Below are 112,450 nucleotides of genomic sequence, written 5' to 3' on the forward strand. Positions count from 1 at the left end.
AGCTTATCGCAGATATTTAAAACCCGGTTTAAATTATTGGATAAACCCACATCACCGGGGCCGCTCACCACCGGCATCATATCGATGGTATTATCCAGTTCTTGTTGTAATTGGTTTAAATTCACCCCGGCCTTGGTTAAGACATGTTTCAGGGATGAATTTTGTTGTTGCAACATGGCATGAAGCACATGCGCGGATTCAATCATATTATGATCCTTACCCACAGCCAAAGATTGGGCTTCACTCAACGCCTGTTGAAAATTTGTTGTTAATTTATTCATATTCATGGTGTTGATAATATTTTGTAAACTGATTGATTAATGGGGGTTAATAGATGCTTTTTCAAATGACGTCAAAGTTGATTTGATTTCACACTGACTCACGATGCGGTATAATGAACGAACGTTTAATTAAATACCCATTTTGACTAAATTTGACTATATTATTGTCGGTGCCGGTTCGGCTGGCTGTGTCTTGGCTAACCGCTTAAGTGCCTCAGGACAACATCAGGTTTTACTGCTGGAAGCCGGTAGTCGGGACTGGAATCCAATGATTCATATGCCCGCCGGTTTGTCCAGACTGGCCACCTTAAAAAGCCTCAATTGGGGTTATCACACCCAACCGGAACCTGAGCTCAATAACCGCCGCCTCTATTGGCCGCGCGGGAAAGTCCTCGGCGGCTCCTCCTCCATTAATGCCATGTGCTATTGTCGCGGTCATCGCAAAGACTATGACCATTGGCGCGATTTAGGTAATGATGGCTGGGGTTATGAAGAAGTGTTGCCCTATTTCCTGAAAAGCGAGAACAACCAAAGCCTTGATAATGACTATCACAGCAATGAAGGACCGCTTTCCGTATCTGACCTCAGCTATGTCAATCCATTGAGCAAAGTTTTTATCGATGCCGCTGAACAAGCCGGGTTTGATCGCACTGATGATTTTAACGGTGCGAGGCAACGGGGCTTTGGCTTGTATCAGGTCACGCAAAAAGACAATCGACGCCATTCATCGGCACAAGCGTACCTGACACCGGCATTAAGTCGTGATAACTTAACAGTGATGACCCATGCCCTGGCTGAAAAAATACTGTTTGACGGCAGCCGCGCCACCGGCATTCAGATTCACTATAAAAACAATACCCAATCTTTATATGCCGATAAGGAAGTCATCATCTCCGGTGGCGCCATAAATTCACCGCAATTACTGATGCTCTCAGGTATCGGTGAGGCCGAACACTTGCGACAACACGGTATTGATGTGGTGCATGATTTACCCGGTGTGGGTCAGAATCTACAGGATCATCTGGATATTTGTCTGGTGCAAGGCAGTCGCCAAAGTATCACTTATGACACCATCAGTGAAATCATGACCGGACTCAAGTATTACCTATTAAACAAAGGCCCCGGTACCTCCAATATTGCGGAAGCCGGTGGTTTCTGGCAAAGCCCACTGGCCGAGGATGACCGCCCGGATTTACAATTTCATTTTGTCCCGGCTATTTTGGATGATCATGGCCGTAATCGCATTAAAGGCAGCGGCTACACCCTGCATATGTGTATGTTACGCCCGAATAGTCGCGGTCAAATCACCCTGGCGGACAACAAGCCCGACAGTGCACCTTTGATTCAAGCCAATTACCTCAGTGCTGCCGGGGACTTAGAAACCATGTTGGCCGGTTTTGATATTCAACGGAAAATTTTTGCGCAGCCCGCTTTTGATGCCTATCGAGACAAGGAAATATTCCCGGGGAATGACGTGCAAAGCCAAGCGGAAATTACTGAATTTATCCGTCAAAAAGCGGAAACCATTTACCATCCCATCGGCACCTGCAAAATGGGCAGCGATGATATGGCAGTGGTTGATAATCAGCTTAAAGTCCATGGCATTGAAGGACTTCGGGTGGTGGATGCTTCAGTGATGCCAACGCTTATTTCTGGCAACACCAATGCCCCGACCATGATGATGGCAGAAAAAATCAGCGATTCTATTCTCAATGGAGTGCTGCTGAGCAGCACGACCCGCCGAGCCGGTTGGTGAGCGAAGCGAATCAGAGGCGAAGAGCGCGAAGTTATAAGAAGTGTTCGCCGTGGCCGCTTTCACTTTTGTCGGGAACAAAAGTGAATGAAGTCCCAAGAACACACCTTACCTAAACCATGATTCGATTGCTCTGGCAAAGGCTGCTGTGGGCGATACCGGTTTTGTGGTTGGTGCTGACAATTACCTTTGTGTTATTGCGGGTGGCACCCGGTGGTCCTTTTGATTCTGAGCGCCAGTTAACCGCTGAAGCGGCCGCTCAAATTGCCGCCAAATACCAACTGGATCAACCTGTCATCACCCAGTACGGCCACTACCTGGGCCAAGTTCTGCGAGGTGATTTAGGCCCATCTTTTCAATACCCCGACCAAACCGTGAATGAACTGATTGCCTATGGCTTGCCCATTTCAGCGACATTGGGTATCTGGGCTTTGTTATCGGCACTATTAGTCGGCTTGCCTCTGGGTGCGTTGGCAGCCAAACGAGCGGATAAACCAACAGACTTGCTGATTGGCTTGTCTGCTGTTTTCGGTATCAGTGTGCCTAATTTTGTGATTGGACCTGTGCTGATTTTAGCTTTGGCCGTTTATTGGCCGTTATTACCGGTGGGTGGCTGGAACGGCGGCCAAGCGACCCATTTGGTGCTGCCTGTGATGACCCTGGCCTTGCCGTTTATAGCCTATATCACCCGCTTATTTCGGGGTGCTTTATTGGAAGAACTGCAAAAACCCTATATCACCACCGCCCGTGCCAAAGGCTGCAGTGAATTAAGAATTTTATGGGGTCATGCGTTTAAACCGTCGATGCTGCCGGTGGTCAGTTTCTTAGGACCTGCTTCGGTGGGCTTAATCACCGGCTCGGTGGTGGTGGAACAAATTTTTGGTTTGCCCGGGATGGGCCGTTACTTTGTGCAAGGCGCTTTAAACCGGGATTACACACTGGTTTTGGGTGTGGTGTTGGTGGTGGCCTTATTAATGCTGATTATGAATACGGTGGCTGATCTTTTGTATCGTCTATTAGACCCACGCGCCGGAGATGACAAGCCATGAAAATTAAGATCGCACTGACGTGGCTGATTATCATGGGCATATGGGTCATAATCGGGCCGTGGTTATCCAGCCAACAACCGGAGTTTATTCACTGGGATGCCATGGCCCAGGCACCCAACAGTCAGTTTTGGTTTGGTACCGATGTTATGGGCCGGGATCTTTATGTGCGCACCTTATTGGGAGGCCGATTATCCTTATTGGTGGCTTTGGTGGCCACTTGTATGAGTTTATTGATTGGCGTGAGTTACGGTTTAGTTTCAGGTTATTTGGGTGGTCGAATCGATCGTTTGATGATGCGTTTTTTAGATGTGCTATACGCCTTACCATTTTTGTTTTTGGTGATTTTACTGTTGGTGTTTTTTGGCCAGCACATGATTTTACTGTTTGTCGCCATCGGTGGTTATATCTGGCTTGATACCGCCCGCATTGTCCGCGGTCAAACCCTGGTGTTAAAAAAACAAGCTTATGTGGAAGCCGCGCAAGCCATGGGCCAATCAACCGGTCGTATATTAACCATGCATTTGCTGCCCAATTTACGTGGCGTGGTGATTATTTATGCCACCCTCACCATTCCACAGGTGATTTTGATTGAATCCTTTATTTCATTTCTGGGTTTGGGTGTGCAAGAACCCAACACCTCATGGGGCACACTGGTTAGTGAAGGTGTGGATAATCTACAAACTGCACCCTGGTCATTGTGGATTCCCGGGGCATTTTTATCACTGACCTTAATGGCCTTTAATTTGTTGGGTGATGGTTTACGGGATTACTGGGACCCACACCAATTACGTTCGCGGTGATTCAGAGACGTGCTTAATCTCGCCTTCGGCCGGTAGGGTTTCAGGCTGTTGTTTTGCCGCCGTCGATTGTGCCAACGTCTCCCGCAAAAAACGCACATCAGCACTGCCGGGTGACTGATGAATACGCAAATCAAAGGCATCCATCACCGCATAAATATGATCAAAAATATCACTTTGAATGGCTTCATATTCGGCCCAAACGGTGGTGTTGGTAAAGGCATAAATCTGCAAAGGAATGCCCTGATTTTCTGCAGCTTGTTGACGCACCATCAAAGTCATTTCTTGATGAATCCCCGGGTGGTTTTTGAGCATATTAACCAAATAAGCACGTAGTGTGCCTAAGTTGGTCAAACGCCGACCATTTATTTTAAGCTCCATATTAAAGTCATGTTCGCTGTTATAGGCTTTAATTTCTTGGTTTTTCTCTTCTAAATAGGGCGCCAATAAACTCGCCTGACTCAGGCGTTCCATTAATTCATCATCCATAAACTTAACACTGGTGACATCAATATAAATCGATCGCATAATCCGCCGGCCACCCGATTGGGTCATGCCTTGCCAGTTTTTAAACGAATCTGAAATGAGCGCATAAGTGGGAATGGTGGTGATGGTTTTGTCCCAGTTCTGCACTTTCACTGTGGTCAAACCAATCTCAATAACATCACCATCAGCACCGTAACTGGGCATCTCCAGCCAGTCACCGATGCGCAGCATGTCATTGACTGATAATTGAATACCGGCAACAAAACCCAACAAAGGGTCTTTAAAGACCAACATCAATACCGCCGCCATGGCACCTAAACCACTGATAATCAAGGTTGGTGATTTATTCACCACCACCGCAATCATAAAGATAATGGCCACCACCGTGAACACCAGTTTAATCGCCTGTAAAAATCCTTGAATCGGCAAATCACGGGTGCGTTCATGTTGTCTGGCCATATAGCCTAAGCCATTCACCAAAGAAAACAGCGTCAACAGTAAGAACAAGGTAATCCATAACAGGGTCAGGGTTTGCAACCAGGTAAAAAGTGCACCCTCAGGGTTTAGCCAAAGGTTAATTTGTATGAAAATAATGATACCCTGAACCGTTAAAGCCAGTCGACTAAACAGTTTTTTCTCAAACAAAATGGCTCGCCAGATATGTCTGGATTTACGGGTCATTTTATCCACCACCTTGACCATCACTTTATGAAAAAGCCAATGAATCAGCAGTGAAATAATAACAATCACACCCACCATAACCAATCCCATTTGTAGTTGTGACAATTCAATACCAAATTCGGTAAACCAATGTTTAATAAAGTCTTTCATAACAATTTAGGTGGTGTGTTCAAACAATTATAGATGGGGCTTTATATGGGTTTTTAAAGCCTCCGATTGTTGTCTGTGGTTGCCGGGTTATTGAGCATCGCTTAAAATAACATCATGAACCCAAATAACCTTGTGGATATTCGACATTTAACGGTGTGTTTTGCCGCACAAAAAAAGGCCGTGATAAAAGACATTTCTTTTCATATTAAAGCCGGCGAAACACTGGGTTTAGCCGGTGCCTCCGGCAGCGGAAAATCATTAACCGCGCTGGCAATCATGGGTTTATTACCCGCCGCTTGTCAACAACAGGGTCAAATTCATTTTAAAGGACAGGCATTGACTGAGTTAAAGCCGCAACAGTGGCGCGCGCTTCGCGGTCAGGCCATGGCCATGGTTTTTCAGGAACCCATGACGGCTTTAAATCCGGTGCAAACCATTGGTCGGCAAATCGCAGAAATGCTGCTTTTGCATACTGACTTAAACCGCTCAAAACGTCGCCAAAAAGTACAGCAATTACTTCATGATGTGCAATTGGACAGTGGTTTTAGAAACCGCTATCCCCACCAACTCTCCGGCGGGCAAAAACAACGCGCGGTGATCGCCATGGCAGTGGCGTGTCAGCCCGATTTACTAATCTGCGATGAACCCACCACCGCACTGGATGTCACCACCCAACAACAAATCATTGAGTTACTGAACACATTACAGCAAAAATACGGCATGGCAATGCTTTTTATCAGCCATGATTTAGCGGTGATGGCACAAATCGCAGACCGCATTGCCGTGATGCAACAAGGCGAAATTGTGGAAACTGAAACCACCCAAACATTGCTACAACAACCCAAAACCGATTACAGCCGACGCTTGTTGGCAGCGGCCGGTTTACAACCCTCAGCCGACCGTAAACGCAATAACAATCAGCCCAATTTGATGGATATTAACAACCTGACAATTCGTTTTAAACATACAAAACATCTATTTAAACAACAGTCTTTCACCGCCGTCGATCAAGTTAATCTCGTTATAAAAACCGGCGAGATTGTCGGTTTGGTGGGTGAATCTGGCAGCGGTAAAACCACTTTGGGCCGAAGTTTGGTGGGCTTACAAGCCCCTGCATCAGGTCAGATTTTGTTTCAAGGTCAGGCGCTGTCCACAAGCCGCCGGGCGAAAAAGCGTATTCAGATGATTTTTCAAGACCCTTATTCTTCATTAAATCCGCAATTGACCATCCAACAATCCTTGTCAGAGCCTCTGACCATCCATGGCTTATACCAGGAACCAAAGCAACGCCGGCAACGCCTAATCAACTTGTTAAGCCAGGTGGGTTTAGACAACACCGCCTTACCGCGCTATCCGCATCAGTTTTCCGGTGGCCAGCGTCAGCGCATCGCCATTGCCCGGGCTTTGGCTTGTGAGCCTGATTTATTAATTTGTGACGAGGCCGTGACGGCATTGGATGTTTTGGTACAGCAGCACGTGCTGGCCTTGTTAGAACGGCTGGTGGCAGAAACCGGGCTCAGTTTATTGTTTATCACTCATGATATTGCCCTGGTTAGCGGCTTCGCCCATCGCCTGGCAGTGATGCAACAAGGTCGTTTGATTGAACAAGGCGAAACCCGTGAGATTATTCAGCAACCCCGTCACCACTACACCCAACAGCTCATTAATAGCGTGCCACGACTGGCGACAACGGCTTAAAGTCATCTTGTTAAAAACAATCACCCCATCAACCGTGCCGGCGCAGGCCGGCATCTAGCGTCTTTCGGAATGAGCGTGCCCCGTAGCCGTATCAATCGATGTTGAAGTAACTCAGTAGGTTGGGCTTCGCGGAGCTCAGCTCAACCTACTTGTGACTACGTCTTCGGATATTTTTATTTGCTAACGCTTTGTATAATTTTGTGGCTGCTAAAAGATTGTTCAAAAAATGCATACTTTATTCGTTATTTTGTTATACTTCGCGGCATCCAAGGGGCGGCATAGCCTGAGACAGAAATTTCTGAACCCTTTGTACCTGATCCGGTTCATACCGGCGTAGGAATGGATTAAATTCATCACGCCACAACCGGATCTCCTTTTTATGCCGGTTGTTCATAAAAACTCATTTGAATACCGGCCAGATTTAAGTGAGATCCTATGTTAAAAAATATATCGACGTTAAGCCTTTTGGGCTTATCTTTCATGGCTTTTTCCGCCGACGATCAAACCACAACAGACAGCGAAGAAACCCGGCTCAGTGACATCAAAGTCACCTCCGATTTTCGCGTTGCCACCACAGAAAGCGAAGTGCCTGCTTCGTTAACCGTATTGGATGCCGCAGCCCTTGAGCAAGCCGGCCAACAACATTTTCAGGACGTGTTGAACTTAGTACCCAATATCAATTGGTCCGGTTCCACCTCACGTCCGCGCTATTTCCAAATCCGTGGCATCGGTGAGCGTTCACAGTATGAAGGTGCGCCCAACCCATCGGTGGGCTTTATCATCGATGATATGGATTTTACCGGCATCGGCGGTGCTGCCACCTTGTTCGATATCGAGCATATTGAAGTTTTGCGTGGTCCGCAAGGCACCCGCTATGGTGCCAATGCCCTGGCCGGTCTGATTTATGTGCAATCCAAAGCACCGCAAACCGAGGCTGCATATCACGGGCGACTTTCTGTGGGAGAAAATGGTATTCGCAGTTTGGGCTTTAGCGCCACCGGCGGCCTGGGGAACAGTGAAGACAATGCCTACCGTGTGGCTGTTCATCAGTACCAAAGCGACGGCTTTCGCCACAATGTCTTTTTGAATCGGGATGATACTGACGAGAAAGATGAATTAACGTTGCGCGCCAGGATGCATTTTCAAATCAACGATCACTGGCAAAGTGATATTAGTCTAATCATGATAGACCAGGACAACGGCTTTGATGTCTGGACACCGAGTCATGACTTCACCACCTACAGCAATGATTTGGGCATTGATGCCCAAAAAGCCGCCGGTGGTTCCTGGAAAAACAGCTGGTCATGGGATGCTTTTGATGTGGTCAGTATTACGGCATTCACTGATGCCGATATCACCTACTTTTTTGACGGTGACTGGGGGAATAACGATTATTGGGGTGAATACGCGCCCTATGAATACGCCTTGAACAATGACCGCAAACGGCGGCACACCACCCAGGAATTTAGATTGTTATCCAATCAAGACAGCCAACTTTTTAATGGCCGCAGCGATTGGCTCGTGGGTGTCTATTTATCACGCTTAGACGAAGACAACCATTCCTTAGAAGCTTCCGATGGTGTCGGTTACCGTGATTTTCGCAGCCGCTATCAGGCCGATAACATGGCTTTATTCGGCCAACTCGACACCCGGTTAAGCCCACAAACCACCTTAACCACGGGATTGCGTTTTGAACAGCGTAAAGCCGATTACATTGATGATAATCATCTTGATTTAAGACCTAAAGATGACATGATTGGGGGCCAGATTTCCCTCAAACACCAATTAAATCAACATCACAATCTCTACGCCACTGTCGCGCGGGGCTTCAAAGCCGGCGGTTTTAATCTTAGTACCACCTTGCCCGACAGCCGTCGCAGCTATGCGCCGGAATATTTAATCAATTATGAAATAGGCAGCAAAGCCTTTTTATTTGATTACCGTCTGCAACTGAATACCGCGCTGTTTTATTCCAAACGCAAAGACATGCAAGTCAGCACCTCGTTCCAAAGCGACCCCAATGACCCACTCACCTATGTTTATTACACCGGCAATGCCGCCGAAGGTGAAAATTACGGTCTTGAAATGGATGCGCTGTGGCAGGTCAATCGCAATTTAAGCCTCCATGCCTCTTTGGGGTATTTAAAAGCCAAATACACTGACTACGTTACCATCGACGGTGACTTCACAGGTCGCGAACAGGCCCATGCGCCCAATTACACCACGAATCTGGGATTTACCTACATGGGTGACGGTGGTTTTTTTGCTCGCATGGATTATCAGGCCGTTGATGATTTTTATTTTTCCAATTCTCATGACCAGCGCGCCGATAGTAAACAACTGCTGCATGCTAAAGTGGGTTATCAGGCACCGCAATGGGCACTGTATGCCTGGGGTCGAAATGTGCTGGATGAACGTTATGCGGTACGAGGCTTTTATTTTGGTGTTGAACCACCGAATTTTGAAGACACTTTATACACGCATTTAGGTGATCCACAACATTTTGGTTTAACCTTTGAATTTGATTTTTAGGAGATAAAAATGAACGTATCCGTAGACATTAGCTTATACCCGTTAACCGAAGATTTTTTAACCGTGGTTGATGATTTTATTCAACGCCTACGCCAAGAACCGGATCTAACGATTAAGGTCAATGATTTAAGCACCCAAGTGTTTGGTGATTACGCCACCGTGTTAAACAAGGTCAATGCCGCCATGCAAGCCACCCATAAACAAACCCCTAAAGCGGCGTTTATTATGAAAGTACTTAACGGCCATTTATTGGATGCGCACAGCGACAAGTATGCTTGAGTTTCTTAATCAATGGTGGCAAGGCTTACAAGCCCAATCATGGCTTGAACTGATTGCTGTCATCACTGCGGTGCTGTACCTTTGGCTGGCTATCCGGGAAAATATATGGTGCTGGTTCTATGCGTTCATCAGCACCGCCTTGTCTATTTATATTTTTCACCAGGCCGCCTTATTAAGCGAATCCTTGCTCAATGTGTTCTATCTGGTGATGGCCGTTTATGGCTGGTACCAATGGCGTGGCGGGCAGACTGACAACCACCGCTTAATACAAAAATGGTCGTTAAAAAAACACCTGATATGGATTGTCATAACGGCTTTATGTGTGCCGGTACTGGGTCTTTATACACAACAATACGGCGCTGCTTATCCTTTTCTGGATGCCTTCACTTCATGTTTTGCGGTACTCACCACCATTTTAGTGGCCTATAAAGTGTTTGAAAATTGGTATTACTGGTTGGTGATTGACAGTGTTTCTGTCTGGCTGTTCTGGCAAAAAGAACTGTATTTTTTCACCGGCTTATTCGTCATTTACCTTATTATGGTGATTATCGGCTTGATCCAATGGTCCAAAAGTTATGACCGACAATCAACACAGACTGCAACGCATTGAATTTATTGCCAGGGCCGGGCTGATCGAAGCCCGGCCAATTAAGCACGGTTTAAATAATCACAGCTTTCAGGTCATCACCGAGCAAGGTCATTTCTTTGTGCGCTTGAATGCCGTTATTTCAGGCGTTGATCGGCAACGGGAATCGCAGATACTGGCACTGATTGCACCCTTAAGCATCAGCCCAAAGGTTTTTGTCAACGACCTGAAAAATAATGTTCTTATCACTGAATGGTGTCGCGGTAAACTCTGGCAAGCAAGCGATTTCAAGAATAAAGGCTTGGTTAAAAGCCTGGCTGAACAATTAAAAAAATTCAATCACATTGACCTCTCGCAAGAAACAGTCTTTACAGACAGTCGTCTTGATAAGCGCTTATTAAACTATGCCAAAAACCAAAAAGAACGCATTAAAGACCACATCAACCGCCACATCGATAAACTCACCGAACTGGGCTTTTGGCAGGCCAATCAATACCTCACCCACTTTGATTTAAACCCACGCAATATGATTGGCCGGAAACCGCCAATGCTACTGGATTGGGAGTTTGCCGGTTTAGGCCATCCCTTGATTGACTGGTTGATTATCGAATATGAAAGCGGCCAATCTCTGGAAGATTTCTATCGTCATTATGATGACAACAACTGGCTCCCACCCTTGCGCGCCTTAATTCAAATAATGATGCAAATCTGGTCAAAATAAACGTCCAAAATACTGAAGCGATTTTTCTCTACAACAGAATTTTTGACTTGTTAGAAAATCCCACCTCAAGTAGAATAAGCCATCTCAAAACAGGACGATCGTCCTGCATAAAGAGCCCGGGTGGCGGAATTGGTAGACGCGCCAGCTTCAGGTGCTGGTGGGGGCAACCCCGTGGAGGTTCAAGTCCTCTCCCGGGCACCATTGATATATAAATCCTCAAATAAATATCAAATCCAAATTAAAAAAACTTTAAGCCTACCATATTGATATAATTTTTATTAATCTTTAATAGATGTTAAATATTTCAATGAACATAAGCTTAAAATTAATAAATTCTGAAGAAGAAAAAATTCGAAAACAAAGTTTGGCTGTTGTAGAGCCTAATAATGAGCTATCAATTAAGTTTTCTGCAATTCAATATTCGATGGATATCATTGGTATAATTATTCAAAACTACGAAAACTATACATCTGATGAATTGACTATAATGAGGCTTGGAATTAGAAATTTCAATTCCACAGCTGCATCTATAAAACTTGGCCTTTCAGGTTATTATCATTCTGCAATTTCTCAGATTAGAGAGATTTTTGAAACAGTAATGCTGTTAGATTATTTTCATTCTAACCGAGATAAAATAAATGAATGGCAAGTCGCAAGCAAGAACGAAAGACTTAAAAAATTTAAGCCTGCACTAATTAGACAGGAACTTGATAATCGTGACAATTTTAAGGATAAGAAACGTGCAAAAGCATATTCACTACTGTCAGAAGCCGCATCTCATCCAACATCTTCTGGTTTTAAATTATTTTCACCAGGTGGATTTAGTAAAACAGGACCTTTTTTTAATAAAGATTACCTTAAAGCATGGATTGACGAGTTAGTTAAAGTGTCCCCTCATGGCAGTATAATTTTTACTGGTTTTTTTGACAACATTGATATTCAATTAGTCAATGCTATTGATAGATATTTTAATAGTTTATTGCCATGGCAAAACCAATTTATAAATAATAATTCCTAATATTAGTATTTTTCATATTTAGGAGTTTTCTCCATTCGCTTCGCTCGGTCGAAATGACAATATTTATTTTATTTATTCCAAATTCACCACGGGTAGAACTAATTATTCATTATGCACAACCTGATCTAATTGCCGTTCAATCCAATTATTTAAGCTCATGTTTTCCGTGGCGGCCCGAGCTGAAAGTTGAGCATGGAGTTCGGATGAAATCCTTAAATTAAAGCGTCCTGAAAATGATTTTTTGGGTTCAATACCTTCTTCTTGACACATATCCAAGTACACTTTGAGTGATTTCTCGCCTTCTTTCCTCAAGCCGGCGATATCCTTAGCATAAAAATCTGCACCACCGTTTAATAATACAAACTCACCACGAAACATGTCTATGTCCGGATCATAATTAATGACAGCCAAGTAATCGTCAAATTTCATTGTATTAAGCATTGTCTGATTTTACTCCGTTTTTAGTGCAGTAAATTGAACCTCTGTGCATTATGAGTGAATCATAAAACACTCAGCTACAAGGCTTGTTTTCTTCGTAATAGTTATTCATATTGCAAGGAAACATAACGCCGTAGATGACTGTTTTAGGGTTCACCCTTCGGGAATCAGCCATAAGCCTCATTACGGCGTTATCGTTCTTGTTAAGGACTTTGGCCATTAACTGCAAATGATTCCTGGTTATGAGACTTATGGCCGATTCTCATAACGCATAGAGGTTCAATTTACTGCACAGATAACCATTCTCTTAGAAGCCACCGCACCTTTATCAGTGTTCGGACTTGGGTGTGGACGATGAAAAACACGTATCTCATTAAATAATTTAACACCAATACGTGAACCCTCACGCTCTGATATATCTGCACCCAAAGCCTTGAACAGGGACTCAATTCGGCTCCATTTAATATTGCCACTGACTGGGCGATTAAATATTAAAGCCAATGTCTTCCTGTCTTTTGCTTTCATCAGCTTATAGTACTATTATTCAGTACTATATTCAAATATTTTTTACCACCATTGACATATCAGTCGTTAAGATTAAGATAAGGATTTAACAATAAATAGATTTTATGCAAAAACAATTTATGCGGCGAGCCATTGAGTTGGCGCGTGAGGGAATGGATGCCGGTGCCGGTGGGCCGTTTGGTTCAGTGGTGGTACGCAATGGTGAAATTATTGCCGAAGGTTATAACCGTGTCACCTCAGACAATGACCCAACCGCGCATGCGGAAGTCACGGCGATTCGCGAAGCCTGTCAAAAGTTAGGTACATTTCAGTTAAATGATTGTGAGATTTATACCTCTTGCGAGCCTTGTCCCATGTGTTTAGGTGCGATTTATTGGGCGCGACCGAAAGTGGTTTATTATGCCTGTACCCGTGAAGATGCCGCGGCCATCGATTTTGATGATCAGTTAATATATGATGAGATTGATGCCGGTATCGATAACCGTCAAATTCCCTTTAAACAAATGCAACAATCCGAAGCCTTAAGCGTTTTTAAGGCCTGGCAAGACAAAACCGATAAAATTGAATATTAACCATGTCAAAACGTACACCCAACCCTGAAGTTATTGAGTTCTTACAAAACCGCCGCTCGGTGCTGATTAAACATTTAACAGAACCGGGCCCCAATGACGCCGAATTGAACACCATTTTAACCATCGCCACCCGGGTACCGGATCACCGCAAACTGGAACCCTGGCGGTTACTGGTTATCCGGGGCGAAGGTCGTGACCATTTGGGTCAGAAACTGGCTGATATTCGGGCAAAAAAACATGATCTGATTCCGCAACAGCTTGAGATTGAAGCCAATAACTTTAAGCGGGCACCTTTGGTGATTGCGGTGGTGTCTTCGCCACAAGAAGGCAACACACCGATTGAAGAACAAACCTGTTCCGGTGCAGTGGTGGCGCAACATATTAACTTAGCGGCGGCGGCTTTAGGTTATGCCAGTCAATGGGTCACCGGTTGGTCTTGTCTGGATAAAGACGCCCAAAAAGCCCTGGGACTGGCCGACCATGAATGGATTATCGGTTATGTTTATATCGGTTCAACGGAAGATCTACCTGCTGACCGCGCCCGTCCTGACTTGGCTGATAAAGTCACTTACTTTGTATGAATAAGAGACTGCTATGATTGTCCTCGGCATTGAATCTTCCTGCGACGAAACTGGTATCGCGATTTATAACAGCGTTACCGGAGAATTGCTGGCGGATCAGCTTTACAGCCAAATCGAACTGCATGCCAAATACGGCGGGGTGGTGCCGGAACTGGCATCCCGTGACCATGTCCGTAAAATCGTGCCGCTGATTGAACAGGCCTGTGAAGAAGCGAACATGACTTTGCAAGACATCGATGCAGTGGCGTACACCGCCGGACCCGGTCTTATCGGGGCATTATTAGTGGGCGCTTGTGTCGGGCGCTCAATCGCCTGGGCTTTAGATATTCCCAGTCTCGAAATTCATCACATGGAAGGCCATTTACTGGCGCCATTATTGGCAGAGGATAAACCTGAATTTCCGTTTTTGTGTTTACTGGTGTCCGGTGGTCATACCTTATTGGTGGATGTACAAGGCTTGGGTGATTATAAAATCCTGGGTGATACCCTGGATGACGCCGCCGGTGAAGCCTTTGATAAAACCGCCAAACTACTCGGCCTACCCTATCCCGGCGGCCGATATATAGCGCAATTGGCTGAAAAAGGCGATGTTAAACGCTTTAAGTTTCCACGACCAATGATGAATCGACCGGGACTTGATTTTAGTTTTTCCGGTTTAAAAACCTTTACCCGGGTGACCTGGGAACAACACCAGGATGACGATGACATTGAACAACTACGCGCTGATATTGCCGCCTGTTTCCAGGATGCGGTGGTTGATACCCTGGCCAAAAAATGCCTGCGCGGCATAAAACAAACCGGCCACAAATCACTGGTTATTTCAGGTGGCGTTAGCGCCAACCTTCAACTGCGAGAAACATTGAATGCAATGGGCCAAAAACACCACTTCAAAGCCTTCTTTCCGGAACTTAAATACTGCACCGACAACGGTGCCATGATTGCCATTGCCGGCGCCATGCGTTTAGAAGAGAATATACCCGAAAAAGAAACCGCTATTCAAGCCTATCCCCGCTGGAGCCTGGAGCAGCTGAGCCCGCCGTAAACTGCTAATCCTATCAAGTTAAAACAACTTATACGCCGACTTTAGTTGAACAATAAAAACCCGTCATACTCGGGCAAAGACCCGAGTATCTTATAAATTATGGTTGTAAGCAAACGTTCTGAGATTCTCGGGTCGGTGCCCGAGAATGACGTGATTTTTAAAATGTTACGGTTTACACGCAGTGCAAGCGCTGATACCGAGTCGAATCTAACTCAGCACACCTACTTCCATGTAGGTGAGCGACGCTGGAGCTACTGACGCATGTTTCGCACTGGCGACCGTTTCCGCGTCCTGCTTACACGGCACACCTACGTCCTGTAGGCGAGCGCAGCGAGTCAATCAGCGGAACTCATTGAAGCCTGAGCACGGGTTGCGGTTTGCACGCAGTGCAAGAAACGGCCCCGGAGCCACTTCTTACTGTGCAGTCCATCCACCATCGAGGGCGATTGCTTGGGCGGTGATATTGCGGGCGGCGGGGCTGATGAGGAAGGCCGCGGTGCCGGCGAGTTCTTCGACGCTGACGAATTGCTTTTTTGGCATGTGTTTGAGCATGATTTTCTCCACCACTTCATCTTCACTGATGCCATGGGCTTGGGCTTGTTGGCTGATTTGGTCGCGCACCATGGCGGTATCCACATAGCCCGGGCATAAGGTATTAATGGTGATATCAAACTCGGCCACTTCCAAAGCCAAAGTTTTGGCCAAACCTAAAAGACCGTGTTTTGCGGAGATATAAGCTGATTTATAGGCCGAAGCCACCAGGGAATGGACTGAGCCGATGTTGATAATTCTGCCGAAGTTATGGGCTTTCATACTCGGTAAAACCGCTTGCGTGGTCATGGCCGGACCCATGAGCATAACATTGATAAGTTGTTGCCACTTTTCGCGGGGAAAATCTTCAAGTGGTGAGACATATTGAATGCCGGCGTTGTTGACCAAAACATCGATGCCCTTGTCTTCCGCTTGGGCTTTTAACGCCGCTAAATGGTCTTCATTACAGACATCCAGTTGCATAATGTCCACATCAAGTCCTTGTTGCTTAAGCTGCCGTTGGGTTTGAGTGAGCGAATCTAAGTGATAATCCGATAACGTCACGCGATGGTCTTGAGCCAAATGTTTTCCGATGGCCAAACCAATGCCGCCACTGGCACCGGTAATCAGGACGTGTTTGGTTTGTTTAGTCATGACTTGGGTACTCCAGCGCATCATTGTCGGCTTGAATCGTTTGACTTGGCTGCAGATTAATCGCCGGAATATTATCAGATTCTAAATCTGCCACGCCAGCTTCTGTTGTGGCTCTATTTTTTGTCGCAACATATTGACTGGGTGGCAATGGTTTTTGTTCTTTCAAATGGACCCACATCATATCCAGCGCCTGCTCAATGTAAGGATGCATCGGCACAAACTGCGCATTAAAGCCCGGATAAGCTAAAAAGGCATCAAAATGCTGGACGTTTTCAATCTCATAAAACCGCAAATTTTGATTGGCGTTTTCGCTGCTTTGATTCTTCGTAAAATAAGCCCGCGAGGCGTGGTTAATGGCCACGGTGCCATCGGCGATGCCGTGTAAAATCACGGTTGGGGTTTGACCTAAATCAGCATCCAACTGAATGGCTTTAATAGCCGCTTGTATTTCCTGTGAACGGGCTTTGTTATAGAAACATTGTTGTGCATCAAAGCCGAAATTTGGGTGCATCATCAGGCGTTTATCCGGCTCACCGTTATCACCCAAACCAGCCACTTCTATGCCATTACCCGGGGCAATGCCATTGCCTTTAGCAAACATCGTGCGAGTTTCTGTTTCCGTTAATGCTCGCGCCTGGCCCATTTGACCCATCCCGGAAAACACCACACCACACAATTGATCAGTCGGTTTGGTTTGCAGGTAACTATTGATATAGGTATGACCAATACTGGCCCACATATGACTCAAGGTGTTGATTTGAGCCATCGACAAGGCTTCTTTAGAAATACCTGCCTGTAATAATTTATCCAGAGCGGCTGCCGGTAAATCTGTGGCATCAGTCGCTAATAATCCAGATGTTTGAAGAACCAGACAACGTTGCATTAACCAAGATTGAATCAATGCGGTATTGGCTTTAAATGGCGCTTCATTTAATGACGGGTGTAAGGCCGCGCAAGGCTCATAAACACCCAGCAAAGTGCCCAATTCAATCAGGCTTTGGGTTTTAATCGTCTGATTATCAGGGCCTTTTTTTATTTGATACTGGTAATCCAAATTCAACTGTGGCTCAGCGGCAACCACCGCATCAATTAACTGATCCTTATCCAACTCAGCGGCACGAAGCACCGCACCACCACCATTGGAAATACTGGCGGCAATGACAGACACCTTGTTACTATTAAAGCTGCTGTCAACTTCCTCAGCTAATACGGCTAATCCATAGCGGGTGGCATCCAGCACAAACTCACCCCAATACTGTTCAGGGTGAACAGCGGAGAAGGCTTGCTTCTGAATGACTTGTAAACCATTATTTACCGGTAATCGGGTGGCTTCTGCCAGCGGATTATCGGCATCGACCAAAGTGCCATCAATGGCATATACCTGACCATCACTTTGATTGGCCGATAAACTCATTTGAGTGCCGGTGCCTTTATCGGTATACACCACGGCACAATTGTTCAACAAACCCCAGGTTCCGGTGGTCGCCACTGAACCCAAAACATGGCGCGAGCCACTGGATGGTGCCACCAATAGGCAAGGGTTTGCAACATTAAAAGAATCGGGAATTTGAACCACAATGGTATGGTAGGCATTATCAGCGACGGCACGCTGCTGCCAATATTCGGTTCCGGCAATGGCGTGGATGTTTTCATCAAAACCATAAAGGCGACCAAAACCACCGGCCTCACTGACATCATTCAGGGCTTTAAACTGGTGATAATAGGCAGAACGCCGTAATTCAGTGGCCGTAGGTAAAGCACTTAATTCAGGGCCTTGTGCAGAACGCAATTCGGCTAAGCTTAATCCGGCGGTCAATAAATCATCACTCTGCCCATCGTAATAAACTTTTTTCAAATACAGCGGAGTAGTTGTCTCAAGCGCTTGTTCCGTCGGCATTTCAGGCGTTGACTGGCACGCAGATAAAAATACAATGATAGAAAAAATTAAAACACGGATTTTCATGACCCTTCCCTCATTTATAGTAAAAAAAGCGGACGTCGCTACTATAGTAACGACGTCCAAGAGAGGAAAACAATTAGAAACGATAATTTAGTGCAACATACCAGGTGCGCGGCGCGCCGTAATAGGCTGTTTGGATATTACCGACACTGGCAAATTCCTGGGCATCGACTTTATAAACTTCGTCTGTCAAGTTTTTACCACCGGCACGAATCGACCAAGCTGGATCGGCAAAGTCATAAGCCACATAAGCATTGGTCAACCAATATTGGTCTTGTGACAAGACTTCGCGGTTATCCACTGATAAATACATGTCATCGGTAAAGCTGGCATTGGCACCCATACGTAAGGTGGCACCACCATCTAAATAGACATTGTGGTTAATGCCCAATCTGAAAGTCCATTCCGGAGAAAAAGGCGGTGTGTCTTCAGAACGGTCCTGATCAGGATACCTGAAATCAAAAAATTCTTTGTACTGGGCATCCAGGTAACCGATAGAACTGTAAATACTGGTGCTGGCACTGAGTAACCAAGTCATTTCTAACTCGGCGCCTTTGATGTCCAATTCAGCGGCATTAATCACCGGGAAGCTGGAGATATCTTCAGCGACACGGGCTTGGAAATCTTCGTAATCACTGCTGAAGACTGCCCAGTTGGCACGCATGCGATTATCAAAGAACATCGATTTACCACCAATTTCATAGGTCCATACAGTTTCAGGATCAAATGAACTCACATCCGTAGCGGCATTGGCACGGCCGTTAAAACCACCGGATTTAAAGCCTTTAGAAACACTGGCATAAACCATATGATCTTTACTGATACTATAATCCAATGACACCATTGGCGTAATGTCATCCCAGCTGTCAGAAGCTTGGAAAGCAAAAGTACCATCTAAGAACGGGCCTGCCACAGATGTTGTGGTGGTGGTACGGTCATAAGATTTTTTATCTTTACTGTAACGAAGACCGGCACTTAAGCCCCAACGATCGGTTAAAGTCCAGTTAGCTTGTGTAAACAGCGCATAAGACGTGGTCTCTAAATCATCATCAATGGTACGCAAAAAATCTAAAGGTACACCAGCAAAGCGCAGAAAATCGTCCGCGTAAGCTTCTTGATGCGAGGGTACATCTTCTTTCATGTAATACAAACCCATGACCGCATTAAAACCGGAATTGTTATCATAGAGAAATTGAAATTCCTGACTTGTTTGATTTTGATCCACACCCACAAAAACGTCGCCTAATTGCAGTACGGTTGCATCAATATCAATAAATGAGTCAGACTGCAGATCACGATAAGCAGTGATTGACTTAAACGTCCATGCCTCATTCATCATATAGTCAACCGAAAAACTCACGCCATAATGACGTAATTCTTGGTTTTCGTCATTATTAAATGATGAACGTCCATGAAAGTTATATTCACCCGGATCCGGTAAATAGGTCAAAATCGGATTGGTCGGATCGGCAAAATCAATGGCAATCAAAGGTGCCTCTGCTTTACCCAAGGTCAACGCATTTTCCTGATCGGTGTAATCAAATGACAAGGTCCAATTTAACTGTGAAGTTGGATTAGAATCAATAATCAAACGTGCTGCGGTATTGTCGCGATCGTTATAATGTTGATTCGTCACCGGATCGGTCACATAACCATTGTCCAAACTATGAACCATCGACAAGCTCATGTTGGTATTTTCACTGATGCCGCCGGTTAAATAGGCTTTTCCGGAGGTTTTACTGTAATCTCCGAATAAAAACTCAAACTCTCCGCTAAACTCGTCCGAAGGTTTACGGGTGACCACATTAACCGCACCACCAATGGTGTTTTTACCGTATAAAGTACCCTGCGGTCCACGCAAGACTTCAATACGATCGACGTCATATAAACTCATCAAAGCACCTTGAATACGTGACATGTAAACACCGTCCACGTAAATCCCAACACCCGGGTCAAAGGTTTGCAGCGCATCCGGCTGACCAATACCACGGATATAAATATTGGCACTGGAAGCCGAACCACGGCCTAAAACCAAATTCATATTCGGAACCGCACCGGCCAAACCATCTAAATTCTCAGCTTGCGCATCTTGCAAGTCTTCGCGACTAAAATTAGTGACCGCAACCGGCACATCTTGAGCCGACTCTTCGGTTCTTCGTGCTGTTACTTTGACATCATCTAAGGCCAAAGTATCTGTGTTTTCTTGATCATTTGTTTCGTTTTCAGCCTGGGCCAATGCCACATTGCTGATACCTAAACCCAAAACCGATGCCATTAAAATTTGGCTCACGGCTTTGCTTAATTTTGACTGTTTCATAATGGTGTCCCCATAAAAAAGAATGTCCATTCGCTATGTTACAACAAATATTTAACTTATTTCAACAAGTGTTTAATCATTCAGTCACTAATCAGCGCCTTAGCCGTGCTAAAATGCATTTTCATCCGATTTAAGCCAAAATTTTTTCACTATGGAAAAACCACAATCAACCAAAGAGCGTATTCTTGATGCCGCTGAGAAACTGTTCGCCACCCGCGGATTTTACGGTGTCTCAATCCGCCAAATCACCACTGAAGCCGGCGTTGATCCGGCCTTAGCCAGCTATCATTTTGGCAAGAAAAAAGATATTTTTAACGCTGTGATGCTACGCCGTGCTGAAGTATTAAATCGTGAGCGGATTGCCATGTTGGACGACTGTATCAGACGCGCTAAACCCAACCCGGCACCCTTACATGAAATCATTGATGCCTTTACCCATGCGCTATTGAACCGTGCCACCCAGGGTGGCCAGGGCTGGAAACATTATTTCGCCATCATTGCACAGATTAATAACCACCCGGAATTAGGCGGTATAATCATGACCCAGTATTTCGATCCGTTAGCAAAAAAATTTATTGCCGCCATTCAAGAAACCATGCCGGACAGCAAGCCTGAAGATTTATACTGGTGTTACCATTTTTTATCCGGCGCTCTCACGTTAACTTTTTCCGGCACGGAGCGTATCAATAACTTGTCCGAAGGCTTATGCCCACCGTCTGATTTATATGCCGTGCATGACCGTTTGGTACCTTTTATCACAGCCGGCTTTAAAGTTTTTGCGCAACCCCATAAAATAAACCCATGACGAATAGTAAACAAACAAGAAATCCGGGAACGGCTTTGAATCTTGACTGGGTCAACAACATCCAGGCCAACACCAGTGCCACCGAACGCCGAGCTGCCACCTTAGGCACCCGCCGCTCAGTAAAAAAAGACCACCAAGCCGCCTGGTTAATCAAAGCCATTGGCTTAATCGACTTAACCACTTTGGCCGGTGATGACACTGAACAACGGGTTCGTCGTCTCTGCGCCAAGGCCAAAAACCCGCTGCGCCAGGATTTAAAGGACGCTTTGGGCATCGGTGATATGAAACTGACCACGGCCGCCATTTGCGTTTATCACGATATGTTGGCAACCGCCCATAAAGCCCTCGAAGGTACCGACATTCATTTGGCTGCGGTATCCACAGGTTTTCCCGCCGGTTTGACGCCACATGAATTAAAAGTCGCTGAAATAAAAGCCTCGGTGGCTGCCGGTGCCGATGAAATTGATGTGGTGATTACTCGCAAACATGTGTTTCAACAAAACTGGCAAGCCCTCTATGATGAAATCAAAGAATACCGCGAGGCCTGTGGAGACGCCCATTTAAAAACCATTCTGGCCACCGGTGAATTAGCAACCCTAAGAAATGTCGCCAAAGCTTCGATGGTGTGCATGATGGCCGGTGCCGATTTTATAAAAACGTCCACCGGTAAAGAAAGTGTCAACGCCACCTTGCCGGTGTCACTCACCATGATTCGCCAAATTCGTGACTATCTGGATTTAACCGGCCACAAAGTCGGATACAAACCGGCCGGCGGCATCAGTAAAGCCAAAGACGCCCTGGTCTATTTATCGATGATGAAAGAAGAACTCGGCAATGACTGGCTGGAACCTGAACTGTTCCGTTTCGGTGCCTCCAGTTTATTGGCTGACATTGAGCGCCAGTTAGAACATCACGTCACCGGCCACTATTCAGCCGCCCATCGCCACGCCATGGGATAGGAACTAAAATAATGACTAATATGAACATTCAAGAGATACTAAAAACCATGGATTACGGCACCGCTCCCGAAAGTCAAACCACCGCTCAGGAATGGTTACAACAATCATCCTTTGGTCATTTTATTAACAACAAATGGCTCAAAGGCTCTAATCATTTTGACAGTATCAGCCCGTCAACCGGTGAAAAACTGGCTAAAATCAGCCAGGCCGATGAAACCGTGGTCAATAAAGCCGTGAAGGCCGCCACACAAGCTGCCCCCAAATGGCAAGCCCTCAGCGGTCATGAGCGGGCTAAATACATCTATGCCCTGGCCCGTCTGATTCAGAAAAATGCACGGGTACTGTCGGTTTTGGAATCTTTGGATAATGGTAAGCCAATTCGCGAAAGCCGGGATTTGGATATCCCCTTAGCGGCGCGTCACTTGTACCACCATGCCGGTTGGGCACAATTACTGGACAGCGAATTGCCCGATCATGAACCTTTAGGCGTGGTCGGCCAGGTCATTCCCTGGAACTTCCCGATGCTGATGCTGGCCTGGAAAATTGCCCCGGCGATTGCCACCGGCAACACCGTGGTGCTCAAACCGGCCGAAGAAACCTCATTAACAGCACTGTGTTTTGCCGAACTCTGCCAACAAGCGAATCTACCGGCGGGCGTGGTTAATATCGTTACCGGTGATGGTCGCGTTGGTGAAGCCATTGTTAACCATCCGGATATTCAAAAAATCGCCTTTACCGGTTCCACTGCGGTGGGCCGTAAAATCCGCCATGCCACCGCCGGTAGCGGTAAAAAACTGAGCCTGGAACTGGGTGGTAAATCGGCCTTTATCGTCTGCGAAGATGCCGACCTGGATGCCGCTGTTGAAGGCGTGGTCGATGCCATTTGGTTTAACCAGGGCGAAGTCTGCTGTGCCGGCTCGCGGCTACTGATTCAAGAATCGGTGGCGGCCCGTTTTGAACAAAAATTGCAGCAACGCATGGCAAAACTCCGTATCGGTGATCCACTGGATAAATCCACCGATGTCGGCGCCATCATTAATCAATCCCAACATCAAAAAATCACCGAGATGGTAAACATGGGTGTTGCACAAGGCGCCCGAATTTTACAAGCGCCTTGTGAATTACCCAAAGCCGGCTACTTTTACCCGCCGACTTTATTGGCTGATGTGGCACCCGGCGACTTGGTGGTACAGGAAGAGATATTTGGCCCGGTACTGGTCGGCATGACCTTCCGCACCCCGGACGAAGCGGTGGCTTTAGCCAATAACAGCCGCTATGGCCTGGCCGCCACCATTTGGAGTGAGAACATTAATCTGGCCTTGCATCTGGCACCACAAATGCAAGCCGGTGTGGTCTGGATTAACTGCGCCAATCAATTCGATGCCGCCGCCGGTTTTGGCGGCGTGAAAGAATCCGGCTTTGGCCGTGAAGGTGGTTTTGAAGGTTTATTTGAATACCTCAAGCCCACAGACAATTTCCCCGGCAAAGCATCGGCAAAAAGCACAACCAAAGCCTCCGGCCAAAGCGAAGCCTCCAATGGAATAGACAGAGGTGGCATGGACCGCACCGCGAAAATGTACATCGGCGGTAAACAAGTGCGTCCGGATGGTGGTTATTCCTACCCAGTACTGGATGCCAAAGGCAATGCCATTACCCAAGTCGGTTTAGGCAATCGCAAAGACGTACGTAATGCCGTGGAAGCCGCCGCCAACGCCAAACAATGGCGCACTATGAGCGGTTACCAACGACAACAGGTGATGTACTTTATCGCCGAAAACCTATCGCTGCGTTATGACGAATTTGTGGCACGTTTAAAAGCCACCGGTCTTAGCAGTGTCGCGGCTAAAAAAGAAGTGGATTTAAGTATCGAACGGATTAACTATTACGCCGCCTGGTGCGATAAATTTGATGGCCGGGTGCATAACGTACCGATGCGCGCAGTGGCCATGGCCATGCACGAACCAATTGGCGTTATCGGCATAGTTTGCCCGGCAGAAAACCCGCTGCTCAGTTTTGTGTCATTACTGGCACCGGCCTTAGCCATGGGTAATTGCGTGGTGATGCTGGCCGATGAAAGCCAGCCGCTACCGGCGCTGGATTTATACCAGGTCTTTAACACCTCGGATGTGCCGGCCGGCACCATTAATATTTTAACCGGCCAGTCAGCCGATATGCTGAAACCTTTAGCGGGTCATCTGAATGTCGATGCCCTCTGGTATTTCGGAGACCCAGCAGGCGTTACATTGGTGGAACAGGAATCTTCTTTGAACCTGAAACGCACCTGGACCCATGCAGAGCCCAAAGACTGGACTTCTGATAAAGCCCAAAACAAAACATTTTTACGCCACAGTGTTGAAGTCAAAAATATCTGGACACCTTACGGCGAATAACGGACTCAATCATGACAAAAAAAACAGATCTTTTAACTGAAGAACACCGTGCTGCGGCGCGCATCATTGATGATGCCTGCGGCGACTTACGCCCCAAAGTGGCACTTATCTTAGGCTCCGGCTTAGGCAAAGTCAGCGAAGCAGTTGAAGTCATGGCTCGCTTAGATTATAGCGACTTACCCGGTTTCCCGGAATTGGGTGTTGGCGGTCATAATGGTACATTATCGATTGTCACCCTTGATGGTCACCCGTTGATTGTTCTCAATGGTCGCTGCCATTATTACGAACAAGGTGACGCCGCCGCCATGGCCCCCATTATCGGCGCCTTAAAAGCCGCTGCCGTCGAAACCTTAATCATCACCAATGCCGCCGGTTCCTTATTAAACCAAGTCCCCGGTTCCATCATGCTGATTAAAGATTACCTTAACTTCACCGGACGTTCACCATTATTTGGCAGCCCCAGTGATAAGCGCTTTGTTAATATGGCCAATGCCTACGATGCCCAATTCCGCTATTACTTTAAACAAATCGCCAAACAGCACGACATTCCACTGGCGCAAGGTGTTTACGCCTGGATGGCCGGACCACAATTTGAAACACCGGCTGAAATTAAAGCCATCCGCCAACTCGGTGCCGATGCCGTCGGCATGTCCACCGTCCCGGAAACCATCCTAGCGCGCTATCACGGCATGAAAGTCGCCGGCCTATCCGTCATCACCAACTACGGCGCCGGCATGGACGACGGTGGCATCAGCCACGACCAAACCCTCAGCTACGCCCCCAAAGCCGCCAACCACATGAAACAACTGATCGCCGGCTTTTTGGATCATTACTATACGTAAAGCAATTTTTTAATCGCGACGTCTTCGGGCACCGACCCGGAGACCCATTTTTAATATCTGTAGGTAACTAAATTTTAGTTACCTTCACATAAAGACAAGGCATGCCTTGTCTCTGCAGCAATGTATATTGGCACTACAATTCTGCCAAGGATTTCATCGACACGAACAACCGTTTTGGCTTTTCAGACATCACCTTAAAAAAATCAAATTGCTGATAAAACCTCAAGGCATCGTCATTTAAAACATCCAATACTAAGCCCAGGGAAGGCAACCCCTCTTCGTTTATACGGTAAGCATGCCGCAACGCATAAACCAGTGCTTTAGAACCAATTGATTGGCCCTGAAAAGATTTTGATACCGCCAATCTCGCTAATAAAATAACTGGCATCGAATAATTGGGTAAAGACGTTTCAATCGGCACCTTTTGTTTCTCAACCGCACTATTCGCCAAAGTATAGTAGGCTGCAATTTGGGCTTTACCATTGGTCCCCACATCAGAAGTTAAGACAAAAGTGGCATTCAAGCCTTTTTTTTGATGGTTACCGGCAAATCTTGATAGATATTCGTTCATCGACTGAATGCCACAATCGAACGACTTCAGGTCGTGTTTGCTCTTATCTAAAGGTACAAAATGAGTCTCTAAATCCATTAAAAACCTTCGTTATCCAACGCTTTGGCGACATCGCGCAACTTTTTACCCGGCTTAACCGTTACCCGGGTCATCGCCATAAACCGTTCAAATTCTTTATTCGACAAGCTAATATTGGCATGTTGTTTAATTTTAATGGGTGCATCAGACAAAATAAGCTCAGTCAGATAGTCACTGACCGACTGACCCGAAATGGCCGTCACACGCTCCACCAGCTTTTTTACATCAGGAAGTACCCGGGCTTCTAAACGTTCTGATTTTAAAGACATATTAATAATTGGGTTAAAATTTTTATTATACGTCATTTTGACGTACACATTAAATGACAAATTATTATATTCTTTAAAAAAATACCTGCATTGACTTCAGATTTAACTGCTACATCTTGTGATAACAGCCATCATTGTCATTCCGAGGGAGCACCAGCGAGTCGAGGAATCTCCTAAATTAACCGTGATTTCAAAATCCAGTTTCAATAATCACCAATCTTTTTAGTTAAATAAATATTATTTTGAACACTGGCCTATTGAAAAAGAACCAGATTGAATGAGATCCCTCGGCTACGCTCGCCGCCATGGATGGCGGTGTGTCACGTTAAAATGGATAGATAGTGACCGGGACGACAACGGGTGTCGGCCCCGCTCGCACAATCTCCCCCAATCCGCTAAAATACCTATTTAAACGAAGACCAGAAAACCAGAATGCTACCCCAAGAAATCATCAAGAAGAAACGCGATGGCCATGCGTTAAGTACCGCAGAGCTTAATGAATTTGTCCGTGGCATTACCGATGAATCGGTGACTGAAGCGCAGATTGCGGCTTTTGCCATGGCGGTGTATTTCCAGGACATGACCTTCGATGAGTGTCGGGATTTCACCTTTGCCATGCAGCATTCCGGCGATACCTTGGATTGGTCGGATTGTGATTTACGCGGACCGGTTTTAGATAAACACTCCACCGGCGGTGTCGGCGATAAAGTATCGCTGATGCTGGCACCGATATTAGCCGCTTGTGGCGCCCATGTGCCAATGATTTCCGGCCGTGGTTTAGGCCATACCGGCGGAACCTTAGACAAACTCGAAGCCATCCCCGGCTACAACACCCACATTGATGTGGCCGAATTTAAACGTATTACCCGACAAGTTGGCTGTTCAATTATCGGCCAAACCGCTGAATTGGCGCCGGCGGATAAGCGAATCTACGCTACCCGCGATATCACTGCCACCGTTGATTGCATTCCCTTGATCACCGCGTCTATTCTTTCAAAGAAACTTGCCGCCGGCCTCGACGCCCTGATTATGGATGTGAAATGCGGTAACGGCGCCTTTGCCAATAACCCAGACATGGCCCGCGCCCTGGCAAAAAACATCGTTAACGTCTCACCCATCCCAACCCGCGCCCTGATTACCGATATGAACCAGGTGCTCGGCCACTCAGCCGGAAACGCCGTGGAAATCCGCGAAACCATCGATTACTTAACCGGGGACTACGTTGATGCCCGCTTGCATGAATTGGTGAAACGTCTGGCCGCCGAATTACTCATCATGGGCAACATCGAGACCAAGCTCGACAGCGCCCTCAACAAAGTGCAAAGCGTCCTCGACAACGGTGAAGCTGCCGAAAAATTCAGCTTTATGACTTCAGTCCATGGCGGTCCTGCGGATTTAATCGATAAACCCAACAGCTATTTAAAGCCTGCGAATATCATCGAACCCCTATTCGCACCCAACCCCGGTTATCTCACCGCCAGCAACTGCCGCGACATCGGATTAACCGTCGTCGAACTCGGCGGTGGCCGCCGCCGATCCACCGACCCCATCAACTACAGCGTCGGCCTCACCCAAATCGCCCCCTTGGGCACAAAACTAGACAAGCAAACCCCCTTGTGTTTAATCCACGCTGAAAACAAAGCCGGTTTTGAACAAGCCAAAACACAGTTATTAAAAGCGATTACTGTAAGTGATGAAAATATTGAGATTGGACAATCGATTATTAGTGATGTGGTTTGATTTAAAAAAAGCATTTTAATTTTTACGCATCAATCCAAGAATTCTAAAATATTTTTTAATTTATGTCTATTTCAGATAGATTTCATCCTTCACGTAAGTTGCATTCAACCAAAATGAATATTTAGTATATTCTGTTAACCCAGTTAGTTTATCTGCAACAGGTAGTTTATATGTGTCCGCTGCATTATTTGCATGCGGTCTTACGTGACTTATTCTATTGTCTTTTGAACTAGGAAAAAAAGTTTTACGAATTCCTTTGGGTGTTATTTTCTTTACAATCTCTCCTCGTTCTAGCCTTTTAACCACAGCATCCCATACTTTTTTTGCTTCATGTATATCAGAGTAAGACATATTCCAAAATTTAACTTTATTCAATATCAATTTCTTACCTCTAAATTGATAAAACACAAAGAAAAATTTACTTTCTAATATATTCTTAAATTCAGATTCTTCCCAATCTGATTTTATTAATTCCTCATATTTAAATGCAGGAAATGATATGTTTTGGTCTGGCAAATTATTTTCTTTAAGCCGAATTGTTTTTACTTGGATGTTTGCTTTTTCAAATTCTTCAATCTTTTTACCTAGTTCAATCCCAAGAATTGCATTGGTCAAATTAGCGAAATAATGCTTTGGTTTCTTACTTAAATCTAAACCTAACTCGTTTTCAATTTGCTCAAATGACTTTCCATAAAATCTTTTAAATTTTGAAATGACGACATCTTCTATTGATTCAAAAGTATCTAAAATTTCCGGTTGTTTTATTATTTTCCCATATACTGCTGTCTCTTCTTTGGCTATGTTTGCAATAATATGATTTACATAGCCTTGCTTTAATGAATACGCTCGCTGTTTTGCTTTTATTTTACTGAAAGGCTGTTCTCTTAATGATTTTGCAGCTGTTGCTCCTTTAGTACAAGCGCCTAAATAAAAAGTATCGCCTTCAGAAATCTCATGCGCCTCACCACTTTCAATTTTATACTTAATTTTTTCCCAATCATTTTTAATAATCTTCAGATCATCTGCTGGATATTGCCACTGATCTACTAACTTAATTATGTAATCTAGAAAATCTTGCTCTTTGTTATGTAAATAAAAAACCAGCAACAAATGTGCGTTCTTATTCCAAAAAGAGCTATTGTCGAAATCCTCTTTATGAACTTCTAGATAATTAATGATATTTAAGACTAATCTTTCCTTTGATTTAATTGACCCATTTTTTAAGGTTTTCAAAGGGCTAGTTTTTAATTCAATACCAGCTTCTGGAAAATCTGGTTCTGAATTAGAATTCGGTTCGTACCCGAAATAAAACTTTTCTAAAACCTGCCCATAATTCCCTTTTCCCTTATACCCGTGTTTTTCTATATCTTCATCACAAGCTTGCCTTAGTGTTTGATTTTTTAGATTTTTAGCAAAATTAACTATTGATTCTGCTGAATAGATATCAAATTTTATTCTTTTATTCACTAGGTGTTATATCCTCAAACTCTAACAGGTCAGTATTTTGATTTAATTTGTATTGAATTAATTTCACATCATTCCATTCTTTAGAAATTGAAGGTCTCACGCCTTTTATATATTTTCGCTCAATATTTATTCGGTATGTATCTAAAGCATCTTCTGAATATTTAAATCCCAACATAAATGCCTTAATCATACTATAGTCACCATAAGCATATTCATTTTTAACCCAATCAACATATTTCATTAATTGTATTAAGTCTTGAGAATTTATTAAGTCTTTCTTAATTTCAACTACCAGATAATCAGAAATAGTTGGATTTTGGTTCTGAATATATTTATAACCAAACACATCCATTTTATCCATAAAGTCGATTGGCTTAAAAGGAGATGCTATTACCTGATGGGTCAAATAATCCCAATTACCAAAAATATCTACAGTTTCTCGTAAGTTATTTGACAACTGATAAATTAATGCTGCTTCAATTGCCATTTCATGCTTAATGCTTCCGTCCAAATTATTTATTGTATTTAAAAAGGGCGCGATATTTAGTTCATAATCATTGTTGTTTTTTGTTTTTTTACATATAAATTCATGATTGGCCAAATAATTGCTTTCATAAGTATTATTATTATCAGGGTTGTTTATTGCCTCAATATTTCTTCTTAAAATAATATCCTTGAATGCCTGATTTTCCGTATCAGAAAATTTAATAAAACTTAATTTCCAAAAAGCTCTTAATATTCTAAATTTATCAGGTGCAGAGGATAAAGTTTCATCCATATCAATCCCATCTTTAAAAAAAAATGGTAATGGTTCGAAAGTGCAAATGAATCTATTATTTACACTATTTTCGCCGTTGTCATATAATAAATCACTTTTTATATCTTGATAGTTTTGATTTTCTGGAACGTTTGCTTTGGGATAATTTAAGAACTTACAACTTCCATTTATATTTACCAACTTTCCAATTCCATATATTTTTCTCTTGTAAAAAAAGTAGACATTATCACCATCTTTCATAGAACAAAAATCCGCAAATGTTCCTTCTTGTGAAATTCTCCAAGTATTATTCTTAGGAGTTGAAATTAATGTTGAATATACTCCTAAATTAATGCTCTCAATTAATGACTCAACATTGCTAAGACTAAATAAATATCCTGCCATTATAGATTTACCTTTTTGTATAATTCTTTACCTATATTTTCAATTACACCAACAACAAGAGCATTACCCATAAAAAAAGCTCTCTTCGTATCGCTAATACCATCCAATTTAGTGTGATTTTCTGGAAACATATTAAGTTTTTCAAGTTCGACGGGTGTTAATCTTCTTAAACCGTATTTCGTCTCAATTACGTGTTTAAAGCGTGATGGAGATTTTCCGCCCTCACCTGTAATTATTGTCCTTGAAGGTTTATTTAAGGCGTCAGGAAACACCATCCCTCCTTCAGCATAATGATATTCATGACCTGATTTAGATTTTCTTATTTCTTTTTTAGCACCTTTGAGATAATTCCATTTTTCTTCATCTCCATTATCGATATAAAACTCATCCTCGACTTTCTTGTTCAATACGATATCTCTAAGCACTATTCTTTTACCATCATATTTAGGATATGTTTTCATGGTTTTGACTTCACCACCTATCATAATGCCGGTGTTTTCAAACAAAGATTTTTTTCCACCTTTATTAAATTCATCGGAAATAACAGTGACATCATTGTCTAGTTTGAATTGATTAAATCCAGTATTTAGATTTTCTTGTATTGGAAACGCATTAGCAATTACGCCAGTTTTACTAATCCATTCTTCTTTAGATTGGTTTTTGATTCTTTGATATGCTTTGGTAGATTTATGATATCCCAAAAAGAAAACGCGTCGTCGTCTTTGAGGCATACCATAATCTGCAGCATTAATGACACGCCACTCAACCGCATAGCCTAATTGATTGAGACTTTCTAGCATAAGAGCAAAATCACGGCCTCTTTGCGAAGCTGGAGACTTTAACAAACGGTCAACATTCTCGAAGAATAGGTATTTTGGTTTTCGTTCTTTTTTATTTATTATATTGTAAATTGACCACCACAAGATACCTTTCTTACCAACCACACCTTTTGAGTTCTTTAGTGTCGTTGCGACTGAATAGTCTTGGCAGGGAAAGCCGCCTACCAATAAATCATGATCAGGAATATCTTCAAAGTTTTTTTCGATGACTGTTTCAATATTTTCATTTGAATGGTTTTCCTTTCCAAATCTGGCTTCATAAACCCAACTCGCATGCTGTGCTTTTGTGCTAGGTTCCCATTGGTTGCTCCAGACAACTTCATAATTCCCTGCTTTCTCAAGCCCAAGTCGAAACCCGCCTACACCAGCGAATAATTCCACAACTTTAATTTTATTTTTTTCCATGTTTGTTTGTCTCGATATAGTTAAGTTTTTCTTCAGCAATTTTTAGGATTTCAGAGGGTGATTCGGCATATTTTAAATCATCTGCTATCTTCTCAGAATACCAATCAATGATCAAGTCCTTTTCATCTATATCGTAAAACTTTGCTAAAGATTTAAGTTGCACATGAGTTGGCCGACGTTCATTCTTTTCAAATTTACTAATCAGAGATTGATCAATATCTGTTCCCGCCGAAACCTTCCTCAAAATTAACTTTTTTGATTTTCTAGCTTCTAACAATTTTTCACCTAACGTTCTCATTGGACATTATTTGTTTAGACAATATTTGTCCAATATAGTATAATTACCTATAACTTTACAAGTATTATTTATTAATCTTTTGAAAAGAGGAATGTAAATGTCATACTCTCAATTCCAAAAAGCCTACGGCCATCTGGTCAACTCACCCATTGAGCAAACTGGTGTGATTATGAACGATAAAGATGAAGTTATCGCGACGGTTTTATCTCATTCGATTTGTCGCTTACTGGGTGGTTCTGATTTAGATCGTATTACTCTACTCACAGGCAAATACGGTCGAATTATCCGAGCTTCTTATTCGGATGATTCTGATGAGGATGAAGAGTTTTAAAAAGTTTCATCTTTCAATCTGGATTTCCAACTTTGGGTGATTCCTCCATTCGCTTCGCTCAGTCGGAATGAAAGAGTTACTTTGTTTGTTTTTCTGTTTAATAAAACCTAAAGAGTCCATGCCGGCTTATTTATTAAAAGAATCGGCAAAATTAGCTGTAGGTTGATTTTAACAATCAAATCAAGCAGCCACACTTATCGAAACACTCAGCCCCAATCGGGTGGCAAAATCGACCAGCCTATCTAACCTGAAATTATTAATTTTACCTTTTCTTAAAGCGGAAATTCGCGGTTGGGTTGTGGCTAAAAGTTGAGCCATTTCGGCTTGGGTTTGTGCTTTCTTATCCAGTACCGCATTAATCTCAATCATTAACTGTGAACGTAATTTTAAGTTTTCTTGTTTGACGGGATCATCTTCTAAAGCGTCCCAGACGTTATCAAATGGTTTGGTCATTTTCTAATCTCCTGATCAACTATTTTTAATCTTTCTTTAATAATGGTCATATCTCTTTTCGCTATCTTTTGGGTTTTCTTTTTAAATGCATGCAATACAAATAACGTGTCTAAATACTTGGCAACGTAGATGACGCGATAGATACCTGTTGCATCTTTAATTCGAATCTCTTTTACACCTGCACCCATGCTAACCATGCTTTTCCAGTCGTTTGGATTTAAGCCTCGGAGTGCTGCTGAGCAGCACGACCCGCCGAGCCGGTTGGTGAGCGAAGCGAATCAGAGGCGAAGAGCGCGAAGTTATATGAAGTGTTCGCCGCGGCCGCTTTCACTTTTGTCGGGAACAAAAGTGAATGAAGTCCCAAGAACACACCTTTTTGTACCATATCCAACTGATACCCTGCCTCGCGTTTGGCGTTTTCGGGGAATTGCTTTATATCGTTCAAAGATTGACCGACAAAAGAAATACGTCTCATTAAATAGAAAACTTTTTAAACAACCCATTATACATGTAGAGATATATTCCATCAACTAAAAATGCTTATTAACGGTCTATAAATCAAACATTATCCGCCCCAAACCGCTCGGCCATTTCTTTTCTTTTATCTGCCAGGTATTGAATGTTGTCATATGCGTTGAGGCGGTCTGTGAATTCTTTGAAATCGAATCCGATGTCGATGAGTTCTTTTAACTGGTCTTTCAGGGCCTGATCCTTGGCCGTTAGTAAGCGCCGGACGGTTTTGTTTGTGTAGCGGACGCTGTCGTCGCTGTTAATCATGCCGTTTTCACTTAATGGCTTGAGGCCTAATTGTTGACGGCGTTGGTTGACTTTAGTTTGGTAACTTTCAGACATCGGGTTATCACCGCGGTAACGGGCTTTGGCGTCTACCGAATCATCGTACATAAAATCGTATTCTTCGGGGAATAAGGTGACGTGGAACTTGGACTCGAAGCGATTAAGCGTGTCTCGGAGTTCTTCGACGGCTTCGAAGAATTCAATTTGTTCGCTGTTGAGGCCGGCTAACAGCTCGGCGCGTTTTTTTCTTATTTCTTTTTCTAGTCGTTGCATGGTTTTTCTCCTGTTGATGTGAGGTGGTTACAAAACTGAAATATGAGTTCTGCTTTTTTTCATGGGTCTCCGGATCAAGTCCGAAGACGAGGCGGATAAATATAATCTACGTACTGCACAAAAAAATTCCGTCATTTTCGCACTGCCCTCATGGGCCCTACTTTTGGTGATACGAGAATCTCGGCACGTTGAGGAAAGACCTAAGAAGTAATGAGATACTCGGGTCGGAGCCCGAGTATGACAGCCAGTGGGTTTAGCTTTAATCACACCCGCCAGTCATAAATAACCAACCCAATCTTTTGGGCGTGTTTAAACATATTCTCGGTGCCTTTGCCGCCGGGGAATAGGGCGACGGCGTCGGCGTAGTCGGCCATGGCCTGGTTGCGGCGGGGGCCGGCACCGCGGCCGTATTGTTTCCAGTCGGCTTTAAAGACTTTAATGGGGATGCCTTGTTCGGCGGCCCATTGTTCGCCTTCGGCGTCGGCGCCTTTGGCACCACCGGAAACGACTTCTGTGATGTTTTCAAGGTTATTTAAGCGTTCGATGTCCTTCAGGGTAAAGCGGTAATCACGACCGCCGGCGATGATTAGTTTCATTTAATTATAGGGTTTTAAAAGGGTATGAAATTGAGAACGTTGATGTTTTTCTCACGTTTTTATTGTATTGAATGGAGATTGCTTTGAACAGCATAAATTGGCTGAGAGGAAACTCATTGCGACTTAATTTGTCGCTAAAGCATTAATAATAGTATTTGCATTGTGCGATGATGATTTGATTTTCTTTAACCCGATAAACCAATCGGTTTTTTATGTCTATTCGTCTTGACCAGTATGATTTATTACTGTTTGGCCAATCATACTTAAGCGGTTCGGGATCACCAAGACCTTCATGGGGCGTTCGGCTGATGTTTTTAAAGAGGGTATTTATTCTTTTGAATTTTTTCTTATCCTGCCGTTGCCACTCTAAATAATCTTCCCATGCCTTTTGGGAAAAGGTCATTTTCATGAATCCAGATTATTTAAATCAACATCAACAACCTTGCCAGATTCAATTTCCGCAATCGACTCATTCAAGTTTTGGGCATTTTTAGGACTGGCCATAAGATAAATTGTTTCTTGCATGGCATGAAAATCATCCAAACCAATCAAAACCGCAGAAGCACCTTTTTGACGGGTAATCAAAACAGGCGAGCAGTCCTCGTTAACACGATCCAAATATTCTGCCATCGATTTTCGAAAGGATGAGTAATTAATAGAGTCCATACTGGGTTCCACAAATAAATATCATTGTACTTACTTCTGTACTCTTGTCAAGTTCGCTTTATTTAAGCAAGTTTGAGATTTGTTTAAATTTTGGGTGTTCGGCGGTTTGCATCAGCTCGAATAAAATCATTTCGGTGGAGGTTTTGATGGCACCGGCGTCTTTCATGCGTTCTAAGCCCAGTTGCTTATTGGTTGGTGTACGTGAGGATATCGCATCCTGATTAATGGCCACTTGATAGCCTTCGCTTATCATGCCCAAAACGGTTTGGTACACACAAACATGGGACTCGATACCGGTGACAATGACCTGGTTACGGTCGCTGTCTTTCAGTGCCTTCAACACGTCATCATTCCCACAACCACTGAAAGTGATTTTCTCGATGGCCTGATGGCCGGTCAGGTTATCTTTAATGGCAGCCACGGTGGTGCCTAAGCCTTTCGGGTATTGTTCCATCCAGATAATCGGCATGTCCAAAATTTCAGCCGCTTTTATCATGATGTTAATCTCCTTAATTAAATCATCGGCACCATGAATTAAACTGGCTAAGCGGCCCTGGACATCGATAATCATCAGTGCGCTGTTTTCAGGTTTAAACATTTTATTCTCCTGCTAAGGATGACAAGGGTCGTAACCAGGCATCGCTCGCTAAGTTTTCGGGTAAATTATTTCGGGCTCTGTCAGCATCATCACGACTGGGGTAATGACCATAAATCACCACCCACCAAGGTGCGCCGTTAACCCGAGTTTCGATAATTCGGTAATCCCGATCGTTTAATTTTTGTTGCTGAACAAAAGCATCCAGGTTTTGTTGATTGGCGACGCCGACAATTTGGATGGTCCAATGGTTCGGATAGCGTTGAAACCAGTTATCACCGGCATAATCCGGCTTTGCTTGCTGTTCTTCAGTCTGTTGTGTTTTTGTTACCGTCTGTTGCGGTTCAGGTGTATTGGTGGCTTGTGGCGATTGTTCGGTGATAACATCGTCCGGTGTTTCAGTCATCAGGTTAACGACGGGTTGTTCCGGCGCAGTGTCGGTGATTGATTCAACGCCTGGCGGCGGATCAAGTGGATTTAGAGGACTGTCTTCGGTAAGCGATTCGGCTTCATCGCCATCTGATTCGGCTTTTATTTGTTCAATGGTCGCGGTTGGTTTTTCGCTGCCCTTTGGCGTACAAACCCAACGGTCTTGTGCGGCATAGCAGACCACTTCGGTGCGTTCACTGTCAGACACGTCACTGTCCGGAACTGGTAAATTCTGCGCCATGACATCGGTTGTTATCAACAAAGCGATGACCGTCAATGCGTATCTTTTAAGAATCATGGCTATCTCCTTCACTGCATGCACGGATGGTTTCAATGATAACTTTTTCTGCAATATCATTGGCCACAAAAGCACGGCCCATGCCACGCATCAGAATTAAGCGGTGTTGTCCTGATTGTACTTTTTTATCTAATCGCATGGCATTCAGTAACTGTTCCGGTGAATAATTGTTAGGCAGTAAATGAGGTAAATCAAAGGCTTCAATTAATTCAACAAATTGCGCTTTTAATTCGGGTTCAGCATGGCCTAAACGCACCGATAAATCGGCGGCCATCACCAGTCCTAAAGCCACGGCCTCTCCATGTAAATAGCGGTAATCACTGACATTTTCAATGGCATGGCCAAAAGTGTGGCCCAAATTCAGTAAAGCGCGCACGCCCTGCTCTTTTTCATCATCGCGAACAATCTCGGCTTTAAAACGGCAACAGGCACTGATTAAATGCTGTAAGGCGTCTTTATTCTGTTGTTTAATTGCCATGCGATTATCGTGTAGCCAGGTAAAAAATTCAGGCTGATTGATGCCGGCGTATTTAATGGCTTCGCCAATGCCGGCATTGAATTCTCGCGCCGGTAAGGTTTGAAGGGTGGCGATATTAATCAGTACCGCCCGGGGTTGATGAAACGCGCCGATGAGGTTTTTACCGGCGGCATGGTTAACGCCGGTTTTCCCACCTACGGAGGCATCAATTTGTGCCAGTAAGCTGGTGGGTACTTGCACAAAATCCACGCCACGCATCCAGCTGGCAGCGGCAAAACCGGTGATGTCACAGACAATGCCACCACCGACAGCGACCAATACATCGCTGCGATTAAAGCCATGCGCCGCCAATGCGTTCAGTATTTTTTGCCAGCTGTGGGTGTTTTTGTGATTTTCACCGGCTGCAATGACACACTCATGGACTTCAAAACCATCTAATTCAGTGCGTAAGGGTTCAAGGTATAAGGGTGCCACATGTTCATCGCTGACCAACATCACTTTTTGAGCGGTGAGTCGTGATCGAATTTCCGCCAGATTAAAGGCTTCTTGATCGATGATAATCGGGTATTGTTTTCCGGGAATATCCAGACTGAGTTTTTGCATGACGTTATTGTTCTTTGGTGAGGTAGTCGGCTATTTTCTGCGCCATGCCATAAGCACTGTTACGGCCACTGGCAAAGGATAAATCGGCCACCGATTCATACCAGGGATTACGTTCTTTCGCCAGTTTCATTAATCGTTCACGACGTCCTGTGCCTTGTAAAAGTGGTCGTTGCTTATCGCGCTTCAGGCGCTTTAACTGGTGTTTAACAGCGGTTTTTAAATACACCACGGTGTGATCGGTTTCCTGTAACAACCGACGACTCGCTTCAGTCACCACCACCCCGCCGCCAGTGGCAATAATACAATTTTCGCGCTGCAATAACTCCGCCAGCATGGCCGTTTCACGAACCCTAAACCCCGCTTCTTTTTCGATTTCGAAAATCAAATTAACTGATACGCCGGTGCGCTTTTCCAGTTCTTGATCCACATCACAAAAGGTTTTGCCTAAGCGCATCGCGAGTTGTTTACCCACTGTTGTTTTGCCGGCACCCATGGGGCCGATGAGTATGATGTTGGCGTTTTTTGTCAGTGGCATAATCCGTGGCGTTTGGTTTGCGACATTGTAGCATGGTGATTGTTGTCATTTTCTGAATTTGACATGAAATCCATGTCAGTCTATGCGCTCAATACCAACATCATCGGCAAAAACCAAGCGATCCAATAAAATTTCGGCGTGGTCCCGACTTTGATCAGCCTGATTGATTGATTTTAAGGCCAAAAATGCCGGCATATGACCTTTGACAATACCTGCAACCTTCTGACCGCTGGCTTGCACACCACCGGCCACCGCTTGTTGCCATAACCAACTGCCGGCATGGGCTTGTGATTGATCGCTACACACCACCCGTTTGCGCAGGGATAAACGTTGCGAATACGCCAGCATTTGTAATTCTTCGGCGGGGTTTATTTTGACATTGCTGTCCGAGCCGATGGCCCAGCGACCGCGGTTGTTTTTATAGTTTTCTAGAGGAAAAATACCGTCACCCAGATTAGCTTCTGTCAGAGGACATAATCCGGCAATGGCACCTGATTGGGCCAGGTCTTTGCTTTCTTGTTCAGTGAGATGGGTGGCATGAATCAGACACCAGTGTTCATTAACCTCGAAATTATCAAGTAACCAGGCAACAGGTGTCTGGCCGTAAAGTGCCCTACATTGATCCACTTCGGCGGTTTGTTCGGCAATGTGAATATGCACCGGAGCCTCTTTCGGTAAGGCATCCAATAATCGGCGCATTTGTTCAGGACTGACCGCGCGTAGGGAGTGAAAACAGATACCCAGTCGCTGTTGGGGCTTTATTTGCTTCTCTAAATGCGCATACAATTGCAGGTACTCATCAACAGTTAACGCAAAACGTTGCTGTTCTTCAAGCAAAGGCTGTTCACCAAATCCGGAATAACTGTATAGCACCGGCAATAAAGTGATGGGCAAACCGACGTCATCGGCGGCTTGTAAAATGGCTTCGGCTTGAGCATGGGTGTTGTTTGGGTCGTTCAAATCACGGTGTACATAATGAAATTCACAGACATTGGCATAACCGCGATCTTTCATGGTTTGAAATGTGCTTTTTGCGATGTCATAAAAAGCATTCACATCCATGGCATTGGCGAGTTTATACATCAATTCACGCCACGACCAAAAATCATCATCCTCACGCAATCGGTATTCGCTGCAACCGGCCATGGCGCGTTGGAATACGTGGCTGTGAATATTGGGAACTGCCGGAATCACCACCGACGCTTTTTTATCACCCGGTTCAGCACTAACGTCACAATCAACGGATTGAATCAGATCATTTTCTACCACCACCCGGACATTTTTGGCCCAGCCCTTGGGTATTAAAGCCTGATGAAAAAAATAGTTTGTCATTGGTTATAATGTGATTTTCAATACATTCATTGTCAAATAGAACCGCCATGAACTCAACGAAAAAATGCGACCTTTTAATTAAACACGCCACCATCGCCACCTGTAGTGACTTACAAGCAGTGGATGAATTACTGGAAGATGCCGCAGTGGCCATCAGCGATGGCGTGATCCAATGGATTGGCAGTTCTGCCCAAAGTGCGCAATTCCAGTGTGAAAATGTGCATGAATTACAAGGCGAGTTATTGACACCGGCGTTAATTGATTGCCACACACATCTGGTATTTGGTGGTTCGCGTGCCGATGAATTCGCTGCCCGTTTGGCCGGCGTTTCCTATGAAGACATTGCCAAAGCCGGTGGCGGTATTTTGTCGACCGTGAAAGCCACCCGCGAAGCCAGCTTTAACGATTTGTTAGATGATGCGGTTAGACGCTTAGTTCATTTAAAGTCTCAGGGCGTGATGACGGTGGAAATTAAATCCGGTTACGGCCTAGATGTGGACAATGAAATTAAAATGCTGAAAGTCGCCCGTGCTGCAGGGGAAGCCACCGGTGTCGAGGTGAAAACCACCTTACTGGCTGCCCATGCCTTACCGCCGGAATTCAAAGATAACCGCGCCGGTTACATTGATTTAATCTGCAAGGAACTGATTCCCAAAGTCGCCAAAGACAAACTCGCCGATGCCGTGGATGCCTTTTGTGAAGGCATTGGTTTTACACCCGATGAAACCCGCCGGGTATTCGATGCCGCCGCCCGCTCAGGGCTACCGGTGAAACTACATGCCGATCAGCTCAGTGATCTCGGCGGTGCCGGACTGGTGGCCGAATACAGTGGTTTATCCGCTGATCATGTGGAATACACCTCAAACAAAAGCATTCAGGCCATGGCCGACCATGACACTGTGGCGACTTTATTACCTTACGCTTTTTATGCCTTACAAGAAACCCAGAAACCGCCCATTAAAGCTTTCCGCAAACACGGCGTTGCCATGGCCATCGCCACCGACTGCAACCCCGGCACCGCACCATCAACCAATATCCTGCAATGCCTGCACATGGCCTGCACCCAATTCGGCCTGACCATCCCCGAAGCCTGGCTCGGCGTCACCCTCAACGCCGCCAAAGCCTTAGGAATTTCCGACCAAAAAGGCAGCCTCGAAGTCGGTAAACAAGCGCATCTGGTGCACTGGCAAGCCCATAAACCGTCGGATATTGTTTATTGGCAGGGCGAGAATCCGGTTATTGGGGTCTTTGACTAACTGCACAGCGCAAGAATTTATTGTCTTGTTTATGGGGCGTTCTTTAAGGCTTTTCTGCGTTTAGTGTGCCTTGAACATAATCAATCTTCGGCGAACGAAATCCCATGGCCAACCAGGCAAATAAAAGTTTAGCGTAAAAAGTAAGGGTATGAGTTTTGGGGTTGGGCACATCATCAGCTAAAACGATGTCTTCTTTTTTATCTTTGGTCATGGTTCTTAATTCAAGTTTTGGTAAACCATCAGCCGGCCAAAGTACGCCATATAAACTAAGCCAATGGCCTTTTATAAACTCTAGAAATAATGGTGTATTACAGCAGGTTGCAATCACGCGACGTGTTTCCGTGTCTTTTGTTAAACGATGTTCTCGCAGATATTTATGACCTTTTATTAAACGCATTCGGTCTTTTCGGTAAAGCACAAATCGGGTCGCTGCATATTCATCCAGAACTTCTGGCGCACCGGGCAAAGATTGTAAAAATTCCCCAGCTTGCTGACATTCAGTGCAGAGGCATGCGGCACTTAAAATAGGTTGTGCTTGAACCTGTATTGTTACCTGACCACACTGGCAACTTAGCGCTGTGTTATTAGTCATAAATTCACCTTGTTTTACATCGTCTCAATTATATCAATCATAATCTGTCGCTCTATTTAAACAGATTATGCATAGTATTTTATGCATTTTGTGAAGTAAGGCGCAAAATAACACATATTCTAAAAGTGGAAATTTGCTAAAGTAAATTGAATTATATCGATGATGAAAATGATGAATCGAAAATTCATGACTTTTATTCGGCTATTATGTTTACTGGCTGTTATCAATACAAGCTGGGCCCAGCAATGGGATGTCATCCACAAAAGTGATTTCGATCCCTTTAAAAACAACGCCTTTATCTCAGGCCACAGCTTAATGGATAATCCCTATGCGGATTATCTGGAAACGATTAGCACGTCACTGGGCGTGCAGTATCAGTGGAATCAGCAAATCGGTATCGGCTCGCCGATTCGGGTGAGAACCAGCGGCAATCAATCACCGCCCAATAACTGGCTTGGTTATCATACCGGCAAAAACCGCGATACCTTTGATATGGACGTCATTGCAGAACTGACCTCACCGGCCACCATCGGCAGCAATGAGTTGTATGACGCACTGCTGATTACCGAACGCCACGATATTCTCGATGTTGTTCGCTGGGAATACACCAACAGCTTATTGCATCATTATCATAATCGTTTATTGGTCGGAAATCCTGAAGCTGAAACCTATTTGTATCATTCCTGGCTGGATATTGATCCGAACGATCCACAGGATTGGATTGGCTTCGAAACCTTAATGCTCAATGCCTGGGAATGTGTCGCCGTCAAAGTCAATTTAACACTGCAATCGGAAAACAAAACCCAAGGCATTAATGTTATTCCGGCCGGTTGGGCCTTGGCTAATCTGTTGCAACATATTCTCGATGATGAAGTACCGGGGTTTACCGGTAGCGATGTCCAAAAAGTGGATGATTTGTTTAGTGACACCGTGCATCTCAATGAATCAGGTATTTATTATCTGGCCGCTTTGAGCTATGCCATTGTCAATATGCGCAGTCCCGAAGGCGCGACCATTCCGGCATCAATTCAAAATAGCACCGGCGTGGTATTGCAACAACTCGCCTGGCAGTACGCACAACAATACCGAAGTACCTTCAGGCCAAAAACCATGGCCGGTTGTCAGCAAATTATGGCCGACCAGGTCTGTCCCCGCTACTTTACTTTCACCAATCGACCGGAGCAAACCGCTGCTTGTGTGGATTGGATGAATGGCACCGGTTTTTCTCCGGCACCGTTTATCTGGCCGGATCCGAATTTAGTTATTTGGCCCGATCCATAAGCCATTGCTGTCATTAGTGATCTTGTCATAAAAATTCAAATTTTTTTTGACATCTTTAGAAAACTAAATTATTCTAAAACCTGTTGTCTTTGGGGGGAGGCGCCGATGCAATGTCTTATTAAACCCCGATTTTATTGTCCACTGAGACTTTTGGAGTACGTATGATTCGCGGGTTACAATTTATTATTCTCTTTTTGACGGTTTTAACGGCTTTTGACAGCCAGGCTCAAAATCGTTTTTATCATGTCTATGTCGATACAGATAACAACACAGCCACCGGTTGTGATGTTAATTTACCCGCTTTTTCTACCGCCATTAACGGCGCTGAAGGTCGCATAAGTATCACCACTGACAGTAGCCAACCACCGGCCATTACCAGCACCCTCTACCACAATTGTTCCGGATTGGTCTTTGATGCCGGTACCGCGATTAATCCGGCCGCTTTGGGTTTAAACGCCGGGCTCAATGGTGAAGACGTGTTTGAAGTGGGATTAAACCGTGCCACCATGAATGCCGGCGCTTCCCGGGCGGTGGTTATTTATTACGCCACCGAGTCAAACACGGCCTCTGATATTGTCCTCAGTAATGTTGATGGTAACCCCATTATTTTAGGTATGACTTTGCCGGTGCCTGCAATTGGTTTGATGGCGATAGTGATTTTACTAGTGCTGTTTTTAATCATTGCCAATCGCCACTTAAATCAAAAAATAACCCTGATGGTGGTGCTGATGGTGATTGCCACATCTGCCTGGGCAGTGGTGATTGTCGTGGATGGACAAACCGCCGACTGGAGTACTGTCAACCCCGCCAACACCGATCCAGTCAATGATACTTCATCACCGGGCAGTTATGCCGATTTGACCAACGTCTTCTTCACCTCCCACAATGATGATGTCTATTTTCGCATGGATGTGGTGGATGTGGAAAACCAGGCTCCGGTGGCTAATAACAGCAGTGGCAGTACTTTAGAAGATAATGCGGTGACATTAACAGTCTCTGGTTCTGATGCCGAAAGTGACCCATTAACCTTCGCTGTCAACAGTCCACCGTCTAACGGCACCTTGAGTGCCTTTACCGTAATCAACAGCACCACCTCGACTGTGGTTTACACGCCAAATGCAGATTTTAACGGCAATGATTCTTTCACTTTTACCGCCAATGACGGCCAGGTTAATTCAGCACCGGCGAGTGCCAATGTGACCATCACAGCAGTTAATGACGCACCCACCTTTACTTCCGGTGGCAATGTCACCCACCTGGAAACCGGCGGTCCCTATAGCCAGATTTGGGCAACGAATATTTCAGAGGGTGCGCCAAATGAAACAGGCCAAACTTTATCCTTCACTATATTGAGTAATGATAACAGCGCACTGTTTAGCTCCCAACCTACCATTGATTCGTCGGGCACACTGAGTTTTGAAGCTGTGACAGATGTAAGTGGTTCAGCCAATTTAACCCTGAATTTATCCGACGACGGCGGTACCGCCAATGGGGGTGCGGACACTTCTGCCACCATGAATCTGACCATCACCATTACGGATGTCAATGATCCACCTTCGTTTTCTGCAGGTCCTGATCAATCCAATAACGAAGACGCCGGTGCCACCACGGTGAATGGCTGGGCAACGGGTATTTCAGCCGGTCCGCCCGATGAAGCCGGCCAGACCCTGACCTTTAATATTACGGCCAATGATAATCCGTCTTTATTCTCTGCCGGCCCTTCGGTGGCCGCCAATGGCGATTTAAGTTACACACCGTCATCGGATGCCAACGGTGTGGCCAATATCACCTTAGAACTCATGGACGATGGCGGTACCGCCAATGGCGGCAATGACACCTCATCACCTCAGTCATTTATGATTACCGTTACAGCGGTGAATGATCCACCTGTTTTCACACTGGGTGCCAACCAGAACATTCTCGAGGATAGTGGCGCCCAAACAGTCAATGGCTGGGCCACCGGTATTGCCCCCGGACCCGCGGATGAAGCGTCTCAAACAGTCAGCTTTACCGTGACAAATAACAATAATGCACTGTTTGTTGTACAGCCTGCTCTGGATGCTGCCGGTAATTTAAGTTACACACCGGCACCGGATGCCAGCGGTTTAGCCGTGGTGACCGTAACCGCCTCAGACGATGGCGGCACAGCCAATGGCGGCCAGGATACATCCACACCGCAAAATTTCACCATCAACATCGCAGATGTCAATGATGCCCCTTCATTTACAAGCAGTGGCAATCCGCCCGCCACCAATGAAGACGGCGGTCCTGAATCATTGCCTTGGGCATCAGCCATTTCAGCTGGCCCTGCCAATGAATCGGGTCAGAACCTGACCTTTATGCTGACCCAAACCAGCATCGACCCCACCTTGTCATTTGTCGTGACCCCGTCAGTCAACAGCACCACCGGTCAGGTGGAATACACCGCTGCTGCCAATGCTTTTGGCAGTGTCAGCTATGATGTGGTGTTAATGGATGATGGCGGCACCGCGAACGGCGGTGTAAATACCACCAGTCCGCCGGTTTCTCTAACCCTTACAGTGAATCCGATCAATGATGCGCCCGTGGTGACACCACCGGGTCCTTTTGCAGCCACCGCGCATATCCGAATAAGCATCCCAGATGGTGCCAATGACTTACTGGCAGGCGCCACTGATGTGGAACCTGGTACCACACTGACCGTGCAAGGTTCCGGCACCATAACCACTGCCAACAATGGTATTGTTACAGTCAACACCGGCACCGGTGAATTTACCTACGACCCAGCCCCCGGATTTACTGGCTCAGATTCCTTTAACTATCAGGTCTGTGACGATGGCTTGCCACTACCTTCAGCCTGTAGCGCTACGGCGACTGTAAATTTGAATGTCAGTGGCAATGTGGTCTGGTTTATTGATAACGCCGCCACAGCGGGTGGTGATGGAACCTTACTGTCACCCTTTGACAACCTGGCCGATTTTAATGGATCAGCCATTCCGGCAGACGGTGATTATATTTATTTAGCCTCCGGTACTTACAATGAAGCCGGTATAACGCTGGCCAACAATCAAGTCTTATTCGGCCAAGGAACAACCAGTACTTTTGACAGCGTTGCGGGGATCACACCACCGGCCAACAGTGTCGCCAGACCCTCGCTGGGAGGCGTCAAGCCCCAGATTATCAGCTCTGCTGATGGTATCAGTTTAGCGCTCAACAACACCATTCGTGGGGTCGATATTGGCAACACCACAGGCTATGGAATCAGTGGCGGCACAGCCGGTAACCTGAACATTTCTGAAACCGGTATCAGCGGCAATGGCGGCGCAATCAACATAAGTACCAGTGCGGCTTTTGCCAACAATGTTCAATTAGATGAATTAAGCTCCAATAGCAACAGTTCATCGGCGCTTTCCCTCAACGGTGTCAGCGGCACCCTGGCAATTTCTGCCGCAACAGCCGGTATTACCAATGGATCCGCACTTCCTGCGATTGAAATAATTGGCGGTACATTAACCATGAGTTACCCGGGCAATATAAACAACACAGCCGGACGTTCAGTCAATATAACCTCAAACTCCGGTGGCACGGTCAGTTTTACAGGTGCCCTTGTTGACAGCGGTACAGGCATCAATCTGGCGAATAATGGCGGCCAAACAGTTAATTTTTCCAATATCGATTTAGACACCGCCGCCAACGCCGCATTCACAGCATCTAACGGTGGTACGCTCAATGTAACCGGCACCAACACCATTGACACCACCACCGGTGTGGCTGTTGATTTGCAAAACGTTTCAATCGGTGTCTCGGGTATGACATTTAATCAGGTGAATGTCAATGGCGCCACGTCCGGCATTGTATTAGACACCATCACAGGTGCCGGTCAGTTCAGAATAACCGGCACCGGCACCACGGCAGGCAGTGGTGGCACCATTCAAAATAACAGCACCAGTGGTTTTACGGCCATGAATACCAGTAACATTGATTTAAGAAACATGAATTTCACCAACAGTGCCAATGAATCGCCCGGTTGTTTGGCGGATGTGAGTGGCGTCACAGGTGTGTGTCATGCAGCCATTGAATTGGTGAATTCGAGTAACATCAACCTTGTTAATACAGTGATTGATGGCAATGGCGATGCCTCCGATGAGCTGGGCATATTCGGTCAAAATGTAACCCATTTTGATATGGACGGCGTTACCGTTCAAAATGTCTCAGATGATCTCAATGAGCATGGTATCTATGTGGTCAATTTATCAGGCTCAGGTGCTCAACAAAGCCGGTGGCAAAACCTCACCGTTAACAACACCCTTGGTGACACCGCCGTGTTGGTGGTTCAAAACACTGGAACAGGCAGTTTAGTGATTGATGGCAACTCAACGCTATCGAATGCCCGTGAAGGTGGTTTTGAAGCCAGAACAACAACGGCTGCCGCCAACTTAACGGTCACACTCGGTGATGCTTCAGCGGTTGGTGTTGGTGATACCTTACTAATCGAAAACACCAACACCGGGGCGCTGTTTGTAGCCAACAACGGAACCATAACAGCCAATGTTAGAAACAGCCTATTACAACCGGGCGCCGGTGTGGCCTCCATTTCAAGACCGGACTCCGGCACCAATGGCCTGATGTTTGTGGGTATTTCAGCTCAGTCCGTTGGTACCACGGCCCTGGCCACATTAAATGCAACCGGCAATGACAATACCCAGGACGATGGTGGCTCAAACGGTACCGGTAAATCAAACAATGCTCTAAGCGGATCAAGAAACATCAGCGGTCTTATCAATGACAATATAATCGTATCAAATGATGAATATGTCCGTGGCTTCTTCTCTAACTTTACCGGTGTCGGTAACTTAGCCGCCAACACCATCACCATTGACAATAACACTATAAACATGACTGGTTCCGGTGGCAATGAAACCATTGTGGGTGTTGAGTACCGGGCTTCTAACAGTAACGGAGAACTGTCAGTCACCACCACCAATAACACCATTTTTTCTGCCGGTGATAACGGCTTTTCGGGTGGCATATTTGCTCTGACCGGCAATACGGGAACGGGACACAATAATGTTCTTTGTACAGATATTATTGGCAACGATGCCTCGGCACCTAATGCCATTGGGGTCGATGGCGAAGATTATGGCTTTGTGTCATTTACTGGCACTGTCTTTCAACTTGAAAACCCCATTGCTGGCGCCTTATCTGAAGCCCAGGTTGATAACCATATCATTACAAATGATGCAGGCACCAGCCTGGCCACTGATGTCAATGTCTTTAATGTCGGTGGTGCTTTCACAGGAGTGACCAGTAATTGTCCACAATAAACTGTCAATTCAATATGAATAAAATAACCACTGTCAATCAGGTTGGCAGTGGTTAAGGTGAAAGTTTTGAGCTCAGTTCTAAATTTAAAAAATATTTATTTAACAATCTATCTTATAAAGGGGGTGTTATATGTCTGAACCATTTTTAGCAGAAATCAGAATCGTTGGTTTTAATTTTGCGCCCAGAGGCTGGGCTTTTTGTGATGGCCAAATATTACCCATCAACCAAAACCAATCTTTATATTCCTTACTGGGTACCACCTACGGGGGCGATGGCAGAACATCATTTGCCTTACCTGATGTGCGGGGACGCGTGCCGATCCATGCCGGTCAAAGTGACGGTGGAACCAATCACACACTGGGGCAGAAAACCGGCGAAGAAACACATACTTTGTCAACGTCTGAAATCCCGCAGCACCAACACCCTGTTAACGGCACCAGCAATACAGCCAGTGAAGCCACACCCACCAATACACTGTTACCGGCAGCCAATAATGGCAAGCCTTATAATACAACAGGAACGGCAGCCATGGGAGAGAACACGGTAGCCAATGTGGGGGGTGGTCAGGCGCATAATAATATGCAACCTTTTTTGGTAATGAATTATTGCATTGCCCTACAAGGTTTATTCCCATCACGAAATTAGGAGAAAAATTATGTCAGAACCATTTGTCGGCGAAGTACGCATGTTTGCAGGAAACTTTGCACCAAGAGGCTGGGCTTTTTGTGATGGGCAATTATTAGCCGTATCACAAAATGATGCTTTATTCAGCCTATTAGGAACCATTTACGGCGGTGATGGGCAAACCACTTTTGGATTACCCGATATGCGTGGCCGATTAGCCATGCATGCTGGCGACGGACCGGGTTTGAGTCCTCGACGCTTAGGGTCGAAATCGGGCAGCGAAAAAGAAACCCTCACGGTAAATCAAATGCCCAACCATCGGCATGAACTGTTAGCGGCCAATACCCCAGGCTCTTCAGCCACACCCACAGGTCATTTAGCCAGAGACACTGCAGGTTCAAACCTCTATGTTCAAGCGCTTTCGGCTAACAACACAACACTGAATAACAACGCAACAAACAACGTAGGCGAATCAAGAAGCCACAACAATCTCATGCCGTTTTTGTGCGTTCATTACATCATTGCCTTGGTCGGTATTTACCCATCCAGGCATTAAGGAGAATTATTATGTCAGAACCATTTATCGCAGAAATCAGAATTTTCGCAGGTAATTTTGCCCCAAGAGGCTGGGCCTTTTGCAATGGCCAGTTATTACCGGTATCTCAAAATACAGCGCTTTTTTCCTTGATTGGCACCACCTACGGTGGCGACGGAAGAACAACCACGGCACTCCCTAATCTGGAAGGCAGAGCAGCCATGCATCCTGGTCGGGGACCGGGCTTAACAGACCGAAGACTGGGAGAACGTGGTGGCACAGAAACTGTCACCTTAACCGAAGCGCAAATCCCCTCACATCAACACAGCATAATAGCTGATGCCAATGCAGGAGGCATTTCAGGAGGCGGTGCCAATACACCTGATCCGGCTGGTCACTATATGGCCAGCACATCAGCCAGTGGCCAGTTCTACGCAGACGGATCATCTAATCTCAGCCCAATGAACCCCACCAGTAACACTGGCGGATCACAAGCCCATAACAATTTACAGCCCTTAATCGTGATTAATTTCATTATCGCATTGGTGGGCCTGTATCCTTCCAGGAGCTAATTATGAACAGAAGACTATTTGCAAAAACAATCCTTGGCGGCTTGGGCGCATCTGTGCTGACCAGCCCGGTGATGGTTCATTCCTCTTCAATTAAAACAAGTTCAATCAATTTTGAAGCTGGACACAGCATGCAAACAGATGATGGACTTAAAATGACCTTAAGTGGCCACCAATTGCCCACAAAAAATAAGGACCATCAACAGTTTGTGCTTACTTTCGACGTTCATAATCCGGATGGTCATTTACAAGAAAAAATTTACCATTTGACTGATCACAAGGGTATTAAGCACGAGATTTTTATGACACCTGTTAATAAAAATCAACTACAGGCGGTCTTTAACCGGAGAACGCATGCCTGAAAATTGGTTGAACCAAAAGTCGTTCAAATTTATACCGAAAAGTGTTTTATTCAAAGCCATATCTAATAAGGATATGGCTTTTCTTTCTGAGTTGTATCGCAGCACTAGATGGCAAGAGGTGCTTCAAGCTCCGTGGAATGATGAACAACGCATCGAATTTCTAGACCAACAGTTTACCGCGCAACATGAACACTACAACAGCCACTACCCTAAAGCTGAAAAATTACTGATTCTAAAAGACAAAAAACCCATTGGGCGGATTTATATTGACCGTGATGAAAACTCAATATGTTTGATTGATGTGGCATTACTCACACAACATCGCGGCAGCGGACTTGGTACTAAACTGCTTAAAGAGTTATTAATAGAAGCTCAGGCAACAAAGAAGAAAATAGTCATCCATGTGGAGAACTTCAATCCGGCCTACCAATGGTACCTGAAACATGGTTTCCAACAGGTGGAAGACAAAGGTGTATACCAATATATGGAATGGTACCCAAAATCAGCGAAAAAGAACCAATCCGGTTAATCTCTTTTAAGTAAAAACAGCCTCATAGTGCACACCTTTATCGTCGCCAAAAACCGGCACTAAAAACAGTTCAAATTCCCCCATCTTTGAATGAGAAACCTGATAAACACCTTGCTCAAACACCTGTTTTTCATCACATGAAAACACCACTGAAAATTGTTCATTCTGCGATTTATTCTGAGGCTGAAGCCCGGCTTTAACTTCTTCTATACGACACGATACGGGTTGATCCTGTACAAAAGTAATCCCAAATTCATCCCCACTGTATTGCTCAAATTGTTTTTTATTCGGTAAAGTCATAGTTATCAGTTCTTAAACCCCCTATTATAGCGTACTCACTTGCTACAGACATTAGAGTAGAAAAAACTCGCCCATGGGAGAACTCTCAGTTTTGAAAATAATAACAACTAAAATTCTATGAATTATAACCATATTTTGCTATGATTATATTTGGGGATAATCTTATAAATGGATATACAAAACAGTAACTTAGAGGAAATATTATGAAAACTAAATTATTTAAAGGGCTCTGCCTGACACTGCTCTCAGGGTATGCTTTAGCCGACGTGAACATAAACGCCCAATTATGTAACCAGTCAAAGAAGCCTGTTGAATTTCACTTTTTTAATCATAATGATATTGCCAGCGGCGGGATTGCACTTGCCACAAAATCTGTGCAGGCTTGTTCCTGTGTAAACATTACCACACACACGGACTTATGGCACAACATGCCCATTGCCAGAATCAACCAGTTGGTTTATCGCGATGTTGGTAGTGTTTCGGGCACCAGCATTGAGGTTTGTCTGGATGCCAAGGGTAAATTTGAAGGCTATATCGAAGGCGGCGTCAAAACTTGCGCCAAAGCTAAAAAGGAAACTTCTTATTTGCCTGCGCCTGAACTCACCCGCGCCCAGGGTGATTTGAAAATTCTTGAAAGTCATTTGTACGCTGAATCAACCGACTGTCAATCAAAAGACTGGACCGGTGGTTGTGTAAAATATGACGCTAATTACAATTTCACAGATGGCGCTGCTTGTCACGGAAATTAAAGCTGTCATCAAAGAACGACTTACCCGTCCGGGCAATGCGCGCTGACAGGTAAGTCGTTTTTTATTTCAAACAATTATCTACAATCGTTGATTACAAAAAAATTTAAACTTCGTTATTAGGGATCTCTCCTCGTTCCAGGTCGCATACCCTAACCACTTTAATGCCACTTCAACGGAGAACGAATAAAGCTGTGTTCGTTGCCAAACGCCAGATCTGACAATAAAGAGCATATGCTCAGCGACCAGGAGAAGATAATTCAAAAAGCCAAAGACACCGAAAAATTAATTCACCAAGACGATAAAAAACACCGTCAGGCGCTTGAAGGTCAAGGCGGTTAATACTTATTAGTTTCAGGGCCACAGAAACTGAATCAACTCCTACTTGAAAAAACATCTATCGCGGAACGAGGACAGCCATTAACCTTCTACAAAAAGTCTCTTTTTCTGAATTGCAGATAATAAGTTAGACCCAAACACAAAATTATAAAGCCCACTTCAGCTGCAATAATTGTTAACGCGGTACTGTTCCATACCGGCGATGCGGCCTCCATATATTTTTGAATGTCCGTTATGCTTGACAGCCAGAACATAAATAGTGATAGACCAATATTGGTGATGGTCAGTACCACAATTGTCCAGGTCTGAGATTCACTGACCAATCCAACAAACAGTAGCAAGAAAAAAACCGCCAACATTTCTAGCATTAAAATAATGCTATAAACAGCCAACCCATTCGGAATGGCTTCTTGAGTAAAGATTACCCACATCAAACCACTGACGATGATTACCCAAAAAGACACAAATACGGTCAGATTGGCCACAATCTTGGCGTGGGTGTATTGAAGAAAGGTTATCGGCAAGCTCAGTATAAATGGTAAATTGTGATCACTTCTCTCTGTGGTTACGGTGGTAATTATCATTTGAGCGCCCGCAATAATAATCATTGACAATATTATAGTAACCCCGCCATAAAAGGCACCGGAATGTTCCCAGGTGAGCAACCATAGGCCAATCAATCCCACCACTAAGTAAGCCAATAATGGATATTTATTGAATTGAATATCTTTTATGACCAGCGCTTTAATAATGGATGATTTCATGAGGTTCTCCTTTGACGCTTGGTCTCCACTTCGGCGACGAAAATTTCTTCCAAACTCATGTATTCAACCTGTTGAATGTGACCGCCTCTATCCGTTAAATCGGCCAAAACCTGATCGTTACAATCATGGATAACTAAACTGAGGGTTTGGCCAATTTCGACCACTTCTTTGATATGAGTATTCATCGTTATGTTGTGTTTTCCGTCAACGGTCAGCCGCACCCGCCGCCATTTTTCTATAAAGGTTTCCTTGTCATCGCTGTTCACTATTTGACCGCGATCTATAAATGTGATGTGATCAGATAATTGCTCAACGTCCCGGGTGTTATGAGAAGAAAACAAAATACTTCGGCTGTCGTCCGCCAATACAGCCATGAGTTGATTATTGACTTCTTTTCTGGCGACCGGGTCTAAACCGGTGGTGGGTTCATCTAAAATAAGTAATCGTGGATGTCTGGCCAATATCAAAAGCAAGCCGGCTTTGACCCGCTGTCCATGTGACATGCCTTTCATTTTTTGGTTCGGAATCAAATCAAATTCAGTGAGTAATTTATCGGCATATTGCTTGTCCCATTTTTCAGGAAATACTTTCCTAATAAATTCCATGTGCCAGTCTAATGTGGCATTTTTATATAATCGCATGTCTTCTGAAACATAACCAATATCAGATTTGGCAAGAACCTGAAACGCTGGAATTCGATGACCTAACACAGTAACATCACCGCAATCTGCTGACACCAATCCCATCAGAATACTGATAAGGGTTGATTTTCCGGCACCATTGGGTCCAATGAGACCCATAATGCCACCTTGATCTAAATGCAAACTGATACTTTGCAAACTAAAATGTTCATACTGACGACTCACGTCAATCATTTCAAAGGCCTTGTCATTCATTATCACTCTCTTTTTGTTCCGATAATTGTTGTAAGCGTTTTTTTAAATCGGTTACTGAAATCCCATAGTTGCCGGCATGAGATAACGCCTGCTTCAGATGTTTATCAATTTCATTGTGTATAATCAGATCGTTCAGATTCTCATTGTTTGCCACAAAAGAACCAATACCCTGCTGTGTTACCAACACCCCTTCCCGCTCCAATTCCTGATAAGCTCTTTTGACAGTTATCACACTGACGCTTGTTGCCACTGCCAACTCTCTAATTGAGGGCACTTTTTCGCCTTGCGCCCAATCACCCTGCGCCACCAGCTGTTTAATCTGTTCCATGATTTGCAAATACATGGGCCTGCCATCTTTTTGTGATAAGGCAAATATTTTTTTCATGGCTTAATTGCTGTACATAATAGATATTCACAGTATAAGCAGTGGTCTCCATAAATCAAGTCATCCTTCATGACACCGATTGGTTCGTTTTTAATCCGAAGAAGGGCCTGATAAAGACCCATCGCCTTATCAGACATTCATACAAACCCAATGAACCGGCCAATGTCACAACAACAACCACTAAAAATTTCAATCTAACATCAAAATTAAGCGGGAAAATAAAATAAGAAGCAGCATACAAAACAATCATATGAATAATGTAAACCGGATAGGCACTTTGACTTAAATAACGTAAAACCTGACTGGGGTAGTTTAGATGCTTGTAGGCAAAGGCCAGGATGGAGAATATCCACAGATTGGATTCAATGGACACCAGATAAGCAGCCATTTGACCTTGATTAATTCGATAGATAGACATGAACAGGGCCATGAGAAAAAACACCCATCGCCAGGTTAATAAATTGTCTAAGATTGGTTTGCCGCAGAGAACAAAAACATAACCAAAGAAGAAAGCCATTAAACCAAGAAAGTAACCATGAGCAGTCATGGCATATAATTCAAAAGGTATTGGCTTTAATACCAGTGCTTCCATAGCAAAAATGATCAGAACAATACAAAATCCAAAAGGCATGCTGAACAGGCGCTTTAACCCTGAAACCAAACGTCCATTCGGGTATTTTTTAATCCACACAAAAAGTGGCAAAAATAGTAAAGTGTAGCTAAAAATATTCCCTAAAAACCATAAATGGGATACACCAGGACTGAAGCTAAGTTGCCAGGAATAATACGATTGTAAAATCAAAATATGCACCGGCACCACAAAAAGCGCACCAAAAACAAAAGGCAATAAAATTCTTCTTGAGCGCTCTTTAATCAACTCAACCCAGTTTCTTTTCTGAAGTGCAAAAAACACCCCCATACCGGAAACAAAAAACAGGATGGGAATGCGCCAAACATTGATTAACGACATGGGTGTCCACAGACCGGCCCAGGATTCTTTGTTAGTAATAAAACCAATCATCAGACCCCAGGACTGAAAGCCGATGGCCACGTGATAAACAATCAATAAGCCGATGGAAATGACTCGCAACCAATCAATATCATGCCTTCTGTAATTAGGATTTAAGTTCATTGTTTACTTCAACAGAGCCGCAACTTGAGGTCTGGTCGCCTTGAGCTGGTCATAATCTAAGCGTAAGCCCATGGGTGCTAATGATTGACCCAGCATATCGTAAATCGGTTTCACCGCCTCAAATGGGCCAGCAACAGTATCGTGAGCTGTACTGCCGCTGTTATTTAAAAGCGATTTATCCGCTCCCCTATTGAGAAGTAATTTAACGATGTCCGGGCGACAAAAAAACGCAGCGACATGCAAAGCCGTTGATCCGTCATTATTTTTGAAATCGATGTTGGCACCGGCATCAAGTAATAATGTGACAATTTCCGGCTGATTAAATAAAGCAGCACTGATTAATGGACTGGACCCCCCAAACGGGTCTTTCTGATTAATATGAGTGCCAGCCGAAATATGCTGCTTTATGGCATTAATATCCCCGGAAATAACAGCTGTGTGGATATCAATGACTGGCGGTTTTGGTTTTTTTGAAGAATGATCACTCACATCGTCTTGACCACAGCCAGAAATGATCAAAATCATGGAAAACATGACTAAAGCCAATATACTTTTCATTTTAATTATTTGTTCTTTATTCATATTCGTGCCCTTCCATCTATATGGGTTAATTGGAGTGGTATTGATGTAGCCTGATTTATGGGTCATCAAAGTCCTCATCGGTTTTATTCTTTACATGCTGTATATATTTGGTATGCACAGTATATACACAATCATTTTATTGTCAAGATAATTTCATAAGTAAAAATTATTAATTAGTCATTACAAAGGCAGAGATACATAATTTATAACTGACGATTAACCGACTTTAGGCTATACTTTTTAGCAAATCATCACATAACAACACATGACTAAATTACGCATTATTTTCTGTTTATTCGCTACACTTCTCACGGCACCATGGGTCCAGGCCGAGGTCTTTAAGTGGGTGGATGCCCAGGGCAATATACATTACAGCGATAAAAAGCCGGAGAATCAGCAGAGCGAGGAAATTAAAATAAAACCACATACGCCGGATTTATCGCAACTGAATAACTCCGGCAATCAAATCAAAACAGTAGCCGATGGCAGTGACAAACCCTATAAAAAGAAACAAAAAGTCACCATGTATTCGGCGAGCTGGTGTGGCTATTGCAAAAAAGCCCGCGCTTATTTTCAAGATAACAAAATACGCTACGTTGAATACGATATTGAAAAAAATCTTAAGGCAAAACAGCGTTACGAGCAATTAGGCGGAACCGGTGTACCCTTACTGGTGGCCAAGAGAAAGCAGATGCAGGGTTTTAGTAAACCGCGATTTGAACGCTGGTATAATGACTTATAATGAAAGCTAAATTCTTTATACGCCACTTTTGAGGACAGAGAAAATGCGCCAATTAATTGTCATATTGGTTTTAATTACGTGGCTTTACTCCTGTGGTGAAACACCTTCAGATTCAGAAATGAACAACGCCAGATCCGATAATAAAGAACATATGCTCAGCGACCAGGAGAAGATAATTCAAAAAGCCAAAGACCCGGAAAAATTAATTCATGAAGCCGATGAAAAACGACGTCAAGCGCTGGAAGACCAAGGCGGTTAATTAGATTTTTTATTGAGCGTTTGTTTTATGAAAAAATCAAACCCCGACTTCTTTTTGATATGATAAATAAGTCCTGATAAGACATGTTTTTTCACTAAGAATGTTAAAAAGCTGTTATTTTATCTGTGGTCTTTTATAATCAATGGGTTTTAAATTTCATGTGTGCTTATGGATGCCATTCCTTCTGTTGGATTTTCTGTGGAATCAATGTTGCGCGGCCTGTTGGGCTTGCTGACTTTGATTGTCATTGCTTATGCCTTTTCCAGTAATCGCAAAGCCATCAACTGGAAGGTGGTGGGCATTGGCTTAGGCATTCAGATGTTGCTGGCCATCGGGGTATTATTTGTGCCTTTTGTACAGGCCATCTTTGAAGGCATCGGAAGTTTCTTTGTCCATATTATGGAGTTTACAAAAGCCGGGACGGCATTTTTATTCCGCTCTTTCGGAACCGGCGAGATTGAATCACCGTTGATTAACTTTGCGGTGATGATATTACCCACCATTATTTTCTTTTCCGCCCTGACCTCAGTGCTATTCTATTTAGGGATTATTCAAAAAATTGTAAAAGGCCTGGCTTGGTTATTGACCAAAGCCCTGAAGATATCTGGCGCTGAAAGTTTATCAGTGGCCGGCAATATCTTCTTAGGTCAGACTGAATCACCTTTAATGATTAAAAAATACCTGGAGAAAATGAACCGCTCTGAAATTCTTTTGGTGATGATTGGCGGCATGGCGACTGTCGCCGGCGGCGTCTTAGCGGCTTATGTGGGGTTTTTAGGTGGTGAAGATAAGGCCCAACAGATTTTTTACGCGAAGCATTTATTAGCGGCTTCAGTGATGGCGGCTCCAGGCGCGATTGTGATTGCAAAAATGCTGTATCCACAAACGGAAGAAATTAACTCTAATGTCGAAATTTCCCATGAATCGGTGGGTTCTAATTTTATTGATGCCTTATCCAACGGTACCACGGAAGGCGTTAATTTAGCCATTAATGTAGGCGCCATGTTATTGGTGTTCTTTGCTTTTCTAGCCATGATGAACTTTGGTCTGGCTGCAATTGGCGATTGGCTTTCAATTAATAGTTGGATTGCTGCTAATACCGCTTATGAAAACTTGTCCATGGAATTTTTATTGGGTTATCTGTTTTCACCCTTGATGTGGCTGATTGGTGTCGCGGTTGAAGACATCACTTTATTGGGACAATTACTGGGGGTCAAACTTATCGCCTCTGAGTTTGTCGGCTATGAGCAACTGGCCCGTTTAAAAGACGCCACCACCGGGTTGACCTTAACCTATGACAAATCCATTCTAATGGCCACTTATATGCTTTGTGGGTTTGCTAACTTTGCGTCCATTGGCATTCAAGTGGGGGGTATAGGCTCTTTAGCACCCGGTCAGCGTAAAACCCTTTCAAGTTTTGGCATTAAAGCCCTGATTGGCGGCACCCTGGCTTCGTTACTATCGGCCACTATGGCAGGCATGTTGGTGGGCTAATCAAAAGCCGATCAAAGGAAAATAACTGAGACACTTGATTTTTTAGCTTTTCTGGTTTTTAATGACATAAACCACTTGTGGAGATGCTTATTAACCAGCTTAGCTTCGGGGCGCATCAAACCCTCAGAACTGATGCTTCGGGGATGCCACTTGAATGGCTGAATGCCACGCAAGTTGCTAAATTAATGGCTTTAGACATGGTGCAATACGCTTACGGCACCATTGTTCATCATCTCCACGGCGGCATCAATGCCCGCACCGGCATCCAAAGCGAATTCAAAATCCCCGCCATCATTGGCACCAAAGGTTATAACAACCACCTGCATAAACAACTGGCTCATTATGTGCCACCGCTCAATAACCAGACCTTATTCAAGCGCGACCAGAATATGTGTTTATATTGTGGTGACGTGTTTGCCAAATTTTTACTATCGCGCGATCATGTCACACCGCTTTCACAAGGTGGAAAAGATACCTGGCGGAATGTGGTAACGTCTTGCAAACGCTGCAACAATCACAAAGCTGATCGAACCCCTTTACAAGCCAATATGCGTCTCATCGCGATTCCATTTGCGCCCAACTATGCCGAATATATATTTTTACAGAATAAAAATATTATTGCCGATCAAATGGTTTACCTGATGAACCATTTTCCAAAAAAGTCGCCTTTTAGAAAATTTAAAGCCTAAGATTTTTAGGAATTTGGCAACCGCAAGGGGTGCGGCTACAAGATGACTTGATAAAATCAAATCGGTTAAAAGCATCTACATTATCCAGCTTGGGAACGAGGAAAGAGCAGATAAAGTCCACTCTTGAGAAGGGGAGTCAGGGGTGTGTAAGCCATTGTTCAAGCGTTTGAACTGACACTAATCGGCAAAGTTTACAATCACAGATTCGACGATGAAAGACTGCCCATTAGAGATGTCATTGTCGGGCTCCGACCCGAGAATATCAGCGAACCAAGTAATGCCTGTCATTTTTAGAGATACTCGGGTCAAGCCAGAGTATGACACGTGTGCGGAGGCGGTAGCATTCCAAATTCAATGGCCATGAATGCACAATTTGTGCGTGATTGGTCTTAAAGTTCAAGCCCAACGCAGAGATTATTTCGTGCGTCCTGCACTCAACCCTTCGGGCCGCACTCCGTGCGTTCAAAAGTGCCATCCTGCACTTTTAGTCCCGCTCACACCTAATCTCCTTAGCCAATCTGAGCGTGAAGGTCAAGGCGGGCTTGGGCTTCAATGGCCATGAGCGCACAAGTTGTGCGTGATTGGTCTTGAAGTCGAAGTCCAACGCAGAAGTTCACGCTCAGATTGGTTAAGGTTCGATGCCGAGTTTTTTGATTTTATACCGCAGGGCTCTAAAGCTTATGCCCAGCAATTCTGCCGCCTTGGTCTTATTATTATTGGTTTTCGCTAACGCGTTATTAATTTCTCGGATTTCGATGTCTTCGATGTATTTTTCTAAATTACGACTACCATCGAGATGGGGCTTGAAGCCGGTATTCTCCAGCTCAATATCTTTTTCACGAATCAAATGATTTTCACAATTTATGGCAGCTTTCGACAGGATTAAGTCCAGCTCTTTTAAGTTACCCGGAAAACTGTAATTACGCAATTTGGTCAATGCCGTGGGATGTATTTTACAAGGTACTTTTTGCCATTTTTCGGCCAGGGTTTCCAATCGAGACTCACAGATTGCTGCCAATTGGTTATTAAGCGTGGTTAATGGTCTGGTTTCTATCTCACCCACCACCAAATGACGCAATAACGTCTTTTTTATGCCTAATGAGTTTTTAAACTCTTCCGGTGACCAGTTACTGGTGACGAAAATTTGGGGTTCTTGATCTAAGGTTTTAAGTTGCTTAAGTAATTGAGCCTGTTTTTCAGTACTCAGTGCTTCCATATTGGCATACACCCAGGTTCCACCGGCATCAGGAATCAATTGGGCCTCATCATTATTACAATCTATAAAAGTGATGGCAGAATCATGATGACGACTGTTTTTATGAATCAAAACCGCAAGTTCTTCCTTCCAACTGCCTAATTGCCCATAAATAATGGTCGGCACACCACTTTCGGCATATTTTAAAATGGACTTATTGAGTTCATTAAAATATGGCACATCAGCATCCAGTAAATGCTGTTGTTGGTCATTTTTTTGAGGCTGATTAATCTGTAAGCCGGCAATCACCAAATTGCGCAATGTTTCGAGACTGATGGGTTTCGTGATGAAATCATAAGCACCACGTTTTAAGGTATCCACAGCATGGTTAATGGTGCCAAAAGCGGTGATTACCGCAATCGGCATTTGTGGATAATTTTCTTGAACATAACCAACTAAATCACTACCCAAACCATCAGGCAATTTAAAGTCGGTTAAACATAAATGAAAGCTGTATTTTGACAGCTGGTACTTAGCGGCACCGAGACTTTCGGCTTTATAGACACTAAATCCCATACGGGTCAGTGAGATATCCAACAATTGTAATATATCCGGCTCATCATCGACCACTAAAATTCTTTTCTTATCTGTACTCATAACGAAGCTGCCGTAAACAATTCTCGGCGTAAGAATGGTCCAAAATTCATATCATCTATAAACGCTTGCATCGCTCCCTCATCAACATTTTGTGATTTTATTATAGCATTATTGGATAAAGGTACATCAAGCACTATTTGCGCCAGAAGTTTTGAAATACGTGCCAATTCTTGATGCTCTTTGATTTTTTGCATGCATGATTTAGCACCACGAATCGCTAAAAATTCTATTTGTCGATAGTCATTAAGAATGTGCTCTAAATCCTCAAAATGATGTAATAACTGTTGGGCCGTTTTCGTACCAACACCTTTGACGCCGGGAATGTTGTCTGCCTGATCACCTGCTAATGCCAGAAAATCAATAATCTGTTCAGGTCTGACGCCAAATTTATCGGTAATGGCATCATAGCTCAGCGGTTTAGATTTACCGTAATCCCACCACCAATCGCCGGGACGAATGAGTTGGGCTAAATCCTTATCTGCACTGACCACACACACATTATGGCCGGCGTCACTGTGTCGTTTATATAAACTACCAATGAGATCATCGGCTTCATAATGGCGGTCTTTAAAGGTGGCTATCCCCAATAACTCTGCGACTTGTTGGCAATAAGCAAATTGGCGCTTGAGCTCAACCGGAGCCGGTTCTCGGTTGGCCTTATAGGGTGGGTAAATTTCATTGCGAAAAGAACTCGCCAAAGACTCATCAAAGGCCACCGCTATGTGTCTTGGACTGGTTTGTTTTAAGAATCGAATGAGAAACCGGGCAAAGCCATAGACCGCATGGACTTCTTCGTTACGTTGGGTAAACCACTCAGGTTTCAACGCATAATAACTGCGAAACACAAAGACACTGGCATCAATGAGAAAAACCGGTTTGTCTTGTGTTTCGCTGTTTGTTTGCATGGTTTTTAACCTATAAGACCCATCGCTTCGAGTTTCAGGACAATTTGTTGGGTGGCCTGATCGGGTGAATATTTCATGGTATCAATATCCAACTCAGGATTTTCAGGGGCTTCATAAGGGTCACTGATGCCGGTGAATTCCTTGATTAAACCTTGACGGGCTTTGGCGTACAAACCTTTGCGGTCGCGTTTTTCACACTCCTCTAAGGGTGTTGATACATGCACCTCTAAAAAGCCACCAGTGGGTTCAATCATATCACGCACTTCGGCACGGGTTTGTGCATAAGGTGCAATCGGCGCACAAATGGCAACACCACCATTCTTGGTGATTTCACTGGCCACAAAACCAATGCGTAAAACGTTAATATTACGGTGGTCTTTTGAGAAGCCCAATTCACTGGAAAGATTTTTACGGACAATGTCACCATCCAATAAAGTCACCGGGCGGTTAATCATTTCCATCAATTTAATGCGCAAGGCATTGGCGATGGTGGACTTTCCGGAACCGGATAAGCCGGTGAAAAACACGGTAAAACCCTGTCGGTTACGGGGTGGATAGCTTTTACGCAGTTCTTCCACCACTTCAGGATAAGAAAACCACTCAGGAATATCCAAACCCTCCCGTAAGCGACGGCGCAATTCAGTGCCGGAAATCATCAAAGTTTTTTCATTTTCCTGAACCTCAGACATGGGTATGTATTGTGCTTTGTCTTGAGAAAACACCATCATCTCAAACTCAACCATTTCAATGCCCAACTCTTCCTGGTGTTTTTGTAACAATTCCTGAGCTTCATAAGGGCCATAAAATGGCTGACCCTGGCTGTCTTCACCCGGACCTGCATGATCTCGGCCAACAATAAAGTGACTGCAACCATAATTCTTACGAATAATGGCATGCCAAAGTGCTTCACGCGGACCGCCCATGCGCATTGCTAAGGGCAACAAAGACAAGGTTGTGGTGCGCTCCGGAAAACGCTCTAATAACTGCTCATAACAACGCACCCGGGTAAAGTGATCAATGTCACCGGGTTTGGTCATGCCGACCACCGGCTGAATCAGCAGGTTGGCCTCGGCCCGTTGTGCCGCGCGAAAAGTAAGTTCCTGATGGGCGCGGTGCATTGGGTTTCTGGTTTGAAAAGCCACCACTCGGCCCCAGCCCAGTTTATTAAATTTCTTGCGAATTTCAGCCGGCGTATGGCGGTGTTGTTGGTAATCATAATGGGTCGGCAACTGTAAACCCAGAATCTCGCCGCCTAAATAAAAATCACCGGCCTGATTAAACAGATAACTGACCGCCGGATGTTTTTCATCGGTGGTGGCAAACACCGCTTGCGCTTCGGCTTGTTTGTCCGGCTGCCAGGCATCTGCTACATTTAAAATCGCCAACACCACACCTTCTTCGTCACGCAAAGCCAATTGACCGGCTTTGACAGCAGCTTCCATGGTGGCTTTATCGACATCCAAAGTGATTGGCATCGGCCACAAATCACCATGTTCAAGTCGCATATCTTTTAGTACAGAATGGTAGTCTGCTTTAGACATAAAACCACGTAACGGAGAGAAGGCACCGTTCAGTAACAATTCTAAGTCGCAGATTTGACGCGGTGTTAAATTCCAGTCAGGTAGTTGATTGGCGATGGCTTGCCGTTTGGCTTGCTCTTCATCTGAGGCGGGTAGCAGGTTTACTAGCTCACCACCGTGTGGTTGGTTAATTGACATAATTTTTGTCCTAATTTAATTTAAGTTGATGTTTTTTAATTTTCTGTGCCACAGTGGTATGAGACACGCCCAGCTGCCGCGCCAGTTTTCGCGTTGATGGATACTTCTGGTACCAGTGTTGCATAAACTGCTTTTCAAATTCGTCCACCGCTTCTTGTAAGGTGAGGTTTTCTAAATCCGTTGATAAACTGACAGCACCGTCTAAATCCAAATCAGCGGCGGTTATTTCACCGCTGCGATTGACCATCACCGCTTTGTAAAGACATTGACGCAATTGACTGACATTGCCGGGCCAATAATAACGCTTCATTTTACTCACCGCATCATCATTGAGAATGTGATTGCGGCCAATTTCCTGATTCATTTGTTGTAAAAAATACATGGCCAGAGGCTCAATATCAGCCAACCGTTCACGCAACGGCAAGACATTTAATCGCAACACATTAATCAGCTCGACCCAGCGGTTATTCATTTGCCCTGACTCTTGGTATTGACCCAGACGCCTGGAAGATGACGTCATAATCCGGGGGCCATTTTCACCGGCCTGGTGGAAAAATTTGGTTAACTTTTCTTGTACATGATTAGGCATGAATTCCACATGTGAAAAGAACACAGTACCCTCACGGTTAAGACTTAATACTCCGGGTCGATTATTACGCCCAAACAATAACTGTTCCATGGGCTCGGCTTTCATTGCCTGACAATCAATCACGGTGAACATATGATGATCGCGATCACTTAAGCTGTGACATGCATGCGCCAACAATGTTTTACCGGTACCGAGCTCACCGACAATATTTATCGGCGCATCGACCACCGCCACGCGCTTGGCTTTTTGTACCGTCTGAGCAAATGATTCAGAATTAAAGACCAGGTTTTTTAAGCCGTCAATTTGTTCGCCTTGCACCACATAACTGCTGGCCTGGATTTTTTCATGATCCCGAAACAATAACATCGCCGCCACCGGTTTGTCACCGGCACCTTTAATGGATTGCACTTCCAGTAATAGCGTTCCGCCGACGGTTTCGATATTGACCGGCAATTTAGATTCTGCAGCGGCATTGAGTTTATCTTGCCAACCGGCTTGGGTAAAAACACCTTGCATTGGCACCGGCTTTTGGTCTTTTAAGTTAATTCCAAATCGCTGTTCCGCGGCACCATTGGCATAGGCAATCTGACCTTTGCTGTTAACGCCTAATACCGGATCAGGCATAACTTGCATTAAAGATGCCAGCATTTGTTGGGTAGCAACCCCCGGCAAGACGTCAATTTGATTAACCCATTTAACCCCCGGAACCCGCATAATTTGACTGGCCAAAGTGCCTTGTGTGGCTTTATCGAGATTGTGTGTTTGTAAGTATATTTTGCCGTCTTCAACTTCCAGCTTTTGCAAATCCGCTTGCTGTGTTTTCAATAAGGCTAAAATATCATCGGTAATACCGAGTTTATTTTCTGTGGTAATGGATAATTTCATCGTGTAATGATTTTCTTACAATTATTTTTTATTTTTATTTCAATCACTTATATGTTATTTGATTTTTATTGTAATATTTATTTTACGCATTTTAACTTGGTCTAACAGGACACTCAAGCTATAATTTTATTATGCTTATCACTTGTGACGTAAAACATGAAAAACAAACATTTACACTTTGCCACGCGCACCATTCATGCCGGTTATGATCCGCACCAAAACCATGGCGCTTTAACACCACCGATACACACCAGTTCAACATTTGCATTTAATACTGTTGAGCAAGGTGGCGATGCTTTTGCCGGTGAAAATGACCATTACATTTATTCGCGTCTGGGCACACCTTCGCAACAGCAATTAGAACAGCGTTTGGCTGACCTGGAAGGCAGTGAAGCAGCTTTAGTGACCGCTTCCGGCATGGGCGCAATTACCTCAGCCATTTGGTCACTGGTGCAAGCGGGTGATGAGATTATTGCTGATAAAAGTTTGTACGGCTGTACCTTTAGCTTTTTTGAACATGGCTTAAAGAAATTTGGCGTCACTGTGAACTACATGGACTTGTCGAAACCACAATTTCTAACCGAACACATCACCAAAAGAACCAAACTGGTGTATACCGAATCACCCAGCAACCCAAACATGCGTCTTGTGGACATTGCCGCAGTGGCAGACATCACACGCCAACACGGCATTAAATTTATGGTTGATAACACATTTTGCACACCTTACTTACAAAATCCCATTTCATTGGGCGCTCATATCGTGGTACATTCAGCCACAAAATACCTCGGTGGCCACGGTGATTTGATTGCCGGCGTGGTGGCAGGATCAGCTGAAGACCTATTACATATCCGACAATTCGGCTTAAAAGATATGACCGGGGCTGTCATTTCAGGTCATGACGTGGCGTTACTTATGCGTGGTTTAAAAACCCTGCATGTACGCATGGACAGACATTGTGAAAACGCCCAAAAAGTGGCTGAGTATTTAAACGAAAGCCCTTACATAAAACAGGTTGATTATCCCGGACTGAATGGTTTTTCACAGGCGGAACTGGCCAAAAAGCAAATGCGCCAACCCGGCGGCATGCTGGCTTTTGAATTACAAGGCGACCGAGCGCAAGCCGCTGCTTTTGTGAATCAATTACAATTAATCTTATGCGCTGTAAGCTTGGGCGACACTGAAAGTCTTATTCAACATCCGGCGTCTATGACTCATTCAACCTATACTGAAGAAGAACTCATTGCCCATTTAATCAGCCCCACCTTACTGCGTTTATCGGTGGGACTTGAGCATATCGACGATATCATTGCCGATATCGATCAAGCCTTAGAGTCGGTCTTTAATGGCGGATCCGGCAATAAAGAGTTATCCGTTTTTGCCTGATTTTTTAAAGCAATCACCCGCCGTTGCAATTCAACGGCGGTCACTTCTTCAGGTACCATCGGCTCACCAACAATCAGTTCAATACGTGCCCAAAATTTCCGTGGCCATCGCTGATACCATTTTTTACCGTAGCGCGAGAACATACTGCCCCACAAGTTATGCAACGCCATTGGCACCACCGGCACCGGATATTTCTGCAAGACTTTTTCAATGCCCCGCTTAAATTCACCCACCTGACCATCATCCGTTAATCGGCCTTCGGGGAAAACAACCACCACTTCGCCGGCCTCAAGCCGCTCATAGATTTGTCGATAGGCTTCTGCCAGAACTTCAGGGTTTTCCTGCTCTGAAGCAATCGGGATACAGCGCGCCAGACGAAAAATCCAGTGCAAGACAGGCATTTGATAAATTCGATGATGCATGACATAGCGTACCGGCCGCGGGGAACGGGCTGAAATAATCACCGGATCCATAAAACTGATGTGATTACAGGCCAGAATCACGCCACCTTCTGATGGAATATTGTGCAAACCCTGATAGCGTGTGCGATAAATCAAGGTACTCACCACCCAGGCCACAAGTCGGACAATAAAATCCGGCATTAACTTGAATATAATCAAACTGACGATAATATGCAGTCCGATGGTAATCATAAACAGCTGAGGTATAGACCAGTTAAGCACAGCCAATACCACCATACCCAGTATTGCAGCCACCACCATAAACAGGGCGTTATATATATTATTACCGGCTATCATACGCGACACCCAGGATTTTTCCGCACGGGCCTGCACCATGGAATACAAGGGCACGATGTATAAGCCACCAAACACGCCTATCATCAACAAATCAAAATTGATGCGGTAGGTGCCGGCAAAGGCGAGCACCTCGGCTAAGCCAACAATCCCTTCAACCTCCAGTTCCATACCCATACCGGCAATCGATAAATCCATACCAAATATCGCCAAACCCAAAGCCCCAATCGGCACCAATCCGATTTCAACCCGCCGGTTGGACAGTTTTTCACATAACAATGAACCAACACCAATACCGACGGAAAACATGGTCAACAACAAAGTCACCACATGCTCATTGCCGTGCAGAACCAACCGCGTAAAATTAGGCATCTGTGCTAAAAACACCGAACCAAAAAACCAAAACCAAGAAATTCCCATCACTGCTAAAAAAATATCCCGGTGTTTTCTGACAACCCGGAGGTTAGCAGCAGTGGCTCGCCATAAACGCCAGTCCAGTTTAATCCCCGGCTCTGCCGCCGGTGTGAGAGGAATTTGACGGGCCGATACATACCCTAAAGTGGCAAAACCCACAACCGCCAAAGAAATCGGCACAAAAGAATCCATGGCAATCAAAATACCGCCTAAAATGGTGCCCAATAAAATCGAAATAAAGGTACTGGATTCCACTAAGCCATTGCCACCCATCAACTCATGGCGATTCAGTTTTTCCGGTAAATAGCCATATTTAACCGGACCAAATAAAGACGATTGTGACCCCATCAAAAACAAAACAAAAATCAACAAACCCACATGATTGAGGTAGAAGCCGACAGAAGCCAGCAACATAATAACAATTTCACCCATTTTAACGCGGCGAATCAGCACATCTTTCGGGTATTTATCCGCCACCTGTCCGGCAAAAGCCGAGAACAAGAAAAACGGCAAAATAAACAAACCAAAGGCTAAGTTGGTGAGCAGATTAATGTGCTGTTCTGCCACCTGAAAAGCAATCATAATAATCAGTGCATTTTTAAAGACATTGTCATTAAAGGCACCAAAAAACTGGGTCAGAAAAAACGGCAAATATCGACGTTCTTTCAGTAGATGGAATTGTGAGTGTGTGCTCATAGAATGATTTTATCAACAGAGGGATCAGAATGACTCACCAATCTTATGATATGGCGAAAAAATATCAAACAATGCGACGTATTTGGCAAAATATCCAGAATCAATCCACCTTTTTAAACTCAAGTATAGACTGTTCATCCGCATTTAAAAGCGTCAGTTTTAAATCTGATAACTGATAATGCTTAATTTGATTAAGCGCTTGCGTAAATTCGTCTGCCAGTTTCATATCCGGACATGCCATCAAAGTACTGGCCAAAGCACCGAATTCAATTCGACCCTGACCGAGCGTTTCAATGCCACCGGATAAGCGATTACAACTGTCTGTACCAAACACCTGCATTTTGTTTAAATTAAATTCTAAACTCGGTCGTTGTTGCCTGTCATTGAGCGCAGTCATTGACTCAATATCTCGGCCGTTAAGTTCTTTTAATGCCCAAATATCATGCAGCCGCAGGGTCTCATCGGCTTGTTTATCAAGGACTTCAAGCAATTCATAACGAATCGACGAGGCATCGGCGGGGACTTGTGCGGCCGGTAATTGGGTTTCTTTTACCCGGATTTTATAGACATAACCGAGTTCATAATCAAAACCTTCAATCGGTGCATAAAACAAGGACCAGTTCTCAATATTGGCTTGTTCTTGATTATCCTGATTAATTTTCTGCACTTGCAGGCACAGACGTTCGCCCACACCCTGACAAGTTCGTTGCCAGCTGTTGACCCAATAGATTTGTTCAGAACTGGTCTGATCATCCGTCTTTATCGATGTGTTTTTATCGTGCTGAGTCATGTGACTGCAACCGGCCAGAAGAATAAGCAGGAAAATTGACAGTGGTTTGTACATGGTAACCTCCGGTAAATATGATTCTATGATGGCACAAGCTGGTTGAAAATTGAGTGAATATCAACTTACTCAGCCTCTTGTGGTGGTAACAACAATTGAGGATCCAAGCGCACATCCGTACCTAAATTAATGCGCCAATCCAAATGCGGTCCGGTGGCTCGACCGGTCATGCCGATTTCACCGATTTTATCACCTTGCTGTACAACTTGACCGACTTCGACATTGACCTGACTTAAATGTAAATAGGTGGAATTTAAACCATAGCCGTGATCAAGAATAACTGTGCCGCCGGTGTAATAATGATCATCCACCGCCATGGTCACGGTGCCTGCAATCGGTGCCACCACTTCAGAGCCGGTGGCATTGGCAATGTCCATGCCGTAGTGAGGCCGTTTGGGCTCACCATTAAGAATACGACGACTGCCGTACACGCCGCTGACGCGACCGGTGGCCGGCCAGATAAAGTCTTGTAGATAATACCGCTGCTCAGACCACACTGAACGGGCACGTTTCACTTCGGCCTGTTCTTTTTTTATCCGTTCCCAGAAACTGGCCGGGGGATTGACCTTATCAGCCGGTAAACCATCAATGCGTTCTTCGGGGAAATCACGTTTTTCGACATCGATAGATAACTGATGGGTTTGGCCTCGGTGAGTGATGGCCAGGTTTTTGGGCTGTTCATCAAAACGCCCAAAACCAAACATAAAGTAGCCTTCAGCATCTGCTTTAACCACTTCATCGTCAATACGAACCGCCGCATCCGGATTGGTTTGGGCAATCAACAAGCCACCTTGCACCGCCTGCCCTTTGATATTGAGAAAATAATCATCGGCAGATACCGACAATGTGGTCAATAAAAGTATCAAAGCTACTAATTTCATACCCAATTCTCTTATAATAAATGCAACATTTTAACACCAAACACCATGAACCTCATCGCCATCGAAACCGCCACCGAACAATGCGCCCTCGGATTATTGCACAACGGCCAAATCAGCACTACCGCAGAAATCGCGCCACAACAACATGCCAACATTATTTTGGATCGACTTGAAGGCTTATTAACTGATGCCGGGCTCAAAAAGTCACAACTTGACGGCATCGTTTTCGGCCTCGGCCCCGGCGCCTTTACCGGCGTACGCATCGCCTTTGCAGTGACCCAGGGTCTGGCACTGGCACTGGCTATTCCGGTTTTGGGTGTTTCAACCTTAGAAAATATAGCCTGGCAGATTTTTCAAAAAAATCCCAATCAAGAACAACACATTCTGATTGCCAACGACGCCCGCATGGACGAAGTTTATTGGGCCGAATTCAAAGCCCACAAAGGCCGACTCATCCGGCTAAATGCCGACCGGGTCAGCAAACCAAAAGCGGTTAATTTAAAAGACTTTGATACCGCCGCTGGCAGCGCCTTTCATGATTTATTGCGCGAGCAAATTAAAGACAATGAAACACGCCCCATTGATGCCAACATCTTACCCGACGCCCGGGCCTTATTAGAAATCGCCCAAAGCCGCTTTCAATCAGACCAACAAAACATCGCCGATATCCAGCCCCTCTATGTGCGCGATAAAGTGGTTTTTAGTTAATCATTTTTCTAAATGACATGAACGGTTTAGAAACAACCCAAATACAATGCCCTTACTGCTGGGAAACTTTTGAAACGGTGGTGGATTGTTCAGTGGTTGAACAACAGTATGTTGAGGACTGCTATGTCTGCTGTCAGCCGATTGTTTTTCAGGTAACAAGCGATGGTGAACAAATCACTGAACTTCGCATATCAGCCGAAAATCAGTAACCGTCTGGTTATCGACAAATCGACCAAGCACCTTGATCAAAGTGGAAGTGGTTTTTGTGCAAATCATTATAATTTGGGCCTAAAACGGTGGAAAAACGCTTGCAGGCGGATTGATGAATTGCGGTTAGAAACGTGCCTTTTTCGGAGTCTTTTCCCCAATCTTTTAAAACCGATATTTCTCTGCCATCAGCCAACACAAAACCGGCGATATCAATGGCATTGGCATAGGCATGCTGACTACGGCGGCCTTGTCTGGCGTTATTGATATTGCGGCAGGCGTAGGTGCCGTAATGACGCACGCGGATGATTTTTTGGTTAAATAATTTTATCGCCAAGGGTTGCAAATCATGTCGCTCCCAAATCGCAAGCGCCACCAGCGCCGGACACTTTAAAACAATGTCACCACCGTAAGAAATACCGGATTGTTGCAGCATGGCGACGTTTTTATAGGCACAGTTTTCACCGGTTTTTTGGTCTTCAATTTTTTCGAATGTTAACGTGCTGTTTTCAAGTACAGCAAAGCATTCATCAGGGTGGCTTTTCAGTCGGTTTATCTTTGTTTTGGTGACGAATGTGGGTTTGTCAGCGATACGCAGGGGTTGAAACGGATTAACGTTATCCGGCAAGAAAAGCATAATCAGCTTGTAACAGCCAAACCCGATCAGCAACAACATCAGCACAACAGCAATGAACCGAAGCGTCTTGCCGGCGCGTGTATTCATTTATCGTGGCTCTGTCTCGCTTAAGACCCGCTGAAAAAAATCATCCATAACCTCGGCCACATCGATTTCATCGGCAAACCATGGGTGGATTTTCAGCAATGTCATAACATGCCCGATGTCTTCATATAAAACCGTTTCTACCCAATTGCCAGCGACTTTTAACTGATTACCGAAGGTATCGAAATTAAAACGCCCAACGGTGTTATCGCCCATGCTATGGATTAATTTTATCGGCGGTTCACTGCCATCCACAAAATGATTCACTTTCATTTTGTCAAAATTCTCCGCTCCAAAAGTCTCGATATATTGTGGTTTTTTTGGGGTAAAATTATAAGGACCGGCCAAACCCACAAAGGATTTAATGTCTTGAATATCCACGCCAACTTGTGTCAGATAGCGTTTGTCGGTGACCAGTAAAGCCCCGGTGTGGGCGCCGGCCGAATGACCGGCCAGCAGCAATTGATTGGCATTACCGCCGTAATCGGCGATGTTGTTGTTAACCCAAGCGATGGCCAATGCAATGTCTTCAACAAAGGTCGGGAATCTGCCATCGGGGTATTTAATGTAATCGGGTATCACCACCAAGTAGCCTTTTCTCACCAAAGCATCCGCGACAAAATGGTGTTGTTCTTTACTGCCTTTACTCCAGCCGCCACCGTAAACAAAAATCACCACGGGCGCATGAGCATTGTCTTTTTGGGGATAAATATTGAGTTTTTGCCAAGACTCAGAACCGTAGGCAATGTTTTTTTCGGATTGAATGGGGTGACTTATTTTTATTCCGGTATTAAACAGAAATGAGCCGACACCGGCGGAGGCTTGATAACTGGTGAACATAGTGGCAACAACCATTGTTGAGAACAATAAAAAACGTCTTATCATGGGAGAAGATATTTAAAAACTTGAACTTATCACAGTCCCTGTGAAAATCAGCTCAAAGCAAAATATAAAGATTTACCGCCCAATAAGACAGCCACCAGAATAACCACAACGCCCAGCAAATTATGAAGCCAGCTATTTTTGTATCGGCCCAATAAGTCCGACTTATTCATGACATACAGCAAAAAAGCCGCCAGCAAAGGTAACAGCAAACCATTGGCGATTTGCGCAAACCAGATGATGGTGATGGGTTGATAACCGGATAAAGATAACAACAAACCACTGAACAGCACCAGCATCCAGATTGCTTTGAATTTGATGTGCTTGCCATCGGTTGGCCAGCCCAACATGCCCGAAACCGCATAAGCCGCGGCCAGGGGCGCCGTGATGGCTGAAGAGATACCCGCAGCAAACAGACCCAGCGCAATAAAAACAGAGGCCCATGAACCCAATAAAGGTTGTAATTGAACCGACATATCAGCGGCGGACTGGATACTAACCTGTTGCCCAAAAAAAGCGGTGGCAGCGGTGGCCACAATCGCCAGTGAAATCAAACCACCAATACCGATGGAAATCACTGTGTCTTGCCGAACCCGTGACAAATCCTCGGTGTTATGCCATTTGGATTTCACCGCTGAGGCATGTAAAAATAAATTATAAGGCACCACAGTGGTACCCACCAAAGCCACAATGGTTAACCAGGCACCTTCGGGGACTTGTGGTTTCATGCCTTGGAAAAGTGCCAGCCAATTGGGTTTGGTTAATAAAAAAGTGCTGACAAAAGCCACACTCATCAGCAACACCAAAGAAATCAAAGCCCGTTCAAAAATACGATAACTTCCCTGAATTAGAACCGCAAAAGCCACCGCCACAATCACTATCGGCCAGGGGAAATTTACCGCCGGCAACATCGCTTCTAAACCCAAAGCCGCACCGGCAATGTTGCCGCCTTCATAAGCACCATTGCCAATAAATATGGCCACAGTCACTAAGGTAAAAACCAGGGTTTTATAAATCGGGTTCTGAAATTGATTGTTAAGCACTTCCCCCAAACCACGCTGCGTCACCAGGCCCAAACGCGCCGACATTTCCTGCAACAACATGCACGCCACAATTGAAAACAACAAAGCCCACAATAAAGCATAACCAAAATGAGCGCCTGCCAGGGTGCAGGTGGTGACCGTACCCGGACCGATAAAAGCCGCAGCCACCAAACTGGCAGGACCGATAGAGAATCGTGATCGTTTAGTGGGCGATTTCTTAGCGATGTTCATTTAATTGAGCAAAATCCAGGTACCTAAGCCCAGGAAAGACACATAACCAACGATATCCGTCACGGTTGTCAGCACCACACCACCGGCGATGGCCGGATCGATGCTCAGTCGACGTAATAACACCGGCACCATAACACCGGCCAAAGCCCCGGCAATCAGATTAATTACCAATGCCAAAGCGATAACAATACCCATTTCAATGTCTTTATACCAGGCAACAATGATAATTGATAAGATAATGGCCCACACCAAACTATTAATCACGCCAATCATGACTTCACGGTTCAACAGATTTTTTATGTTACCGCTACCCACCTGACCGGTGGCCATACCACGAATCATTAAGGTTAAGGTTTGCGAACCGGCAATGCCACCCATTGAAGCAACAATCGGCATCAACACCGCTAAAGCCGCTATCTTCTTAATGGTGTCTTCAAAAAAACCAATGGCGAAAGCCGCCAATAAAACAGTTAATAAATTAACACCCAACCACACAGCACGGCGTTTTGAAGAACTAAAAATGGGCGCAAACATATCGCTTTCTTCATCCATACCGCCCATCCGCATCACTGAGCGCTCAGCCTCCTCACGAATGACGTCCACCACGTCATCAATGGTGATTCGTCCGATTAACTGATTTTTTTCATTCACCACCGGTGCTGAGATCCAGTCATTGTGCTCAAAATCCTGAGCTACCTCACTGGCATGGGTGGTGTCCAATATCGCCGGCGCGTCTTCATCAACGATATCTCGGATGGGCGTTTTTGGATCGCAGGTCAATAAGGTTTCTAAAGGTACCCGGCCTTTATAATGGCCTTTGCGACCAACGGCAAACAAGTCTCCGATGGGTTTGGGGATATTTTCCCGAAACCGTAAGTAACGCAATACCACATCCACATTGACATCTGTTCTGACCCGTAAAACATCAGGATTCATCAAACCACCAGCACTGTCCTCAGGGTAAGACAACACCTGTTGCAACATGTCACGAGAGGTTTTGTCCATTGACAACATCAACTCATTGGACACCTCTTCAGGTAAGTCAACAATGATATCTGCCATATCATCGAGATCCAAGTCTCGAGTGGCCTCCACCAATTCATCGGTGTTCAAATGCTCAATCAGACTATCACGCACCTCATCATGCAAAGACACCAGCACTTCACCACGACAAGATTCGTCTATTAACTCCCACACCTGAAAACGTTTATCACCGGGCAAAGACTCCAAAAACATGGCAGCTTCAGCACCCGGGATGCCATTTATGATTCGTGAAACAGCACCTAGGTGATCCTCATCCAAGGCCATGTGTAAAGCGTGAATTTCTTTTTCTGTGGTTTCGTTGGGCTGGGTTTCTGCCATTAGTTGTCTCTTTTGTTATTATATTCAGGTGGTTTGGCGCTTTGCCTCACAATCGGGTATCATATTGTGAGATTTACACCATACATTTAATTTACGTGATAACACTTTGAATCACAATATCATTTTTCAAAAAATTGAAACCGATGATTTGCCTGAGGTTTCGGCGATTGAGCAACAATGCTACCCCAATCCCTGGCCACAGAAAACCATGCAAGACTGCTTAGATGCTGATTATCAGTGCCTCAAGGGCCTATCAGAACAAAGTCCGGATATTCTCTGTTACGCTTTTATGGCAATCGGTCATGAAGAAGCCCATTTGCTCAAAATCACGGTCCATCCAGAACATCAGAAAAAAGGCTTAGCGCAAGCCATGTTACAACGTTTGACCCTGATTTGTCGCATTAATCATGCCCGCAGAATCTGGCTTGAAGTACGCGCCGGCAATGAACCGGCCATTCGATTTTATCAAAAAGCCGGTTTTGAGACCAAAGGTCTTCGTCGAAATTATTATCGCTACCAAGACCAGCAGGGCAAAAAAGTCAAAGAAGATGCCCTTGTGATGTGTTTCTCGTTATTAAATTGACCATAAAAAAACCCGTCAATCGACGGGTTTTCCTGGACAGTGACTAAGCCCTTTTTTCATGATATTTTAATCAGCTGGAAAGGTTTTTCTCACTTTTAGCCAGCTCATCATATAAAGCCTGTGGAACACGATCGCCGTATTCTTGTAGAAATTCCGCGACAGATTGGTTTTCTTGTTGCCATCCATTGGCTTCAACAGCCAACAAGGCTTCCAACACATCGCTGTCTAAGTCTAAATTCTCCGTGTTAATGTCACTGGCTTTCGGCATCAGGCCAATGGCGGTTTCATGGGCTTCGGCAGTGCCTTGACAACGACCGATAATCCATTCAAGAACACGCATATTTTCACCAAAACCGGGCCACATAAAACCACCGTCTTCATCTTTACGGAACCAGTTCACGGTAAATACTTTCGGTAAGTTATTGGCCTTTTCCTGCATCGATACCCAATGCCCCCAATAGTCACCAAAATGGTAACCACAAAATGGTTTCATTGCCATTGGATCTCGACGCACCACACCGACTTTACCTGTGGCAGCAGCCGTGGTTTCAGAAGCCACGGTGGCTCCCATGAGAACACCATGATTCCAATTTCTGGCTTCATTCACCAAAGGTACTAATGATGCCCGTCGACCACCAAAAATAATGGCATCAATCGGCACCCCACTGGCATCTTCAGAGGCTGGCGAATAACTGGGGCAGCGCTTGGCTGATACTGTAAAACGAGAATTGGGGTGTGCGGCAGGCCCATTGGCCGGATCATAGGGGCGACCTTGCCAATCGATGGCAGGCACTCGGTCATCAAGACCTTCCCACCAAGGTTGTTCATCAGCGGTTTGTGCCACATTGGTGAAAATGGTGTCTTGGTAAAGCATGGCCAAGGCATTGGGGTTGGTGTCTTTGGCGGTTCCCGGTGCCACACCGAAAAATCCAGCTTCCGGGTTAATGGCCCACAAACGGCCATCTTCGCCTGGACGCATCCAACAAATATCATCCCCGACGGTGGTGATTTCCCAACCATCCTGTAAATAGCCCTCCGGCGGTATCAGCATCGCCAGATTGGTTTTACCGCAGGCAGACGGGAACGCGGCTGCCACATAATGTTGTTTACCAGCCGGTGTTTTAATGCCCAAAATCAGCATGTGTTCAGCCAACCAACCTTCATCTTTGGCTTGATAAGAAGCAATTCGTAAAGCATGGCATTTTTTGCCAAGTAAGGCGTTACCACCATAGCCAGAGCCATAACTTTTAATCACGCGCTCCTCTGGGAAATGCATAATAAAACGTCGCTCAGGATCTAATTCGCCGGTTGAGTGTAAACCTTTAACAAAGGTACCTTCACGCTCAATTCGGCGTAAAGCCTCGTCACCCATGCGGGTCATCAGGCGCATATTTTGCACCACATAAGCACTGTCGGTAATCTCTACGCCACAGCGTGAAATCGGCGAGTCAATCGGGCCCATGCAGTAAGGAATCACATACAGTGTTCGTCCTTTCATACAGCCTTTAAATAAATCGTCCATTTTTTTATGGGCTTGCTGCGGATCCATCCAATGGTTATTGGGGCCGGCATCGGACGCTTGTTGAGTACAAATAAAGGTTAAGTGCTCTACCCGCGCCACATCTTTGGGATCGGATAAGTGCAAATAGCAGTTTGGATGGGTTTCGGGATTCAGGCGTTTATAACTGCCGTCTTCAAGTAATTGATGGTTAAAGGATTCGTCTTCGGCAGCACTGCCGTTACACCAGTAAATGTCGTCAGCTTGGGTGAGTTCAGCAACTTCTTGAACCCAATCAGCCAACACTTGATTAGATGTGCTCATGTGGTTTTGATTGGTTTAAAAAATTGGTTGCAAACTTTAACCGTTCAGTCCATGAAAAGCAAGCACCCAGACACTTTGAAACCGCAAACCAACGACTTTTACTTGATTCGTTCTAAAATACCTTGTAACTCATCTGCATCATGATAATGAATCACCAATTGGCCTTTTCCGCCTGATTTCTGCTGGACCAATACTTTGGTGCACAGTTGCTCGCTGAGTTGTTGTTCTAAATGTCGGACATCGGCATTTTTCTTATTAATTTCGGGGGGCTTTTTAGGTGTTGGGTTTTTAATTTCTTTAACCAAAGCTTCGGCTTGTCTAACTGTTAGCTTCTTCGCCACAATCTGTTCAGCGGCGCGTGATTGCTGGGTTTTATCCAGACCCAACAAACAGCGGGCATGACCCATTTCTAACAATTCCTGATTCAGCAATTGTTTCACCTGGTCTGATAAATCTAATAACCTGAGGAGATTACTGACCGCCACCCGTGAACGACCCACGGCTTCAGCGGCCTGGGCGTGGGTGATAGAAAATTCTTTAATCAAACGCGCCAATGCCTGAGCTTCTTCCAAAGGGTTGAGGTCCTCACGTTGAATATTCTCAATCAATGCCATGGCAATGGTTTGTTGGTCATCAATCTGCTTAACCAATACCGGCACTTCGGTGAGTTTTGCCATTTTGGCGGCACGCCAACGGCGTTCACCGGCGACAATTTCATACTTACGGCTGCTTATTTGACGCACCACAATCGGCTGTACGATGCCTTGCGATTCAATGGAATCAGCCAATTCACGTAACTTATCTTCATCCATAATGGTGCGTGGTTGGTATTGACCGGGTTGCAATTGATTGACAGCCAAGGTTTGTAATTCACTTACATCATGATCGGATTTTGTGGCATCCGCATTTTTCGAAGAGGCCAATAAGGCATCTAAACCACGTCCCAAACCGGTTTTGCGTTTGGTTTTTTTGGTGACTTTTTTGTTAGGTTTGTTAGGTTCTGCCATGATTTCTCCTAATTATTTCACTGGCCAATCCCTTGTACGCCACTGCACCACGAGATAAATGGTCATACTCAATCGCAGAAACACCAAAACTGGGTGCCTCAGCCACTTTAACATTGCGGGGTACCACTGTGGTAAATACCTTATCGCCAAAATGTTCACTGATTTGAGCTGCCACGTCATTGGCCAGATTATTCCTGCCGTCGAACATGGTGCGCAATAAACCTTCAATCTGTAAATCAGGATTAACTGATTGCTGAACCCGCTTAATGGTATCCAATAAAGAAGTCAAACCTTCAAGTGCATAGTATTCACATTGCATGGGTATCAAGACACTATCGGCTGCGGTCAACGCATTAATGGTCAGGATACTCAGCGATGGCGGACAATCAATGAGGATATAATCATAATTATCAGCCACCTGAGCCAATTGATCTTTTAACGCATGTTGTGGATTATCCGAATCCATAAGTTGTAATTCGGCAGCCGTCAAATCAGTATTGGCGCCTATAACATCGACAATATCGGTTTTTATGATGGCTTCATTGGCATCACATTCTAGCAATAACAATTCGCAGGCTGAGACTTCCAAGGCCCTCGAATCAACTCCGCAAGCCATGGTGGCATTACCCTGAGGATCCAAATCAACCAATAAAACACGGTGTTTTAAATGGGCTAAGCCAACAGCGGTATTGACCGCAGTGGTGGTTTTGCCGACGCCACCTTTTTGATTGGCCACAGCAATTATTTTGGGTTGATGTCGCATAGTATTATTGGCTTTTTTTCATGTATTGATAGAGTTTACGTTGTGCGTCTAAAAAGGGAACTTCGATGTTTAGCGTTGACACCAAGTTAAACTCAGAATCAACCACCAGCGGTTCTTCTTTAGGACCTTTCATGGCCATAAATCGACTGTGATGATCGCCTAAATGTTGGGTTAAAGATAAAAATCGATTCACCTCAGCGAATGCACGTGATATTACCACATCGAATTTTTTATCGGGAATAAAATTTTCCACCCGATCATGAACAATATGGATATTTTGCAAAGCCAAGCTGCGCTTGACATGATTTAAAAAGCGGGTTTTCTTGGCCACTGCATCAATAAGTGTAATCGATGATTCAGGCTTAAACAAAGCCAGCATAATACCGGGCAAACCACCACCGGTGCCGACATCAATGATATGGACACCCTCCACATATGGAATCACAGCCGCAGAGTCTAAGGCATGTTGCACCACCATATTATGCCAATCAGTGATGGCAGTCATTTTATAGGTATTATTCCAGCGCTGTAATAAGGCCAAGAAGTGCATAATGGATGGGCACTTTTCAACATCTAAATCCAGTTGTTCTAAACCAGATTGTAGTAATTGTTTAGCAGACTCTTGTGAATTGGCTTCGTTCATTGGTGAAAATAGCTTAAAATATGACTTTTAACCCATGATTTGAGCCCCACATTAAAGGTAAGCTGTCGGTTATGACGGCTCAATGGCCCATCTCATGATGTTGTAAATATGGAATGATAACAAAAACAGACGAGTAAGACATGAATTTTGATAAAGCAAGACATAATATGGTAACCCAACAAATTCGATCATGGGACGTCGTTAACAAAGACATTTTAAACGCCATGTTATCCATTCAACGCGAAGAATTTGTTCCGGTATCACAGCGCAAACTGGCCTTTGCGGATATGACATTGCCCATTGGTCATGACCAACACATGATGAAGCCGGTTGTAGAAGGACGTACCTTGCAAGTTCTGAATTTAAAACCAAGCGACCGGGTTTTAGAAGTGGGCACCGGCAGCGGCTACTTAACTGCGCTGTTAGCCACTTTGACAGAACATGTTCATTCCATTGATATTTTTCAAGATTTTATAGACAGCGCCCGACAGAAACTATCGGATCAAGAGATTGAGGACGTCACATTAGAACAAGCGGACTTTTTTGATTTTAAAGCACCCATAAAATACGACCATATTATTTTAACCGGTTCACTAACAGAGTTGCCCGCATTTGTGTTTAACTGGCTTAAAGACAATGGTCAGGTATTCGTGATTATCGGCGAGGATCCGGTGATGGAAGCCCGAATCTACACCTCACCTGATAAATACACCACTCACTTTGACACCATGGTTGCGCCTTTGCTTCAACCCAAAGCCGCTAACCCCACTTTCAACCTTTAAACTTTGACCGAATTATGATAAAAAAAATAGCAATCATCAGCTTACTCATGGCTGGACAATCCCAAGCAGCCAGCTTAGTTGACGTACTCAATGAGGCGTTACAACAAGACCCGCAGCTACGTGCGGCAGAATATAATTTGAAAGCCTCGCAAGAAAGTAAAACCCAAGCCCTTGCTAATTTCTTACCACAAGTCAATGGTAGCTGGAATAAGCAATGGGCTGAAACCGAATCTGAATTAGATATCATTGGTGAACTTAATGTACCTGATACTGATCAGTACGGTTGGCGCGTGTCTTTAAACCAGTCGGTTTATGATCATGCGAATTTCGTCAGAATGAGCCAAGCAGAACTGCAAGAAGCCCGTGGCAGTGCCAGTTATGATATGGCGCGACAAGATTTTTTGATTCGGGTGTCACAAAGCTACTTTAATGTGTTGACCAACATTGATGTGGTTCGATTTGCAGAAGCCGAAGAAAAAGCCATTGAACAACAATTACAACAAGCGGAACAACGTTATGAAGTGGGTTTATCGGCGGTCACTGATGTCCATGAAGCCCGCGCTCAATATGACTCTGCGCGTGCCAATGTCATTAATGCCAGAAATATTTTAGATGACAGCCGTGAAGCGCTGTTTGAAATCACCCAAACATATTATCAAGAATTAGCGGCTTTACCGGCTGATATCGAGCAATTAACATTGCCCCAGGATGATGTTGCTTTCTGGGAATCTTTAGCACTTAACAATAACCCAAATTTAGCCGTCGCTAAAATTGATGCTGAATTAGCGGAAAAGACCGTCGATTTACAAAGAAGCGGTCATTTCCCAACAGTGGATTTATCTGTGGCTCGCAGTAATAACGTTAACAATAACGTCGCCTTAAGGGATCCGCAAACCCAAGATGTGTTTGCCACCGGCTCCCAGGAAACCGACAGCACCTCGGCACAGTTAACGCTCACTGTACCTATTTTTTCCGGGTTTCGGGTCAGTTCACTGACTGATGAAGCACGGTTTTTGTATCAAGCAGCGATGGAAAACTTAGACCAGGTTACTTTTGCCACGGTTCGCAATGTTCGCAGTGCTTTACGCAATGTCGAAGCCGGCTGGCGCTCGGTACAGGCCAGAGAATTGGCTGTGGTATCGGCGAAGAGTGCTGAAGAAGCCACTGCCGCAGGCTTTGAAGTGGGAACCCGAAACATCGTAGAAGTACTGAACTCACAACGCAGCTTATATCAAGCGCAACGCGATTACTCCCGTGCCAAACACGACTATTTAATGAATATTCTTAATTTAAAACGGGCTGCCGGCACGTTAACGCAAGATGATGTGTTATTAATTAATCAATTGTTAACGCATCAATAACTGATGCCAGCAATTGCTGATCGGCATCACTGATGTCAATAATCTGAAACCCGGCAAAGGTCAGGCCGCTGTCTTGGTGGTCTGACCAAATACATTCGGCACCTAACGCAATGGTTTTCGTCGCTAATTCTTTGAGGGAAATGGATAATTGTAGAATAATTCCCGGCTTTATGGTTTCACGACTAGATAATAAAAAACCATTTTCCGAGATATCCACCACTCTGCCAATGGTATGGTCAGTCATGACATTAAGCACCTGAGAACCGGTGGCGGGATGGACACGCATATGGGCTCTTTTTTCTACCATCATTTACCTCGAAATTAAGCGGCCATCTTTTTTAGCCGGTTCATAATACGACCCAAGGCTTTTTTAATGTAACCACCTGAGTCTAACTCAACTTGTATAATATTATTACGGCTCATATCAATGGCCATACGTGCCAGTCCCATTTTATGTGGGTGACGGCCGGCCAAGTCAACCAATAGCACGCGCTCACTTAAAGTACTAACCCACGATAATTTACGGCGAACGATGTCACCGCTTTGATTGGCTTTAAAGTCAAACAAGGTGCCATAAGGCACGTGAATAATGTGATCAACCAATTGTTTTTCACGGTCATTAAGCGACCTTATTTCTTCGATTTTCTTATCAGAATCAGATTCTTGTTTATGTTCTTTCGATGCTTTATCTACAGATTGAACTTTTTTGAGTTTGGGTGGCTCTGTCTGTTCTTGATCCTGATTGGCCTCCTGCCACATAAAACACGCGTGTAAATTATCCTTGGTGGTCATGCGATCACGTTTGGAAAACCCCAACTCATCCATGGTTTCATCCAAGTGCCGCATGGCCGCCAATTTTTGCGGACCTGTTAACTGTTTAAACTTTTTACGGTTACCAATCTGCGACAATACTTTGGCTGTATTGATGTTGGCCTGCCATTGCTCAGAATCTTGACCTTCTCTTAGCATGGTCAAGGTTAAGGCATCCATGCTGACTTGTTTCACCACATCACGCACAAATTTAACTTCACAATCTTTTAATATGGCATCCAGCTCTTGATTGACCTTTTCCTTGGTCAATTGCATTTTTTCTTTGCCTTGAGCGGCACTGACCCATTTTTGCTCTGCTTTTATGGCACGATTTTCTGTCACCGATAAAAATTCTGACAATGAATTCAGGGCTTTTACAAATCCCTCACGACTACCATCAAAATCTTTCGCCGCATGGTCACTGAACTGGTGTACCTGTTTGATGACATCGGTACCGTACCAGCGCTGTGAGGTTTGCAATAATAACTCCATAAACTGACGCGCCGGATGGTCTTGGTCTGAAAAGAAAGTATCATCTTTAACCGCAGTTTTAATGAGCGGCACATTAATGGCATTTAAAGATGAGCGAATATCCTTATCAATGCGATTATCTTCATGGATTTCATCATATATCATACCCATCAAATCGATGGTTTTGTGCTGTCGCTCAGAAAGCTCGGGATAATAATTCCCGGTGTTATTGCGCACTCGATCGGTTAATAAGGATTTCAGATCAGACAAGTTTCTGGAGTTAGCCAGAATACCTGCATCTTGTTCTATTTGTGACAAAGCCTGATCAAAATCATTGCCTGAAACCTCATGCTGACGACCACCTACTTGCCCATCGTTTGGCGGTGACGCCTGGCTCAATCTGTTTGAACGCGGCACATCGGTCTCATAATTAGATTGGTAGCTTTGACCTTGTGATTGTTGTTTAGATAATAATTTAAAAATGGAGTTAATCAGTTGTTGCTCATCACCTGAAGACGCCATACCTTTATTAGTTTGATCTTGCTTGGGTGTTGTTGGCGTTTCAACAGGCTCATCGTCCGGTTTATCCTGTTCGCTTTGTGTGGCTTTTTCCGGTTTTTTTTCTATTTCAGACTGACGTGACTGAGGGGCTTTATATTCTGGTTGTAAGTTAGGTAAAATCCCACTGGCAATCAAGCGTTCATTTAACTGATGATAAAGTTCACTGATGGAACGGTGTAGCGATTTTTGTAATGCTTCAATCAACTTGGTTTTTACCGACTCGCTCCAATTCATTGATTTCAGCGCATGGCTCATTAACCAAACAATGGCGGCCGGTGAAAAGGGCATATTGGTTTTATCAATGCGCTCATCACCGAACAGCACATTCATGCGCTTTTCTAACAGATAAAGTTCAGTGTGTCCGGCGATTTCAAGGGTTGAGTCCAACTGCGTCAAAGACAAACTAATGGACAACTCCTCATCTTCAACCAAAGCCAAAGACATTTTCTTGTCAGACTTGTTAACCTCACTGGAAATAAAGTCCGGCATACGTTTAGTTTGTTCACGCACCTCTTGCCGCAGGCGTTTTTCTTGTTCTTTTAACTCACGGTATTGATTGAAGAATACTTGTTCTTTTTGATTGCTATCCGCATTCTGCGCCAGATGGAACAGCTTACCCAAAGTCAGCTTAACAGCTTCTGCTAAGCCATTTTGCAAGCCTTTATCAAAAATGACGATTAGTTCCTGAAGTAATTGATCTCGATTCATCATATCCCGATTTCCACCATCACACACACATAGACAATTTATTAGTCAATAACAAAACAAAATACTAAAAGGCGCCTGTGAATGCAAGTTTTTTTATGTATGCCTAAAAAATAGAATACCATAAAAAAACCGCTGTTTTGATTACAAAACAGCGGTTTATAGGGCCTTAAGCCACTGGCTTATTTACTGGGATAGGTGGGCCATTTAACGCCTGAGAATTTCTCTAAGCAGCGTACCACCTGGCAGCTGTAACCAAATTCATTGTCATACCAACAATACAATATCACATTATTACCTTCGACAATGGTGGCCACCGAATCAATCACACAAGCCTGTCGTGAACCCACAAAATCGGTGGATACCGCTTCCGTAGAAATGGTGTATCCGATTTGTTGCTGTAACTTGGAGTGCAATGATTTATAACGTAAAAACTCATTCAACTCTTCTAAGGTGACATCTTCGTTAAGTTGCACATTTAACATCGCCATCGACACGTTTGGCGTCGGTACCCGAATGGCATTACCGGTGAGTTTACCCGTTAGTTCCGGCAACACCCGTGACACCGCTTTAGCGGCACCGGTTGAGGTCAGCACCATATTCAAGGCTGCGCTACGACCACGGCGGTCTTTTTTGTGATAGTTATCAATTAAATTCTGATCGTTGGTATAGGCATGCACGGTTTCAATGTGGCCATGTTGGATGCCATATTTATCATTCAAGCATTTCAGTACCGGTACAATGGCGTTGGTGGTACACGAAGCGGCGCAAATAATTTCCTTATCCGGGGTGATCTGATCATGGTTAATGCCATAGACAATGTTCGGGATATCGCCTTGAGCAGGTGCCGTTAATAACACCTTGGCCGCACCCGGACGCAAATGTCCGCGTAAGCCTTCTTCATCTTTCCAAACACCGGTATTATCAACAATGATGGCATCATTGATACCATATTCAGTGTAATCGATATCCGCCGGTGAATTGGCATAGATAATCTGTACCTCGTTACCATTAATGACCAGCTTGTTCTGATCATGCAAAACCCGAATGGTGCCGTGGAATTTACCGTGAACCGAATCCTTTCGCAATAATGCAGCACGTTTTTCCAAGTCATTTTTTTGACCGGTATTACGTACCACGATGGCGCGAAGCACCAGAACATTACCACCACCGGTTTTATCAATCAGTAAACGCGCCACCAATCGACCAATCCGGCCAAAACCATACAACACCACATCCTGGGGTTTTTCCAAAGGTTTTTTATCAGAACCAATCAAATGTGCCAGCTCTTTCTTGACATAGGCATCGACATCCGATTGCTCAATGTCATCGTAACTGTTGGTTTTAAAATAACGATACACCATCTTGCCAACATCAATGTGCGCAGGCCCTAAGGGTAATTGAGCAATGGCTTTAATAAACGGATACGTTTCGTATTCACTGAGCTCGTTGCCTTCTACCTGGCGAACAAAACGATGGGCTTTCATAAGATCAGTCACTGACTGATTAATCATGCTTTTACCGTACATATACAAAGATACATTACGGCGCCGGTACAAGCGGCCAATCAGCGGAATCATGCCCTCTGCCAGAGCTTCTCTTTCTTTCCAGTCAGCAAAAAATTCGGTGGGTAACGGTCTGTTGTCTTCACTCATAGCGATTTATCTCTATTTGAAGGGTTAATAGATAAGAACGATTTTAATGGCTGCGCATTTTACCACCAAATCCCTATCTCAGCCACCAAAGAGGTATTTTATGAGCCTACCAATAGATCAGTTTTATCTAAAATGATAAAACATACCTCTTAACCACCACTTTTGAGGTAGGCGGAGGAGAGGTATTCAAACAATATAATATCTCAAAGGCAAAGTGATTTTTTTAAAACTATCCCTCATTTTACTTTAATTCAGGATAGTTATGACATCTTGATTGATATTGTTGTTTGATTGTTTAAAAGGGGATCTTGAAGGTCCCACCACTGACATAGATAATTATTTTCAAAATGGTTTAGTCTACCCTTTCTTTGAGCTCATAAATTCCAAAAATATAAAATGGCGCATGTTCAGTTACTCTTTGATTACTCAATTTTCTGATTGAATCGGCTGCATCTAAATCACTGACAAGACCATATTCATTAATAAAGGGAATATATTGCTCAAACAACTTTCTATCGTTACCCCCATAGCCACAATTACTCACACCACTAATCAGCATAAAATCTGCAATATCATAACCAAGAAAATTAAGCTGAATAGAATCCGTATTCAGACATTGATTCCAATTTGGCCAATAGATTTCAGAATTATCCAAATGGTTAAAGAAACGACGATAATCTGTCACAGGCATAGAAACAGCTATAGTCGAATGACTATCACCTAATCGGAAATCGGGATGACAACCAATATCGTATGTTTGAAATTCACTGTGTTTTTTTCAAAGTCATCCCAAACAGCTGTGTCTACAGAAAGCGCTACTTTAATTTCATTTTTCAGTAAAAAACGTCTTTTTCTGTCACTGCTCCACTGGTCTAAGTTGTCTTTTTTAGTCTTGTACATAAAACAAGATAAACATTCACTATTGTGGTTAAAAAATGACATTTTCATCTTCCTATTATAAAAACATTTGCTTCCCAGATTAAAACCCAGTAGAATGCGCGGCTGACTGAGGAGTGGTAGTTCAGTTGGTTAGAATACCGGCCTGTCACGCCGGTGGTCGCGGGTTCGAGTCCCGTCCACTCCGCCAGTTCTTAAGATGCCTTAAAACGACGATCCCGGTTGTTTTAAAAACGCTTTTTCTTCTTCAGTTGATACCCTTCCCAAAACCTGATTACGGTGCGGATAACGTCCGAATCGAATAATGATGTCGCGATGCTGTTTGGCATAATCTAAACTACTGGCATCACCCAGCGCTTCAAATAATTTCACAGATTGGTCTTGTATGGCTTTGGATTCGCTGTGCATAAACGGCATAATCAAAAACTTGGCTTGATTTTGAGGTAATTTCAGATAATCGCAATGGCGCAACGCTTCTTGCGACAGGATAAGTGCCATGCCATCTTGAGCAAATGCCTCGCCTTGGTTTCTTAACAAATTTCTGGAAAATTGATCCAAAACAATAATTTCAGCTAATCGACCCTCAATTGAGCTGCGCCATGCACTTAGTTCGCCGGCGGCAGCCTGTTGCCAGATTGAAAAAAACTGTGTTCTGATGGCATCATCAAAAGCCTTGTCTTTTTTAAACCACATCGCCGGTTCAACCCCATACCAAAAGTTTAAAACCTGTTGCGCCTCTTGTTGATTTGTTTTATCCATATCCACCTCTGTCAAGTTGTTAAATGATTCCTTCATAAAACTGAGCACAATAAGCTTGTATACTTTAAATTCCCATCATCACATCTTAAGTTCAATAGGATGACTCTCTTATTAAAGTTTTTCCTAGAAACAACTTGGAAATTCAGTTTTGCTAAATTTATTCTCAGTCTTTGAAGAGGTCTGTTAATTATTATAGTTTATGTGTCGCTGTTTTTTGAGTATCATGTTCCGTTTTATGCCGATTGTGACCATGAGACTATTTTTAATCCCCTTACTTATCTTGTTAACAGCCTGTCAATCTTTACCCACTGACAAAAAAGCATCTGAATCGCTTTCAGAGAGTGAATTACAACGACCGGATCCCCACTCACTGGCTAATTTTGAGGATGTCGTCATCACTCATTTAAAATTAGAATTGAAAACTGATTTTGCGGATAAGGCCCTGAAAGGCCACGTGGTTATTAACTATAAAAAATTAAATCCGGACGTGAAGTACATGGTTTTGGACACCCGAGATTTAAAAATTCGTCGCGTGTCATTGGCCAATGACAGCAAACAACAATTATCGTGGCAACTGGGACAAGCTGAAGCCACTTTGGGCAGTGCATTACGAATTAAATTACCTGAAGGTGAAGCGGCCATTCGTATTGATTACCAAACCCATCCAAAAGCCAGTGGCTTACAATGGTTAAACCCAACACAAACCGCCACCGCCAAGCACCCGTTTTTATTTTCTCAGTCCCAGGCCATTCATGCGCGAAGTTGGATTCCGTTACAAGACACACCGGCGGTACGTTTTACCTATCAAGCACAGATTGAAGTGCCAAGCGCTTTGCGGGCGGTTATGAGTGCTAAAAACAACCCTGAAATAAATCCTGATGGCATTTATCAATTTGATATGCCGCAAGCCATACCCTCTTATTTAATGGCCATTGCTGTGGGTGATTTGCAGTATAAGAAAATCAGCGAACATGTGGCCATTTATGCCGAGCAGCCTTTTTTAGAGCCCGCGGCTTATGAATTCGCCAAAACTGAAGACATGATCACCGCTGCAGAAAAACTTTACGGTGAGTACCGCTGGGGTGATTATGATTTATTGGTGCTGCCACCAAGTTTTCCCTTTGGCGGCATGGAGAATCCGCGTCTGTCTTTTATCACACCGACTGTGATTGCCGGAGACCGTTCATTGGATTCATTGATTGCTCATGAACTGGCACATTCCTGGTCAGGAAACTTAGTCACCAATGCCCGCTGGTGTGATTTATGGCTTAACGAAGGCTTTACGTCCTATATTGAAGCACGGCTGGTAGAAGCGGTTCACGGTCAGCAACGTATGATTATGGAAGCCGCTTTAAACTTACAAGGCTTACAAAAAGAAATGGCGGATTTACCTGAAGCGGAACAACGTTTATCCACCTGTGAGGTGAACCTAGACAGCGAGGATGTCTTCAGTGGTGTCGCCTATGACAAAGGCCGTTTCTTTTTAGAATGGATGGAAAAACAAGTGGGTCGTGCTGATTTTGATGCTTTTTTAAATCAATATTTTGATCACTTTGCATTTAAAAGCGTCACATCTAAGCAATTTATCGCCTATTTACAAGAAAACTTGATGGCACAACATGCAGATAAATTGCCACTGGATATTGTTAACACGTGGATTTATGGCCCTGGTTTACCGGATGTTTTATATGTACCGGTTACCGATAAGTTCGAAGTCATTAATGACAACATTGCGGCATGGCATAATGGCACACGCAACCTAGCAGACATTGAAACCGACAAATGGACCACCCAAGAGTGGCTGCATTTTCTGCGCGCCTTACCAACACCGCTTGATAAACAAACCATGCAACAGCTGGATAAAACCTTTGATTTAAGCAACAGCCAAAACAGTGAAATTGCCCATGACTGGCTGTTGCTCAGTATTCGCTATCACTACGAACCTGCTTACAGTCGCCTGATAAAATATCTGACCACCATTGGTCGCATGAAACTCATTGTGCCACTGTACAAGGCCATGATGGAAACCGATGAATTACAGCATTTAGCTCAGCGGATATATCAAAAAGCCCGACCGGGTTATCACCCGTTGGCACAATCAGCAGTGGATCCGATTGTTAACCACCAATCCGATAACCTTTAATCTTTAAACATCTGTGCCGTATCCAATGTGGTTTATGTAACCAGGTTTCTTTTATTGGGTACGGCATTTTTATAACGAAACACCAGGCCCAGCGATATTATTGCGGTACCAAAAAACCCGAGCGCAATGGGCCATAAATTGCCGTCTAACTGTTGCGAAATAGCGATACCGATAACGGCTGCTAAAAAGGTAGAAATACTACCAATCACCGAAGCCCCCATGCCGGCCACATCACCTAAAGGCATCATAGCAATGGCCATAACATTTCCAAACACCAAACCAACGCACATATTAATCAGCGCAACAGCTGCAACAAACACCCACAAAGGCGCTAAACCACTGTATGCAAACATTAGCCCAATATGAATAACATTAATTACAACCAAAGCAATCAAGGCATATAAAGTTACCCGCATGGCACCAAACCGCATGACAACCCGTGAATTAATAAACGCCGCTAAACCAAAAAACAGAGCCAGCAACCCAAAAATATAGGGGAATTTTTCTGGCACACCGTACAAATCAGCAAATATCTGCTCAGCACTGTTTAAGTAAGCCATAAAACCACTAAAAATAACGCCACTCACCACCGCAAAAACAATGGCCAATGGCTCGGTCACCACCTGAATGAATGACGCTTTTAACCGAGATAATCGCAACGGTTTTTTATGATGTGGTGCCAAAGACTCGGGCAGCCGCAACCAGGTCCATAAAAATACCGCCAGACCAAACCCCAAAAAAACGTATAGAATTAAATGCCAATGTCCCAGCCACAGCAATAAACTACCTACGGTCGGAGCAAACACCGGCACCAAAATAAAAATCAGCATCACCAAAGAAGTGACCTTGGCCATTTCATCGCCTTTAAAAAAATCTCGGGTAATGGCGTTAATCATAATTCGCGCAGCAGCGGCACCCACACCTTGTAGAGCCCGTGCCAATAAAAACACCCAATAATCATCCGCCACCATCAGCCAGAAGGAAGCGGCGATATAAATCACCAACCCAAATAACACCACCGGCTTTCTGCCCACCGAGTCCGAAATCGGACCATACAAAATCTGTACTGAAGCAAACCCCAACATATAGGCACTGACAATCCATTGTTGTAAATTGGCTTCTTGTAAACCAAAGGAGTTCAATATCTCAGGCATCGCCGGCAGCTGTAAATCAATGGTCAAAGCACCCAAGGAACTGAGCATGGCTAACAACACAATCAGTTCAAAGTAATAAATTTGTTGTTGGTTTTTTTTGAGTTTCATTATTATTATTCAAAAAGCAAAAGCCGTACCCGAAGGTAACGGCTTAATGAGTGTGTTTAAATTGCGCGTTTAATCGCCGGACAAAATCACGTCATCATAAAAAGGTATGTTGTGTTGGGCACACAGCGACTTAACATGTTCAATGTCAATACCCGCTAATTTAACCTGAGTGCCGTTGCTTAATATAAGCACCGGAAACGTATCACCCTTTTCTTGCCAGACTTCAGCTTTGGCAATTTCATGCCAGGTGTAGTTAACCAGAGTGCGTTGTGCCTGAGAGTAAACCGTAAAGCCAAAAGGCGTGGCAAACAAACGCGGTTTCTTATTGGGGAAAAACCGCATACGGATGAAGTTGACCAACAACACCACCGGCACCAACACCACGATTAACAATATAATGGGTATCAGAAGCAACAACAAGGCAATAAACAGCAACCAACCCAAAGGGTTGGGCCCATTGGGTACAAATGTTAACACCCGATTTTTAATTTCAATTTTTTTCACACATTATCCATTAATCAATTATTTTGTTGTCACCTACACTCAGGTAAGCAAATTCAACAGTCTTTTTTGAGTACTGCCTTGGTTTCCAAATATTCATAAAATCCCGCCACCCCACGTTCGCGACCATTACCGGATTGTTTATAACCACCAAATGGTTCAGTCCCCTGCATGGTGGCACCATTGACATGAATAACACCGGCGCGTAAACCCTTAACGATGTTATTAACTCGGCCTTCATCGTTACCGGACACATAACCCGATAAACCATAGGGATTATCATTGGCCATAGCAATGGCCTGTTGATCATCCTCATAAGTCAATATCGATAACACCGGACCAAATATTTCTTGTTTGGCAATCGACATGTCATTTTCGACATCAGAAAAAGCCGTTGGTTTAACATAAAAGCCTTTATTCAGGCCGGCCGGATATCCGGGCCCACCGGTAACTATTCGAGCACCTTCTGCAACGCCGTTTTCAAGGTGATTTTGAATCCGTTGCCATTGGGTTTTCGATACCACCGGACCTGTAAAAGTGGTTTCACTGCCGGGATCACCCACATGAATTTTTTCCAGGGTTTTCTTAACAATATCCTCGGCTTCCTGCTGCCTTGATAATGGCACAAACAGGCGTGATGGGGCATTACAATTTTGACCGGAATTAACACATAACGCTTTGGCGCCGCCGGCAACCGCTTTTGAAAACTGCTCTGCAGATAAATCGTCTAAAATAATATTGGCGGATTTACCACCCAATTCCTGGGTGACGCGTTTAATGGTGGCAGCGGCATCTTTAGCCACTTCAATGCCCGCTTGAGTCGATCCGGTAAATGACACCATATCAATGTCGGGGTGTTTTGAAATCGCTGATCCGACAGTGGGTCCGTCACCATGAACCATATTGACCACACCGGCAGGCACACCGGCTTCTTCAAGCACTTCCATAAGAATTTGAGCGGAAAAGGGCGCCACTTCTGATGGTTTCCAAACCACAGTATTACCGGTGGCCAATGCCGGCGCTAATTTACAGCCAATTTGATTCATCGGCCAATTCCATGGCGTAATTAAACCACACACGCCAATCGGCTCAAATCGGGTTTCGCTGCCATCGGTTTTTTGTACAAATTCAAAATCACGCAAAATATTCAACGCTGATTTAAAATGACCATAACCACTTTTAGATTGGTGGTCAGCGGCCAACCATTTGGGGGCACCCATTTCTTCGGTGATGGCAGCCGCGATATCAGTACTACGCTCTTTATAGACTTCACAAATACGTGATAATAAATCCATACGCGTTTGTTTATCGGTTTGTGAAAAACTTTTGAAGGCCTTGCGAGCGGCTTTGACCGCAGCATCAACATCTTCGGATTGACCCGCCGCCACTTGGCCTGCCACGACCTCAGTGGCCGGGTTAATGACATCAATAACGTCTCGCTGCTCGGCCGACTGCCATTGTCCATTGATATAAAATTGTCTGTAATCGCGCATACTTAAAACCTGTTCATTTAATTTCACTGTTTTATATGGTTACAACCTTGGTTTGATTCAAGTTACAGGTGAGCAGTTAACTTAACCCTAACAGCTTCTGACTTACAATCCCAACCATGTCGTTTATTAAAAATAATCCAACCGGTAACCCCAAAGCCATGCACATGGAAGCGGCCGGTTTAAAGGCCTTGTCGGATTTAATCCAACAATTAAAATTAGCAATTCACATCCCCAAAGTGATATCCGTTGACGACCAACAGTTGTCTTTAGAACGCATTGTCAGCCGCAAAGCCACACAGGCGCAATGGCAATTATTGGGAGATCAGTTGGCAGTCATGCACAAAGCCCGTCAACAGACTTTTGGCTATACGGATGATAATTATATTGGCCTCAACCCACAAAAAAATGGTTTGTTCGAAGACTGGGGCAGGTTTTTTTATCAGCAACGCTTGTTGTTTCAATGTCAGCTAATCAAAGACCCGCATATCCGCGCTGAATTGCAAGATACCCTGTCCAACTTACAAACGCCCTTAATCAACTGGCTGAATGAACTTTACTCATTGCCATCACTGCTTCATGGAGATTTATGGTCGGGCAATGTTTTATTCAGTGAGGACAAAATTTGGTTAATTGACCCGGCTGTTTATTGGGGTGATGCGGAAGCCGATATCGCCATGACGGAGTTATTTGGCGGTTTTCCAAAAGCCTTCTATGGCGCCTATCACGCCCAACTCCCGCGTTCAGCGCAGTACCCGATAAAGAAAATCTGTTACAATCTCTATCATTACTTAAATCATTATAACTTATTTGGACATGGATATTTGGCTGCTTGTCGCAATCATTTAAACCAGTTAAGCAACGCTTTGACCTAATTAATATGCAAAAAACCACACCCTTTTTAATGTTTAAAGGCCGCGCCAAAGAAGCCATTAAACGCTACCAAGACTGCTTTGCCGATTGCCGTGTTAAACAAATTGATTATTTCGGCAACAAGCCCAAAGCCATGGCCGGATGTGTTAAATATGCAGAGCTAAGCATCAATGGCCAGGATTTAATTATCATTGATTCACCTGTTGAACATGCCTTTGGCTTTACGCCGGCCATATCTTTTATGGTGGACTTTGATAATCCCAATAAACTCAAAAAAGCTTACCACCAGCTCTCCCAAGACGGTGAGATTATGATGCCTTTAAATCATCATGATTTTGCCGAACAATATGCCTGGTTTAATGACAGTTATGGTGTGTCATGGCAATTTCGTTATAACCCCAAATAATTTCCATCCTTTATGCCTAAAAAGAATAATAAAGACACCCTTTTACGCCACTGGCATCTTTTGAGGGCCTTACCATCCAAAGGTCCGGGCATCACCACCCGAGAAATCACTGATTATTTAACCACACTCGGTTATGCCACAGACATCCGCACCACCCAACGTGATTTGGTCAAATTAAAACAAGTCATGGCCATTGAATGTAATAACAAAGGCAAACCCTATGGCTGGCACTGGCAGGCCGGCATGGGCGGTGATATACCGGCACTTGATATCTCCGATGCGTTGACTCTTCATTTGCTGGGCAATCGCCTACAAACATTAGTCCCCGAAAGTATGATGAGTGTATTCAAAGGCCGTATAGACAAAGCACGAAACCAACTTAAGCAACAATCCGGCAACTGGCAAAACAAGGTGGGCATCAGTGAAGAAACTTTGGGCTATATCGGCCCAACACTAGATGCCGAGATTTTTGAAAACTTAAAAAATGCCCTGATTAATAACCACCAAATCCAGGTGAAGTATCAATCATTACAAGAACCACAAGCAAAAGATTTGATACTGCATCCGCTGGCTTTGGTGTTGCGCGGAGTCAGAACCTATCTCATTGCCCGAACCCACGACGCAAAAACCGATGACGTCATGCCTTATGCCGCCCATCGTTTTAAAATGGTTCGGGTGTTAACGCATAAACAAGCCAAACGTAAGAACTTTAAACTCAAAGAATGTCTGGACAGTGATCTTATGCAATTTGGTGTTGCTGAGCCCATGGATTTACAGCTGAAGCTCGATGCCGTGATGTATAAAATATTACAAGAAACGCCACTGGCCAAAAATCAACAATTAACCCCCCGGGAAGATGGTGGCTTGTTAGACATCCGGATTCGTGACAGTTGGTCATTAAAATGGTGGATTTTGTCGAAGTCAGAACATGTCGAGGTTCTGTCACCACACGACTACCGCCAAAAAATAGCCAACATCTTATCGAAAGCAGCTGAAAGGTATAAATAAAAAATATTTTATTTGACAGACTTTTTATTTAACTTTACTATGCATGGCATGAACTATTTAATTCAGCACAACCATCACCACCACGTTTTAACAAACGGGGTTGGTTAGTGCCATAAAGAAAAAACTAAAAAAAGCCCCGTTCACTGAAACGGGGCTTTTTTTTGCTTTTAATTTAACCATAAACAACAACATGAATTTTTTAAACAACCAAAACTTACATCATCACCATCATCGTTTACATCAGCGACGATGGTTTTGAGAGCGCGTATAAATTAAAAATCAAAACCCCGTCGCCATTGGCCTCGGGGTTTTTTATTTCCGGAACAATGGCGACATAACAATGATTACTAAGGAGAACCTATGACAACATTAAAAATCGCCATCCCAAAAGGCAAACTACAACCGGCCATCAGTGAACTATTGGCCGACATCGGCATTCAGCTTTATGGTGATGTCCGTAATTACCGACCCGGCTGTTCCGATCAACGCTTAGAGGTTAAATTATTAAAAGGCCAAAATATTCCATCATTGGTGGAAATTGGTCAGCACGACATTGGTTTTGCCGGCCTGGATTGGGTCGCCGAACAAAATGCCGATGTCGAGGTGATTAATAATTTAGGTTTTAATCCGGTGCAAATTGTGGCTTGTATTCCCGAAGACTGGGACATCGCCAACTTAAAAAAACGTCCTATTATTGTGGCCACGGAATACATGAATTTAGCCAAACAGTATTTGGATAAACAAGGCTTTGATTATCAACTGATTCGCTCTTATGGCGCCACCGAAGTGTTTCCGCCTGAGGATGCCGATATGGTGATTGATAACACCAGTACCGGCACCACCATAAAAGCCAATCGGCTAAAAATTATCGACACCGTTTACCGCAGTTCAACTCAATTCATTGCCAATAAAAACACCTTAAAAGACGCCGATAAAAAACCCATTATTGATGATATTCTATTGCTCATGAACGGGGTTCTGAATGCCCGTGAGCGGGTACTGCTGGAAATGAACTGTCCCAAATCTGTGGTGGCCGATATTGTTAAGCTGTTACCGGCGATGCGTTCACCCACCGTCAGCGAACTTTATAACAGTGATGCTTATTCGATTCGCGCAGCCGTGCCCACCAAAGCAGCAGCGGCCTTAATCCCGCAACTGATTGCCGCCGGTGCCGTGGACATCCTTGAACTACCGATTCGTAAGGCCGTGTGATGCAAGAATTACCACAACAACCCCGTTATAAGCTGGACTTTAATGAACGCAGTGATCACCAGCCTGACTGGATAGCGCAAGCCAAGGTCAACACCGATAATTTATGGCAATACCCCAATCGGCAACGACTTGAACAACAATTGGCACAAGATTTAACCTTACCAAACGACGCCGTGTTGCTCACCAATGGCGGTGATGAAGGCATTGATTTATTGTTTAAATACAGCACCATTAACAACAAACAACTGCTTATACCCGAGCCTTGTTTTAGTCAATACAGTCACAACGCCGAGATTTGGCAGAATGATTGCCGTTTTATTTCGGTCGATGCTTCTAAACCACTGGCCATCAATCAGGGCTTATTGATTCAAAATATTCAAGCCAATCAATGGCTGGTCATCACCCGACCCAATAATCCCACCGGTGAAATTATTTATAAATCTGATTTAATGACCCTTATCAAAGCCGCAGAAAAAACCCATGCCAAGGTGTTTATTGATGAAGCCTATATTGAATTTTCAGAGCCTGAAAAAAGCCAAGAATTAATATCTGCCGAAGACTATATCGCCATGAATAATGTGGTGGTATTACGCACGTTTTCCAAAGCCTTTGGTTTAGCGGGTGTTCGGGTGGGCTATTTATTAGGCAACCCCGAACTGATCAATCAATTTCGCCGTTTAGCACCCCCTTTTAATGTGTCATCTGTTGGCTTACAACTGGCCACCCAGGCCTGGCAAAACCGGGATCAGGTTTTACCCTATACCCGACAAATAGCCAGCAATCGTCAGCGCCTGACTCAACAACTCAATGATTATGGCGTTGAGGTATTTCCAAGCCAGGGTAATTTTGTGCTGTTTAATGCCAGCGATGCCATGAAGACATTGCTATTTAATGTATTACAACGGCATGGAATTTTAATTAAAACTGCGTTGAACGGGCTACCCAGTGCCGTGCGTATAACGGTGCCATTCAATCTCGACACGCTCAGCAAAGTACTCGACAAAGTCTTCTCACCAAAACTCATTGCCTTTGACATGGATGGTGTGTTGATTGATACCGGTGACAGTTATGACCAATGCATTATCAATACCGTGCGAGATTTGTCCGGTGCAACTGTTAATAAGCAAGATATTCAAAACCTAAGAGACGCAGGCGGCTATAACAACGACTGGGATTTATCCTTGGCGCTATTAAAAAATCGTGGCTATTCAGGCGAGTTAGACCGTGTTATTACCGTCTTTCAAAACCACTATTTAGGTCAGGAAAACCAAGTCGGATTAATCGAACAAGAACGAACCCTGATTTCGATGGGCTTATTGCAGCAATTAAAACAAGACAATGGCCTCAACACCGCCGTAGTCACCGGTCGACCCCGCGCCGAAGCCCAATTGGGTTTAGCAAAAATCAACTGGCAGCCTCATGAGGTGATCAACGCCGATGATGTGAGTCGACAAAAACCCGACCCCGAAGGTTTGTTACAGATCAAAAATACCCGACTTGTCGATGACAATGCCGGTTGTTGGTTTATCGGTGATACCGTCGATGACATGCAGGCCGGCCGTGCCGCCGGATTTATTTGTATCGGCATTGGTCCTGATGAATCTCTTTTAACTCAGGCCGGTGCTGATCTGGTTCTGAACAACGTCAATCAAATGGAGTCTTTATTATGATTACCATCAACCGCGAAACCAAAGAAACCCGGATTTCTCTGCAATTAGATATTAACGGGCCAAACGAGAAAAGCAACATCAACTCCGGCCAGCCATTTTTTGATCACATGTTAGATCAACTGGCCACCCATGCCGGCTGGTGCCTGCAATTAGACATGGACAGTGATTGGCAGGTGGATGATCACCACGGTATCGAAGATGTCGCCATCTGTTTAGGCCAAGCGTTAAAACAAGCCTGGCAAGCGACTGCAGGTAACCAACGTTACGGCCAACGCTTACTGCCCATGGATGAAACTTTGACCACGTGTGCGGTGGATTTATGCGGTCGCCCCTACGCCGTGATTAATTTACCCTTTTCACAGCCGCTGCTCGGTGGTATTAACACCGAAATGTGGTCACACTTTTATTATACCCTGGCCATTAATGGCGGTCTTTGTTTACACATCAACAACCAATATTTTGGTAACAACCATCACTTGGTAGAAAGTAGTTTTAAAGCATTGGCCTATGCCTTAAAAGAAGCCCTTACACCGACCAAACAACAACGCAGCACCAAGGGTGTGTTATGAAGCCGGCGGTTATCATTGACTTAAATTCAGGCAACTTACTGAGTTTAGAGAATGCACTTAATCGGGATGGGCAAGCGGTATGCCGCATTCAAAAGCCAAGTGCTTATGACTTTCGCGGTGATGAAATCTTGGTGTTACCCGGGCAAGGTCGTTTTGCTTTTATCAGCGAACGCATGGATGTTCTTGGTTGGCGCAGTTTTTTAAGCGACTGGCTCAATCAAGGCGGACATTTAGTGGGTATTTGCGTGGGTATGCAAATTTTATTTGAAGGCAGTGATGAAGACCCTGAGGCCCCGGGTTTAGGCTATTTCAGCGGACGTTGTCAGCACTTAAAGCACCCTAAAACACCGATGGTCGGCTGGGCCAAATTAGACAGCTATAAATTGAACATGAAAGATCAATATGCTTATTTTGTCAATTCTTACGGGGTGCCGGATTGCGATGCCAGCACCGCTAAAGTGACTTACGGTCAGCCCTTTTGTGCTGCGGTACAAAAAGGTCGCGTCTATGGCTTTCAATTTCACCCGGAAAAATCAGGCCGTTTCGGTCGGGAGTTATTACAACATGTTTGTCAATAAACACAACTCGGATTTAACCGCTCGCATTATTCCCTGTCTGGATGTGGCTGCCGGACGGGTGGTCAAAGGCACCAACTTCAAACAGCTGGTGGATATGGGCGATCCGGTGACATTGGCCAAAAAATATGAGCGTCAGGGGGCAGATGAACTGGTGTTTTTAGATATCAAAGCCAGTGTCGATAAGCAGCCTTCGGCACTGGCGATGGTGCGCGATGTGGCCATGAATTTATCCATACCCTTCGCCGTAGGCGGTGGTATAAAGACCATGGATGATGTGCATCGCTTTTTTCACGCCGGTGCCGATAAAGTCACCTTGAACACCATGGCGGTGGCACAGCCGGAGCTGATAAATCAAATCGCCACACAGTACGGCAGTCAGAGTATTGTGGTGGCCATTGATGTCAACCGTGAAGCCAACGGCGATCTGGCCGTTTACACCCATGGCGGCAGTCAGCGCAGTGCTTTAGATTATCGTCTTTGGTTACAAGAAGTGGTGGATCGCGGTGCCGGTGAAATCCTGCTCACCGCCATGCATAAAGACGGCACCGGTAGCGGTTTTGATTGCGATTTATTGGCTGATTTTGGGCCTGATTATCCGATTCAAGTGATTGCCTCTGGCGGTGCCAACAAACCTGAAGATTTTTATGACGCCATCAAAGCCGGTGCCGATGCGGTGTTGGCCGCTGGTATTTTTCACCGTGACGAATACACCGTTGCGGATATTAAAGAATATCTTATTATTAAAAACATTCACATGAGAACAATATTATGATGATACCCTCTATCGACCTAATGGACGGCAAAGCCGTACAACTACAACAGGGTCAGAAAAAAGTGATTGAGCGTGACGATGTGTTTGCGCTGCTCGAAGAATTTTCTCTCTATGGCGAGGTGGCTTTAATCGATCTCGACGCCGCCATGGGTCAAGGCGACAATCAATTACTTATTGAACAACTATTGCAAAGAAAGCCTTGTCGTGTGGGCGGCGGTATTCGGGATTTGGCCACCGCACGGCGTTATCTGGCCGCCGGTGCCAGTAAAATTATTTTAGGCACAGCAGCCACCGCAGACTGGGTCAACGAGTTACCGCGGAACGCCCTGGTTTTTGCCATCGATGCCAAAGGCGATTATTTAACCACCCACGGTTGGCAACAAACCCAGAACCAAACCGTCAGTGATGCCATCACCCAATTAGCACCCAATTGTGGCGAATTTCTCTATACCCAAGTCAATAATGAAGGCATGATGCAAGGCATCGATAAACCACGCATATCGGCGGTTATTCAACAAAGCCCACGACCGGTGACAGTGGCCGGCGGCATCAGTACCGTGGCCGATTTAACCTGGATAGCGCAACAAGGTGGCAATGCCCAAATCGGTATGGCCATTTATTCCGGCGCCATTCAACTCGATGAGGCGTTGATGGCGATGGTGGATTTTGACAAAGCCGACTTAATACCGACTGTGGTACAAGACATCGACAGCCGCCAGGTTTTGATGCTGGCTTATTCTAATCGAGCCTCTTTACAACAAGCTTTAAAACAAAAACGGGGCATTTACTATTCACGTTCGAGACAGGAATTATGGCGCAAGGGCGATACCAGCGGCGATGTACAACAATTAATTCAAGTGGACGTAGACTGCGATGGCGACACGCTGTTATTTTTAGTTAAACAAACCAATCAAGCCTGTCACCTTAACCGCTATAGCTGTTTTGCCAGCCAACAATTGCCGTATTCTTTAAATTATCTGGATGATTTATTTAATCAACGACTTAATCAAAATTTGCAACAACCAAGTTTTACCCAACAATTACTGACCAGCACCGCATTACAAATCGAGAAATTAGAAGAGGAATGTCAGGAGCTGATTGAGGCGAAATCACACAGCGAAGTCCGCTGGGAAGCTGCAGACGTGATCTTTTTTGCACTGGCCATGGCCAAAGCCCGCGGTGTTAGTTACCGAGATATTATTAACGAACTCAGGAGTCGAAATCATGAACGCTGATATCATCTCTATTCAGGATTACCAACGACCTGCGATGACTCAGCAGGCAGCCATTGTCGAAACTGTGCGCAATTTGATAGAACAGGTAACGTATCAGGGCGACGCCGCCATTGATCAATTCAGCCGTGACATCGACGGTTTCAGTCCTGAACGCATAATACTGACAAATTTTGAAGACTATGATTTATCGGATGAATTAAAAGCCGCCATCAAAAGCAGCCACCAACGCATTAAAAAATTCTGCCGGTTTCAAGCCCAGGGGCTTAAAACAGCCTCTTATCAAGATGATTGTGGTGAATTTACCACCCTTTACCAACCGATTGAACGCATCGGTGCGTATATTCCCGGCGGTCGTTTTCCGCTTATATCAACGGCGCTTATGACCTTAACCCCGGCCAAAGTGGCCGGCTGCCCGGTGCGCATTGCATGTTCACCGAGCGATCATCCGGCCATTATGGCGGCCGCTTCGCTGGCCGGTGCCACCGACTTTATCAAAATTGGCGGCGCGCAGGCAATTGCCGCCTTGTCCTTCGGCTGGCAAGACATGACTCCGGTTAATATGATTGTCGGACCCGGGAATGCCTATGTCAATCAAGCCAAAGCGCAGATTCAACACCGCACCAAGATAGACACCTTAGCCGGGCCCAGTGAACTACTCATTTATGCCAACCAAGTTAAACGCATTGACTGGCTGGTGGCCGATGCCCTGGCACAAGCCGAACATGACCCAAACGCTGTGAGTGTGGTGGTCAGCGAATCCATGTCACTATTAAACAATATTAAAGCGGATTTACAAGGTCGGGATAAAGCCAACGCCTTGTTCCAACAAGGTAACATTGTGTTACTGCACAGTGACAGCCAAACCGACAGCATCGATTTTATTAATGATTATGCCCCCGAGCATTTACAGGTCTGTTTATCCGATATCAATCCCGGTTTATTCACCAATTACGGATCACTGTTTTTAGGTGAAAATTCTGCGGTGGCATTTGGTGATTACTGCAGCGGTCCGAACCACACCTTACCCACCGCCGGAGCCGCTAAGTATTCAGGTGGTCTCGGCGTCCATCAGTTTTTAAAAGTCTTAACTCAGCAATCAATCAATAACCAAGGTCGCATGACTTTAGCCAAAATAGCGGCAGAGATGGCGCGCGCCGAAGGCTTAATTGAGCATCAAAACAGTGCTGAATTAAGACAATGAGACTTCTGCAGAAGTCTCATTTAAGCTTTTGACCGGCTTTTAAATAAACAAATATGTCACCTTTGTCATGAAACTGTCACACTCAGCTTTCATAATGTCACGAATTATGCAGAGGTCACACAGGGATATTAGACTTTTTTATTTCAACACTGAAGTGGGTGCGATTAAATCAACATACCCGATATATTGGTAAATTATTATGACAAATTTTATTTCTCAAATGCTCGGCCGATCACCGGTTGAGCCGCTACAAGAACACATTAAAGTGGCCTGCAAAGCGGCTTTTTTGCTGCCTGATTTATTCGCGGCAGCCAATCTGAATGATTGGGTTAAAGTGAACAAAATAACCGAGGAAATCAGGGATTTAGAAAATTTAGCCGATGACATGAAAATGGACATACGCTCCAACATGCCAAAAAGTTTATTTATGCCGGTGCCGCGACAAGATTTATTGGAATTGTTGTTGGTGCAGGATAAGGTTGCCAATATCAGCAAACAGATTGCCGGCATGGTGCGCTTAAGAAAAATGCAAATACCGGATGCCTTGATTGACAGTTTTAATGCATTTGTCAGTCGCTGTATGCAAGCGGCCAAAAAAGCCAAGCACAGTGTCTACGAATTAGATGAATTGTATGCCACCGGATTCCGTGGTGTTGAGGTACAAACGGTCGAGAAAATGATTGCCAAATTAGGCAAGATTGAAACCGAAACCGATAATCAACAAACAGATATTCAGGAAAAACTGTTTTTAATGGAACAAGAATTACCGCCCATTGAAGTGATGTTTTTGTACCGCTTAATCGATATGGTTGGCGGTATTGCTGATTATGCTGAACGCATCGGTCGTCGTTTAGAAATTTTACTCGCAAAATAAAAAGAGGCATTTATGGAGTATCAAGTTACCTATATTGTTCTGGCCGCTATTTTTGGCGGATTTATGGCCTGGGGTATCGGTGCCAACGACGTTGCCAATGCCATGGCCACTTCGGTGGGATCAAAAGCCATCACCATTAAACAGGCGATTATTATTGCCGCCATCTTTGAATTCGCCGGGGCGGTGTTGGCCGGTGGTGCCGTCACCTCAACCATCCGTAAAGGTATCATTACGGCAGACAGCATTAATGGACAACCTGAACTACTGATTTTTGGTATGCTGTCCTCTTTATTGGCAGCCGGCATCTGGTTGCTGTTAGCCTCAAGAAAAGGTTGGCCGGTGTCCACCACCCATTCAGTGATTGGTGCAGTGGTCGGTTTTGCCGCAGTCGGTATTGGTACGGATGCCATTCAATGGTCAAAAGTGGTGGACATCGTTCTCAGCTGGGTGGTGACACCGTTGATTGCAGGAATCCTGGCTTTTTTTATCTTTCAATCCGTACACCATTTGATTTTAAAGCAGAATGACCCCCTATCCCGTGCCAAACGCTATGTGCCTTTTTATATGTTTATCACCGCCTTTGTGTTAACACTGGTGACCATCAAAAAGGGACTTAAACACATCGGCTTGCACTTAACAGATATTGAAGCTTACGGTTTAGCGGTTCTGTTCGGCATTCTTGTGGCTATCATTGGTGCTGTATTTATTAATAGAATTAAGCCTGACAAAGCAAAAGAAAAACGCTTTCATTTCTATACCGTGGAACGTGTTTTTGCGGTGTTGATGGTGATCACCGCCAGCGGACTTGCTTTTGCCCACGGCTCCAACGATGTGGCCAATGCCGTTGGTCCTTTGGCAGCGGTGATTTCCACTGCACAAAGCGGCATGGTTGCTGCGGAATCTGCCTTAGAAACCTGGGTGTTAATGCTGGGTGCGGTGGGTATTGTTATTGGCCTGGCCACTTACGGCGTGCGTGTCATTCGCACCGTTGGCCAGAAAATAACCCATTTAACACCCTCCCGCGGCTTTGCCGCTGAATTGGCGGCATCCACCACCATTGTCGTGGCGTCGGGTACCGGTATGCCCATTTCCACCACCCAGACTTTAGTGGGTGCTGTGCTTGGTGTTGGCATGGCTCGCGGTATTTCTGCCATTGACTTGAAAGTTGTGCGGAATATTTTTGCTTCCTGGGTGGTTACGATTCCTGCCGGCGCGGCTTTGTCCATTATCTTCTTTTTTATCTTTAAATTTATCTTTGGCTAAAGAGTAGTTGCTCAAGCCAGCTAAAGCCCGTTTTAAAAGCGGGCTTTAGTCGTTATGTTTTTTGAACAGTGGGGATTTTTTAATTTTCCATTTTGTTAATATGTACTTAGCTAAAGTCGATAATATCTTTAAGCCATAAATACTGCTGTCTTTAAAACTGATACTGGATGCCTCAGAAAAATAGCGCACCGGCATTGGCGCATCACCTAATTTAAAACCATGATATACCGCCTGGGTAATCAACTCGGCATCAAAAGAAAAGTCATCGGCATTGTCGTGAAACGGTATGGTCTCCAATACCCGGCGATGATAAACCCGAAACCCGGAATGGCCTTCGGCCAGGTTTTGACCCAGTACCACATTCATAATCAGCGTCAACATTCGATTGCTCAAATATTTATATAAAGGCATACCGCCTTGAAGTGCTTCTTTGCGGGTACGAATACGGGCGCCCAACATAAAGTCACAAACACCTTTTTCCACAAACCCGGTAAAGTAAGGAATCAGTTGTGCATCATATTGATTATCCGGATGCAACATCACCACCACATCCCCACCGGCTTTCAAGGCTTCTTGATAACACAGCTTTTGATTGCCGCCATAGCCCTTATTAATGTCATGAGTAAAAACTGTTAAACCTAAATCTTTGGCTTTTGCTACGGTATTATCTGTGGAGCAATCATCCACTAAGATAATCTCGTCGTAACAGCCATCGGGAATGGCAGCCACCGTGTCTTGCAGCGTTTTCTCGGCATGATAAGCCGGCATCACAATAATTATTTTTTGTTTTTGATGAGTATCCATAATAATCCTGCAAAAGACAATAATGACAATAATAAACCTATGGTAAAGCTCCACGGCTGATAATGAAAGCGCACCCGATGTTTGCCGGCCGGTAAATAAATGCCCTGTTGGGTGTAATTGGCAGCATACAAGGGAACCCGTTTGTCATCCACATAGGCGCGCCAACCGGGATAAAAAGCAGCGGCGTGTACTAACCAGCCACTTTGCGCCATATTAACATCAGCTGTTAATTTTTGTGCATGGTGAGCAATCAGCTCAAACGACATTGTTGTGTTTTTCACCTCAGCAACTCTATCTGACTCCTGTGTTCTGGGTTTATCAGATGATTCAATAATGACCTGATTGCTTAATGCTTGTGGTTGCTGCAAAAGTGTTTCCAGGGCTGAGTCCGGAGTAGCAACCAGCTTTGCTTGTTGCCGATAAAATAGACGTGCTTCGGCCGCCGTGTTTTCGTATATTTTGATGTCATCATCGTAAATCAAATCCATCTCGAATTCTTCAGGCAATGCCGTCTTGGCCAAAATATAACGCACATTATGTAGGTTTAAATACGGCAATAAATTTGACTCTAATGTGGTTTTCTCATACACCCAATAAGCCACCGTACCCTGTAAGGCCTGTTTAAAAAAACGGTGATAACGTTTACTAACCGGCACATCATAACCACGGACATCTTCCAGCTCAGCCAACATATTGGTGCTGGGTTTTAAGATATGATTTAAGCCTAAAACACGATACGGGCCCGCTTGCTGTTGTAGAAATTGTATCGACTTCGGTGTCTCATTGGGGAACACATGATTGGCATCAACGGTGGGATTCCAGCCGTGATTAAACCACCACAAATCAGCAAATAGCACAGTCACCATAATCAGCGACACCCAGCGGGATTTGCTTTGCGCCAGATACATCAGTAACGCCACCCCTAAAATTAACAAGGTTATCAACCATGCCCGTTGTTTTAGTGCTGATGTTAATAACGCCACATTCTCCAGTGCCTCTTGATAATCTGTACCTTGCCAGAAAAAAGCCACCACCCAGACCATCGCCAAAATAAATAACACCACAAAACCTATGGTCATTTTCTTGATCTGACTGTCTATACAACATTGCCAGCCGATGGCGGCCAACATACTCCCCGAAAATGCGATTAAAACAGCCCAATAAAACAAGGGTAAATGACCCAGCACCGGAAGATGCTTAACCACATCATATAAAGGCCCAATATCAAAAGCCAGCATCATAGAAAGCACTAATACCGTCAGCCACGGACACATTTGCCGACCACCTTTAACCACCCCAATCAATACCAACGGCAAAGCCGTCACGCCCATATACAAAGAACTGATATGAAAACCCAAATAATGTTCACTCCAACCGGGCAACCGAAAAATATCAGCATACATGCCCGTAGCCATGGCTGAAATCGGCATGGTGTAATGCACAAAGTTACTGCGCTCTTCCCACACCGCCGCCACCGTCAAAAACTCCAAAAACGGCAGCATCATGACAGCGGTTAATAACAAAGAAGCCACATAAGCAGCACCAAACTGGAACCACAATCGCCAGCGCATTTGTCCTAGTTGCAAAGCCCTCACCAATAAATACACTGCACAAGCCATGCCGGTATATAAAGCAATCTCCACATGACCGGCAAACAAGGTCACCGCCGTAATCAGCGCCAATAAAGCCACCTCACGAATGCCTTGTCGCGCCAATAAATTTTCTGTGGTATAAAAGCACAAAGGAATCAGCAGTGTGACATTACTGTGTGGATGGTTCAGCCAAAAAACATAAAAAGCACAAAACCCAAAAGCCACCCCGGCAATCAAGGCCGATGCGTGAGATAAGCGCAAACGCCGCGCCAATAAATAGGTAAACCACGGCGCCAAAATAACCTTCAATAAAGCACTGACCGTAAAACCCCAACCGGCCGGCAACACAAAATGCCCCCAGTTAAGCGGAAATAGTAAAGCGGATTGGGTATTGGCCAATAACGGTGTGCCGGTCAAAATAAATGGATTCCAAAGCGGCCACATACCCTGCAATATCTGAGACTTAGCCGTCAAAAAGAACGCCAAAAACTCGGTGGTTTGATCCTGTAAATAAGGATTAGAAGCCGCCAATAAATCATCCGGACGCACCGAGTTCCAGGGGCTCACAAAAAACAAATAATCACTTTGTGAAATTAAATAACCCAGCAGCACCGGATAAAAAAACACCAATCCCATCAAGCCATAAACCAACAAAGCCCACAGCCTGTCTTGGCGATAGTTAGAACATTCCGGTGAAACTTGATTCATGGCATATTTACCCTAAATAAAAGCGTTATTAATGACAAATCGCACATTATAAACCAAAGCCCACACCACCGCGCCTGAGGTAAACAAATTCCATGCTTTTTAATTAACAGTCATCTAAACACTCATAATTTAAAGATTTTTAACAACCGTAAAACCAACAAAACTAAAGTGACGAATTATGTCAAAAAGGTCTCGAACTAAGCACAAACCTAAAAAAATTTTCCTTATTCTCACTTTTTGCGAAAAACAAACGATAAAATTTAAAAAAAATTGACAAAAATTAACCACCTTATAAAGTTAATAACAACAGTGGATAAAGGGACATGGAACAACTAAGCAATTTAAAGCACATACTACACTCCAAGCGGGCTAATCTATATTACATTGAGCACTGTCGCGTTATGCAAAAAGACGGTCGGGTGCTCTATCTAACCGAGGCAAAAAAAGAAAACCAATACTGGAATATCCCGATTGCCAACACCACCGTAATTCTTCTCGGCACCGGCACTTCAATCACCCAAGCCGCCATGCGCATGTTGGCATCAGCCGGTGTTTTGGTGGGTTTTTGCGGCGGCGGTGGCACACCCTTATTAATGGCCAACGAAATCGAATGGCTGATGCCACAAAGCGAATACCGCCCCACCGAATACATGCAAGGCTGGATGCAGTTTTGGTTCGATGACAATAAACGTTTGTCCGCTGCCAAGAAATTTCAGTTGTCGAGATTACTCTACTTAAATAACGTCTGGCGCAAAGACCGTGATATCAATATGGAAGGACTCGACGGTAACAGCGACAGCATCCAGGCACTACTCAAAACAACCGAACAAGAGATTCTCAATGCCCAAAAGGTCAGTAAACTATTGGCCATCGAAGCCGACCTAACCAAACGCCTTTATAAAACCGTAGCCAATTCCATCGATTACGGCGCATTCAGACGCGACCGTGAAGCCACCGACAAAGCCAATGCTTTTTTAAACCACGGCAATTACCTCGCCTACGGCTTAGCCGCCACCACCCTTTGGGTACTCGGCATTCCACACGGCTTCGCCGTTATGCACGGTAAAACCCGTCGAGGTGCACTGGTGTTTGATATTGCCGATTTAATCAAAGACGCCATTATTCTGCCCTGGGCCTTTATCTCCGCAAAAGAAAACGCCAAAGAACAAGAATTCCGGCAACAATGCCTACAAGCCTTCACCGACCAAAAAGCCCTCGACTTTATGTTCGACCAGGTCAAAGAAGTTGCACTCAACCAGCACAAATCTGAGGACGTACTGCCATGATGGTCACATTCGTCAGCCAATGCGAAAAGAAAGCCCTCAAAAAAACCCGCCGGGTGTTAGACGCCTTCGCCAATCGCATCGGGGATAACACCTGGCAAACCGTCATCACCAAAGAAGGCTTACAAGCCGCGCACAAACTCCTTAAGAAAACCGCCAGTAAAAGCACCGCCGTCAGCTGCCACTGGATTCGATCTCGCGCCCGCTCTGAACTCTTGTGGATAGTGGGCAAACGTTATGAATTTAATGAAATGGGGTATGTGCCGGTGAATAGCACCCGAAGAAATATTTTACACAATGAATGGAAAAGTGATTGGACTTATATTTCATGTATTCAAATTATCGCCACTTTAGCCGCTCTATTACATGATATCGGTAAATCGACTATTGGCTTTCAGGCTAAACTGATCAATTTCACAGCTTATGGTGACCCTTATCGTCACGAATGGCTATCACTTAAATTGTTTGAATGGCTGATTAAAGATTGTGAAACTGATGAAGCTTGGTTGCAACGATTTGCCAATATTGAGGATTATCTATCAGAAAACTTAAACGACCATAACTCACTGCTTGAGGTGATTACAAATAATAAAGAAAAATCAACTATGGGCACAATGCCACCACTCGCTCAATGGATCGCATGGTTAATTGTAACCCATCATAGGCTACCTCCTTTTGGTGAGATATATTACAACGCCAAACAAATTAAAAACCTTAAAAGTAGTGGCAAATTTTTTAAACGTGACCTCGCAAAATTTTATCAACATGTCAAAGCTATCGATTATTGGGTCAAAAACCCATCTTTATTTGAAGGCAAAAACAAAATATCTGACACTCAACAACAAACTTTTTGGGATTTTAATCAATTGGTCTTAAACAGCCCTGTCTGGCAAAAAGCGTTGAAAAGATGGTCAAATAAAGCCCTACAAAACACCACTTTAATCAATTTAAGCCAACAGGCATCAGATAAATCAACAAGTATTTCTGACCCAATGTTACTACACCTATCACGTTTATCTTTAATGATAGGTGATCACAATTACTCGAGTTTAGATTCTGATGATCATCGACGTGTTTCCGGGGATGAAAGTTACAAACAATTAGCGGCTAATACCGATAGAAAAACAAAACAAATAAAACAGTCGCTTGATGAGCATTTATTGGGTGTCAGTCGTTTTACCTCTGAGTTTGCCAGAGTTTTACCCATCATTTCTCAAGAGTTACCAACATTAAAAGACCACAACAGCCTGGCTAAAGACACCGATATAAACCGCTTCAAATGGCAGAATAAAGCCGCTTTATTAGCACGGAAAGCCCAAGATGAATCTCAGGAGCATGGTTTTTTTGGCGTAAATATGGCGTCAACCGGTTGTGGTAAAACAATTGGTAATGCCCGAATTATGTATGCGCTTTCAGAAAAACAAGGTGCGCGTTTTACTGTGGCCTTAGGCTTGCGGGTACTTACCTTACAAACAGGTGAAAGTTTTCGAAAGGATTTAGACTTATCCAATGAACAATTGGCCATTCTGGTCGGTGGCAGTGCACAGAAACAGCTTTACGAATTTAATCAATCAAATGAACCTGCTTGAATTCAAGTAATAAGTGCAATTTAATCATGCAGCAAGTAAATCGACTTGCTGCCCCATAAATAATTCATTCGGAGATTTCCCGCCTCTTGTTTTCCGTGGTCTGTTATTCAGGCAATCCATTACGTGTTCTATTTGTTCATCTGTGACTTGATTGAAGTCGGTTCCCTTTGGAAAATATTGCCTGATTAAGCCATTGGTATTTTCATTGATACCACGCTCCCAGGAGCTATAAGGATGGGCAAAATAAATGTCAGCCTTTAGTCCTTCTGCAATCAATTCATGCGCTGCAAACTCCAAACCATTATCCAATGTAATAGTCAGTATTTGGTCAACTAAATGTGCCATACCTTCAATGGCTGCCTCCGCCAACAGTGAAGCTTGTTTTCCGGTTAACCGGAAGATCATGGTGTACAAGGTCTTTCTTTCAACCNCATTACGTGTTCTATTTGTTCATCTGTGACTTGATTGAAGTCGGTTCCCTTTGGAAAATATTGCCTGATTAGTCCATTGGTATTCTCATTGATACCACGCTCCCAGGAGCTATAAGGATGGGCAAAATAAATGTCAGCCTTTAGTCCTTCTGCAATCAATTCATGCGCTGCGAACTCCAAGCCATTATCCAAAGTGATTGTCAGTATTTGGTCAACCAAATGCGCCATACCTTCAATGGCTGTCTCTGCCAACAGTGAAGCTTGTTTTCCGGTTAACCGGAAAATCATGGTGTACAAGGTCTTTCTTTCAACCAAGGTGAGCAAAGCGCTTTGACGACCTTTGCCAATGATTGTGTCACCTTCCCAGTCACCAATCCTTGTTTTCTTATCAACCACAGCCGGTCTGTCGTCAATACTGACCCTGTTTCTGATTTTACCCCGCTTATCATAAGAACCATAACGTTTGCGGTACTTCTTACAAGCAGTTCGCAATTGCTTGTAAAGTGTTCCGCCGGCATCTCTATCGGCATAAATAAGCTGGTAAATGGTTTCGTGATGCAATGAGATACCCTTATGCCTTTTGAGATAAATTGTAATCTGTTCCGGGCTCAGGTCATGATACAGGAGTGTGATGATCCAATGTTTAACTTGCTCAGTTAATTTAATGGCTTTGTGGGCGTTCTTACGACGACTTTCAGCCATCTGTTGGGCTTGCTTAGGCCGGTAATTCTTTTTGCCTGTATTACGGGATATTTCACGAGAAATGGTCGAAGGTGATCTGCCAAGTTCTTTGGCTATAATCTTTTGTGTGAAACCCATTTTCTTTAGCCTGTAAATCTGATATCGTT

At 44.4% G+C, this 112,450-nt stretch carries 110 protein-coding genes, 2 tRNA genes, 3 pseudogenes and 1 riboswitch (1 of these 116 only partly in view); of the genes and pseudogenes, 55 read left to right on the forward strand and 60 right to left on the reverse strand.

Features of this window, described 5'->3' with window-relative positions:
* Positions 1-287, reverse strand: the 5' portion of a protein-coding gene (gene clpB, locus OS173_RS01985; protein WP_267182598.1) for an ATP-dependent chaperone ClpB. It extends 2,284 nt beyond the left edge of the window; the window shows 287 of its 2,571 coding nt (coding positions 1-287); its start codon is at positions 285-287; the stop codon falls past the left edge of the window.
* Positions 288-423: 136 nt separating this feature from the next.
* Between clpB and OS173_RS01990 the strand changes: the two genes are divergently transcribed.
* The 3 genes from OS173_RS01990 to OS173_RS02000 all read left to right on the forward strand — a co-directional run bounded on the left by OS173_RS01990 (position 424) and on the right by OS173_RS02000 (position 3,883).
* Positions 424-2,037: a GMC family oxidoreductase gene (locus OS173_RS01990; RefSeq protein ID WP_267182599.1), complete on the forward strand. Its 1,614-nt coding sequence runs from the start codon at positions 424-426 to the stop codon at positions 2,035-2,037.
* Between the two features lie 116 nt (positions 2,038-2,153).
* Positions 2,154-3,083 carry an ABC transporter permease gene (locus tag OS173_RS01995; RefSeq protein WP_267182600.1) on the forward strand — a complete coding sequence of 310 codons (930 nt, stop codon included), beginning with the start codon at positions 2,154-2,156 and terminating at the stop codon, positions 3,081-3,083.
* The gene (locus OS173_RS02000) at positions 3,080-3,883 is read left to right on the forward strand and encodes an ABC transporter permease (protein WP_267182601.1); all 804 of its coding nucleotides are present in this window, start codon (positions 3,080-3,082) and stop codon (positions 3,881-3,883) included. The genes OS173_RS01995 and OS173_RS02000 overlap by 4 nt, the downstream gene beginning before the upstream one ends.
* Here the strand turns inward: OS173_RS02000 and OS173_RS02005 are convergent.
* Positions 3,869-5,197, reverse strand: a complete 1,329-nt coding sequence (locus OS173_RS02005) for a mechanosensitive ion channel family protein (RefSeq protein ID WP_267182602.1) — start codon at positions 5,195-5,197, stop codon at positions 3,869-3,871. The genes OS173_RS02000 and OS173_RS02005 overlap by 15 nt on opposite strands.
* 114 nt (positions 5,198-5,311) lie before the next feature.
* Between OS173_RS02005 and OS173_RS02010 the strand changes: the two genes are divergently transcribed.
* The 7 genes from OS173_RS02010 to OS173_RS02040 all read left to right on the forward strand — a co-directional run bounded on the left by OS173_RS02010 (position 5,312) and on the right by OS173_RS02040 (position 12,031).
* On the forward strand, positions 5,312-6,895 hold the full coding sequence (locus tag OS173_RS02010; RefSeq protein ID WP_267182603.1) for a dipeptide ABC transporter ATP-binding protein: 1,584 nt from the start codon (positions 5,312-5,314) through the stop codon (positions 6,893-6,895).
* A gap of 259 nt (positions 6,896-7,154) precedes the next feature.
* Positions 7,155-7,252, forward strand: a riboswitch (TPP riboswitch).
* A gap of 123 nt (positions 7,253-7,375) precedes the next feature.
* A complete protein-coding gene (locus OS173_RS02015) occupies positions 7,376-9,427 on the forward strand; it encodes a TonB-dependent receptor (protein ID WP_267182604.1) in 2,052 nt (683 codons plus the stop codon).
* 9 nt (positions 9,428-9,436) lie between these two features.
* Positions 9,437-9,706 (forward strand): YkoF family thiamine/hydroxymethylpyrimidine-binding protein, encoded by a 270-nt coding sequence (locus OS173_RS02020; RefSeq protein WP_267182605.1) that lies wholly within the window; start codon positions 9,437-9,439, stop codon positions 9,704-9,706.
* Positions 9,681-10,316, forward strand: a complete 636-nt coding sequence (gene pnuC / locus OS173_RS02025) for a nicotinamide riboside transporter PnuC (protein WP_267182606.1) — start codon at positions 9,681-9,683, stop codon at positions 10,314-10,316. Before OS173_RS02020 ends, pnuC begins: the two co-directional genes overlap by 26 nt.
* Positions 10,282-11,013: a phosphotransferase gene (locus tag OS173_RS02030; protein WP_267182607.1), complete on the forward strand. Its 732-nt coding sequence runs from the start codon at positions 10,282-10,284 to the stop codon at positions 11,011-11,013. Before pnuC ends, OS173_RS02030 begins: the two co-directional genes overlap by 35 nt.
* A gap of 114 nt (positions 11,014-11,127) precedes the next feature.
* A tRNA-Leu gene (locus OS173_RS02035) sits at positions 11,128-11,214 on the forward strand.
* A gap of 106 nt (positions 11,215-11,320) precedes the next feature.
* Complete coding sequence (locus OS173_RS02040; protein ID WP_267182608.1) at positions 11,321-12,031, forward strand: hypothetical protein; 711 nt, start codon at positions 11,321-11,323, stop codon at positions 12,029-12,031.
* 102 nt (positions 12,032-12,133) lie between these two features.
* Here the strand turns inward: OS173_RS02040 and OS173_RS02045 are convergent, their stop codons facing one another.
* Positions 12,134-12,472: a type II toxin-antitoxin system HicB family antitoxin gene (locus tag OS173_RS02045; RefSeq protein WP_267182609.1), complete on the reverse strand. Its 339-nt coding sequence runs from the start codon at positions 12,470-12,472 to the stop codon at positions 12,134-12,136.
* A gap of 276 nt (positions 12,473-12,748) precedes the next feature.
* Positions 12,749-12,994 carry a type II toxin-antitoxin system HicA family toxin gene (locus tag OS173_RS02050; protein ID WP_267182610.1) on the reverse strand — a complete coding sequence of 82 codons (246 nt, stop codon included), beginning with the start codon at positions 12,992-12,994 and terminating at the stop codon, positions 12,749-12,751.
* A gap of 104 nt (positions 12,995-13,098) precedes the next feature.
* Between OS173_RS02050 and OS173_RS02055 the strand changes: the two genes are divergently transcribed.
* Genes OS173_RS02055 through tsaD form a run of 3 tightly spaced genes read left to right on the forward strand, consistent with a single transcriptional unit; the run spans position 13,099 to position 15,189 of the window.
* A complete protein-coding gene (locus OS173_RS02055) occupies positions 13,099-13,566 on the forward strand; it encodes a nucleoside deaminase (RefSeq protein WP_267182611.1) in 468 nt (155 codons plus the stop codon).
* Between the two features lie 2 nt (positions 13,567-13,568).
* The gene (locus OS173_RS02060) at positions 13,569-14,147 is read left to right on the forward strand and encodes a nitroreductase family protein (RefSeq protein WP_267182612.1); all 579 of its coding nucleotides are present in this window, start codon (positions 13,569-13,571) and stop codon (positions 14,145-14,147) included.
* 13 nt (positions 14,148-14,160) lie between these two features.
* A complete protein-coding gene (gene tsaD / locus OS173_RS02065) occupies positions 14,161-15,189 on the forward strand; it encodes a tRNA (adenosine(37)-N6)-threonylcarbamoyltransferase complex transferase subunit TsaD (protein ID WP_267182613.1) in 1,029 nt (342 codons plus the stop codon).
* A gap of 414 nt (positions 15,190-15,603) precedes the next feature.
* On the opposite strand, the gene OS173_RS02070 is transcribed toward tsaD, so the two are convergent.
* The 3 genes from OS173_RS02070 to OS173_RS02080 all read right to left on the reverse strand — a co-directional run bounded on the left by OS173_RS02070 (position 15,604) and on the right by OS173_RS02080 (position 20,651).
* On the reverse strand, positions 15,604-16,374 hold the full coding sequence (locus OS173_RS02070) for a 3-hydroxybutyrate dehydrogenase (protein ID WP_267182614.1): 771 nt from the start codon (positions 16,372-16,374) through the stop codon (positions 15,604-15,606).
* Positions 16,367-18,337, reverse strand: a complete 1,971-nt coding sequence (locus OS173_RS02075) for a 3-hydroxybutyrate oligomer hydrolase family protein (RefSeq protein WP_267182615.1) — start codon at positions 18,335-18,337, stop codon at positions 16,367-16,369. The genes OS173_RS02070 and OS173_RS02075 overlap by 8 nt, the downstream gene beginning before the upstream one ends.
* 73 nt (positions 18,338-18,410) lie before the next feature.
* Positions 18,411-20,651 (reverse strand): TonB-dependent receptor, encoded by a 2,241-nt coding sequence (locus OS173_RS02080; RefSeq protein WP_267182616.1) that lies wholly within the window; start codon positions 20,649-20,651, stop codon positions 18,411-18,413.
* A gap of 151 nt (positions 20,652-20,802) precedes the next feature.
* Here OS173_RS02080 and OS173_RS02085 point away from each other — a divergent pair, with 151 nt between their 5' ends.
* From OS173_RS02085 to OS173_RS02100, 4 genes are read left to right on the forward strand one after another with little or no spacing between them, the layout of a single operon-like run.
* The gene (locus OS173_RS02085) at positions 20,803-21,456 is read left to right on the forward strand and encodes a TetR/AcrR family transcriptional regulator (protein ID WP_267182617.1); all 654 of its coding nucleotides are present in this window, start codon (positions 20,803-20,805) and stop codon (positions 21,454-21,456) included.
* Positions 21,453-22,415, forward strand: a complete 963-nt coding sequence (gene deoC, locus OS173_RS02090; protein ID WP_267182618.1) for a deoxyribose-phosphate aldolase — start codon at positions 21,453-21,455, stop codon at positions 22,413-22,415. Before OS173_RS02085 ends, deoC begins: the two co-directional genes overlap by 4 nt.
* An 11-nt stretch (positions 22,416-22,426) precedes the next feature.
* Positions 22,427-24,805: an aldehyde dehydrogenase family protein gene (locus tag OS173_RS02095; protein ID WP_267182619.1), complete on the forward strand. Its 2,379-nt coding sequence runs from the start codon at positions 22,427-22,429 to the stop codon at positions 24,803-24,805.
* 11 nt (positions 24,806-24,816) lie between these two features.
* Positions 24,817-25,647, forward strand: a complete 831-nt coding sequence (locus OS173_RS02100) for a purine-nucleoside phosphorylase (protein WP_267182620.1) — start codon at positions 24,817-24,819, stop codon at positions 25,645-25,647.
* A gap of 133 nt (positions 25,648-25,780) precedes the next feature.
* On the opposite strand, the gene OS173_RS02105 is transcribed toward OS173_RS02100, so the two are convergent.
* Positions 25,781-26,296: a GNAT family N-acetyltransferase gene (locus OS173_RS02105; RefSeq protein WP_267182621.1), complete on the reverse strand. Its 516-nt coding sequence runs from the start codon at positions 26,294-26,296 to the stop codon at positions 25,781-25,783.
* Positions 26,296-26,601, reverse strand: a complete 306-nt coding sequence (locus OS173_RS02110; RefSeq protein WP_267182622.1) for a type II toxin-antitoxin system TacA family antitoxin — start codon at positions 26,599-26,601, stop codon at positions 26,296-26,298. Before OS173_RS02110 ends, OS173_RS02105 begins: the two co-directional genes overlap by 1 nt.
* Positions 26,602-26,997: 396 nt before the next feature.
* Between OS173_RS02110 and deoA the strand changes: the two genes are divergently transcribed.
* Complete coding sequence (gene deoA / locus OS173_RS02115) at positions 26,998-28,305, forward strand: thymidine phosphorylase (protein WP_267182623.1); 1,308 nt, start codon at positions 26,998-27,000, stop codon at positions 28,303-28,305.
* Between the two features lie 66 nt (positions 28,306-28,371).
* Here deoA and OS173_RS02120 read toward each other — a convergent pair whose 3' ends face one another.
* Genes OS173_RS02120 through OS173_RS02135 form a run of 4 tightly spaced genes read right to left on the reverse strand, consistent with a single transcriptional unit; the run spans position 28,372 to position 32,476 of the window.
* Positions 28,372-29,772, reverse strand: a complete 1,401-nt coding sequence (locus OS173_RS02120) for a Sau3AI family type II restriction endonuclease (protein ID WP_267182624.1) — start codon at positions 29,770-29,772, stop codon at positions 28,372-28,374.
* Positions 29,765-30,934, reverse strand: coding sequence for a hypothetical protein (locus OS173_RS02125; protein WP_267182625.1), 1,170 nt, complete (start codon positions 30,932-30,934; stop codon positions 29,765-29,767). The genes OS173_RS02120 and OS173_RS02125 overlap by 8 nt, the downstream gene beginning before the upstream one ends.
* Entirely contained in the window at positions 30,934-32,178 is a 1,245-nt protein-coding gene (dcm, locus tag OS173_RS02130) for a DNA (cytosine-5-)-methyltransferase (RefSeq protein ID WP_267182626.1), read from the reverse strand. The genes OS173_RS02125 and dcm overlap by 1 nt, the downstream gene beginning before the upstream one ends.
* Positions 32,165-32,476: a helix-turn-helix domain-containing protein gene (locus tag OS173_RS02135; protein ID WP_267182627.1), complete on the reverse strand. Its 312-nt coding sequence runs from the start codon at positions 32,474-32,476 to the stop codon at positions 32,165-32,167. The genes dcm and OS173_RS02135 overlap by 14 nt, the downstream gene beginning before the upstream one ends.
* Before the next feature lie 97 nt (positions 32,477-32,573).
* Here OS173_RS02135 and OS173_RS02140 point away from each other — a divergent pair, with 97 nt between their 5' ends.
* Entirely contained in the window at positions 32,574-32,807 is a 234-nt protein-coding gene (locus OS173_RS02140) for a hypothetical protein (RefSeq protein ID WP_267182628.1), read from the forward strand.
* 180 nt (positions 32,808-32,987) lie between these two features.
* Here OS173_RS02140 and OS173_RS02145 read toward each other — a convergent pair whose 3' ends face one another.
* From OS173_RS02145 to hutF, 12 genes and pseudogenes are all read right to left on the reverse strand, one after another.
* On the reverse strand, positions 32,988-33,260 hold the full coding sequence (locus OS173_RS02145) for a helix-turn-helix domain-containing protein (protein ID WP_267182629.1): 273 nt from the start codon (positions 33,258-33,260) through the stop codon (positions 32,988-32,990).
* Positions 33,257-33,466 (reverse strand): annotated as a pseudogene (locus OS173_RS02150) (type II toxin-antitoxin system RelE/ParE family toxin); the annotation flags it as partial. The gene OS173_RS02145 and the pseudogene OS173_RS02150, both read right to left, overlap by 4 nt.
* Before the next feature lie 11 nt (positions 33,467-33,477).
* Positions 33,478-33,735 carry a hypothetical protein gene (locus OS173_RS02155; RefSeq protein ID WP_267182630.1) on the reverse strand — a complete coding sequence of 86 codons (258 nt, stop codon included), beginning with the start codon at positions 33,733-33,735 and terminating at the stop codon, positions 33,478-33,480.
* A gap of 83 nt (positions 33,736-33,818) precedes the next feature.
* On the reverse strand, positions 33,819-34,328 hold the full coding sequence (locus tag OS173_RS02160) for a hypothetical protein (RefSeq protein ID WP_267182631.1): 510 nt from the start codon (positions 34,326-34,328) through the stop codon (positions 33,819-33,821).
* 263 nt (positions 34,329-34,591) lie between these two features.
* Positions 34,592-34,924 (reverse strand): DUF2493 domain-containing protein, encoded by a 333-nt coding sequence (locus tag OS173_RS02165; protein ID WP_267182632.1) that lies wholly within the window; start codon positions 34,922-34,924, stop codon positions 34,592-34,594.
* A 142-nt stretch (positions 34,925-35,066) separates the two neighbouring features.
* Positions 35,067-35,333: a Txe/YoeB family addiction module toxin gene (locus OS173_RS02170; RefSeq protein ID WP_267182633.1), complete on the reverse strand. Its 267-nt coding sequence runs from the start codon at positions 35,331-35,333 to the stop codon at positions 35,067-35,069.
* Complete coding sequence (locus OS173_RS02175; RefSeq protein ID WP_267182634.1) at positions 35,330-35,590, reverse strand: type II toxin-antitoxin system Phd/YefM family antitoxin; 261 nt, start codon at positions 35,588-35,590, stop codon at positions 35,330-35,332. The genes OS173_RS02170 and OS173_RS02175 overlap by 4 nt, the downstream gene beginning before the upstream one ends.
* A gap of 58 nt (positions 35,591-35,648) precedes the next feature.
* On the reverse strand, positions 35,649-36,188 hold the full coding sequence (locus OS173_RS02180) for a hydrolase (RefSeq protein WP_267182635.1): 540 nt from the start codon (positions 36,186-36,188) through the stop codon (positions 35,649-35,651).
* 1 nt (position 36,189) lies between these two features.
* Positions 36,190-36,912 carry an SPOR domain-containing protein gene (locus OS173_RS02185; protein ID WP_267182636.1) on the reverse strand — a complete coding sequence of 241 codons (723 nt, stop codon included), beginning with the start codon at positions 36,910-36,912 and terminating at the stop codon, positions 36,190-36,192.
* Positions 36,902-37,993 (reverse strand): 3-dehydroquinate synthase, encoded by a 1,092-nt coding sequence (gene aroB, locus OS173_RS02190; protein WP_267182637.1) that lies wholly within the window; start codon positions 37,991-37,993, stop codon positions 36,902-36,904. Before aroB ends, OS173_RS02185 begins: the two co-directional genes overlap by 11 nt.
* Before the next feature lie 4 nt (positions 37,994-37,997).
* Positions 37,998-38,528 carry a shikimate kinase gene (locus OS173_RS02195; RefSeq protein ID WP_267182638.1) on the reverse strand — a complete coding sequence of 177 codons (531 nt, stop codon included), beginning with the start codon at positions 38,526-38,528 and terminating at the stop codon, positions 37,998-38,000.
* 75 nt (positions 38,529-38,603) lie between these two features.
* Complete coding sequence (gene hutF / locus OS173_RS02200; RefSeq protein WP_267182639.1) at positions 38,604-39,860, reverse strand: formimidoylglutamate deiminase; 1,257 nt, start codon at positions 39,858-39,860, stop codon at positions 38,604-38,606.
* Between the two features lie 47 nt (positions 39,861-39,907).
* Between hutF and hutI the strand changes: the two genes are divergently transcribed.
* Positions 39,908-41,116 carry an imidazolonepropionase gene (gene hutI / locus OS173_RS02205; protein ID WP_267182640.1) on the forward strand — a complete coding sequence of 403 codons (1,209 nt, stop codon included), beginning with the start codon at positions 39,908-39,910 and terminating at the stop codon, positions 41,114-41,116.
* A gap of 43 nt (positions 41,117-41,159) precedes the next feature.
* Here hutI and OS173_RS02210 read toward each other — a convergent pair whose 3' ends face one another.
* Positions 41,160-41,708, reverse strand: coding sequence for a GFA family protein (locus tag OS173_RS02210; RefSeq protein WP_267182641.1), 549 nt, complete (start codon positions 41,706-41,708; stop codon positions 41,160-41,162).
* Positions 41,709-41,876: 168 nt separating this feature from the next.
* Here OS173_RS02210 and OS173_RS02215 point away from each other — a divergent pair, with 168 nt between their 5' ends.
* The 7 genes from OS173_RS02215 (at position 41,877) to OS173_RS02245 (ending at position 50,912) form a co-directional block, all read left to right on the forward strand.
* A complete protein-coding gene (locus OS173_RS02215; RefSeq protein WP_267182642.1) occupies positions 41,877-42,989 on the forward strand; it encodes a hypothetical protein in 1,113 nt (370 codons plus the stop codon).
* 161 nt (positions 42,990-43,150) lie between these two features.
* Entirely contained in the window at positions 43,151-48,292 is a 5,142-nt protein-coding gene (locus tag OS173_RS02220) for a beta strand repeat-containing protein (protein WP_267182643.1), read from the forward strand.
* A gap of 130 nt (positions 48,293-48,422) precedes the next feature.
* Positions 48,423-48,938: a phage tail protein gene (locus OS173_RS02225; protein ID WP_267182644.1), complete on the forward strand. Its 516-nt coding sequence runs from the start codon at positions 48,423-48,425 to the stop codon at positions 48,936-48,938.
* A 10-nt stretch (positions 48,939-48,948) separates the two neighbouring features.
* The gene (locus OS173_RS02230; protein ID WP_267182645.1) at positions 48,949-49,473 is read left to right on the forward strand and encodes a phage tail protein; all 525 of its coding nucleotides are present in this window, start codon (positions 48,949-48,951) and stop codon (positions 49,471-49,473) included.
* Positions 49,474-49,484: 11 nt separating this feature from the next.
* The gene (locus OS173_RS02235) at positions 49,485-50,024 is read left to right on the forward strand and encodes a phage tail protein (protein WP_267182646.1); all 540 of its coding nucleotides are present in this window, start codon (positions 49,485-49,487) and stop codon (positions 50,022-50,024) included.
* 2 nt (positions 50,025-50,026) lie between these two features.
* Complete coding sequence (locus tag OS173_RS02240) at positions 50,027-50,383, forward strand: DUF6916 family protein (RefSeq protein WP_267182647.1); 357 nt, start codon at positions 50,027-50,029, stop codon at positions 50,381-50,383.
* Complete coding sequence (locus OS173_RS02245) at positions 50,376-50,912, forward strand: GNAT family N-acetyltransferase (RefSeq protein WP_267182648.1); 537 nt, start codon at positions 50,376-50,378, stop codon at positions 50,910-50,912. Before OS173_RS02240 ends, OS173_RS02245 begins: the two co-directional genes overlap by 8 nt.
* Positions 50,913-50,918: 6 nt before the next feature.
* Here OS173_RS02245 and OS173_RS02250 read toward each other — a convergent pair whose 3' ends face one another.
* A complete protein-coding gene (locus tag OS173_RS02250) occupies positions 50,919-51,212 on the reverse strand; it encodes a DUF6916 family protein (RefSeq protein ID WP_267182649.1) in 294 nt (97 codons plus the stop codon).
* A 203-nt stretch (positions 51,213-51,415) separates the two neighbouring features.
* On the opposite strand from OS173_RS02250, the gene OS173_RS02255 reads away from it, so the two are divergent.
* On the forward strand, positions 51,416-51,961 hold the full coding sequence (locus OS173_RS02255; protein WP_267182650.1) for a hypothetical protein: 546 nt from the start codon (positions 51,416-51,418) through the stop codon (positions 51,959-51,961).
* A gap of 198 nt (positions 51,962-52,159) precedes the next feature.
* Positions 52,160-52,300: a hypothetical protein gene (locus OS173_RS02260; RefSeq protein ID WP_267182651.1), complete on the forward strand. Its 141-nt coding sequence runs from the start codon at positions 52,160-52,162 to the stop codon at positions 52,298-52,300.
* An 86-nt stretch (positions 52,301-52,386) separates the two neighbouring features.
* Here OS173_RS02260 and OS173_RS02265 read toward each other — a convergent pair whose 3' ends face one another.
* The 5 genes from OS173_RS02265 to OS173_RS02285 form a co-directional block, all read right to left on the reverse strand.
* Positions 52,387-53,061, reverse strand: coding sequence for an ABC transporter permease (locus tag OS173_RS02265; RefSeq protein WP_267182652.1), 675 nt, complete (start codon positions 53,059-53,061; stop codon positions 52,387-52,389).
* Entirely contained in the window at positions 53,058-53,957 is a 900-nt protein-coding gene (locus tag OS173_RS02270) for an ABC transporter ATP-binding protein (RefSeq protein WP_267182653.1), read from the reverse strand. Before OS173_RS02270 ends, OS173_RS02265 begins: the two co-directional genes overlap by 4 nt.
* On the reverse strand, positions 53,950-54,342 hold the full coding sequence (locus OS173_RS02275; RefSeq protein WP_267182654.1) for a GntR family transcriptional regulator: 393 nt from the start codon (positions 54,340-54,342) through the stop codon (positions 53,950-53,952). Before OS173_RS02275 ends, OS173_RS02270 begins: the two co-directional genes overlap by 8 nt.
* Before the next feature lie 67 nt (positions 54,343-54,409).
* A complete protein-coding gene (locus tag OS173_RS02280; RefSeq protein ID WP_267182655.1) occupies positions 54,410-55,474 on the reverse strand; it encodes an acyltransferase family protein in 1,065 nt (354 codons plus the stop codon).
* Positions 55,475-55,477: 3 nt separating this feature from the next.
* Positions 55,478-56,122 (reverse strand): ankyrin repeat domain-containing protein, encoded by a 645-nt coding sequence (locus OS173_RS02285; RefSeq protein WP_267182708.1) that lies wholly within the window; start codon positions 56,120-56,122, stop codon positions 55,478-55,480.
* A 199-nt stretch (positions 56,123-56,321) separates the two neighbouring features.
* Between OS173_RS02285 and OS173_RS02290 the strand changes: the two genes are divergently transcribed.
* From OS173_RS02290 to OS173_RS02305, 4 genes are all read left to right on the forward strand, one after another.
* Positions 56,322-56,798, forward strand: a complete 477-nt coding sequence (locus OS173_RS02290; RefSeq protein ID WP_267182656.1) for a glutaredoxin family protein — start codon at positions 56,322-56,324, stop codon at positions 56,796-56,798.
* A 43-nt stretch (positions 56,799-56,841) separates the two neighbouring features.
* Positions 56,842-57,057 carry a hypothetical protein gene (locus OS173_RS02295; RefSeq protein WP_267182657.1) on the forward strand — a complete coding sequence of 72 codons (216 nt, stop codon included), beginning with the start codon at positions 56,842-56,844 and terminating at the stop codon, positions 57,055-57,057.
* A 168-nt stretch (positions 57,058-57,225) separates the two neighbouring features.
* Positions 57,226-58,551, forward strand: a complete 1,326-nt coding sequence (locus OS173_RS02300) for a NupC/NupG family nucleoside CNT transporter (RefSeq protein ID WP_267182658.1) — start codon at positions 57,226-57,228, stop codon at positions 58,549-58,551.
* Between the two features lie 83 nt (positions 58,552-58,634).
* Positions 58,635-59,240, forward strand: coding sequence for an HNH endonuclease (locus OS173_RS02305; protein ID WP_267182659.1), 606 nt, complete (start codon positions 58,635-58,637; stop codon positions 59,238-59,240).
* Positions 59,241-59,868: 628 nt separating this feature from the next.
* On the opposite strand, the gene OS173_RS02310 is transcribed toward OS173_RS02305, so the two are convergent.
* Genes OS173_RS02310 through OS173_RS02325 form a run of 4 tightly spaced genes read right to left on the reverse strand, consistent with a single transcriptional unit; the run spans position 59,869 to position 65,189 of the window.
* Positions 59,869-61,092, reverse strand: coding sequence for a sigma-54-dependent transcriptional regulator (locus tag OS173_RS02310; RefSeq protein ID WP_267182660.1), 1,224 nt, complete (start codon positions 61,090-61,092; stop codon positions 59,869-59,871).
* Positions 61,089-61,997 (reverse strand): 5'-3' exonuclease, encoded by a 909-nt coding sequence (locus OS173_RS02315; RefSeq protein ID WP_267182661.1) that lies wholly within the window; start codon positions 61,995-61,997, stop codon positions 61,089-61,091. The genes OS173_RS02310 and OS173_RS02315 overlap by 4 nt, the downstream gene beginning before the upstream one ends.
* A 5-nt stretch (positions 61,998-62,002) precedes the next feature.
* Complete coding sequence (locus OS173_RS02320; RefSeq protein ID WP_267182662.1) at positions 62,003-63,715, reverse strand: bifunctional sulfate adenylyltransferase/adenylylsulfate kinase; 1,713 nt, start codon at positions 63,713-63,715, stop codon at positions 62,003-62,005.
* A 10-nt stretch (positions 63,716-63,725) separates the two neighbouring features.
* Entirely contained in the window at positions 63,726-65,189 is a 1,464-nt protein-coding gene (locus OS173_RS02325) for a TyrR/PhhR family helix-turn-helix DNA-binding protein (RefSeq protein WP_267182663.1), read from the reverse strand.
* Between the two features lie 156 nt (positions 65,190-65,345).
* Here OS173_RS02325 and megL point away from each other — a divergent pair, with 156 nt between their 5' ends.
* The gene (gene megL / locus OS173_RS02330; RefSeq protein ID WP_267182664.1) at positions 65,346-66,575 is read left to right on the forward strand and encodes a methionine gamma-lyase; all 1,230 of its coding nucleotides are present in this window, start codon (positions 65,346-65,348) and stop codon (positions 66,573-66,575) included.
* Here the strand turns inward: megL and OS173_RS02335 are convergent.
* The 3 genes from OS173_RS02335 to OS173_RS02345 all read right to left on the reverse strand — a co-directional run bounded on the left by OS173_RS02335 (position 66,512) and on the right by OS173_RS02345 (position 70,165).
* Entirely contained in the window at positions 66,512-68,440 is a 1,929-nt protein-coding gene (locus tag OS173_RS02335; RefSeq protein ID WP_267182665.1) for an MFS transporter, read from the reverse strand. The two genes, megL and OS173_RS02335, sit on opposite strands and share 64 nt — an antisense overlap.
* Before the next feature lie 100 nt (positions 68,441-68,540).
* Positions 68,541-69,284 carry a DUF4377 domain-containing protein gene (locus tag OS173_RS02340; protein ID WP_267182666.1) on the reverse strand — a complete coding sequence of 248 codons (744 nt, stop codon included), beginning with the start codon at positions 69,282-69,284 and terminating at the stop codon, positions 68,541-68,543.
* A 65-nt stretch (positions 69,285-69,349) separates the two neighbouring features.
* On the reverse strand, positions 69,350-70,165 hold the full coding sequence (locus tag OS173_RS02345; protein WP_267182667.1) for a M23 family metallopeptidase: 816 nt from the start codon (positions 70,163-70,165) through the stop codon (positions 69,350-69,352).
* 45 nt (positions 70,166-70,210) lie between these two features.
* Between OS173_RS02345 and tsaB the strand changes: the two genes are divergently transcribed.
* Together tsaB and OS173_RS02355 are read left to right on the forward strand one after the other, a co-directional pair.
* Entirely contained in the window at positions 70,211-70,873 is a 663-nt protein-coding gene (gene tsaB, locus OS173_RS02350) for a tRNA (adenosine(37)-N6)-threonylcarbamoyltransferase complex dimerization subunit type 1 TsaB (RefSeq protein WP_267182668.1), read from the forward strand.
* 17 nt (positions 70,874-70,890) lie between these two features.
* Positions 70,891-71,082, forward strand: a complete 192-nt coding sequence (locus tag OS173_RS02355; protein ID WP_267182669.1) for a CPXCG motif-containing cysteine-rich protein — start codon at positions 70,891-70,893, stop codon at positions 71,080-71,082.
* An 8-nt stretch (positions 71,083-71,090) separates the two neighbouring features.
* Here the strand turns inward: OS173_RS02355 and OS173_RS02360 are convergent, their stop codons facing one another.
* Genes OS173_RS02360 through mgtE form a run of 4 tightly spaced genes read right to left on the reverse strand, consistent with a single transcriptional unit; the run spans position 71,091 to position 75,319 of the window.
* Positions 71,091-71,804 carry an extensin-like domain-containing protein gene (locus tag OS173_RS02360; RefSeq protein ID WP_267182670.1) on the reverse strand — a complete coding sequence of 238 codons (714 nt, stop codon included), beginning with the start codon at positions 71,802-71,804 and terminating at the stop codon, positions 71,091-71,093.
* Positions 71,805-72,686 carry an alpha/beta hydrolase gene (locus OS173_RS02365; RefSeq protein WP_267182671.1) on the reverse strand — a complete coding sequence of 294 codons (882 nt, stop codon included), beginning with the start codon at positions 72,684-72,686 and terminating at the stop codon, positions 71,805-71,807.
* 47 nt (positions 72,687-72,733) lie between these two features.
* Positions 72,734-73,957, reverse strand: a complete 1,224-nt coding sequence (locus OS173_RS02370; RefSeq protein ID WP_267182672.1) for an Nramp family divalent metal transporter — start codon at positions 73,955-73,957, stop codon at positions 72,734-72,736.
* Entirely contained in the window at positions 73,958-75,319 is a 1,362-nt protein-coding gene (mgtE, locus tag OS173_RS02375) for a magnesium transporter (protein ID WP_267182673.1), read from the reverse strand.
* A gap of 106 nt (positions 75,320-75,425) precedes the next feature.
* Here mgtE and rimI point away from each other — a divergent pair, with 106 nt between their 5' ends.
* A complete protein-coding gene (gene rimI, locus OS173_RS02380) occupies positions 75,426-75,902 on the forward strand; it encodes a ribosomal protein S18-alanine N-acetyltransferase (RefSeq protein WP_267182674.1) in 477 nt (158 codons plus the stop codon).
* Between the two features lie 70 nt (positions 75,903-75,972).
* Here rimI and OS173_RS02385 read toward each other — a convergent pair whose 3' ends face one another.
* The 4 genes from OS173_RS02385 to rsmG all read right to left on the reverse strand — a co-directional run bounded on the left by OS173_RS02385 (position 75,973) and on the right by rsmG (position 80,137).
* Positions 75,973-77,724 carry a phosphoenolpyruvate carboxykinase (GTP) gene (locus OS173_RS02385; RefSeq protein ID WP_267182675.1) on the reverse strand — a complete coding sequence of 584 codons (1,752 nt, stop codon included), beginning with the start codon at positions 77,722-77,724 and terminating at the stop codon, positions 75,973-75,975.
* Positions 77,725-77,822: 98 nt separating this feature from the next.
* Positions 77,823-78,731, reverse strand: a complete 909-nt coding sequence (locus tag OS173_RS02390; RefSeq protein WP_267182676.1) for a ParB/RepB/Spo0J family partition protein — start codon at positions 78,729-78,731, stop codon at positions 77,823-77,825.
* A complete protein-coding gene (locus OS173_RS02395; protein WP_267182677.1) occupies positions 78,718-79,494 on the reverse strand; it encodes a ParA family protein in 777 nt (258 codons plus the stop codon). The genes OS173_RS02390 and OS173_RS02395 overlap by 14 nt, the downstream gene beginning before the upstream one ends.
* Before the next feature lie 4 nt (positions 79,495-79,498).
* Complete coding sequence (gene rsmG / locus OS173_RS02400; protein WP_267182678.1) at positions 79,499-80,137, reverse strand: 16S rRNA (guanine(527)-N(7))-methyltransferase RsmG; 639 nt, start codon at positions 80,135-80,137, stop codon at positions 79,499-79,501.
* A 140-nt stretch (positions 80,138-80,277) separates the two neighbouring features.
* On the opposite strand from rsmG, the gene OS173_RS02405 reads away from it, so the two are divergent.
* Both OS173_RS02405 and OS173_RS02410 read left to right on the forward strand, forming a co-directional pair.
* Positions 80,278-80,919, forward strand: coding sequence for a protein-L-isoaspartate O-methyltransferase family protein (locus tag OS173_RS02405; protein WP_267182679.1), 642 nt, complete (start codon positions 80,278-80,280; stop codon positions 80,917-80,919).
* A gap of 47 nt (positions 80,920-80,966) precedes the next feature.
* Positions 80,967-82,280, forward strand: coding sequence for a TolC family outer membrane protein (locus tag OS173_RS02410; RefSeq protein WP_267182680.1), 1,314 nt, complete (start codon positions 80,967-80,969; stop codon positions 82,278-82,280).
* Here OS173_RS02410 and OS173_RS02415 read toward each other — a convergent pair.
* The 5 genes from OS173_RS02415 to OS173_RS02435 form a co-directional block, all read right to left on the reverse strand.
* Positions 82,255-82,590 (reverse strand): PilZ domain-containing protein, encoded by a 336-nt coding sequence (locus OS173_RS02415; RefSeq protein ID WP_267182681.1) that lies wholly within the window; start codon positions 82,588-82,590, stop codon positions 82,255-82,257. The genes OS173_RS02410 and OS173_RS02415 overlap by 26 nt on opposite strands.
* 11 nt (positions 82,591-82,601) lie before the next feature.
* Complete coding sequence (locus OS173_RS02420) at positions 82,602-84,833, reverse strand: DUF1631 family protein (RefSeq protein WP_267182682.1); 2,232 nt, start codon at positions 84,831-84,833, stop codon at positions 82,602-82,604.
* 176 nt (positions 84,834-85,009) lie between these two features.
* The gene (locus tag OS173_RS02425; protein ID WP_267182683.1) at positions 85,010-86,482 is read right to left on the reverse strand and encodes a glyceraldehyde-3-phosphate dehydrogenase; all 1,473 of its coding nucleotides are present in this window, start codon (positions 86,480-86,482) and stop codon (positions 85,010-85,012) included.
* 352 nt (positions 86,483-86,834) lie between these two features.
* On the reverse strand, positions 86,835-87,173 hold the full coding sequence (locus tag OS173_RS02430) for a hypothetical protein (protein WP_267182684.1): 339 nt from the start codon (positions 87,171-87,173) through the stop codon (positions 86,835-86,837).
* 29 nt (positions 87,174-87,202) lie between these two features.
* Complete coding sequence (locus OS173_RS02435) at positions 87,203-87,382, reverse strand: hypothetical protein (protein ID WP_267182685.1); 180 nt, start codon at positions 87,380-87,382, stop codon at positions 87,203-87,205.
* A 110-nt stretch (positions 87,383-87,492) separates the two neighbouring features.
* Here OS173_RS02435 and OS173_RS02440 point away from each other — a divergent pair.
* Positions 87,493-87,569, forward strand: a tRNA-Asp gene (locus tag OS173_RS02440).
* Between the two features lie 14 nt (positions 87,570-87,583).
* On the opposite strand, the gene OS173_RS02445 is transcribed toward OS173_RS02440, so the two are convergent.
* A complete protein-coding gene (locus OS173_RS02445) occupies positions 87,584-88,138 on the reverse strand; it encodes a DUF924 family protein (protein WP_267182686.1) in 555 nt (184 codons plus the stop codon).
* A 250-nt stretch (positions 88,139-88,388) separates the two neighbouring features.
* Between OS173_RS02445 and OS173_RS02450 the strand changes: the two genes are divergently transcribed.
* Positions 88,389-90,281 (forward strand): M1 family metallopeptidase, encoded by a 1,893-nt coding sequence (locus OS173_RS02450; protein WP_267182687.1) that lies wholly within the window; start codon positions 88,389-88,391, stop codon positions 90,279-90,281.
* 32 nt (positions 90,282-90,313) lie between these two features.
* Here OS173_RS02450 and OS173_RS02455 read toward each other — a convergent pair whose 3' ends face one another.
* The 3 genes from OS173_RS02455 to OS173_RS02465 all read right to left on the reverse strand — a co-directional run bounded on the left by OS173_RS02455 (position 90,314) and on the right by OS173_RS02465 (position 93,537).
* Entirely contained in the window at positions 90,314-91,543 is a 1,230-nt protein-coding gene (locus tag OS173_RS02455) for a multidrug effflux MFS transporter (protein ID WP_267182688.1), read from the reverse strand.
* A gap of 69 nt (positions 91,544-91,612) precedes the next feature.
* Positions 91,613-92,047: a hypothetical protein gene (locus OS173_RS02460; RefSeq protein ID WP_267182689.1), complete on the reverse strand. Its 435-nt coding sequence runs from the start codon at positions 92,045-92,047 to the stop codon at positions 91,613-91,615.
* Positions 92,048-92,100: 53 nt separating this feature from the next.
* On the reverse strand, positions 92,101-93,537 hold the full coding sequence (locus tag OS173_RS02465; RefSeq protein ID WP_267182690.1) for an aldehyde dehydrogenase family protein: 1,437 nt from the start codon (positions 93,535-93,537) through the stop codon (positions 92,101-92,103).
* Between the two features lie 116 nt (positions 93,538-93,653).
* Between OS173_RS02465 and OS173_RS02470 the strand changes: the two genes are divergently transcribed.
* From OS173_RS02470 to OS173_RS02525, 12 genes are all read left to right on the forward strand, one after another.
* On the forward strand, positions 93,654-94,409 hold the full coding sequence (locus OS173_RS02470; protein ID WP_267182691.1) for a fructosamine kinase family protein: 756 nt from the start codon (positions 93,654-93,656) through the stop codon (positions 94,407-94,409).
* A 5-nt stretch (positions 94,410-94,414) separates the two neighbouring features.
* Entirely contained in the window at positions 94,415-94,813 is a 399-nt protein-coding gene (locus OS173_RS02475) for a VOC family protein (RefSeq protein WP_267182692.1), read from the forward strand.
* A gap of 12 nt (positions 94,814-94,825) precedes the next feature.
* A complete protein-coding gene (locus OS173_RS02480) occupies positions 94,826-95,821 on the forward strand; it encodes a helix-turn-helix transcriptional regulator (protein WP_267182693.1) in 996 nt (331 codons plus the stop codon).
* Positions 95,822-96,181: 360 nt separating this feature from the next.
* Positions 96,182-97,033, forward strand: coding sequence for an ATP phosphoribosyltransferase (gene hisG, locus OS173_RS02485; protein ID WP_267182694.1), 852 nt, complete (start codon positions 96,182-96,184; stop codon positions 97,031-97,033).
* Entirely contained in the window at positions 97,033-98,703 is a 1,671-nt protein-coding gene (locus OS173_RS02490; protein WP_267182695.1) for an aminotransferase class I/II-fold pyridoxal phosphate-dependent enzyme, read from the forward strand. The genes hisG and OS173_RS02490 overlap by 1 nt, the downstream gene beginning before the upstream one ends.
* Positions 98,700-99,272 (forward strand): imidazoleglycerol-phosphate dehydratase, encoded by a 573-nt coding sequence (locus OS173_RS02495; RefSeq protein WP_267182696.1) that lies wholly within the window; start codon positions 98,700-98,702, stop codon positions 99,270-99,272. Before OS173_RS02490 ends, OS173_RS02495 begins: the two co-directional genes overlap by 4 nt.
* A complete protein-coding gene (hisH, locus tag OS173_RS02500; RefSeq protein ID WP_267182697.1) occupies positions 99,269-99,850 on the forward strand; it encodes an imidazole glycerol phosphate synthase subunit HisH in 582 nt (193 codons plus the stop codon). Before OS173_RS02495 ends, hisH begins: the two co-directional genes overlap by 4 nt.
* Positions 99,837-100,622, forward strand: a complete 786-nt coding sequence (hisF, locus tag OS173_RS02505; protein WP_267182698.1) for an imidazole glycerol phosphate synthase subunit HisF — start codon at positions 99,837-99,839, stop codon at positions 100,620-100,622. Before hisH ends, hisF begins: the two co-directional genes overlap by 14 nt.
* Positions 100,619-101,857 carry a phosphoribosyl-AMP cyclohydrolase gene (hisI, locus tag OS173_RS02510; protein ID WP_267182699.1) on the forward strand — a complete coding sequence of 413 codons (1,239 nt, stop codon included), beginning with the start codon at positions 100,619-100,621 and terminating at the stop codon, positions 101,855-101,857. Before hisF ends, hisI begins: the two co-directional genes overlap by 4 nt.
* Positions 101,847-103,058 carry a histidinol dehydrogenase gene (gene hisD, locus OS173_RS02515; protein WP_267182700.1) on the forward strand — a complete coding sequence of 404 codons (1,212 nt, stop codon included), beginning with the start codon at positions 101,847-101,849 and terminating at the stop codon, positions 103,056-103,058. Before hisI ends, hisD begins: the two co-directional genes overlap by 11 nt.
* A 199-nt stretch (positions 103,059-103,257) precedes the next feature.
* Complete coding sequence (locus OS173_RS02520; protein ID WP_267182701.1) at positions 103,258-103,932, forward strand: TIGR00153 family protein; 675 nt, start codon at positions 103,258-103,260, stop codon at positions 103,930-103,932.
* Between the two features lie 12 nt (positions 103,933-103,944).
* Entirely contained in the window at positions 103,945-105,195 is a 1,251-nt protein-coding gene (locus tag OS173_RS02525; protein WP_267182702.1) for an inorganic phosphate transporter, read from the forward strand.
* Positions 105,196-105,240: 45 nt separating this feature from the next.
* Here OS173_RS02525 and OS173_RS02530 read toward each other — a convergent pair whose 3' ends face one another.
* On the reverse strand, positions 105,241-105,999 hold the full coding sequence (locus OS173_RS02530) for a glycosyltransferase family 2 protein (protein ID WP_267182703.1): 759 nt from the start codon (positions 105,997-105,999) through the stop codon (positions 105,241-105,243).
* Positions 105,972-108,299, reverse strand: a complete 2,328-nt coding sequence (locus tag OS173_RS02535; protein WP_267182704.1) for a YfhO family protein — start codon at positions 108,297-108,299, stop codon at positions 105,972-105,974. The genes OS173_RS02530 and OS173_RS02535 overlap by 28 nt, the downstream gene beginning before the upstream one ends.
* A 323-nt stretch (positions 108,300-108,622) precedes the next feature.
* Between OS173_RS02535 and cas1f the strand changes: the two genes are divergently transcribed.
* Together cas1f and OS173_RS02545 are read left to right on the forward strand one after the other, a co-directional pair.
* Complete coding sequence (cas1f, locus tag OS173_RS02540) at positions 108,623-109,585, forward strand: type I-F CRISPR-associated endonuclease Cas1f (protein WP_267182705.1); 963 nt, start codon at positions 108,623-108,625, stop codon at positions 109,583-109,585.
* The gene (locus OS173_RS02545) at positions 109,582-111,171 is read left to right on the forward strand and encodes an HD domain-containing protein (RefSeq protein ID WP_267182706.1); all 1,590 of its coding nucleotides are present in this window, start codon (positions 109,582-109,584) and stop codon (positions 111,169-111,171) included. Before cas1f ends, OS173_RS02545 begins: the two co-directional genes overlap by 4 nt.
* 24 nt (positions 111,172-111,195) lie before the next feature.
* Here OS173_RS02545 and OS173_RS02550 read toward each other — a convergent pair.
* Together OS173_RS02550 and OS173_RS02555 are read right to left on the reverse strand one after the other, a co-directional pair.
* A pseudogene (locus OS173_RS02550) lies at positions 111,196-111,576 on the reverse strand (IS30 family transposase); the annotation flags it as partial.
* An 8-nt stretch (positions 111,577-111,584) separates the two neighbouring features.
* Positions 111,585-112,450, reverse strand: a pseudogene (locus OS173_RS02555) (IS30 family transposase); the annotation flags it as partial.

Source organism: Marinicella gelatinilytica, from assembly GCF_026410405.1.
Classification (GTDB): domain Bacteria; phylum Pseudomonadota; class Gammaproteobacteria; order Xanthomonadales; family Marinicellaceae; genus Marinicella; species Marinicella gelatinilytica.

Bases quoted from the DNA above. Each gene is read 5' to 3' on its own strand.
- OS173_RS02405 (WP_267182679.1), top strand. From the start codon at position 80,278: ATGAATTTTGATAAAGCAAGACATAATATGGTAACCCAACAAATTCGA.
- hutI (WP_267182640.1), top strand. From the start codon at position 39,908: ATGAACTCAACGAAAAAATGCGACCTTTTAATTAAACACGCCACCATC.
- OS173_RS02155 (WP_267182630.1), bottom strand. From the start codon at position 33,735: ATGAGACGTATTTCTTTTGTCGGTCAATCTTTGAACGATATAAAGCAA.
- OS173_RS02545 (WP_267182706.1), top strand. From the start codon at position 109,582: ATGATGGTCACATTCGTCAGCCAATGCGAAAAGAAAGCCCTCAAAAAA.
- OS173_RS02415 (WP_267182681.1), bottom strand. From the start codon at position 82,590: ATGATGGTAGAAAAAAGAGCCCATATGCGTGTCCATCCCGCCACCGGT.
- OS173_RS02360 (WP_267182670.1), bottom strand. From the start codon at position 71,804: ATGAATACACGCGCCGGCAAGACGCTTCGGTTCATTGCTGTTGTGCTG.
- OS173_RS02240 (WP_267182647.1), top strand. From the start codon at position 50,027: ATGAACAGAAGACTATTTGCAAAAACAATCCTTGGCGGCTTGGGCGCA.
- OS173_RS02290 (WP_267182656.1), top strand. From the start codon at position 56,322: ATGACTAAATTACGCATTATTTTCTGTTTATTCGCTACACTTCTCACG.
- OS173_RS02110 (WP_267182622.1), bottom strand. From the start codon at position 26,601: ATGACGTATAATAAAAATTTTAACCCAATTATTAATATGTCTTTAAAA.
- OS173_RS02095 (WP_267182619.1), top strand. From the start codon at position 22,427: ATGACTAATATGAACATTCAAGAGATACTAAAAACCATGGATTACGGC.
- OS173_RS02280 (WP_267182655.1), bottom strand. From the start codon at position 55,474: ATGAACTTAAATCCTAATTACAGAAGGCATGATATTGATTGGTTGCGA.
- OS173_RS02100 (WP_267182620.1), top strand. From the start codon at position 24,817: ATGACAAAAAAAACAGATCTTTTAACTGAAGAACACCGTGCTGCGGCG.
- OS173_RS02195 (WP_267182638.1), bottom strand. From the start codon at position 38,528: ATGCCACTGACAAAAAACGCCAACATCATACTCATCGGCCCCATGGGT.
- OS173_RS02220 (WP_267182643.1), top strand. From the start codon at position 43,151: ATGATTCGCGGGTTACAATTTATTATTCTCTTTTTGACGGTTTTAACG.
- OS173_RS02040 (WP_267182608.1), top strand. From the start codon at position 11,321: ATGAACATAAGCTTAAAATTAATAAATTCTGAAGAAGAAAAAATTCGA.
- OS173_RS02015 (WP_267182604.1), top strand. From the start codon at position 7,376: ATGGCTTTTTCCGCCGACGATCAAACCACAACAGACAGCGAAGAAACC.
- OS173_RS02145 (WP_267182629.1), bottom strand. From the start codon at position 33,260: ATGACCAAACCATTTGATAACGTCTGGGACGCTTTAGAAGATGATCCC.
- OS173_RS02490 (WP_267182695.1), top strand. From the start codon at position 97,033: ATGCAAGAATTACCACAACAACCCCGTTATAAGCTGGACTTTAATGAA.
- OS173_RS02105 (WP_267182621.1), bottom strand. From the start codon at position 26,296: ATGGATTTAGAGACTCATTTTGTACCTTTAGATAAGAGCAAACACGAC.
- hisG (WP_267182694.1), top strand. From the start codon at position 96,182: ATGACAACATTAAAAATCGCCATCCCAAAAGGCAAACTACAACCGGCC.
- OS173_RS02285 (WP_267182708.1), bottom strand. From the start codon at position 56,122: ATGACCCATAAATCAGGCTACATCAATACCACTCCAATTAACCCATAT.
- OS173_RS02265 (WP_267182652.1), bottom strand. From the start codon at position 53,061: ATGAAATCATCCATTATTAAAGCGCTGGTCATAAAAGATATTCAATTC.
- OS173_RS02455 (WP_267182688.1), bottom strand. From the start codon at position 91,543: ATGAAACTCAAAAAAAACCAACAACAAATTTATTACTTTGAACTGATT.
- cas1f (WP_267182705.1), top strand. From the start codon at position 108,623: ATGGAACAACTAAGCAATTTAAAGCACATACTACACTCCAAGCGGGCT.
- OS173_RS02395 (WP_267182677.1), bottom strand. From the start codon at position 79,494: ATGCGACATCAACCCAAAATAATTGCTGTGGCCAATCAAAAAGGTGGC.
- OS173_RS02465 (WP_267182690.1), bottom strand. From the start codon at position 93,537: ATGCGCGATTACAGACAATTTTATATCAATGGACAATGGCAGTCGGCC.
- OS173_RS02245 (WP_267182648.1), top strand. From the start codon at position 50,376: ATGCCTGAAAATTGGTTGAACCAAAAGTCGTTCAAATTTATACCGAAA.
- OS173_RS02520 (WP_267182701.1), top strand. From the start codon at position 103,258: ATGACAAATTTTATTTCTCAAATGCTCGGCCGATCACCGGTTGAGCCG.
- OS173_RS02230 (WP_267182645.1), top strand. From the start codon at position 48,949: ATGTCAGAACCATTTGTCGGCGAAGTACGCATGTTTGCAGGAAACTTT.
- OS173_RS02425 (WP_267182683.1), bottom strand. From the start codon at position 86,482: ATGAGTGAAGACAACAGACCGTTACCCACCGAATTTTTTGCTGACTGG.
- aroB (WP_267182637.1), bottom strand. From the start codon at position 37,993: ATGCAAAAACTCAGTCTGGATATTCCCGGAAAACAATACCCGATTATC.
- OS173_RS02185 (WP_267182636.1), bottom strand. From the start codon at position 36,912: ATGATTCTTAAAAGATACGCATTGACGGTCATCGCTTTGTTGATAACA.
- hisH (WP_267182697.1), top strand. From the start codon at position 99,269: ATGAAGCCGGCGGTTATCATTGACTTAAATTCAGGCAACTTACTGAGT.
- OS173_RS02020 (WP_267182605.1), top strand. From the start codon at position 9,437: ATGAACGTATCCGTAGACATTAGCTTATACCCGTTAACCGAAGATTTT.
- OS173_RS02010 (WP_267182603.1), top strand. From the start codon at position 5,312: ATGAACCCAAATAACCTTGTGGATATTCGACATTTAACGGTGTGTTTT.
- OS173_RS02475 (WP_267182692.1), top strand. From the start codon at position 94,415: ATGCAAAAAACCACACCCTTTTTAATGTTTAAAGGCCGCGCCAAAGAA.
- OS173_RS02080 (WP_267182616.1), bottom strand. From the start codon at position 20,651: ATGAAACAGTCAAAATTAAGCAAAGCCGTGAGCCAAATTTTAATGGCA.
- OS173_RS02070 (WP_267182614.1), bottom strand. From the start codon at position 16,374: ATGACTAAACAAACCAAACACGTCCTGATTACCGGTGCCAGTGGCGGC.
- OS173_RS02180 (WP_267182635.1), bottom strand. From the start codon at position 36,188: ATGTTTAAACCTGAAAACAGCGCACTGATGATTATCGATGTCCAGGGC.
- OS173_RS02310 (WP_267182660.1), bottom strand. From the start codon at position 61,092: ATGAGTACAGATAAGAAAAGAATTTTAGTGGTCGATGATGAGCCGGAT.
- OS173_RS02225 (WP_267182644.1), top strand. From the start codon at position 48,423: ATGTCTGAACCATTTTTAGCAGAAATCAGAATCGTTGGTTTTAATTTT.
- OS173_RS02175 (WP_267182634.1), bottom strand. From the start codon at position 35,590: ATGGACTCTATTAATTACTCATCCTTTCGAAAATCGATGGCAGAATAT.
- OS173_RS02045 (WP_267182609.1), bottom strand. From the start codon at position 12,472: ATGCTTAATACAATGAAATTTGACGATTACTTGGCTGTCATTAATTAT.
- OS173_RS02480 (WP_267182693.1), top strand. From the start codon at position 94,826: ATGCCTAAAAAGAATAATAAAGACACCCTTTTACGCCACTGGCATCTT.
- OS173_RS02300 (WP_267182658.1), top strand. From the start codon at position 57,226: ATGGATGCCATTCCTTCTGTTGGATTTTCTGTGGAATCAATGTTGCGC.
- OS173_RS02135 (WP_267182627.1), bottom strand. From the start codon at position 32,476: ATGAGAACGTTAGGTGAAAAATTGTTAGAAGCTAGAAAATCAAAAAAG.
- OS173_RS02445 (WP_267182686.1), bottom strand. From the start codon at position 88,138: ATGGATAAAACAAATCAACAAGAGGCGCAACAGGTTTTAAACTTTTGG.
- OS173_RS02340 (WP_267182666.1), bottom strand. From the start codon at position 69,284: ATGTACAAACCACTGTCAATTTTCCTGCTTATTCTTCTGGCCGGTTGC.
- hutF (WP_267182639.1), bottom strand. From the start codon at position 39,860: ATGACAAACTATTTTTTTCATCAGGCTTTAATACCCAAGGGCTGGGCC.
- OS173_RS02030 (WP_267182607.1), top strand. From the start codon at position 10,282: ATGACCGACAATCAACACAGACTGCAACGCATTGAATTTATTGCCAGG.
- OS173_RS02410 (WP_267182680.1), top strand. From the start codon at position 80,967: ATGGCTGGACAATCCCAAGCAGCCAGCTTAGTTGACGTACTCAATGAG.
- OS173_RS02305 (WP_267182659.1), top strand. From the start codon at position 58,635: ATGCTTATTAACCAGCTTAGCTTCGGGGCGCATCAAACCCTCAGAACT.
- OS173_RS02495 (WP_267182696.1), top strand. From the start codon at position 98,700: ATGATTACCATCAACCGCGAAACCAAAGAAACCCGGATTTCTCTGCAA.
- OS173_RS02450 (WP_267182687.1), top strand. From the start codon at position 88,389: ATGAGACTATTTTTAATCCCCTTACTTATCTTGTTAACAGCCTGTCAA.
- tsaB (WP_267182668.1), top strand. From the start codon at position 70,211: ATGAACCTCATCGCCATCGAAACCGCCACCGAACAATGCGCCCTCGGA.
- OS173_RS02355 (WP_267182669.1), top strand. From the start codon at position 70,891: ATGAACGGTTTAGAAACAACCCAAATACAATGCCCTTACTGCTGGGAA.
- OS173_RS02430 (WP_267182684.1), bottom strand. From the start codon at position 87,173: ATGCCTGTGACAGATTATCGTCGTTTCTTTAACCATTTGGATAATTCT.
- OS173_RS02325 (WP_267182663.1), bottom strand. From the start codon at position 65,189: ATGAAATTATCCATTACCACAGAAAATAAACTCGGTATTACCGATGAT.
- OS173_RS02270 (WP_267182653.1), bottom strand. From the start codon at position 53,957: ATGAATGACAAGGCCTTTGAAATGATTGACGTGAGTCGTCAGTATGAA.
- OS173_RS02075 (WP_267182615.1), bottom strand. From the start codon at position 18,337: ATGAAAATCCGTGTTTTAATTTTTTCTATCATTGTATTTTTATCTGCG.
- mgtE (WP_267182673.1), bottom strand. From the start codon at position 75,319: ATGGCAGAAACCCAGCCCAACGAAACCACAGAAAAAGAAATTCACGCT.
- OS173_RS02255 (WP_267182650.1), top strand. From the start codon at position 51,416: ATGAAAACTAAATTATTTAAAGGGCTCTGCCTGACACTGCTCTCAGGG.
- OS173_RS02235 (WP_267182646.1), top strand. From the start codon at position 49,485: ATGTCAGAACCATTTATCGCAGAAATCAGAATTTTCGCAGGTAATTTT.
- OS173_RS02050 (WP_267182610.1), bottom strand. From the start codon at position 12,994: ATGAAAGCAAAAGACAGGAAGACATTGGCTTTAATATTTAATCGCCCA.
- deoC (WP_267182618.1), top strand. From the start codon at position 21,453: ATGACGAATAGTAAACAAACAAGAAATCCGGGAACGGCTTTGAATCTT.
- OS173_RS02365 (WP_267182671.1), bottom strand. From the start codon at position 72,686: ATGATAAGACGTTTTTTATTGTTCTCAACAATGGTTGTTGCCACTATG.
- OS173_RS02215 (WP_267182642.1), top strand. From the start codon at position 41,877: ATGATGAATCGAAAATTCATGACTTTTATTCGGCTATTATGTTTACTG.
- OS173_RS02160 (WP_267182631.1), bottom strand. From the start codon at position 34,328: ATGCAACGACTAGAAAAAGAAATAAGAAAAAAACGCGCCGAGCTGTTA.
- pnuC (WP_267182606.1), top strand. From the start codon at position 9,681: ATGCGCACAGCGACAAGTATGCTTGAGTTTCTTAATCAATGGTGGCAA.
- tsaD (WP_267182613.1), top strand. From the start codon at position 14,161: ATGATTGTCCTCGGCATTGAATCTTCCTGCGACGAAACTGGTATCGCG.
- OS173_RS02335 (WP_267182665.1), bottom strand. From the start codon at position 68,440: ATGAGCACACACTCACAATTCCATCTACTGAAAGAACGTCGATATTTG.
- OS173_RS02435 (WP_267182685.1), bottom strand. From the start codon at position 87,382: ATGTACAAGACTAAAAAAGACAACTTAGACCAGTGGAGCAGTGACAGA.
- OS173_RS02210 (WP_267182641.1), bottom strand. From the start codon at position 41,708: ATGACTAATAACACAGCGCTAAGTTGCCAGTGTGGTCAGGTAACAATA.
- hisD (WP_267182700.1), top strand. From the start codon at position 101,847: ATGAACGCTGATATCATCTCTATTCAGGATTACCAACGACCTGCGATG.
- OS173_RS02315 (WP_267182661.1), bottom strand. From the start codon at position 61,997: ATGCAAACAAACAGCGAAACACAAGACAAACCGGTTTTTCTCATTGAT.
- OS173_RS01995 (WP_267182600.1), top strand. From the start codon at position 2,154: ATGATTCGATTGCTCTGGCAAAGGCTGCTGTGGGCGATACCGGTTTTG.
- hisI (WP_267182699.1), top strand. From the start codon at position 100,619: ATGATGATACCCTCTATCGACCTAATGGACGGCAAAGCCGTACAACTA.
- OS173_RS02525 (WP_267182702.1), top strand. From the start codon at position 103,945: ATGGAGTATCAAGTTACCTATATTGTTCTGGCCGCTATTTTTGGCGGA.
- OS173_RS02005 (WP_267182602.1), bottom strand. From the start codon at position 5,197: ATGAAAGACTTTATTAAACATTGGTTTACCGAATTTGGTATTGAATTG.
- OS173_RS02000 (WP_267182601.1), top strand. From the start codon at position 3,080: ATGAAAATTAAGATCGCACTGACGTGGCTGATTATCATGGGCATATGG.
- OS173_RS02345 (WP_267182667.1), bottom strand. From the start codon at position 70,165: ATGAAATTAGTAGCTTTGATACTTTTATTGACCACATTGTCGGTATCT.
- OS173_RS02370 (WP_267182672.1), bottom strand. From the start codon at position 73,957: ATGAACATCGCTAAGAAATCGCCCACTAAACGATCACGATTCTCTATC.
- OS173_RS02165 (WP_267182632.1), bottom strand. From the start codon at position 34,924: ATGAAACTAATCATCGCCGGCGGTCGTGATTACCGCTTTACCCTGAAG.
- OS173_RS02535 (WP_267182704.1), bottom strand. From the start codon at position 108,299: ATGAATCAAGTTTCACCGGAATGTTCTAACTATCGCCAAGACAGGCTG.
- OS173_RS02055 (WP_267182611.1), top strand. From the start codon at position 13,099: ATGCAAAAACAATTTATGCGGCGAGCCATTGAGTTGGCGCGTGAGGGA.
- OS173_RS02530 (WP_267182703.1), bottom strand. From the start codon at position 105,999: ATGGATACTCATCAAAAACAAAAAATAATTATTGTGATGCCGGCTTAT.
- OS173_RS02060 (WP_267182612.1), top strand. From the start codon at position 13,569: ATGTCAAAACGTACACCCAACCCTGAAGTTATTGAGTTCTTACAAAAC.
- hisF (WP_267182698.1), top strand. From the start codon at position 99,837: ATGTTTGTCAATAAACACAACTCGGATTTAACCGCTCGCATTATTCCC.
- OS173_RS02275 (WP_267182654.1), bottom strand. From the start codon at position 54,342: ATGAAAAAAATATTTGCCTTATCACAAAAAGATGGCAGGCCCATGTAT.
- megL (WP_267182664.1), top strand. From the start codon at position 65,346: ATGAAAAACAAACATTTACACTTTGCCACGCGCACCATTCATGCCGGT.
- OS173_RS02420 (WP_267182682.1), bottom strand. From the start codon at position 84,833: ATGATGAATCGAGATCAATTACTTCAGGAACTAATCGTCATTTTTGAT.
- OS173_RS02170 (WP_267182633.1), bottom strand. From the start codon at position 35,333: ATGAAAATGACCTTTTCCCAAAAGGCATGGGAAGATTATTTAGAGTGG.
- rsmG (WP_267182678.1), bottom strand. From the start codon at position 80,137: ATGAACGAAGCCAATTCACAAGAGTCTGCTAAACAATTACTACAATCT.
- OS173_RS02125 (WP_267182625.1), bottom strand. From the start codon at position 30,934: ATGGCAGGATATTTATTTAGTCTTAGCAATGTTGAGTCATTAATTGAG.
- OS173_RS02390 (WP_267182676.1), bottom strand. From the start codon at position 78,731: ATGGCAGAACCTAACAAACCTAACAAAAAAGTCACCAAAAAAACCAAA.
- deoA (WP_267182623.1), top strand. From the start codon at position 26,998: ATGCTACCCCAAGAAATCATCAAGAAGAAACGCGATGGCCATGCGTTA.
- OS173_RS02470 (WP_267182691.1), top strand. From the start codon at position 93,654: ATGTCGTTTATTAAAAATAATCCAACCGGTAACCCCAAAGCCATGCAC.
- OS173_RS02085 (WP_267182617.1), top strand. From the start codon at position 20,803: ATGGAAAAACCACAATCAACCAAAGAGCGTATTCTTGATGCCGCTGAG.
- OS173_RS02385 (WP_267182675.1), bottom strand. From the start codon at position 77,724: ATGAGCACATCTAATCAAGTGTTGGCTGATTGGGTTCAAGAAGTTGCT.
- OS173_RS02320 (WP_267182662.1), bottom strand. From the start codon at position 63,715: ATGTCAATTAACCAACCACACGGTGGTGAGCTAGTAAACCTGCTACCC.
- OS173_RS02140 (WP_267182628.1), top strand. From the start codon at position 32,574: ATGTCATACTCTCAATTCCAAAAAGCCTACGGCCATCTGGTCAACTCA.
- OS173_RS02250 (WP_267182649.1), bottom strand. From the start codon at position 51,212: ATGACTTTACCGAATAAAAAACAATTTGAGCAATACAGTGGGGATGAA.
- OS173_RS02295 (WP_267182657.1), top strand. From the start codon at position 56,842: ATGCGCCAATTAATTGTCATATTGGTTTTAATTACGTGGCTTTACTCC.
- dcm (WP_267182626.1), bottom strand. From the start codon at position 32,178: ATGGAAAAAAATAAAATTAAAGTTGTGGAATTATTCGCTGGTGTAGGC.